The sequence below is a fragment of the Moritella sp. PE36 genome (assembly GCF_000170855.1).
In the GTDB taxonomy this organism is placed as follows: domain Bacteria; phylum Pseudomonadota; class Gammaproteobacteria; order Enterobacterales; family Moritellaceae; genus Moritella.
The window spans coordinates 1-98,436 of the sequence record NZ_ABCQ01000015.1 but is presented as its reverse complement, the minus strand read 5'-3'; the positions used below and the strand labels follow the sequence as shown (position 1 = coordinate 98,436).

The window sequence follows — 98,436 nt, the reverse complement described above, 5'->3', positions numbered from 1 at the left end:
AAGTACAATGCTGAAAAGTCAGCGTTGTTGAATGATGATTTTTCTCTAACAGAACCAGAGTTAACAGAAGCAGAGAGCTTTAGGGTTGAGTTAAACAGAGTGAATCGATTGAAAGATCGATACCGTCAAGAGCGTGGTGATGCAAGAAAGGCACAAAAAGAACTTGAGGCATTGAATAATACATTGATGTACCGTCTGTTTGAGCTTCAAGAGGAACTAAGGATTAAAAATAATGTTGTCTCGAAATTTAAAAGTAAGTCATAGTTGATTTCCCTAAATTATTTTCGGTAAACAGATCATCATTTTTCAAAAAAATGATGCAATTAATATTAAAAAATGATCAATCAAATTTCAATATTGATAGGAGTATAATATGCAGTTGAAAGAAGTAAAAATTCGATTCAGGATGCTTTAAAAGTCGTAAAGACTATGAACGATATCGACTTTCGATATATTTTTTATAGATAAATTCTACGATCTAATCGATAACCTAGTTTTATATACTGGTGTAATAGGATTTAATCATTTCTGATGATAGTTGTTGATTTATACTGCCAAAGATTTTTTCTTTCATACTTAAAATTAACGTGAAAGCTAGACTCACCAGAGCCGTGCAAAATTATTTATCCGAAACTATAGGTTAAAATCGGTTTTAAAGGGTAAAAACAAGCATTAGAGAGGCAATTTTGTCGAAGTTGTGAAATGAATTATCAAAAGGGTTCTATAGCTGATGCTAATTAAAGTTGGGTTTATTGTTGTTTCGGTTGTTTATCTTTATATAAGGAGAATAAACAACCGCATGATTTATTATTTAATAGGCAAACTAAATACCCTGCAAAAAACGCAGAGTATTTAGTTTGCCTATTCGTAACACCGGACATAGCTACGCCCGAAGCCGCAGCTGTATTTTTTTTATTAGTTCCTTGTTACATAGGATTTTATTATGGCGAGTTATATACTGTTCTTCGATATAAATGATTGACCGTGTAATACTGATTAAGTATAACCTTAGTATGTGATGTTTAATGAACTCCTCGGTGATGTGTGTGCAAAAGCCTATGATATGCTTAATGGTTATATCCCCATTCGTACCGAATTTATTCAATACATAGTTAGACGGCGATACCTACATTTAATACATTTTGCGTATAACAAATAGACCTGGCAATTCTCGTTACATCTTTTGTTGTAATCGCAGCAAAGTTGATTCGCCCACCTTTAACAATGTAGATGCCGTATTTTTCGCGAATTAGGTCTGTGAATTGTTCACTCCAGCCAAAGGAAGAAAACATACCTTTATGTGATGTGATAAAATCAATATTGCCGATATAACCTGATTCTTTCAAAGCATCATGTAGGGCTTTTCTATTATTTTTTATTTGAGAGCGCATTACGTCTAATTCGTCGATCCATAGCTTCTTCAAAAAAGGGTCAGTTAAGATCGTTTCGACAATTGCAGCACCATGGTTAGGGGGCATGGCATATGACTTTAAGGCAATATTTGTCAATCTTCTTCTTACATTAGACACACGCTCTACATCTCGGCATACAACGATTGCAGCACCAACTCGTTCTGCATAGAGGCCAAAGTTTTTTGAACTAGATGATGTAATAAATACCTCTTTAAACACGGACAATAATATATTTAAACCACCAACATCTTTTTCGAGTGTATCGCCTAAGCCTTGATAGGCAATATCAACAAATGGAGTGAGCCCTTTCATTAGCATAAAATCTGCGATCTCATGCCACTGAGTCATATTTAAGTCAGCACCGGTAGGGTTATGACAACAGCCATGTAATAAAACAACGTCACCTTTTTTTGAATTTACTAGCGTTCGAGTCACTCTACCCATATCAACAATTCTTGAATCACTATCAAGATAGTCGTAGTAACACACGGTCAATCCAGCATCTTTCAGAATTGGGGTGTGATTTGCATAACTAGGATCACTAACCCAAACGGTACAGTCAGGGTTAACAGAATATATATAGTCAGATATTAGACGAAGAGCTCCGCTTCCACCTGTTGCCTGAACAACAGCAGCAGTTTTCCTCACAGACTCATTCTCAATAAGCAGCTTGCTAATCTCTTGATTGAAATCTTCATTCCCCATTAGCCCTTTGTAGACCTTGGTTTTTTGATTTTTTATTACATATGCTGATTCAGCAATTTCCACCGCCTTCATCAAGGGCGTTAAACCCAATTCGTTTTTAAAAACACCGACTCCTAAGTCAATTTTATCTTCTCTTGGATCGTTTCTAAATGATTCGTTTAGTGCAAATATCGGATCTTTTACACCTTTAGGTATGTTGGTATACATATTAAAACACCCTTTTAGTTTTTACTTGTGAAATGGCTTCCACGAGTTTATTAATATCTTTCTTCTGTAGGCCGGCCAGACTTAGGCGTCCATTACCTAATATATAAATACCAAATTGAACTACTAGTTGTTCAATTTCCTCGCTACTGAGTAATAAATTTAAGAACATACCATTACTTTTTGTATTACTTACAAGATGAGCTAATCCACTGGTTTCTAGTGTATTAATTAGTATTTCCTTACGCATATAGAGCGTATCTCTGACAATTGCGACTTCGTCAATCCACTTATCGAAAATTTCAACATTTGAAATTACATGTGCTACTTGACCTGCCAAAAGTTGTGGTGGCATAGAGTATGTCGAACGAATAATACTTTTGGCGTACCCATCAAACGACTGTACTTCATCTTTCGAGCGAGAGAAAAAACTAAGCGCGCCAAGTCGTTCACAATATAAGCCCAAATTTTTAGAGAACGAATTGATAACAAAGAGGTTATTTAAATTGTTAAGCAAAGGTATTAAAATTTTCTTATCTTCTTTAAATGATTTAGACAAACCAAAGTAAGCGAAATCAACCACTATATAGGCTGATTTACGTTGAGCAATTTTTGCGATTTCGTTCCATTGAAACATTGTGAAATCAATTCCACAGGGATTATGGCAGCACCCCTGCACGACTAAGATATCGTTTTTTTCTAGGTCACCTAATGACTGTTTAACAGCATTAAAGTTTAGATTTCCAACGTCAGTAAGGTCGTATTGATATCGAATGATCTCTAAGCCCGTATTTTTGGCTATGTCTAAATGATTACCCCAGGTTGGGTTGCTGAACCAAACACGTTTTGCTCCACCTTCTCTTTTTAGAATCAAGAAAGCTAACCACAGGCCTCCAGATGCACCTATTGTTTGAACCGTACTAAGCGTATGAGATGAATTATTTTCATTAGTTATCAATGTTTTTACTGCATCCCTGTATTGCTCAAGACCTAAGATACTGAAGTTGATACCAATACTAGGCAACGATGATTTTGTATCGTCTAAAACTGAGAAACCGGTGTGGTGTTCACCTTCACTTTCATAATATCCTATACTTAAGTCCAGCGTTCCCCCTCTGCGATCAACCTTCACACGATTAACGACCTGAGAAATAGGATCTAACTTGGAATTTGTTTTTAGGTTTAACATTCATCCACCATTTTGAATGTGGGCGTATGACCACCCACTAAATTATGCTCAACCCAAAATATTAAGGGCACTTTTTGCTATGTTATCGGCATCAATCATGAAATCGATCCAATGTGCTGGACGGCTAGAACCTGATTGCATAAACCAACGTGTATGTTCTGTCGGAATACCTAAAACAAAAATGTGTTGATATACCGTGCCATCTTTACCTATAGGATTAAAAGGAGAGTCCGTCACATTCACTCCACCGGTCACAAATTCGTCGCCATTTTCGCCTTTATTTACAAACGAGCTATACACACCTTTGTCATACAAATTACGTGTTAATTGATTTTCATCGAGCTGCAAATTCGCAACAGGTACACGCGCATCAATCAGCGTCGTAATGTTACGTTTATAGCCATCATAGGCACCAGACATCAAAACATAACCATTTCGAGAGGTTGTAATATCCATACTAGGTGGGACTATTGACACGATACCTGCATCCATCAATGCTAAAAGTTGTTTAGTTCGAAATAAAGGAGGGCCAGCTGAAAGTAACGTAATAATTGGCATGTAGATCGACAGGAAATTTTTATGTGTTTGCGGCGATAACCCACCGAAGTCGATAGCTGCTCGAAGGTTGTCTCGAGAATTACGCAGTACATCTAAAGCAGATTTTAATGGTGAACCGAGGTTTCCATTTTCCGCTGCTGCCAAGTCAGCTTTAAGCAATTTCACTAAGTGTTGGTTCCACGAGTCAGAACTATCGAATTTTATACCTTCAAAGGGTCTGGCCAGGGCTGCTAAGTCGAGGGGGTGGGTGTGTTGACTTAAAGCTTCAGAGGCAAAGAACGCCAATGATTTAGAGTCTTCAATATTGTTTTCTGCCACCGTTTGGGTAAACATATTCGCGGCGCTCTCACCCTGCTGATTGCGAATAATCTGAGCAAAATATGCATAGTTAATTTCAGCTTCAAGTAGTGACCAAACGTCCGAATGAAAATCAAGGTTTCCGTTTTTTTCTACACGAAGTTGTGATATTTTATCATGTGTGAATATTGCATGCTTATATTTATAGTCAGATGGTTTTTCGTTACGCCCTCTTGAAAAAATAGGTACACCGCTACGTGAACCACAGTATAATTTTGGCTCTAAACCTGATGGTTGATAAATTAGACTTGCACCATTTACTTCAATGAACTGACCGCCTCTACCTTCAGTTAGCTCCGCTACGACATCAAAAAATGACAAACCAAGACCGATAATGCCTACATTTTCCATCGGTTTAACGACAGAGAAATCGATTTCACTCGAAGAGTCACCCGCGATAAACTGAAGATTAGCTTGAGTCGACGCAAAGTTTTGTAGATCATTGAATTTACCAAGATACTTATTGGTAGAGTGGCCTGTTGTCATTATTACTGTATTGCTCATAAATGGATTCGAATTTTCACATATAATATTGCAAGACTTATCATCCACATCGATGTCGAGTACCGTGTCGTTTAGATCTATCAGCGTTACATTTCTCGGTAAGCATGCTTTAACCACAGCGTGAACGAATGACAAGTATTCACCGTAATAACGTCTCGGTGCATAACCTTGATAATGGTCAAAATCGTCATAATTTTCTTTCCACCACTCCGAGAATGATGGGCCTTTACCTGGCTTGGCAGTATCTACGGAACCATGTCCAGAGAAAGCAGAAATCTCCGTGGATAGCGTATTCATAATATAATTTTTACTTTGCGTACTATCCCAGATACGCCCTTGCCCAACTCGACAATTATCTATAAGGATAATTTCAATTTTTTGTTGTATGTCCATTGTTATCGCATTAGCAACAAGGCGCTCAAGTACCGACATTCCACGTGGGCCACTTCCAATAATTGTTATTCTCTTCATTGTTTACCGTTCTCGCTCTCAAATTTTTTTATAGTATTCAATATCTTAATTGTTTCTTTTGTTTCGTTGATATTTTCTATATAACGTTTTTTAACGATATCAGAGATAGTCAGTTTGAATTCATTCCCTTTTGCTATAACTGAATCTCGTACTAGATCAACGGTAATGTCGAGGTAGTGGTCTTCCTTTAGAAACCCCCAAAGTTGCTCAACATCGTCTTCACTCAAGATTACCGGCAGCAAATCATTTATTGACGCATTTTTGTAAAAGATGTCCCCGAAACTTGGGGCTATCACAACTTTAAATCCCCAATCTTTCAGTCCCCAGACTGCAAACTCACGTGAAGAGCCTGTGGCAAACTCACGGCCCGTAACTAAAATGGTTGCACGTTGGTAGCGCGGATCATTTAGCGGGAAATCTGTTGATTCACGCCAGTCACCAAATACTGAATTTTCATGATTGCGGCGGGTCGGCTTGTAACAAAATCGAGCCGGCATAATTTGGTCAGTATCTATATTGTTTTTTACTAATGGCATTCCTCTGCCACGGAAATATTTTCTACTCACGATTTAATTTTCCAAACATTGTGGCGAGGCTATATGCCCCTTAATAGCAGATGCTGCAGCAACCACTGGTGAGGTTATATGTGTACGTACGCCTACGCCTTGCCGCCCTTCAAAATTACGATTACTGGTCGATACTGTTCTTTTACCTGCGCTTAACTTATCAGAATTCAAACCAACACAAAGAGAACATCCCGCTAACCCTCTAAAATCAGCTCCGGCATTAAGGAATACTTTATCAATACCTTCCTTGATTACTTGTTCGTGAACTTTCATTGAACCTGGCACAATTAACATGTGAACATCTTTGTGTACCTTGTGCTCTTTGAGTACCGCTGCTACAGCTCTCATATCTTCGATCCGTCCATTAGTACATGAACCAATAAAGACATTCGTAATTGGATGTGAACTCAGATCATCGCCTTCTTTTAAGCCCATATATTTGAGTGCTTGTGTTGCGGCTATCTGTTTACTGGCACAGTCAAGGGGATCGACATATGGCACCTTCCCTACTACAGGGATAACTTGTGAAGGGTTGGTACCCCATGAGATCATTTTTGGAACTTTAGCTGCATCTATTTCAACATATTTATCAAACACTGCATCCATATCGGTCGCATATGTCAGCCATTTAGTCGTATCTGCGTCACTGATCGTAACATTGCGCTCCGCCAGCTTTTCTTTGAGGTACGAAACGGTCGTTTGATCGGGAGAAATAATACCTGCACTTGCTCCTGCTTCTACCGTCATATTGCAAAGGGTCATGCGTTGCTCCATAGATAGTTGCGAAACTGCTTCGCCAGTGTATTCAATGACACAGCCTTGACCACCACCAGTACCAATTTCATTGATAATGAATAAGGCCAAATCTTTCGCATCAACACCTTCGTTATAAGCACCTGTTACATTGACCCGCATTGTATTGAAAGGGATCGCTCTTAATGTTTGTGTAGCCAATACATGCTCAACCTGACTGGTACCTATGCCAAAAGCGAGGGCTCCGAATGCGCCATGAGTTGTGGTATGGGAATCACAACATACCAACGTTGAACCTGGGAGTACTCTCCCCTGTTCGGGTGCTATCACATGAGTAATACCCTGACCTAGTTCTCCGAGCTTTTTATGCTCAAGACCATACTCTTGACAATTTTCACGAAGTAATTTTATTTGAGTCCACGTGCTGCTGTCCTTATCGATGTCGATAACAGACGATGTCGGTGTATTGTGATCTTCGGTAGAAAGCGTTCTATCTGGTCGATGTACATTGACTCCTTTCTCTCTTAGTCCATCAAAAGCCTGTGGCGTGTTAATTTCGTGTAGTAAATGCAAGTCAATGTAGAGCAGTACTTCCGTGTTCCCTAATGATGCAACAATATGACTATCCCAAATTTTTTCTGCTATTGTTTTAGTCATAGCTCAACCCTCCACTGGCGCTGTAGAGGTTGTTGATTTATTTTTAGGACTCTGTAAAAATAGAAGCGACGCTAAAGTTAACACTCCAACAATTCCCCAAGCGGTTGACCAACCTGATACATCAACCACACTCGAAATCATAATTGGAGACAAAAACGATGACATAAATACCGTTGTACCTATCATGCCAAGCGCTGTACCAGCTCGTTCTACACCAGCTTGAACAGCCACTTCGGTATATGCAACCCCGTGCCAAGCATTACCTATAAGTCCTGTGATAATAAAAAGTGCTATACCGTAAAAGTAGCTATCAACTACAAAACATAAAACTACTGCTGAGAGTCCACCTAAGATTGAAATATGCTTTAATACAGGTATACGATTTTTGTTCTTATCCGTATAGTAGCCAAACCAAATTCGAAAGGCACCCCCACCTATTTGTACACTGATTAAAATGACAGAAATTAATGATAATTCAATATGAAATACGTCCTTGAGATATAGTCCACCAAAAGTAAGCACCGACATTTGCGGTACCGTTAATAATCCTGCCGCTATCGTTATCTTCCATATCTCAAAGCTTTTTAATGGTGATTTCACTACAGCACTTTTCTTGGCCGCGTTGCTTATCTTTTTATGTTTCGAATCGACGAAAATAAGCACAAATAATCCAACAATAAAGCTAGCTAAAGCAAGAAACAAAAATGCTGAATCAAATCCATACGAATATGCTAACCAAGGGACAAGTCCTGCCCCAATCGCTCCCCCTACTGGTATAGCAGTTTGACGAATACTCATTGCAAATCCGCGTTCGCTATCATCAAACCACGACATTACAGTTCTACCAGAAGATGAGTTAATACTTCCGCCAAACGCCCCAGATGCTATTAACCCTCCACTTAAAGCCAAGTAGTAAATAGATTCACCAGAATCGGGCGTTAAAAAACGCGAAATAGCCGAAAATGCACCAGCAGATAACCAAAGGCCAATCACTAAAACTGTTTTATCACCAAGCTTATCTGTCAAAACACCCCAGATTATTTCTGAAAGGGCAACACCTAGACCCATTGCACCAAGAACTACACCAAGTTCAAATAATGAGAAATCATATGCTTCACGCATTAATACGCCAGCAACTGGGATTCCAGCAAACCCCATCGCAAAGGTCATTTGCGCAATTACACCAACACCTAGTACAAACCATCGATAATTATTTGTTGTAGACATATCCACACCTTTTAGAGCAATTTTTAATAAATTAAAGAAATACAATAGAGGGGGGTACTCCCCTCTCTAACTAATTGATAAACACAATTTTGCTTTGGCTCACTGACCAATTAACTAACGCATCATTTTTACTGGTTGTTGCCATATTATGAGCGCCAGACAACCGGATTTACTGCTAGATTTGTGAATGGAACCAGGCTTTAGCAAAATAAGATCATTTTTTTTAACCTCGCCTGTCGATGTTTGCATCTCGCCTTCAAGTATGTAAATCAACTCAAAACCCGTATGTAAATGTGGTGGAGCATCGCCACCTGCATAATATCGAATGACGGCGGCCGCAGAACCATCCGCTTCTTCTGCTTTAAATAGCCAATGAACTTCAGCTGACGCTCGGCCATTTTTATTAATAGGCTCAAACTCTAAATTCTCATGTTTTAAATTACGTTTTAGAGAACCAACCAACAGTCTTGGTAGTGAATTTTGTATTTCTGACATTGATAAGTTTTGCATTTGATCCATCCTTAGCTATCACAAATGCAAAGTGCATCTTCTTTTGTTGCCCAAGGTTTATATTTCGAGGCTTTATCGGTATTATTGAAACTGTATGTTTTTAGCAACCAACGTTTACGACCCTCCTCAGCATTTTTAACGTCAATCCATTCACGGTTATGGATCCCTGTTTGGTTACCAAAAATAAGCATCTCACCTTTTTTTACCATGTGGCGCACCTTCGCAGCTTTACTCATTGCATGCTTTAGCTCAAGCAGTGCTTTCGTCGCATTAAAGTTGTTTGGATCTAAAGGACGTGTAAAAGTGTCTTGATAACGAATTAAATTGTTACTTAACAAAATGGAATGAACTGCTGATTTTTTCCAAGAACTATTGTTTTCCTTAGATAGATCATCAACTTCCGTTTCAAAGATTTCTTTACCTAAAGTTTCAATTACTGACTTACTTAAATGTTTTTTAAGTTCTTTGACATCCATATAGTTTGTATAAATCAGCTCATTGTCACTAACATGTAGACCAAGCAGTGATACATAATCCGCCCGTACGGGGTGATAAGAACGATCGCTATGATAAATCAAGTCCCCATCTGTAAAACCTGTCTTTTTACCTTTTAGTTTATTGAAAGAAACTAAATCAGTAAAATAATCACCATTATTTCGATTTTTATAGGAAAATAATGGTGTACGTTGTAGATGCGACATTAATTCCATAAACCCTTCACCAATGAAGGTTTTTTTAGCTTTGTATTTATGCTCAACAGGATTATCTAAATCAAGTTGAGGCAATGTTTCGTCAATTGGACAATTCCCTAAAATATGAACATGATTTCCATGTTCAATACGATCGAAAACTATGGCATCACAGGCCGCTCTTAACACCGTTTCGGATGAAATTCTTAGCGCTAAAGTTGCAATGTAATCTTTAAAATCGGGGTAATCCGTGTAAGGGTTATGCGGATTAAGCATTAGTACCGCAGTTAGGTTTTGTTTTTCTGTATCTAAGAAGGTGTAAAACGGTTTCATTACATATTCTCTTGGTTATTAAATTCACTTGAACTAATCACATCAGCAACTTTATTGATGATATGAACAGCACATTCATGGCTATATTGATCGGAAGAAGAAATACAATCTTCGAGTACGGTAACTTTGTAATCTCTATCATGTGCAGAAAGTACTGTAGAAAGAACAACAAATTCGGAGGACACGCCCGTAATAACGACCTCGTCAATACGATGAGTTCTAAGCAATAGCTCTAAATTAGTATTGAAAAATGGGTCTATCCTGTTTTTTTGAATGACCTTATCATCGTTTTTGGGTGATATTAATTTGTGCACTTCTGTTTCCCATTTACCTAAAATCACCTGTTTTTTATGTGGTACATTTTTAAATAGTTTTGATGTTGACGACCATTCAGCATAATTTTCACTGAAGCCTACAACGACATAAAAAATAGGCGTTTTATGCTGTCGAGCAACATCGAGCACTGTTTTAATATTGTTGACAATTTGACGTTCAGTTGAATGGGCATAAAACCCGTCGTCACCAACACTGCCTCCTGGATGAACAAGATCGTTAATTACATCAAGCACTAAGATAGCTCTATTTGTCTTCACTTAAGCCACCTTACAAAAGGTTTTCATGAATTTATCAATTTCAAATTCCAACTCAATCATACTTAAACAGCTATTTTCGGCACGGCTGCTAATACAGTTAGCGTATAGGGTTTCAAGTAATTTCGGGTCTTGATCCATAGCTTTATTAGAAAGAATGTATTTGATGATGGATTTACCAGAATGACGTGATACAAAAAATTCACGTTCACGATTAAACACATCTGGTTTCACGAACTCATACGTATCGGGGTTAGCCAAGACCCCCTGTTGATGGATACCGGCAGCAGTTGAGAAAGCGTAAGTACCAAAAACAGGTTGGTTTCTTGGAATGTCTAGACCAATTTCAGAGCAAAGTTCTTGATAAACTTTATACAATTTGTCTAGCTTTATGTCGGTAAAAGAAGAATAACATTCAGGCTTAAAGAACAGAGTTGAGGCTATCATCTCAAGCGAAGCATTACCGGCACGTTCACCTATTCCCCCTAATGTAACTTGAACTTCATCTGCACCACCCTCTATACCCGCAAGTGTGTTCGCATGCGCCAGGCCAAGGTCGTTATGGCAGTGTGTTGAAATACTGATACCGTCGCCAGTTTTGGATCTAATAAATTGAATCAATTTCTTAAATTCAGACGGTGTCGCGTAGCCAGTTGTATCCGCAAGAATTATTTGATGCGCACCTGCAAACACTGCTGCCTCTGTTATTTCACCCATAAAATCAAAATCTGCTCGGCTCGCGTCCTCAATCCCAACTGCAATTCTGCAGTCACTATTTTGTTTGGCGAATTTTACGGTGTTGATTACTTCTTCAATTGCTTGAGATCGAGAAATATTTCGTTTGTTCTTTAAATGAAGATCGCTACCTGTCGCCACCATTTGAATAGTGTGATTTTTTTCACGTCCACCTGATTCTAGTGATAATTGGACATCACTTGTTAGTGTTCTAGAAAAAGTAGCTATACCTGACTGTGTAACTTCTTTGCTGATCAGCTTTGTCGCTTCATAGTCAAATTTTGAAGATGCTGGGAATCCCGTTTCGATATGGTCTACGCCGCACTCTTCAAGCATCAAGGCCATTTTGAGTTTTTTCTCCGGATCCATTGCATTTTCGGGAGCTTGTTCACCATCCCTTAGTGTTGTATCCAGTATTGATATTTTTTTCATTATCACTATCCCACCAATCCGTAAAACATCCCTTGTGGTATGTTTGTGACGTGGATCCTATATAATCCCACAAGTCAAAACATCGACATACGTCACACTTTTGGATTGTTAATCTATTTATCTACCTATTTGTGATCATTTTGTACAGGTTGTTCATGTTTCACATATTGATTTTTTTATTTAATTTTTAACCGTTGACTTAAAACATCCACACTGGTATGTTTTAGCGGTCTCGGACATACCTGTTGGTATGTTTTTTTATTGGGTAATTGAACAGTTAAACAGAGGTTTATATGATTAATATTGCTATTAATGGTTTTGGCCGCATAGGTCGTAGTTTTTTGCGCGCACTGGAAGAGAGTGATCACCAAATTAATGTTGTAGCCATTAATGATCTTGGCTCAATCGAACAACTAGCTCATTTATTAAAGTACGATTCTACGTACGGTCGATTTGGTAAAAGCATTGAAATTAGTGATAATGCACTAATTATTGGTGATAAAAAAATTGCGGTCTATCAAGAGCGTAACCCAGAAAATCTTCCTTGGGCTGAGTTAATGGTTGATTTAGTTTTGGAGTCAACAGGCATTTTCAATGATGGTAATAAAGCCAACGCGCACATTAAAGCTGGCGCAAAAAAGGTACTTATCTCAGCACCTGCGACAAATGTTGATTTCACCATCGTTCAAGGCGTTAATAACAGGGAATATGATGCGAACAATCACCACATTGTTTCTAACGCATCATGCACAACAAATTGTTTAGCACCTATTGCCAAGGTGATAAATGACAATTTTGGTATTGAATGTGGTTTTATGACGACCATCCACGCTTATACGCAAGACCAGAATCTTCAAGATGCTCCACATAACGATATGCGTCGTGCGCGTAGTGCTGCTCAAAATATGGTTCCAACTTCAACTGGTGCGGCTAAATCCATCGGTATCGTGATCCCCGAGCTTAACGGCAAGCTTGATGGTGGCTCAGTTCGTGTACCTGTGATTACCGGCTCAATGGTTGATTTAACGGTTGTATTAAAAGAAGAGGTGACCGTTGAAAAAGTGAATCAAGTAATGGAAGAAGCGGCCATAGCAATGGCTGGAGTCTTATCTTACACTTCTGATGAACTTGTCTCTTCAGACATAATTCGTGACCCTGCTTCAGCTATTTTCGACTCTAAACTTACGAAAGTTAAGGGTGGAAAGCTATTACAAGTGGTTAGTTGGTATGACAATGAGTGGGGATTTAGTAACCGTTTAGTCGACACCATTAAGCAAATGGCATAAATCTATACCTTTCCTATTTTAATGCTATCCTATTTTGGGTAGCATATTTTAAGAGGTGTGTATAAAAACTATGACAAAAGATCAGAAGTCGAAATCGAAACAGAAGCTGATTGAAGCCATGGCTGAACTGTTGCTAAAAAAAGGCTTAGCAAACACCAGCCCGCAAGACATTTTTACTCTTTCTGGTATTGGAAAAGGCAGTCTATATCATCATTTTAAAGGTAAAGAAGATTTAGCTTTTTATGCTATAAAATATAACGTCGATCAATTGATTTTAGCTACTGATGAAGTACTTTCGACTGAAAGTACACCTTGCGGTAAACTTAGAGCTATTTTAGAAAAAACTCGTAATATCGAACGTGGTTGTCTTATTGGGCAAATGGCCAGAGATAGTAAAATAATGACCGATGATAAACTTGCACCTGAAGTGAGCAGAGGCTTTGAGTGGATGAAGTCACAAATTGAAAAGTTGATTCGAGAAGGGATTAATGATAACTGTATATCGGATAACCTTGCACCATTAGAAGCGACCATTCTTATCCTCACGACTCTGCAAGGAGCGTATGTTGTTGCTAAAGGCCTTCGTGATGATACCTATTTTAAAATTGCACTTGCTTCATTACTGAAGACATTTATAAAATAAAGGGGTACTAATTTGGTTGTGTTTTCTTAACCTTAGCCGAGCTTTACACATATTTATGCTTTGATCATTACGAGCTAATTGAACTTTAAATTAATGTGAACATTTTAACTCGAAATGTCAAAATCTGGTTTCGGGAAGTGTTTTAAAGGTGAGAATTATGCCATTAAATTCTCAGTTTTATACCTTAAATTTGGTGAAATACTGAGAATCACTTGAAACCCTTACGTTAAAAGGATTTTCAGAAGAATTGCAATAAAAAAAGTGTTAGGGTGAAGTACGAAGATGACGGCCACGTTATCTATGCTCGTGACTAAGCCTCATTAAGCGTTACGTTTATATTAAAAATACCAGCCTCGTGCTGGTATTTTTGTATTATTTTCTATTTGTGTAAAACTCGAGTACCTGCCTGATTACTATCTTTAAAATATAACAATTTTCAATACTTAAAAATTAATTTTTCATTAATCTTTCGAAAACTGCGGATGTATAAAAAGTAAAAATAAAACAATATATCATACCTAAAGTAGCTGAAATATATCGCCACGATGAATTCCAACCCACTATGAAATTTACAACTGCTTGCAAAATTGAGATAGTCAAAAACATTTTCAAGTAAAAGTAATATTTATTATCAACCAAACATAATGATTTTAAAAAACTAAAATCCAATGCCAAGCACAAAAGCAATATCCCAAACATACCTGCACTATCTTCTATTTTTAAATTACTGTCAGGAAAGAAAGAATAGACAAATAAGAGCAAAAATATATGAAAGCATAATGTTGTTCCAAGGATCGAATTGAATAATCGTCCTCTAGTTAAATTTATATATTTCTTCTTCGGAAACAAATGAACATTTTTTTTCATATTAATTTTAGCCTTATAATATTAACGAGCCCGTGTATTTTCTGATACACGGCTATGATTTAAATATTTCTAATTTTCTGTCATCTCTTGGTTATCTTGGGTTGTATTGCTTTCACTATCACTCAGATCGTTACCATGCTTATTACTACCGCCTTTGTGAGTATCGGACTCTTTTGCTTCAGTTTTAGAGTTAGCCTTTTCAGTGGCCTCAACATGTTTAACTGTTGCTCCATAAACAGCTATATCTGTAGTGACCTCTGCAGCTTTCGTAACAGGCTTGATAGCGACTTTAGATACGAGTGTTGCAACGCTAGAAGCCTTAAGACTCAAAACGTTCAAAGCCGCACTTACAAGATCAAAGTCATCATCGCCATCAACAAGATCTGCTACAGAATTTACAAGACCGGACCCAAAAGCCACTGTGGCATAAATTGCTGCTGCTTCAGGTGCAAACGCTAAAGACACGAGACCGAGGGATCCCGCAGTTAAACTAATATTACCGGAGGGATTTTTTATATCGTTAGCCAAACTATGCATATAATCTTTACGAGTAAATTGAGCGCTGATAGAGTCCATTTGTGCATTGACAGACATTGCTTGCGCATATCCATTGCTAATACCAAAAGAGTCAGTAATAGGGTGTTCACCATTAGGGTCAATATACTTCAGAGGGTTTCCTCTACCATAAGCATACGGTGACCAATGTTGCGGGTCGGCAAAGCGTTCTCCTCTGGAAAACACCGGATCAGGCGTGATGAATTGTCCAAACGAATGATCAAGATAACGCTGACTAAAATAACCTAAACCAGATTCTTTATCTTGCTCTTTATCAGTAAAGCGGTAATTGGTTTTTTCTATTTGTCCGAATTCGGCCTCTACTTCGCCAAAAGGCTCGTAGTTAAAAGCATTTACCAGCCTTCCTTGATTATCTACCGATAACTCTGTCGAGCCTAAATGTTGTTTCAAATAATATAATGACGGTTCAAATAAACCACCGGATATATCCGATTTTGCAATTCGCTTTGAGCCCAATCGTACAAACTTAATTAACTTATTATTACGGATCTCGGCGTCTTTACTAATATAAAGTACACTCGTTTCATTCCCTTCACTGTCTTTCACCCATTTTATACGTCTTTGATTATTATAATCATAACTATATTTAGCTTGATGACCTGTATTCCTTACTTCAATCAAACGACTTTTATTATCCCAAGTATAATATTGATCACCCTCTTGAGTTCGGTTACCTTGCTCGTCATACTTTATCATTGTTTTCCCAAATGTGAGTGCATTGGGTCCTGGCTGTTCTCCAGGAGCTCGGCCATAACGGGCAAATCGGTTCTGGTTATCCTGAGTGCCGCTGCTACCGTATTTAAGCGTGAAATTTTGGGTATCTTGTAATGGGTTAGAAATATTCTTTTCTAGTAAATTACCGATTGGATCAAACTTGTACTCAGTTAGCTTAGCTTTGTTTTTCTCCGTTGATAAGCGATACCAGTCATCGTAGGTGTAGCTTCTTGATTGATCTAAAGCATCAATAACGCCACTATAGCCAAGCTCTGTGGCAATTGTATGTAGACTGGTTGTATTCCGTTTATCATTTATACGCTGGAGGTTAGAAACTCTATCATATTGATAATCAAGCGCCTGCAATTCTAACTTGTCTTTATTACGGCTGGTTTGTAAATAACTGAGTCGATTTAATGCATCGTAACTATATTGGCTGGTTATACCGTTATTCAAACTTACCTGCTCAAATTGACCTGATGCGGTATACGATAATTCAGAAACAACACCAGGAATAGCAGTAAGTTCGCCACCTGCACCATAACGATAGTCAACAAATGTTTGATCCGGATAAGTTAACCGTGTCACTTTACCCGCACTGTTATATATACGTTGTGTTTGATAAACAGGCGTATTTTGCCCTAAACCGATAATTTGACGTTTATCGATAATACGACGATTATTTTCATCATAACCAAACCAAGCTTTACCTGATTGATCATGTACTTCAGTCAATTGCCCTTTTAGGTTATGTAAACTCAAATCTCGACTCTTATCATAAACAAAACGAGTCATCAGTTTAGCTTTACTCCGGTCTAAAAGAGGGAATTCAGTTCCTAGAGCAGACACTTGTAATTTATCAGTGTAAGTTCTTTCAGTGAGCAATCTATTTATACCATCATATGTTGAGAATTGGGCAACACCCCGACTATTAAACGACGAAATTTCATTACCTGCCGCATCAAATTTACGCCAGCTCCGCCCCCGGTTTGGATCATCAGTAAAAATATTTCGCCCTAGTCCGTCATAAGACATAGTTCGCACATTACTAAATGCATCTTCTAACTGGGTAAGATTTCCAAGTTCATTATAATCATAGCGCGTCACCCATTCTTGAGTTGAGCTTATATCGCCATCCTGGTCAATACCTATTTCTTCACGCACTTCTCTTAACCTATTTAATCCATCATAAACGAGCCATTTTCCTGAGCCTGAATGCTCACTGCCCGCTTGTGTTTGTGCGGTATCTTTAGTCCATACCTTTAATGGATAATATGTATTTTCATAATAAGTTGCCCCATGACTCCGAGTTGGCGGGTAGTGCCTACTGGATATACGACCTAAAGCATCATAAGTACTATCAATCGACTCGGACAGTGTATAAGAATGATAAGCAAATGAGGTGCTATAATAAGGTAAATAACTTTTAATCTTTAGTCCGCGATGACCATATTGAACATGACGGTTCACCACGGGTCCTTTCTCTGTTTCACCCACACTCATCAGGCTTCGACCAGCACCATCAAAGTATTCACGACTAGCGATACTCTTTCCTCCTGCCACAAGCCTCTGCTTACTACCAATCCAATTTACTCTTTTACCACCAAATGTGTCTTGGTAATGATACTCAAATGATTGAGTAGGGGCACTGGTGCTATCCCCAGGGGCAATAATATCTGTCACGCGGCCGAGGCCATCGTACTGAAGAGTCGTTTTTTGTTGGTTAAAATCCTCAAACTGAGTCATAACCCCAAGGGTTGTATCATACTCAGCTTTTGCTACGAGACTTTGACCACCAAGGTGCAAACTTTCTTGAATGGGGTATAAACCATTCAAATATTTGATAGTGACATGATGACCTGGCTGCTCACCATACAAAGGACTGAAAAATTCCACGGCATTGCCGTATTGATCATAGCGTTGTCGTTTGGTGAATATGGTTTTATTGGAACTATTGGGTTTAACCCATTGCTGATGAGCGGTAAGATTTCCTTCTTTTACACTCCCCAAATTATTAGCGCTGAAACTTTCATCGTCGTAAAACCATTGTTCTTTAGAGGCGATAACGCCATCTGCATTTTTGACTATTTTCTCAACTGGCTTGTGTAATTGCCAGTTCACAAGAGAAGTGCTGTTTTCTGCGCTATAACGCCAAAGTGTCTTACGTTCATCGTTAAAGACATTATCTAATCGACCAAATTCATGTCGATAAATTAAATTGCCATAATCGTCATGCTGATATTCCCACGCTAAGGTAATTGGGGTACCCCGATCTTGTTCAATCAATTCTCGCTCTCGACGTTTCACGCTAGCAAAAGATACAAACCGATCATCATCAGTGCTGTCAAATAAGCGTCTTGATTGCCACGTTTGAGTTTCACGCCAAAAAATTCGACCTTTATCATCTTGTTTTTCGATTTGGCTAATTTTACCGCGCAACGATTCGTCCTCAAGCCCGAGCAAGAAATCATAAACAGTTTTACCACCTTTAGTTGATTTAGACGCAGGATCAATTTGTGTTGCCTGACGAAATCCCACAAATTTACGTTCTTTAGCAAAAAAAAAGCCATCTCGATACTGGTAAGTTTTACGCTCTTTTTGGCTCGGTTTGCTAGAATCTCTAGTTGTGACATGTTTTACTATTTGCATCGCCATTGGCAAGGTATGCTGCCAAGGTGTATTTTCATTTTTGTCGCGCAGCATTTCTGAAGCGACACTGGCGTATTCGATACTTGATACCTTACCTACACCGTTATCCACTGACAGTAGCTGATTTGGCATTACATCTGGAACCAGTGTCAAATAAGTAAAAGATTTTTCGCGTTTTCCAGGGCGATACCACACTACGTCCATCACTCCATTTCCATCGATATCAGCCATTTTGACTGCACTTGGCGCAAATCGGTCAGGATGTTCAATAGTTAGCGACTCGCCGAAAGAAAAATATTCATGTTGACGATTACGACCTCTATTTGGCCAAATTGTCAGACGGCTGCCATTTAAATAAATTAAATCAGCCATACCGTCGTGGTTTAAATCAGCAAAGCGTACCTGGCGGATATCAAATATTTGTCGACCAATAGACCTAAAATTATCTATTTCAATAGCCTGAGAGAAGCCATCTGTTCCACGTCCAGCAAAGAAAAACATGGTTGATCGGGTAATGTGAACCAAATCAGTCAGTCCATCACCATTGATATCAGCCATAAATGTGGTTGGATTAGCCAAGCTAACGCCAGCACTTTTTTGTGGCATCGGCATTTGTATCGGTTCACCCCAACCTTGTCCTGTATTTAATGCCACACTGTGCGCAAAAATACCATTTGCTGATTTATTATTCGTTACAAAAATATCGGCCAATCTATCATTATTGATATCAATTAATCTTGCATTATTACTACTAATTGGTAATTTAGGGCGGCCAAGATCGCCATTTAATTGCCAGTTGTGACTATCATCCAGTTTAAAAATATAACTTGCACTACGAGAAACGCTTAACATATTGACCCTTCCATCGCCGTTCATGTCTCCCCATTTTACCGAAGGACTGGATAAGCGATTTCGAGAATGTGTTTTCATTTTTTGCATAGTTGAAAATTGCACTTCTCCATTAGAGTCAGGCCCTTGATTGAGCCAATATCGATGAGGTGAAAATCCAGTATTAAGGACATCTGGCAACCCGTCGGCATTGATATCAATAAAATCTGTATCAGGGCTATGCAGAGGAAAACCTCTGGCAGAAGGAACGTAATGGCTAGTGGCTTTTTTAAGATCAAAATCGGTGTAGCGATAGCGTGTCGGTGGCGCTGTATCTTGTCCATTTCCAGCCGTTTTTGATACTAAAACTAAGCGAGACAAGGACTGCCATTGTGTCGTTATTTCATAATCAAATTGATAATTGGCCACTCGATTTGTATAGTTGAAAGTTATTATTTTCTTAAGACGAAATGCTTTTGTTAACTCAAAGGTAGGTAGAAATGAAACAATTGGATCGGGACGTGATTCATACTCAAGTTCAACGATACTATCGCCATTATTATAATCTATTTGCGTGAGATATACCGCTTGGGTGTTATCAAATTTGTCGTAATAGTAGTTGATTTGATTACCATTACTGTCGGTAATGCTTTGTATAAACCACTGAAAAACCTTTTGTCCAGAACTATCACTATGCTGAGCTGAGTTGTCTTGACCTAATAACCAAACTTGACCATTAGGCAGATAAATACGCCAACCTTGATCGAGTTGCTGATATTTAACAAATTGTCCTTCAATTTTGGCGCGATACTCGTCAGCACCAATATGAACTAATTCTGCGCCCTGGTGATTGATAAATACATCTGACTCACTGTCATCGTAATGAGGTAGCCCATTAGTGGTTTGGCGTTGAATATAAGGTACGCTTAATCGTCGCCCTATCCCCAGTAAACCATTACCAAACCCACTGTCGTACACGACCGATAAGACAGGAGTTAATTGATTACGGCCTAAGGGTAGGTCAAAGTTAAGTACATCTTGGCTAGTGCCTGTATTCAATTGTGTTGTAAAACCCTCACCAAGCCCTTGGATGGTTCCTGGCCCAGAAGGCAAAGATAAAATTGTAGGGGAGACAGCGCTCGGCTCACTGGCATATGCCCCCCAAGCACAGCAACACGCGATCACCAAAAAAATAACCCGAATGTTAATGACAACTAAAAAATTCATTCAAAATTCCTTTATATGGATATCCGTATATTCAACTGTTCTAGTCATGATCATCGAGATTAAAAACTACTTTAGAGGATAAGTGGTAAGCAGCTGTGATAGCCCCATAATTATTGCCACCATCTAATGCAGACGTTAATTTAAATTGTCGAATACTGTGCTATCACATTGATTTTAATGTAAAGAAGTGCAATTAAGTGTAAATATTTGTAATAAGTCAATTCATTTATTATTTTAAAGTCTGTTTCCTGATGCTTGTCACGGTCTCCATTGACAAAACCTAGGCTAAGTATCAAAACCAGTGTTTTTGTCTTTAAAAGCCGTTATTAACTAGTTATACACCACCTAATAAGTACGTATTAGTAAAATAAAATGTCAACAACTCTACACTAGGTGAATAAATAATCATGCTCAGAATAAAACTCTATTTAACAATGATACTTTGTATTGTTTTTTCTTCCCAAGCGATTGCTAGCGGGAAAGAATATAGACGCTACCTTGAATATCCCAATTTGGGGGACGAATTTAAGTATTTTAGTTGCGAAGGCGGTGCTTCATTAGAAGGAAGAACTTGCAGCAAGTTGATCGTACATACTGGTCCATCACTGAAATGCCCTAAGGGTCAATTTATGAAGAACAATCAGTGTCGTAGTAGTATAGGGACTACTGATTCTTGCCCTGCGGGCTACAATAACAACAGGCAATCATGTATAAAAAAAACCTGCGTTAAAACAGCCCCTTATACTATCCGAGTACCGTGGATGGGAGGCTACAAATATATAACTAAATATGAGAAATGTACATCATCATTTAAACCGACCAAAAGGACTTGTCCTTCTGGTTACAGCGGTAGACCTGGAGGTGGTGGGATGTGCGATTCAAATAACTTTTCTGTACCGATAAAATACTGTAAATTGGGGGATTTAAATAATAACCAATGTGAGTCTTTTGAGCGTCAAGCGGCAACTTTGACCGATCCAATTAAGGCGTTAGTTCAAGCTACTTATCCGCTAAATCCAGCTGATACTAAGGCTATATTTAGTTACCTAACTAATTTGTATAATCTTGATATTAGTAGCCCACAGTTAAATGAAATTCTAATTAATTCAGATTTTGGTACTTTTTGGCATGAAAATAATAAAATTCAGGCTAGCACTAAGGTACAAGAACTGAATAAATTTTTAAATCAAGCTAAAAAAGAAGATCTGGGACTCTCTCACCTCCTGCTAGATGTATATTACGATCGCGCTGCGGCCGATATGATCCTTGCTCAGCAAAACATAGATCAAGCTCAAATTGATTGGTTAACATTAGGTGAAGAGGCCAATATTGAAAGCGAATATCAGTTACGTGAGGAAGCGCTAAACACACTACGAAACACTCTGGATAATTATTGGATAGTTATCTCCGAGAATCGCGACATTTACTTTGACCTAGTGCCTAAACGAGGAATTTATAACCCAATTGATGAGACTGCACCTAAATTAACCGCTGACTTTAAAGATGTGGCTTTAGTGCTTGACCTCATGAATCGTGTTGCAGAGCAAACATTAGCTATTGCAAAATTACAAGTTCGTCAAGGATTAAGCGTTGAACAAGATGAGTTAGATAATACGCGAGAAGATCTAAGTGTTAAATTAGCCAGATTACAAACGCTGTTTGGAACAGAAAAACTTGGACAAGCAAGCTTCGCCTCAAGTGTTCCCCAGTTGCTTGGACAGGTGAATGAACACTTAAATGACTTAGCAACATCTTCGCGTTGGGTCAGCGGCAAGTTTAACATCTTGAATATGCCATTCGATACTGTGTTATTAATTCAGGGCTATGGTATTGATGGTAATTTTACTTATGATTCATATAACGCCATAAAAAAAATCATCACTGAAGATGGGCTTATTTCATCTGCAAAGCAAGCTCAAAAAAGAGCTGAAGATAGTTTAAACACTTACCAATATAATCTGGATAATTACGCGGGGTATTACAGTGAGACCCACCGTAACTTAAATAATCAGCTTTATCTATTACTTGGCTGTAGCTTGGAAAATGGAACGAATAACTGTCTAACCGATAATAAGGCGCGAGAGGGGAGTCAAATATCACAGCAGTACAACCTTATGAATATGGCCAATATCGATCTAAAACGCGCTAAACAAGAAAAAGAAAACATAAAAAAAGCAATAACTATAGAAGGTGCTCGTTTAGAGGAAGAAAAAGGGGTTTCTCAAGTCCTCGAAAAAATCTATATTCAATATGGTGATGTTAACGTTTTGTTAAATGACTATATAAGATCTTCTTCAGATAGGAACGATAGCTTTATATCAGGTAAAGAATTGGATGCCATGCTTTCTTTTATGAACAAATTCATTAGAGATGACGGGTTAGTGTCTGTTGATGAGTTAACTTCTGCAATAGATTCATTACACGATGATATCAAAAATAGGAGCATTAAAGATCCTAAGACGTATATTGAAATAATGTCAGCGCTGGAGCGTGCTGTGATTATTAGTTCTGAGCGACGTTTATTAGATATTAATTCTAAAGCTCGCATAGCAAACTGGACTCAGCAATTGGCAACGGCAGACTGGGATATCGCCCGAGCTAAAAATACAATCATCATTGAAAATGAAAAGCTTTCAGGTTTTCTCAAGCAAGCACAGCGTATAATTACACAAATTAACGCTTATGATCAGACGCTGAAAACTCGTTATTATGCAGATCCAATCCACTTTACACGATTAACCAATGACGTAAATAAAGCTAAACTTGCCTTTGAACAAGTCCAAGAGTGGTTATTCTATGCTGTAGGTGCGTTGGAATATAAATGGCAGGAGGATTTTAAAGATTTAAGTAAAGGTTACAGTAAATCAGGGTTATTTTCTTTATATACTATTTGGCAATTGGAAGATTTCTATAATAGTTTACAAAGCTTTGATGCGCGTAGAGGCACCCGTCCAACCCAACTTGCGCAAGATACAATTTCGCTGAAAAAAGATATTTTTGGTTATGTTGAAAGAGAAAATGGCGAATATAAAATGTATCCAGACCCACAAGGTGGACCGGGAATGTTGAATGCTGATGAGGCATTTACCGCTAAATTACACACTTTAAGTCGTAATGTCGGATCTGCATACTGGTTAACAGCTGAATTTAGCACTGCAAAATCATTTCCAAGAACGAATCTATTTGCAGGGCCAATTGTAGGTTCTGACACAGACTTGTCTTGTTTAATTGATGGTGGTAATTACGGTGATAAAATTGACTCCATGTATATCAATATTAATACATCCAGTTATTACTCAGATGAAACAGACACTAGGGCATACTTAACCTACGGTGGCTCAAGTTACTTTAGAACACCTACGCCAGGTAAAGTAATTGATAATCGAGATAGTTTAGCACCAGTAATTGAAAATGAAATGATTGCTTACGATGCACGCTTTTGGGATGCAAATCAGGATACGATGACATTTAAAAATAACCATCGTGAGAATGTAAAAGCAAATATTAGTATATTGGATGGTAACAAGGAGTTAGTAAACCCAATATATAGCTTTAAAGAGCGCAGTGTTGCTGCAACTGGATGGCGATTATCACTGCAGTTAAGTGACAGAGGTGGTGAAATAATTAATATAGATTCAATTGATGACATTGATATAATTATTAAGCATCGTTACAAAACACGTAATTTCGTACCGTGTAATGATTCCGGCCCACTTCTTCTGTTACTTAGGTAATCCTGTTTAAGCCAATATAAACCAGTAAACGTTTACTGGTTTATATTAAAAATACCAGCTGCGTGCTGGTATTTTTTAGCTAAAACTATACTTTTAGGAGTTTGGTCCATAATGTTCACTGAAATCATAGTTTTATATAATAAAAGTATGCTTTAATGACAAAAAACTTTCAATTCAACTCAAATTAGCAGATAATCCCGCCGTTCACAAAGTGAATATAGCAGGTAATAATTACCTATATTTTAAATCCGGTTATTTAATAATTGTCAGCTTAGAACTTTCCACTTTTCCGCTATGCGACAGCCATTTATTAAACAACCAGTCATCTTGGTTTGTATCTATCAGTTGCTGAAAGAGCAATAAGTACAGACAACCGCTGTTATACAGTGAGTAAGATGAACGAATTAAAAAGTGAGTACTTTAATGAATACCGCAAGTCAGTCTACCTCTGAATCAACAAACACGTCTGCTTTTGCAACTTTGCTGGAAAAGTTGTTCAAGCTAAAAGCACATAACACCACGATTAAAACAGAAGTAATGGCAGGTTTAACGACTTTCGTTACCATGGCTTATATCCTATTTGTTAACCCTGATATCATGTCTATTGCAGGCATGGACTACCAAGCGGTATTCGTTGCAACAGCATTAAGTGCTGCAATTGGCTGTATCTTCATGGGTCTTTATGCGAACTGGCCTGTGGGTCTAGCGCCAGGCATGGGGCTTAATGCCTTCTTTACCTTTGCTGTCGTAAAGGGCATGGACTATACGTGGGAAGTTGCATTAGGTGCGGTATTCATTTCAAGCATTGTATTTGTATTGATGAGTGTGACGAGACTACGTAGCTGGATCATCGATAGCATTCCAAGCAGCTTGCGCTACGCAATGACAGCGGGTGTTGGTCTGTTTTTAGGTATTATTGGTTTAAAAGCTGCAGGTATCATCACTGCAAGCCCTGCAACGTTAGTGACACTGGGTAACTTCCATGATCCTAAAGTTATCTTAGGTTCATTAAGCTTCTTAATTATCGCTATCTTAGCAACGCGTAAAGTATTTGGTGCGGTGTTAATCGGTATTGTTGTTACTACTGCGATCAGTGTAATTATGGGTTTAGTAAGCCTACCAGACCAAGTGGTATCACTACCAACGGGTTTGTCAAAAACATTCATGAAAATGGACGTAATGGGTGCATTAGACGTATCTATGGTCAGTATCATCCTAGCATTCCTATTTGTTAACATGTTTGATACCGCTGGCACTATGATTGGTGTGGCTGAAAAATCTAATATGTACAACAAAGATGGCAAAATTGAAAATCTAAACAAAGCCTTAACAGCAGACAGTGTTGCCAGTGTTGCTGGTGCGATAATTGGTTGTCCACCGGTAACAACATATATCGAAAGTAATGCCGGTATTGCCGAAGGTGGTCGTACTGGTTTAACTGCGGTTGTTGTTGGTCTGTTATTCTTAGCATCGATGTTCTTTGCGCCGATTGCCCAGATTGTACCTGGTTATGCGACTGCGGGTGCGTTGATCTATGTTGCTTTCTTAATGGTTGGCAGTTTACATAAAGTTAACTGGGATGAATTTACCGATTACGTACCAGCGGCAATCACTGCAATCATGATGCCGTTAACGTATTCAATCGCTGACGGTATTATCTTAGGCTTCTTATCATTCACTATCATTAAGCATGGTACAGGTCGTTCTGCCGATGTGTCTTTAGGTATGAATGTATTGGCTGTGGTATTCATTGCGAAACTAGCGTTTATCTAATGCGTTAAATCACTAACATTGACGGTGCCTCTGGGGCCGTCAATGTAATAAACAAAATGCCAGCTGAGTATGCGCTATTCGTGTATATTAGGCTGGCATTTTTGATCTGCAAACCCGGTAGGTGTTGCCCCTGTGACCTTAAGTGTTACACTTTCCTTTCATCCATTTTTATCTTAGCGGGGCAGAATGCCAAAATTAGAATCTCAATGTTGCCCAGAACCACAATGTAATGCTGAATTACCGGCATTAGATGATCAGCATATTGCTTCTCTTGCGCATCTTTTTCATTTGTTAGGCGATGAAGGCCGTATCCGCTTAGTGCTTGCCTGTATGGCTGGCCCTGTTCCTGTCTCTGAGTTATCAGCGGTTACCGGTATGTCACAATCACTGACCAGCCATCATTTACGTCATTTACGTGAAGCGCGTATTTTACGTTCTGAACGTCAAGGTAAACAAATCCTCTATCGATTGGATGATCACCATATTCGTCATGTGGTACATGATCTGGCTTGTCACGTGACCGAGCATGAATAATTTTTATTAAAGCTTAAAGCTTCTAGCTTCACGCGTTATTTTAACGAGAGTATTATGCGTAATCTATTTATTGAATTTTTAACCCAACTGGGGTGTGCCGATCGCGCCCATGATATCGACCATATTGAACGCGTGGTGGCGACTGTTAGGCAATTGGCCGAGTCTGAAGGCGCAGAGTTGGCGATCTTAGAGCCAGCAGCCTGGTTGCATGATTGTGTTTCAGTTGCTAAAGATCACCCGCAGCGCAAGCAAGCCTCGTTGTTAGCTGCCGACCGCGCTGTGGCGTACTTACAAGAGATTAACTATCCCCAGCAATATCACAGGGCTATTCATCATGCCATCGTCGCACATAGCTTTAGTGCGAATATTACGCCGGAAACCTTGGAGGCGAAAATATTACAAGATGCTGATCGTATGGATGCACTCGGTGCTATTGGTATCGCCCGTTGTATTTTAGTCGGGGGCAAGCTAAACCGTCAGTTGTATAGCAGTATTGATCCACTCTGTGCAGAACGCGAGCCGGATGATAATGTGTATACCTTAGATCATTTTTTTACCAAGCTACTAACGCTGGGTGATAGCATGCACACCCAGGCGGCAAAGGCTGAAGCACAACGACGCAGTGTTTATATGCGTGACTTCTTAGTCCAACTGAAGTCAGAATTGTTATCGTCGGATTAAGCTGACTCACTCAAAAATAGTGATGACCAAAATGAAAAGCGAGCACTTGTGTTCGCTTTTTTTGTTTTTACACTTGAATGAAAGTTAATATGAATATATATTAATATGTAAGTTAACTAGCTTGAACGCTTAACTGGTATTTATATTAATAACAACAATTCTATTTACGAGGATAAACTTATGTCATGTAACGGTAACGCTGCCACAGCGACAGCACCAAAAACAAATCAAGGATGTTGTGCTAACGATCACAGCAAAACGCACGTACACGAACACCAACATAGTGATGAACACCATTCAACATCTGCAAGCAGTAGCAGTGATTCTTGCTGCGCACACACAGCATCAAATGAACTTATTGCTGATGATGAGGAACCCGAGTCCAGAAGTTTAACTGCCCGTTTATCCTGGTTAGTGACTGGCATGGATTGCCCAAGTTGTGCCCGTAAAGTAGAAAAAGCCGTTCAAGCCTTACCCCAAGTTAAGCAATGCCGTGTTGCATTCGCGACCGAAAAATTACTTGTTGATATCGACCACGACAATAGTAGTACTGCTGTTGATAGCATCAAAATGCAAGTCAATGATGCCGTCGTTAATGTCGGTTTCAAGTTACAACAAGTGGGTAAAAAGCCCATAAACACTGACGACGACGCTTCATTACAGCAAAACCTGCGCGAGCATTGGCATGCCATCACCTTAGTCAGTGCGATTGTTATTGCTGCTATTCTGACGCAATTTAACAGTGATGCCAGTCAGTGGTTATTTACCTTTGCGAGTGTGTTTGGCGTTATTCCTGTTATTAACCGCTCGATTAAATTAGCCCGTTCGGGTACCCCATTTGCCATCGAAACATTGATGTCAGTGGCGACTGTCGGTGCGCTTATCTTAGGGGAAACTGCGGAATCTGCGATGGTATTAGTACTGTTCATGGTTGGTGAGAAACTGGAATCGTTTGCCGCAGGTAAAGCACGTAAAGGTGTTAAATCATTAATGTCGCTGGTGCCTGAAGAAGCCACAACAATTGTGGATGATAAGCGTATCGTTGTCGCTGCAAGTGATTTACAACCAGGCGATATTATCGAAATTAAACCCGGTGATAGGCTACCTGCTGACGGCGCGTTATTAGCATCTGGTATTAGTTTTGACGAAAGTGCGTTAACGGGGGAATCGGTACCTGTTGAACACCAAGCTGACGATATTGTGATGGCGGGTAGTCTGGCTGTGAACCGTCTCGCGCAATTACGTGTGGTATCAGAGCCGGGTAACAATGCGATTGATCGTATTTTACATCTCATTGAAGACGCAGAAGAAAACAAAGCGCCAATCGAACGTTTCCTCGATAGATTCAGTCGTTGGTATACACCGGCAATGATGTTCCTCGCGTTATTGGTCGTCGTCGTGCCACCTTTATTATTTGGTGGTGATTGGACTGAGTGGGTCTATAAAGGCTTAACATTGCTACTGATTGCGTGTCCTTGTGCTTTGGTGATCTCAACACCCGCAGCGGTAACATCGGCATTATCATCCGCCAGTAAACGTGGCGTATTAGTGAAAGGTGGTGCGGCGCTCGAGCAGATTGGTCGTATCCAACAAATCGCCTTTGATAAAACCGGTACCTTGACCCAAGGTGTACCAGAAGTAACAAGTGTGGTGAGCTTCATTGATGATGAAGCTAAAGTATTACAACTTGCTGCCAGTATCGAGCAAACCTCAAATCACCCACTGGCAACTGCGATCCTCGCCCATGCGGAACTCAAATCAGTGGCTTTATTGGCCGTTAGCAATGACCAAACATTAGCGGGTTTAGGTGTGCAAGGTGAAGTACTGCTGGGTGGTTCAGCACAGTTAATAAAACTGCTCGCCCCGCATCACATGACCGCGCAACTTGCTGAATTAGCACATGTACGCACGGCTATCGAAGATCTTGAAAATGGGGGCAATACTACGGTTGTCGTCCTGCAAGATGAGCAAGTTATTGGTTTAGTCGCGCTGGCGGATAGTATTCGTGACGATGCCCGTCAAGCGGTGGAACAACTGCAAAAACTCGGTATTAATACGGTGATGCTAACCGGTGATAACCGCCGCACCGCGAAAGTGATTGCCGATTCGTTAGGCATGGAATACCGCGCCGAACTATTGCCAGAAGACAAATCACGCATTGTTGGTGAACTGAGCCAAGACAAAGATACTGCGATGGTGGGTGATGGTATTAACGATGCACCAGCCATGAAAAGTGCCAGCTTAGGTATTGCGATGGGCGGTGGGACAGATGTCGCGTTAGAAGCGGCCGATGTAGCACTCATGCATAATCGGTTAATTGAATTACCACAAATGGTGGAACTGGGTCAGGCGACACTCACCAATATTAAACAAAATATTAGTTTAGCCGTTGGGCTTAAAGCGATATTCCTGGTGACAACCCTATTAGGGTTTACTGGACTATGGGTAGCTATCTTAGCGGATTCAGGTGCGACTGCATTGGTAACAGCAAATGCATTAAGGTTATTACGTAAATAATAGATACGTAAATAACAGATACCAAAATAACAGATACCAAAATAACAGGCAATGCTACGTCAAGCTGTTCTATACTCAATGAAGCTCATCAAATTTAATTTGCTGAGCTTTTTTATTTGGTGTTGAATTTATTGTTATAAAGGTCTTCATCTGCGAGTTTAAACAAACTTTCAATGGTTTCACCTGCACGCCAAGTTGCCGAGCCTATTGCCGACGTGATATTGAACTCGCTAAGCAAAACATCATTTTTAATTTCACTATCAATACGTTCGATGACTAAGCGTGTTGACTGGACTGACGCTGGTTGTAGGATGATCGCAAACTCATCACCACCCAAGCGAAATGCCACATCACTATTACGAATACTACGCTGTAATACGTGCGCATAATGTTTCAGAATCTTATCACCAAAGGGATGACCATAAGTGTCATTTACCCGTTTGAAATCATTTAAGTCAGTCACTAATAACGCCATGTTTGATTTATGACGTTGGCAGAGACTGTAAGAACGTTTAATGTTCTCATCAAAACTGGCGCGATTATCTAAACCGGTTAGATGATCTTTCATGATCCGGACCTGCATTTCTTGTAACATCAAGGCATGCATCAGGTTGGTCTCTAATAGCTGATGTAGTTCTTTTAATATGCTCAGTTCACTAATCTTCAATGGTTTTACTGAGCTATACCGCAAGGAACCAAGATCTTTACCTGCGACAGCCAAATGGTAGTTTTGTTGAAACGTCGCAGAGCAGTCTGTTTTTAAATGGATGTTGTTCATTTCATCGGTAAAGCTTAGCGCGGTAAAACGGACATGCTGTGCCGCTATAGCGGCAAAGTTATGTAACAAAGAATCGACATCTAAGCTGGTCTGTAACTTTTTTAAAGTAGCAATGGTTTGCGAAGACGTCAATTTCTGCTGCCGTTTTGGCGCAGTAAACCCATAATGTGTATGTGTTTTAGGGGTATTGATGATGCTTAAGTTATCCATTTTTACCTCTGTCAAAAAAATTACAATAATTAGTGTAACGATAAAACATGCATATTACGTACCATTATTTAAAAAAGTTTATAGTTAAATTAATGGTGATCTTTTTATTGATCCTTGCCCTAACTTGTTAAATCGGGCGCTAGTACATATTCTTTAATGGCATTGTATTTATTATTGTTGGTTGCTTATCGATAACGTCTGCTTAACTGTTTCGGAGGTAATAATTTGTTTATTGATATCATCCTATTACTTTCTCTCGCGGTTGCGCTTGTGGCGTTATTTCAGCGTATTCACCTACCGCCGATCCTGGCTTACCTGGCGACGGGTGTGATTGCCGGGCCTTTTGGTTTTCAACTGATTGTCGAACAAGCTGATATTGAATTGTTTGCCGAGCTGGGTGTTGTTTTTCTGATGTTCTCATTGGGTTTAGAGTTTTCATTACCGCGGTTATTATCGATGCGGCATCTGGTATTAGGGCTTGGTGGTGGCCAGGTGATAAGTGTCGGTGTGCTCTTTACCGTGCTGGGTGTATTCGCTTCATTGTATTGGTCACAAGCATTTGTGGTGGCTTCGGCGTTGTTAATGTCATCGACCGCGATCGTGATCAAGCAGTTAGCAGAATCGAAGCTACTCAATACCCGCATGTCGAAATTGTCGATCAGTGTACTGTTATTTCAAGACATTGCTGTTGTTCCTTTCCTTATTATGATCCCTTTGTTGGCGCAGCAAAGTGGCAATGTTACCTTGATTGCCGAGCAGATGGGGTGGGCATTGGTTAAAGGCTTGTTTGCGGTATTTCTGATCTTGGCTGTCGGGCGTTGGATCTTACCGGCGGTGTTTAAAGAGATTGCCTTAACCCGTTCTGATGAATTGTTTGTGATGTCGACCTTATTAGTGGCGTTAATTGCAGGGCTGATCACCCATTGGTTAGGGTTGTCGATGGCATTAGGGGCTTTTTTAGCGGGCATGATGTTAGGTGAGGGACCTTATCGACACCAGCTCGAAGCTGATATTCGCCCTTTTCGTGATGTATTAATGGGGCTGTTCTTTATTACTATCGGTATGTTACTCAACTTACCGAGTTTGCTGGCCGATTGGCCGCGCTTGATCATTGTACTGGTGGTGATGATGTTAACTAAGATCGTCTTGGTATTCATCCTTGCCAAACTGCTCGGTGAAAGTAGCAGTAATGCCCTTAGTACTGGACTGGTGTTAGCGCAAATGGGTGAGTTTGGTTTTGTACTACTGGCATTAGCAGGCAAGTTAGCATTATTACCTTTGCCGCTAATTTCGACGCTGGTGGGCGTTGGGATCATCAGTATGGCGATGACACCTTGGTTAATTGATTGCCACCAAGAGGTCGTTAGGCGGTTGTTATTTCAGTCTAAGCCGAGATCTAAAAGCGGATTGTCACCACCACTTCCAGGGCAATATATTGATCATGTGATTGTCTGTGGTTATGGCCGCGGTGGCCAAACTATTGCCCGTTTCTTAAAAATTGAAGGCATACCTTATACGGTGATCGATCGTGATCCCGTGCGGGTACAGGAAGCTTTAAATGGTGGTGAAAAAATTGAGTTTGGTGATGCCAGTCGCCGCGAAATTCAAATGATGCTGGGGGTCGAAAAAGCCAAGTCGATTATTATTACCTTCAAAGACACCGAAAAAGCCATCGAGTTATTAAAGATCGTCAAACCTTTAACCGAAGCCAAGGTATTAGTGCGAACCACCGATGATTCCAATATTCAAAAATTACATGATGCGGGGGCGACAGATGTGGTACCTGAATCGTTAGAAGGTAGTTTGATGATGGTATCGCATGTACTGGCTATTTCAGGGGTACCGATCAAGCGTATTTTGAAGCGATTACAGTACGAACGGCAAGGCCATTATAACCATTTACACGGTTTTTATTTTGGTGGCGAAAGTACGATGTCTTTTGAAGAAAGTGAAGTACTAGAACGGTTACACGCTATTCGCCTTGAGTTTGGTGCTTATGCGATTGGTAAAACCGTTGCAGAAGTAAAATTAAAAGAAGTCAGTTATCGTGCCATTCGTCGACAAGGAGTTGAGCTTACTCAGGTTCATCAGGATTTCATCTTTGAAGTGGGCGATGTGGTACTGCTTTGTGGGCCTTCACGTTATGTCAAACGGGCGGAACATTGCTTGTTAGGCGGTTGGGCAGATTAGGTTATATATTTAAAAATGCTCTTAATTCCAGTTCTTGTTTAAGCACATCTTGATAGCCCAAATTAATTAACTCCCGCGTATAGTTTTGTTCAAACATCAAGTAAGAGGTAATTGAAGAATTGCTACCTTGGTTAACGCCGATCGTACGTAGCAGGGTACGGATGGTTATCGGCAGATCGTGAAAGTATTTATCGGCAATAGCATTAATATCATGCTCATTGGCGACTCGAAACAAACCGATGGGTTTCATGCTTAACGACGATTGCTGTGATGTGGGTGTTAACGAGAGCGTATCATTAATACGGCTCAACCGCTCGATGTCCGAGTTTAAGGTATCGGTAAAGATAGTATCAAGCAGATGCCCAGCGATATCGGCCCCGGATGGGGTTTGCCGTACTTCCCCTTGTTTGAATGTTTGCGGTGGCTGCTCTGCACCTATTACCAGTATCTTCTCTGCGCCAAGATGGATGGCAGGGCTGAGTGGTGATAGTTGATGCACCGAACCGTCCCCATAAAAATCACGGCCTATCTGGGTACAAGGAAAGACCAAGGGGATGGCGGACGAGGCTAACAGATGGTGGGGGTGTAAGCGTGTACGTAAACCACTGCGACGAGCCCGCTGCCATTCTTGTAACTGTTGATTACCTTGAAAGAAACTAATGGAATCACCGTTGTTATAGTCAGACGCGGTAATCGAAATAGCATCCAGGTGCTGGCGTTGAATGTTGATATCGATGCGGCGCATATCCAAATACCGATCCAGCAGTTGATGTAAGGGTTTATTGTTAAGCAGGGATACTGGTTGGCGCGCCACATGCGGCGATTGGAATTTGGATAAGAAGGTCAGCAGCAAGTGCCGTGATATTTCATCAAAACGGCATTGAAATACTTGGTTGGCGTGGAAGTTATTCCAGATGTATTCAAGCTTTTTCACCCCCAAGCGGAAGCAACTGGCATAACAAGCGATGGCGCAACTGTTGATTGCCCCTGCCGATGTACCTGTGATGACTTTAAAAGGTGTACCGTGGTTACGCGGATAGAATTCGGCAATGGCTTTGAGCGCACCCACTTGATACGCCGCCCTCGCGCCACCGCCAGTTAATAACAATCCTTGTTTCGTCTCTGTCATAATCCCCCAAATTTATCGATAAAGCGCTGTTTAATCAAAACTGTAGTGTGCTTTATTAATTATTGTTAAAGACTAACGCCTTCGCCAGATTAATACTGTGGGTTAGGGAGATGTTTTGCTGTAAAGCTTATGCTTCAAGTAAGAACACTCCGCCTTTTTATAAACCTGTATTCCCCTTTTGACGCATACATTTCTTATTAATGCAGGTAGTGGATAAAAGATTGAGATTATTCCGTCCCATTGATTTTAGCCGAGGCCATACTCAGTCAAATCAGCCTGACATACTTCATTAGAGTTAGCTGTGTGCAACAGGATTTTATCATTAAATACCTGAGAATATGCATATATACATATATACACGTATACATATATACATTAATATCACTGGTCGGAGTTCAATTAACAAACAGATATATCGTTAATCATAAAATGGAAATATCTTTTTATAATAAAAACAATGTCTATTGATTTTGACTCAATTTAGAATCCACAATCTTTAATTTTTTGAAAATAGCCACTAAATAGCCACTAAATAGCCACTAAACATCCACTAAATAAACACTGGTTAGATAATGGAATATTGTATCGGATAACCATTTTACAGGATCTGTCGACTGATCCCGCTCAAACATATATGCCACAACAGGCAATTATTTTTCCTAGGATAAAGGGATTTATGAAAATAAGAACCAAACTAATTACTATTTTATTCCTCTTAACTGCCATGATCATCATAGCGATTATTGCTGAATTGATAGGCTCGAGTAAAAATGATCAACAAATTAGTGCAAGTAAAACACGTTATCTTTCATTTGTGCTTGCCGATGAGTTTCGTCACTCGTCAATGAATTTAACTCGTTTAGCACGCAGTTATGCTGCCACGGGAGAACAAACGTATTCAGAACAATATTGGAATATTGTGAAATGGCGCTCAGGTCAAAGTGCTCGCCCCGCCAATGTAAATGCGGCGCTCTATCCAGGGCAAGTGAAAAAACAAAGTGATATCATGCGTGAATTGAATTTCTCGCAAACAGAATTTGATTTACTTGCACAAGCAAGCCAACTTTCCAACGATCTAATTAAAACCGAAGAACAAGCAATGAACAGCATGAAACAGGGTCGAATTGTTATGGGCCCTTTCTCTGCTCTTACAAACGAAACAACACAACAATTTGCATTACGCATTTTATTTGATCGTAATTATGAAAATGGCATAGCCAAAATCATGCAGCCTCTTGATGCTTTCTTTACATCTATCGACCGACGTACAGCAAAAACATTGGAAGACGCCAATACACAAGCCAATTTTTGGCTGGAATTAGCATTAATTGTGCAAATATTTGTCTGTATCTGTGTAGTATTGATAATCATGTTCTCAATTAAATATGTGTTTACCCCGCTCGACAAAGTTGTTGCGGCAATGCAGGAAATCGGACACGGTGAAGGCGATCTTAGTGCGCGCTTAAATGATAAAGGTACAGATGAATTAGCTGATTTAGCACGCGGATTTAATCAATTTTCTGCAAATATTCAAGTGCTTGTCAATCAGGTGAGTGACTCCGTACTCGAGCTTTCGACTACCGCTTCTCAACTCACCGTTACAGCAAAAGACACCAACAACTCAGTAACAGAGCAACAACAAGCTTTAGATTCAATCTCGGCAGCGATTAGTGAAATGGCCTCGACGGTACAAGTCGTAGCAAATAATGCCAACAGTGCTGCATCTGCCGCATCTGAAGCTGACAATCAAGCAATCAATGGCCAGCATGTTGTTAGCCAGGCAATTACCAGTATTGATGTTTTATCCCGTGAGATCCAAAGTGCGGTTAATGCAATCGCAAAAGTAGAGCAAGACAGTAATACCATCACAGCAGTGTTAGATGTGATCCGCGGTATTGCCGACCAAACTAACTTATTAGCGCTCAATGCAGCCATTGAGGCCGCGCGAGCGGGTGAACAAGGTCGTGGATTTGCTGTCGTTGCTGATGAAGTACGTACATTGGCTCAGCGTACACAAACTTCAACAGAAGAGATTCAACAAATGATAGAAAGCTTACAGCGTAATGCCAATAGTGCTGTGACTGTAATGAATATAAGTCGCGATCACGCGGCCATCTGTGTCAAACATGCGACAACTGCAGGTCAATCACTGAATAGTATTACCGAGTCTGTATCTGCAATTAACGGCATGAACACTCAAATTGCGACCGCTGGCGAACAGCAGAGCATTGTGAGTGAAGAGATCAATCAATCTGTACACGATATTTTAGGTAAAGTGCAACAAACTTCGACTGGAGCGCAAGAAACTGCGGAAAACAGTGCAGATTTAACCCGAGTATCAGAACAGTTAACAACCTTACTAGGACGCTTTCGAACTTAATAAAGCCTATAACGCACACCCACTAAACGTGTCGATTGACCTTGCGTCGGCTAAGCCTAGGGCTTCTCTTATTAGGATGAAGGATCTCTACAGGTTGAAATATTTATAATTAACAAATCCGAGGCCCTTGAAAGCCAAGCAAATGCTTGGCTTTCATTGTTCACTTAATCGAATTTAGGTGAACTAGTTATAAACCCGACCTCGATGCTTCAACCAACCGTGCTGGTGATTATTACGCGGATCTTTATGGGTCCAGTGAATAACCCCACCTCTGCTATGCCACTCATATTCACCGTAAAATTGCACAAAATCACCGACCTTTAAATTATTAATGCGAGGTGCTAAATCAATATTATGGGCGACTAAGATGGTTTGACGATTCTTCAAACGTAAGATGAATTTTTGATGGCGGGAACCGTCATTGTCATCGGGTAATATTCGCGTAACTTTACCTGACCCCTTAACTTGAATATCGCTTTGCTGCGATTGATAAGCTCGCTTCAAGACGTCGTCATTTGACCAGGCGTTGAAAGACAAGACGCTTAACAATATTAATAGACCAGTAAAAAACCGTTTCATTTTGATACCTTTATCTTTAATAGGTTTTGTAGTGAGCAATGGATGTGTTTAAGTGCATAGCTATTCTTACTAGGCTATTGTTACTAGACTATTCTTACAAGTAAAGAGAAGCAAAGTAAGCCTCAATTTCAGCTTTAGTCATTTCCTGAGTCTGATTCGAGAAGCAATAGTAGTCTGGACGTTGGTCGCTAAAATATTGCATGGTCATGGCTAGATCAGGAAACAAACCTACTGGCATATTATAGCTACCGGTTTTGTTCAAACGGTAGAATAAATGCGTGCCACAATTATGACAGAATCCCCGCGTTGCCCAAGGGGAAGACTGGTATTCTTTGATACTGTCAGCACCTTCAAACTTAACGTCTGTCCCGCATTGCACCGCAAACAGTGGGCCTCCGCCCCAAGCCCTACAAGTATCACAGTGGCATAAGGTAAACTTCGGGTTGATCTCAGCTGCTGTAATTTTCACACTACCGCATAGACAGCTTGTTACTTTTTTATCTGAATCTAACATTCCATTTTATCCCCAAGTCTCAATGTAAATATGATGCCGTCATAACTGGTTTATGATTATGACAGAAAATCACATCTACAATCTAACATACTGAAATTAAAGTAAACCTAGAAAAGTTAATTTTGAGTAGGGGAGTATATTTTCTGCGGATATGAAAAAGCCAAGCAGATGCTTGGCTTTGATTGTTCCCTTAACCGAAGTCAGTTAATTGTCTATTAGCTTAAGCTAGTAGGCTTTTAACGTGCGCGACGATATCAGCAACAGCAACTTCAGTCTTATCACCTGTTAGACGTAGTTTATGTTCAACTAGGCCATTCTTCAGGCTACGATCGCCGATGATGATGTTGTGTGGGATACCGATAAGTTCAGAATCCGCGAACATAACACCTGGACGCTCTTTACGATCATCGAAGAATACTTCGATACCAGCCGCTTGCAGGTCAGCGTAGATCTTCTCTGCTGCTTCTTTAACGTCTGCTGATTTGTGCATGTTCATTGGGATGATAGATACTTTGTATGGTGCGATTGACTCGTTCCAGATAATACCGTTTTCATCGTGGTTCTGTTCGATTGCTGCTGCAACGATACGAGAAACACCAATACCATAACAACCCATTGTCATGATTTGTTGCTTACCTTGCATGTTTAATACGCCAGCTTTCATTGCTTCTGCGTATTGCGTACCAAGTTGGAAGATATGACCCACTTCAATACCACGTTTAATAGAAAGTGTACCCTTACCACATGGGCTCGCTTCACCTTCAACAACGTTACGGATATCTGCAACTGTGTATTCTGTAATATCACGATCCCAGTTAGCGCCAGTGATGTGTTGGCCATTAACGTTAGCACCACAAACAAAGTCTGCTAGGTGTGCAGCTGAACGATCAACAATCACAGGGCAGTTCAGACCTTTAGGACCGATAGAGCCTGCATCGCAGTTTGCTGCGGCTTGGATTTGTTCTTCGTTAGCAAATGTTAACGGAGACGCAACGCCAGCAATTTTCTCTGCTTTCACTTCGTTTAGTACGTGATCGCCACGTACTACCAGTGCGATAACGCCTTGTGGTTGGCCTTCTTCAGCTTCAGCAGCAACAAGCAGTGTTTTCACTGTTTGCGTTGCGTCAACGTCTAAGCATTTACACACGTCTTCAATGCTGTGTGCATCTGGTGTATCAACAACGGTTAATGTTTGCGTTGCTGCAGGACGTTCACCAGCAGGGGCTAGTGCTTCTGCTTTTTCAATGTTTGCTGCGTAATCGCTGCCGTCAGAAAAGACGATATCGTCTTCGCCGCTTTCTGCAAGTACGTGGAATTCGTGAGATACGGCACCACCAATTGAACCAGTATCAGCGAGTACCGGACGGTATTCTAGGCCAATGCGTTCGAAGATGTTGCAATATGCTGTATGCATTTTGTTGTATGTATCGTTTAGACATTCATCTGATATATGGAACGAATACGCATCTTTCATCAGGAATTCACGCGAACGCATCACACCGAAACGAGGACGAACTTCATCACGGAATTTAGTTTGGATCTGGTAAAGGGTCAACGGCAGTTGCTTGTAGCTGTTGATTTCTTTACGCGCGATGTCTGTGATCACTTCTTCGTGCGTTGGACCTAAAACAAAAGAACGGTTGTGGCGATCGTTAATGCGTAACAACTCTGGACCAAACTTATCAATACGGCCTGTTTCTTGCCATAAATCTGCTGGTTGAACCATTGGCATTAGAGTTTCAACAGCACCTGCTTTGTCCATCTCTTCACGTACGATGTTTTCTACTTTGCGTAAAACTCGTAAGCCTGTCGGTAACCAAGTGTATAGACCTGATGCAAGACGACGAACCATACCTGCACGAAGCATTAGCTGGTGGCTAATTACTTCTGCGTCATTTGGAGTTTCTTTCAAAGTTGAAAGCAAGTAATTGCTGCTGCGCATAACGTTCCTTTATTTACTAATAAAATCGATTTAAGAGCGCGATTTTAACAGGGCGCAGCCAGAGTAAACAGTAAAAGTTCATGATTAGTTTTATTTATTTTTGACTGCTGTCCTTTTATTCGTTTCTCGTAGGCCATATACTGGCTGCCAAAATTGGATTTGTGCTACTTAAAATGAAAAAAACACTGAGATTAGCTGCACTTATAATTGTCAGCAGCGTATTGTTTGGTTGCTCGTCACAACCTCGTAATCCGGAAAATATTTGCGATATCTTTATTGAAAAATACGATTGGTACGAAGCGGCCATCGACAGTAAAGACAAATGGGGCGTGCCTGTACATGTGCCGATGGCGATGATGTATCAAGAGAGCTCATTTAAACATAATGCCCAGCCACCGATGCAGTATTGGTGGATCATTCCTACTGGTCGTGCGAGTTCTGCTTATGGTTTTGCCCAAGCAAAAACCATGACCTGGGGTGATTACGTGAAGGAAACCGGTAATAGTTGGTCAAGTCGTGCTGATTTTCATGATGCCATGGATTTTATGGGCTGGTTTATTAATAAATCCCAAAAAATCAACGGTATATCTAAGTGGGATGCAGAAAAACAATACTTGAATTACCACGAAGGGTGGGGCGGTTATAAGCGTAAAAGCTATAATCAGAAACCTTGGTTGAAGAAAGTCGCCAAGAAAGTGAATAAACGTTCATTGAAATATGCAGGCCAATATCGTACCTGTAAAGATGATTTAGATTCCAATTGGCTGTGGCGTGTATTCTTCTTATAACACTGAATACTGTAATAGAAGTGCATGATTTAGGCGACTGCCGCTGTTAAACCAGCGTTAGTCAGCCTGAATGTGTTTGATCAGACTGTCTTTTTTATCGCGTCTGTCGCCAATTTGGTGCGCGGGGTTGCCAGCCATTATCGCCCACCGCGGCACATCTTTGGTGATCATACTGTGCATGCCAATCACGGCATAGTCAGCAATCGTTACCCCATCGACAATACCGACATTCGCCCCTACCCACACATCTTTACCTATGCTCACCCCTTTTGAAGTCGAGGCTTGTTGCCAGATCACTTGGTCAGGATGCATACCGTGATTAGAGGCATGAATAACGCAATTATTGGCAATACGAGTATCATCACCAATGCTTATGCCATTTTTACCGCCATCGAAAGAGCAACTGTGGTTGATCGCAACGTTGTGTCCCAGCGTCATTGGTCCGTGCATAAAACTCGCCGAAGCAAAGAAACAATTATCGCCCATGGTAATTTTACGACCGGGTTCGGCAAACATATGGCAATCGGGGGCAATAAAACAATTGTCACCAAACTCCACCGTTTCGACCGACATGACATAAGCTTGCAAATCGGCTTGCCATCTTTTCGCCCAGCTTAATGCCTTCGGTTTGAGTTTGTAATATAAGCCCGGCATCCACGCCAAGCGGCGCTTATGCTGAGCAATATAATCAATCATTGCTGCTTTCCGATTCAGTGACGGCTTTAGCGACTGTCTTAAGGACTGAAAATACCGTCGTGATATTATCTTCCACTGCCCAACGCACATTAAAGTCATACAGTTTTACCCCGTATTCTTGGCGGGCTGTTTTATTCTTTTTATAGGCTGGACGCGGATCTTGCGCCAGTACTTGCGCAATAAAGATCTGCAATTCAGGATGCTTTTTTCGCTGCGCAGTTATTTGTGCTAAGGCTTCATCAGTAAACTCGACAGGCATATCAGCAATTGGCGCATCCGTCGCGTAACCCGCTTCGGCATCAGGTAAACTGTCGGCATAAGGTACATAAGGTTTGATGTCTAAAATTGGTGTGCCATCGACCAAGTCAACGCCGGATAGATTCAAAATACACTGATTATTTTTAATCGTAATACCATCTAACTTCGCGACCGATAAACCTAATGGGTTCGGACGGAAAGTAGAACGTGTGGCAAAGACGCCTAAACGCTCATTACCACCTAAACGTGGCGGACGTACGGTCGGGTTCCAACCTTTATCCATGGTTTCATGAAAAGCAAAAATCAGCCACACATGACTAAATTGTTCAATGCCGCGCAGCGCATCGGCTTCATCATATGGCGGACTTAAAATGAGCTTTGCTTTAGCGGCAGAAACCAAACCCGGTTGACGCGGTACGGCAAACTTTTCTTTATATGGGGTATGAATGATCCCAACTGTATCGAGTTCTAGTTTCATTATTGGCTATCGTCATTACTGCTGGTTAAAGGGGTTACCTTGATTGCATCGCCATAACACACATAACTGCTGAGGCAGGATTTTGATGCGGGTGGCGCGATACATGAACGGATAATAATACCATTGGCATTAAGTGCAGCGGCCTTGCGTTTCGCGGCTATTTTGGCTTGTTGTTGTTCTGCTGGTGGCAAATTATCGGCAGATTGACAGCTTTCGCCTTCCACTAAACCAAGCTGTTCAACTTGATAATTTTGTAGTGCGCTCGCTGTGTAATACTCAACACCAGAAATTGAGAAGTATTCGGTAAAGTTATTTTTATCTAAGTTGGTTTGTAGCGGGTAGTTGCTGCAACCGCTCAAGAGTATCGTCAGTAATAGTAAATATTTCATGGCATATTCATCAAATGATATTTGCTTTAATTATAATTCTATCACTGACTTAAAGACATTTATTTTTAGCCTGATTTATCTGTTAGGCAGTTTTGTTACGCTGTTTATCGGTATTACAGATGGATAATTGTGGCTATTTACTAGATAGCTGGTGATTTATAGTCTTAACTTATATTGGATAAACGCAATATGAGGTAAGTACAACGATGACAAAAACGAGCTGTATTATCGCGCTATTATGTTCACTAAGTTTAGCCAGTATTAGTCTATCTGCCCATGCTCGGATTGATAAAATACGCCTTACAGCTGAAGAGCGTAACTACCTTTCTGATCGAGAACCAATAAAACTCTGTATTGATCCTAACTGGATGCCGTATGAAGCATGGGATCCTAAACTGGGCTATATTGGTATTGCTGCTGATTATGTTGCGGTGTTTTCGGCGATGCTAGATGTCAAATTTAAAGTGCGAGAAACCAAGACTTGGCAACAAAGTTTAGATGTCACGCGTAATGGTGGTTGTGATCTACTGTCATTTCTTAATCAAACGCCAAGACGTTCGCAATGGTTGATCTTTACTGCGCCTTATGTCGAAGCAGAAGCTGCATTAGCAACCTTGAAAAATGTGCACGGGATCCGTAACTTAAAGTCTCTTCGTGGTAAAACAGTCGCTGTTGTTGAAGGTTATGTGTATGAAGAATATCTCCGCAACAACTACCCGAGAGTGATCGTTAGCCGAGTCGAGAACACGGATGAAGCACTGCAGAAAACGGCTAATGGTGAGATCGTTGCGACGATAGAATCCTTATTCGTACTGCGTTATAAAATCGCCAAACTGGGGCTAAAGAATTTAACCGTATCAGGACGTACTAAATACGTGAACCGCTATCGTTTTGGGGTACGTAAAGACCAAGCCATGCTGCGTAAAATTTTAGACAAGGCGATCATGCAAATTGAGCCGAAAGTGGAAAACAAAATTTTACGTAAATGGAGTCTAGAGCATAACTATTAATGTCTCGAACAACTTTAATTTGGGTTTAAACTAAACGTTTCTGCCAATAACCGACATCGACCCATTGGTTAAATTTATAGCCCACCTCACTAAAATGCGCACTTTTTTGCATGCCAAGTTTTTCATGCAAAGCGATACTGGCGGGATTAGGCAGAGCAATGCCGCCAATGACGGTTCGTACTTTGGTGGTTTTTAATTGTATAAATAAGGCTTGGTAAAGTTGGCTTCCCCAGCCTTTTTTTGAAGCATCAGGAGCAAGATAAACCGATGTTTCGACACTAAATTGATAGGCACTACGACTTTTCCAAGGGCTTGCATAAGCATAACCAAGCACTTTGTTATTGTCTTCTGCCACGAGCCAAGGGAGACCGGCAGCCTGTGTTGCCTTGATTCGGCTGGCAATATCATCACTTGTGACCAATTTTTCTTCGAAAGTGATCACTGTATTAGCGATGTAATGATTATAGATATGGCTGATTGCCTCGGCATCTAGTTCGGTAGCTGTTCTTATCATTTGTACTCACTCCCTTGAGTTATTACGCCAATCTTATTTTTAACTGAAATTTATCTGTAAGACAAGGTAAACTAAACAATTAACCCAATGCCTGGGTATTCACCTTGATATTTAACGAAGAGAATTTAGCATGATAGAACGTATGGGAACGAAACCAAGAATGAGTCGCATTGTAAAGCACAACGGCACTATCTACTTATGTGGCCAAGTATGCGCAGATGCAACGTATGGTATCAAAGAGCAAACAGAAACTATGTTAGCAAAAGTGACTGAGCTATTAGCCCAAGCGGGCAGTGATAAAAATCACATGTTATCGGCAACGATTTATATTAAAGACATGGCAGATTTTGCTGAAATGAATGCGGTTTGGGATGCTTGGGTTCCTGCTGGTCACGCTCCTGCACGTGCATGCGTACAAGCGAGTATGGCGCGTGAAGCGTTATTGGTTGAAATATCAGTGGTTGCGGCTGAGATAGTATAAAGACGATTAACTGTGTATTAATTGTATATTGTTGAGGGCAGTAAATATTGAGATTACTCAGTGTTAACTGCTCTTTATTATAGTCTGATGTGATTTATTTCTATCTAACATCTAATTTACGTTACAAACGGTTTTATGATTCATTTATTTTAGTTTTAACCATCACTTACTTCAAATCCGGAACATCTTTAGATTCAGATCAAATTTAGCTGCTTTTAGTTACGCTAGTATAACTCTAAATGAGTAATTTAAGGTGTGTGACTATGTTAGCATTCAGGTTTAAAGCAGTACTACAAACGATAAATTTATCGTATTTACTGCTAACTATTGTATGTATATTTTTAGGGTTTAGTGCTGTGATCGCAAATCATGGTGATGTAAATGGTTATTTATTAATTGCAGCGTGCATCGCTGCGTTTGTTGGTCACTTCAGTCTTTGTACATTCCACGAATATTCAGATTTAAAACATACCTGGGCGTTTAAAGTAAATCGCGATAAACATGTTGGGCATCCTCGTGCGCGTGATCAAGTTAACTCCGCATTCCTTGCCGGACTCGTTGCACTTATCGTGAGCTTGTTATGTGGCTTATTTTTGGTGGTTAAGTTTGGCTTAGGTATTTTACCGGTAGGTGTGATTGGGTTAATGATATTGTTGAGCTACAGCAGTGTTATCAAAAAACATCCGATCTATTCATTATTGGCTCCGGGCTTTGGTTTTGCATTATTAATCGCATTAGGCACCGAGTATGTCTTAGTTGGGCAATATACACAGTTGGTTTGGGTTATCGCTATCATCCCATTCTTCTTGGTGAATAACCTGTGGTTACTGAATAATTATGGCGATATCAAAGCATCGGCTGATGATAATGACAGTGAAGATTTTCCGATGGCTTACGGCATCAAAGTGAGTAACTATGTTTATGCTGTGTTTGCCACGTTAGCTACATTAATCATCATTACTTATGTAGTGATAGGGTATCTGCCAGTACTTAGTTTGATCGCGTTAATACCAATGCCGTTAGCGTTTTATGCACTTTACGGTGGCATTAAGTTTGGTCAGAATATTACGCAGCAGCCTAAGTTTTTACGTTCAAATTTAATCGCGACAGTCGCAACACCTGCGTTATTGGGGTTAACATTGATTTTAGATTAGATTAGTATTTGTTGTATAAAGTCGATAATGGCCACCCACAATGGATCTGCTGTGGGTGGTATTCGCTATCGACTGAGTTATTAAGCTCGTTATTAGTAACTCGCTATTCAGCTTGTGCGAATGCTAAATATTTTGGATCGTCGTCACCGAAGATCTCAGCACCTTCCGCTTCAAACGCTTTTGCTAGCTGTTCTTTAGCTGGTTCCATGTTGCCTAGTTCAAAGTGTGCTTGACCTAAACGCAGGTGTAAATAAGGGTTTATTGCACCTTCAGGGCATAACATAGCAAAGCCTGTTGCTTCTTCTAATGCAGCCCAGTCGCCTAGCATGAAATGAGCATCACCTAGCGCAGTTAAGATCCAAGTAGAAACGTTCCAATGGATCTTTGGTTCAGGAACAAGATCATAAGCTTGCATGAAAGTCTCGATCGCAATCTTGTATTCTTCAGCTTCGAGCTGCTCTTCACCTTTCTCACAAATGATTTCGATTTTTTTAAATAGTTTAGGATCAAGTGCTGTCTTGGTTGCTGTCATCTTATTTCCGTAATAAAAGCCTGATAGGGTCATCAGAGATATGTATTTTGTAAGTATATCGTATTGCAGCACAGAAATTGTAAAAAAATGGCTAAAAATGAAATCAACGAGGTCAACGACTAAACTTTAAGAGCTAGTCGAACTAAATGAGGTGTTTCTATGGAAAGTACCAACAATAAAGTTTTCATTCTCGATACCAATGTCTTGTTGCACGCCCCCTTGTCTATCTTCACCTTTCAAGAACATGATGTCATGATCCCCATGACAGTTTTAGAAGAGCTCGATAATATTAAAGATCGAGGACGAGATGTCAGCCGCGATGCGCGTGTGGCTATTCGTGCACTGGAAGATATTTTTTCAAATGCGACCCCCGAAGAAATCAGCGAAGGGGTGCCACTACAAAAAGTCGAAAGTAAAAATAAGCTGGGTAAGATCTCAATTTTTGCCGATCATAGTGTCATGCATCCAGATGCTTTTTTTACTGATAACGAACCTGATAATCGAATTATCAACGCGGCGTTGTTTTTACAAGGCCAGTCAGAGCGAGAAATTGTCTTAGTGACCAAAGACATCAACATGCGCTTAAAAGCCAAAGGCGCGGGGTTGAGACATGTTGAAGATTACCGCTCTGATCAGTTGATTGATGATATTAAGTTTTTAGCCACTGGATTTCATAAGTTTACCGGGGACTTTTGGCAAGAGATAAATGAATGTCACAGTGAAAGTATGAAAAGTGAAACCATGGGTTCGAAGACCATTCATACTGTCGAAACAGAATTGCTGAAAGACACTTTTATTAACCAATACCTGATTGACGAAACCGATCACTTTGCCGCCCGTGTTGTCGGTAAAAACAAAGGTGAAATTAGTTTTGTTGATTTAGGGCGTGAACGCCTGATGTCAAAAAAAGCCTGGGGCATACATCCTAAAAATATTTACCAAGGCATGGCGCTGGAGGCCTTATTGAATCCACATATTGATTTGGTGATCTTAACGGGTCCTGCGGGCAGCGGTAAAACTCTTTTGGCCATGGCCGCCGCACTCGAGCAAGTTGTTGAGCGCAAAATGTATGACAAGGTGATAGTGACCCGTAATACCCCTGAAATTGCCGAAAGTATTGGTTTCTTACCCGGTACCGAAGAAGAAAAAATGCTGCCTTGGTTGGCTGCGATCACTGATACCTTAGAAGTTTTGCATAAACACGATGAGTGTAAAGATGGCTCAGTGGAGTACATTAAACAGAAAGCCAATTTACAGTTTAAGTCAGTAAACTTCATGCGTGGGCGTTCGATTCAAAATGCCTTTGTATTATTGGATGAGTGTCAAAACCTTACGGCAGCACAATTGAAAACTATCATTACCCGTTGTGGCGAGGGTACTAAGATTGTCTGCTCAGGTAATCTATCGCAAATTGACAGCAGTTATTTAACCGCCGTCACCTCTGGTCTCACCTATATAGTGGAACGTTTTAAAGACTTTGATGGCAGTGCCAATGTATTCTTAAAAGGTGTGCAGCGTAGTCGTTTGGCGTCTTTTGCTGAACATAATTTGTAATACATTGTTTGGCGTATTATCTCCATAGTACGGCATTTTAATTCATGATGAGCAAGCACAGCAGGTGTCTAAGTCTGGTGTGCTTTTTTCTTAACAAGTTGATTCTCTATATTATTTTTCATCTATACTATTATAATGTTAATGCGCGTTACTCATGGACGTTATTATGCGAATTAAAATACTCACACCTTTACTCACATTTTCACTCTTAGTTAGCATTACTGCATGCAGTAGCACACCATCAGAAACTGTCGGTGGCGATCGTGATGAACATGGTTGTTTACCTGCAGCAGGATATTTGTGGTGCGAACGTAGCCAAACCTGTGAACGTTCATGGGAGCTTGCTGATGCGGCCAAAATTCAACACTCCGAAGCTGAAGTGAAAACCTATTGCGAGATCATTGACAGTGATTTGATTACTGATGACGAGTGGTAAGCCGCTAAGTGGCAATATTGCATTTTGAGTTAACGTAAATAATGTAAATTAAATGCCAATGAAAACTATTATCAATTACATTGCCTGTACTTTAATCCCATAAACCAAGCAGTGTTATTACGATCATGTCCTCTATCAGTCAGTCTTTTCCCCAGACACCTATAAGATCGAAACACCAAAAGACAACATCAAAAAACAAAACATTTTTGAAAAACAAGCAAGTGCAATTATGGGCGCGTCGTCTGCATATCTATATTTCTATGGCATTGCTGCTGGTGGTGTTATTTTTCTCGATCACCGGCATTACCTTAAATCGTCCAAGCCTATTTGTGAGCAGCCAGCCTGATATTGAAGAAACTATTCTGACGTTACCACAGGCCTTATTCAGTGATGCCAATGACGCTGTTGCTATCGATAAAGCCGGTATTATTAATTACCTTACCGAACACGCTAAGCTTTCAGGTCAACCTTCAGCTTTAGATGTTTTTACCGAAGTTGAAGACGGTGAATTAATCGAAGGTGAGATCGCCATGGACTACAAAGGTCCGGGGTATAACGTCGCGGTATTCATTGATATGACCACAACCGAAGCGGTGATTGAAAAGACCCATTATGGTGTTATTGCCGTATTAAACGACTTACATAAAGGCCGTAACAGCGGTGACGTATGGAAGTTGTTTATCGATGTTACCGCGCTGTTGATGGTGTTTTTTGTATTAACCGGTGTGTGTTTATTGGTACCAAAAAAGAAAACCTTCGCAACCTCATTGAAATGGACCTTATTTGGCTCCCTCGTTACCTTGGCTATTTTTGTGGTGGCCGTTCCTTAAAGGATCTTGTATGACTTTGTTATTTAAGCGTCTTAGTCAGTGCGTTGCACTATTAAGTTGCCTGTTATTACCAGCTTTTTTTGCCACGGCCGCACCTATTCCGGCCACCGCAACACTCGCTGTTGAGTTTAGCTTGCCAAAGATTGATACCACTATGTATGCCCGCCCTTATGTGGCGATATGGATCGAGAATTCAAAGCGTAAATCTGTGCGTACCATTGAGTTATGGGTGGGTAAAGATGAATGGTTAAAAGACTTACGCAGCTGGTGGCGAAAAGTGGGTCGTTATGATCGCGCTTTAGTTGACGGCGTTACATCAGCAACCCGCCCAGCAGGTGATTACCGTTTCACTTGGGATGGTTTAGATAATGATGGTAACCGCGTTGAAGCCGGCAAGTATACATTTTATGTTGAAGTAGTACGTGAACACGGTGGCCGTAATTTCATCCGCCAAAAAATGACGTTAGGTGACCAGCCATTTAGTCACACCATTGCGCCGACAGAAGAAACCGGTGATATCCGTATCAACTACCTAATTAAATAATATAGCGAGAAAGATAATGTCTACAGTTCAGTCTTTTAAAGAGAAGAGTTTAAAAGTAAACAAGTTAAAAGTATTAGGTTTAGCCTTCACGGTTATCGCAGGACTCGCGGCAACAACAACGGCAAACGCACACCCTCGTTGGGTATTACCATCACACTTCACTGTATCGAAAGAAGGCGGCGATTGGTTAACGTTTGATGTAACTGCATCGCATGGTACGTTCGTATTTGATAAACCAGCGGGCAGTGAGTTTGCACAAGTGATCATGCCTGACGGTCGTAAAGAGCGTCCTAACTTTGTGATCCGTGGTAAACGTCGTTCTATCTTTGATTTCTACTTTGCTGAAGAAGGCACACATAAAGTCGCAATTAATAACGTACCGTCTTACTACACAGCGTATAAAGCCGGTCGTCGCGATACCATTAAACGTGTTAAAGCCAATAAAGCGGAACGCGTAAATCTGATCCCTGAACAAGCTCGTGATGTGAGCACACAAGTAAGTTATACCCGCGCAGAAAGCTATGTGACGGTTGGTATGCCAACAGAAAAAGCATTAGAGATCGAAGGTAAATACCTAGAAATGCGTCCACTGACTCACCCGTCTGACATTGTTGAAGGTGAAGAGGTGAGTTTCCAATTCTTTTTTAACGGCGAACCACAAGCCGGTGTTGTTGCTGATATCACCCGTGAAGGTACGTTGTACCGTAATCACCAAGAGCAAATTAATGTGGTGAGTGACAAGGACGGTAACGTGACATTCACGCCAAACGTAGCGGGTCGTTACTTGATGAAAGCCAATTACAAAGGTGAATTGAAAAATGATCCGATGGCGGACAAAGCCAGTGTGAACGTACATTTCACCTTTGAAGCACTATTACAGTAGTTTTTAACGACGACTAAGTCAGCGCAGTGTGGTGCTGAATTATTTATATTATGGCCTGTAATTAGACGCAATCTGATTACAGGCTTTTGCTATTTATCTATTACTTATGACTTATTTATTAATAGTTAATAGTTAATTGTTGAGGTTTTCATGACAAAAATGCCAATCAAATCGACGCTGTTAGCGCTTTCATTGATGACGGGTTTATTTTCTGGGACGGCAAGTGCCCATTTCCCCTTAATGAGCTGTTGGTTCGAGTCTGACAAAGTAGCTTGTGAAGCGGGTTACAGTGATGCTAGTACTGCCGTTGACTACGCTGTAAATATGTATGACTACGATGACAATCTGATTGCTAAAGCAGTGACCGATAAGCGTTCAATTGCAGAATTTAGTAAACCGGACACGGACTTCTATTTAGTATTCGATGCAGGCCATGAAAACCCAGTTGAAGTCGATGTTGTTGAGATCAGCGAAAAATGATCAGTCAATCAGTTCAAGCCGACGATGGTGGTCGTGAAGGTAAGTGGGTGGCGTTATTAATCATCTTAATCTTAGCGATAGCGGCATTACTTTTACCTTATCATCAAAAAGCATCGAGCGAACGAGTGCTCGCGAGCCATCAGATTTCGATTAAAGATTTACCGTCTGTTGAATTGGCGATGATCGGTGAATTACGTTTAGCGCATGAAGAGATCCGCAATATTCATCAAGACAGTCTTGAGCTAGAAAGTGTCGAATTTGAAAGTGTGGATCTATGGCCTGGTATGGCGGAATTAGATGAGCTGTGGTTAGCACCTTTTATCAGTGATAAAAGCTGGGAACGTAAAGGTAAACATGACTGGCGTAAAGTCGCGCCAGCTTTATATCAAGGCATTCCGACGCTGATAACGGGCAGTGTTGCGGTGTTATTAAATAGCCAAGATGCACGACCTGAAGTGTGGTTAGCATTAGATATTCCGACACCGGCACCGATGACAGCAAGCGCGCTTAATACAGACGATCTTATTAGCGCGGGTTGGACACAAGTGGTGTTTGCTGATGATAGCGATTCAGACAATACAGCACATACAGATAAAGACAGCCACTAAGGCGTGACACCAGTCGACAATGAGAATAGCAATAATGAAAGTAGCCATAATAAAACCAGTCTTAATAAAAAATCGCATCAATACCAGCATGAAAAGTTTAATCGCTGTAGTCGCTACTACAGCGGTATTGCTGATGAGCGGAGCATTACAAGCCGCTGATAAATTAACCATCGGTATTACCTTGCAGCCTTATTACAGCTACGTGAAAGCGGTTGTTGGTGATAAAGCTGACGTATTACCGCTGGTTGACGAAGGTTTTAATCCCCACAATTACCAACCACAGCCGAATGACTTACGCCGTCTTAAACAGATGGATGTGATCGTGGTGAATGGTATAGGTCATGATGACTTTGCCTTAAAAGTAATTAAAGCTGCAAACCGTGATGATCTGATTGTGATCCAAGCCAATAAAGACGTGCCCTTGTTACCTGCTATTGGTCAATCGGTTGGTGACGGTGCGGTAAACCCGCATACCTTTGTTGGTCTATCAACAACGATCCAAAAGGTTTACACCATCGCGACCGAGCTATCAAAGATCGACCCTGAAAATGCGCGTACTTACCGTAAAAATGCCCGTAAATACGCCACTGAATTTCGTAAGATGAAGCGCCAAGCAATGCTAACGCTGGGTGACTTAGATACATCCGGTATGCTGGTGGCTACGACGCACAATGCTTACGGTTATATCTTGCAAGAATTTGGTGTTGATGTTGCAGCCGTTATCGAACCTGCGCACGGTGTTGAGCCGAGTGCGAGTCAGTTACAAGAAACTATCGAGAAGATCCGTGCATCGAAGATTGATGTGTTGTTCTACGAATTAAATATGCCAAGCCGTTATGTAGAAACCATTGAAGCGGCAACGGGTGTGCAACTTTACCGTTTTTCACACATGACCCATGGCGCGTATGAAGAAAACAAAGTGGCTATTGAAATGAAAAGTAATCTCGCGACCTTAGTTGAAGCGATGAAGTTTGCTGCCAAGCGTTCACTAGCTGATACAGCTGTATCTTCTAACAAGCAGCAAGGAAGTTAATCGTGGGACCTGCAATTCGTTTACAAAATGTCGGTTTGAAATACGGCGATAATGTCATTCTAGAAAACATTTCACATTATTTAGCAGCCGGTCAGTGTCATGTGATCATGGGGCCTAATGGTGGTGGTAAAACATCGTTACTGCGTTCTATCTTAGGTTTAACGCCATTTTCGGGTGCTATTGATATTCAATGGCCAGAGCGTAAAGGCAATATCGGTTATGTACCACAAAAGGCGACGTTTGAGTCGAGCTTACCCTTTACCGTCATGGACTTTATTTTACTCAATCAAAGTCGTAATCCACTGTTTTGGCGCAAGCGTAAAAAAGAACAAGATGATGCACTGGCACAACTCGACCGGGTGGGTATGGCTAATCGTACCGACCGCCGTATGGGGCTGTTATCGGGTGGTGAGCAGCAACGGGTATTATTCGCCCAGTCGTTATTAGATGATCCCGACTTGTTGGTGCTTGATGAACCGACAACGGGCATGGATGAACAAGGTGTGCGTTACCTTGAATCCTTGATCCACGAATTAGTGCGCGAAAATAAAACTATTTTAACTGTGCATCATGACGTGACCGCGGTGCGTCGTTTCGGTGGCCAAGTGCATGTGGTTAATCGGCAGTTGGTTGATACTGGCCCGGTATCTGAGGTGTTAAGAGCCGATAAGATCGAGCGCTTATTCAATCATTATACTGGTACCAGTACGCCGGCAATCAATCTCGCGCAAGGAGTTAAATAATGGATACGATCCGTCATTGGGCACAACTGGGCGTGGATGCTGGTTGGTTGAGTGAGAGTTTTTCTTATTCGTTTATGGTGAATGCGGTGGTTGCCGCGTTATTACTTGGTCCACTACTGGGTGGTTTGGGTACGTTGGTGATTGCCAAGCGCTTAGCTTTCTTTTCTGAAGCGGTTGGCCATGCCGCGTTAACCGGTATTGCCTTAGGCGTATTGTTAGGTGAGCCAGCAGAGAATCCTATTATTGGCTTATTTAGTTTTTGCATGATCTTCGCCTTGTTACTGCACTTTGTGCGTAACCGTACCAATGTGCCATACGATACCTTGGTTGGGGTGTTTCTGGCATTTGCATTAGCGGTGGGGGCGGCATTGCTGATGTATGTGGCACGTAAGATTAATATTCACATGTTAGAGAATGTGTTGTTCGGTTCGGTCTTAACGATCACCGACTATGACTTATTGATCTTGGCGGTGACTTGCGGGGTTATTTTACTGGTATTGATACCGACCTTTAACCGTATTTTATTAACCTGTATCAGCCCTGATATTGCCAAAGTACGTGGTTATGCGACTAATTTTTACGACTATTTATTTGTCATGATGATCACGCTTGTGACGATTGCCTCGGTGAAAATTGTCGGTGCGGTATTAGTGGGGGCACTGTTATTGATCCCAGGTGCAACAGCACGTCTATTAACCAAAAATATGGGTAATTTTGTGCTTATGTCGGCGTTATTAGCGACGATCAGCTGCCTGCTTGGCACGATCTTACCAATGGAATTAAAACTACCGATTCCTTCTGGCGCGGCGATCATTATTGTATCGACCAGCTTCTTCTTAATTGCCACTTGCTACCGCATTGTGCGTAAGGGATAACCGATTATGACTGCTTCATTATTTACCATCAGCTCAGCATGTTTGCTACTGGTATCAACGCTAGGTTTTAGCCAAAAGGTAGAGGCTGCAGATATTCTTACCGCCACTCCGGTGACTTATATGTTAGCGACAGAGTTAACCAAAGGCACTGACATTACTACGCAGTATCTGCCCCCAAAACGTTATGGTTTATCGCGTTTACCGAATTGGTTTAATTCGAAAGGCGCGACGTTAACAGCGGAAGCGGCGATTGATGCACAAGTCGCTATTACTCTTGGCGCAGTATGGTCGCAAGATCCGTTATTTGTGCACGCACGTAAAGGTAACATTCGCATAATCGAAGTGGATGCCTCACAAGCTATTTCACCCCGTGCGCAAGGCGTCGCGGCACTGCGTTTAGAAGATGGTAGTATTTCGCCTTACACTTGGCTTAACCCGACAAATTTAACCCGTATGACGGCGATTGTAAGTCAAGATCTGCAACAAATATGGCCACAGCAAGCAGGGGTCATTGCCAGTAACCAGCAAGCCTTAATGATGTCGGTACGCCATTTGATTAATCAACAGCAAGCCATGTTATTAGATAATGAGATTGACTCTGTGGTGTTGCTGTCGAGTGAGTTAGAAGACTTTGCATCGGGCAATCAATTGTTTGTGGTTGAACGTTTAACCAAACCAGAATTGGAATGGACTGCAGCAGATAAGCAGCAGCTTGTTGAGCTATTAACTGACGATGATAGCTTGTGGATACTGACCTCGAAAAGAGCCAGCAAGAAATTGAAAGCATTAGTGCCTAATCCGGCGCGTATCTTAACCATTGATAGCATCGATCGTTGGGGTCGTGGGATCAAAGCGGATAAGCCATTACAACGCTGGCAGTTAGCACTTTAAATCTGCTAAGGTTTCTCGCGCTAGTATAATAAATAACACGCCCCTGGTAATGGTGATTGCTCGGGGCGTTGCTGTTACTACTTGGCCGTGGTTGTCATTGAGTTATGGTTGTCGGCAATAATCGATACTGTGTTTACTTAACTTATGCCTAGGAATAGGTATAATAATCACAGTTAAAATAAGGATTATAAAATGAAATATCACCGCTTAAATGAGATCATCGAGTTGTTACAGCCTGAATGGCAGAAAACACCGGATGTGAGCCTGTTGCAATTGTTATCGACCTTGGCTGAAGAGATGACGTTTACAGGTGAGTTAGCAGCGCTGAGTGATGATGCACTTATCTATCACTTAAAAATGCGCAATAGCACGAAAGATGAAATGATCCCCGGGTTAGCAAAGGATCAAGAAGATGACTTTAAAACCGCACTGCTTAAAGCCCGTGGTTTTTTATAGGCTCTTACTTATTCAGCGTCCCCAAATAACGTTTCAACATATCCGGTGCATCTTGATCAGCCAAAATAGCGGCTGGTGCATGCAGTGCGATCTTACCGTTTTCTATAAAGGCAATATTGTCGGCTATCTGCAGGGCATCATTGGGGTTATGCGTGACCATTAACACGGTAATGCCATGTTCTTTATTCAACTTGGCAATCAAACGTAACATCTCTTGACGTAATGCTGGATCGAGCGCACTAAAAGGTTCATCTAACAATAATAGTGGTTGTTTACGTGCGAGACAACGGGCAATACCAACACGCTGACGTTGACCACCACTCAAGTCTGCGGGTAAGCGATTCAGTAGGTCGGTCATTTCTACTTGTTGTGCTGCGATTTCTAACGCCGTTTGTTGCTCGGCATTTAACTTCATGCTAGGTGCTAAGCCAATGGCAATATTTTGTTTAACCGTTAAGTGATTAAACAAATTATGCTCTTGAAATAACGTAGTGATCGGTCGCTGCGCAGGTGCTTTGGTTAATATCGAGTCTTGTTGAAAACGAATATCACCCGACAAGGGCTGATTAAAACCAGCAATCAGATTCAGTAGTGTTGATTTACCCGAACCACTGGCCCCCAGGATCGCTAAGGTTTCGCCGCGATTAACGACTAAATCAAATTGCATCTGCATTTGTTCATAAGCAAAGGTTACCTTGTTTACTTGCAATAAAACATTATCTACCTGTAATAATGCACCGCTGTTGCTGTTGCTGTTGCTGTTGCTGTTCTGACTGGTGTCGGCATTGCTGAGGGGAATAGCATTGTTTAGGAGAGTTGCATTAGGCATTTTTGCCTCCAATAATACGTTCGAACAAATAGAAAATAATACCGCAAAGAGTTAATAAGAAGATGGCTGTCACCGCGGCGGCATCAAGTTGATAGCTGCCTAACTGGCGGTAGAGCACCAAGGGTAAGGTTTGCATATCTTGGCTACCAAATAACGCGATCACACTTAAATCACCCAGCGATAATACACAAGCCAGTCCTAATCCCATCGCCACCGGTTTACGTAATAATGGCCATTCGATAATACGCAGACGCTGCAGGCGTGATAAGCCTAGACTGATTGCGAGTTTGTCATATGACGCAAAACTATCTTGGATCGGTTGGTTCAACACGCGCAGTAAATAAGGTAATGCCATGAGTGCATTGACGAGGATCACCAACCAAGCGGCAATGCTAAATACATCGACATAGGGGCGTAATAGTAAGAACAGTCCCGTACCCAAAACCAGTGCCGGAACCACTAAAATGATGGCGCCAATATTTTCGATGCCATACGCTAATGCCATGAGCTTAAAGCGTACTTTTAGTATCCGTGTTGAGAATAAAATTGAGCAGGCCAGTAACAAACTTAATAAACCCGAGCTCAGGGCTATTTGTAGTGAGATACCTGTGGCTTGCCACAACATAGGATCGCTAAGAACGGCGAGAGTCTTGTTGTTGATGCCACTGATAAAAATAGCCAGTATCGGTGGTGCTAATAAACAGCTGGCTAAAATAAAGCTGATCGCATCACCAATTTTACTGCTTAGCGTGTGGCAGTCGGGGCGACGAAAATAATTACCTGATGGTGCTGACATAGGTTGTGACTTTAAAAATACCGCACTAAAAAGCATTAACGCCACGGTGATCGCGACTTGAATGATCGCCAGAGCCACTGCTTGTTCGATATCAAATTCAAATTTAAGTGCCTGGTAGATGGCGACTTCAAGTGTGGCGTAATCAGGCCCTCCGCCGAGCGACATGACAATCGCGAAACTGGTAAAGCACAGCATAAAAATAAGACTGATTAACGAAGGTAATTGTTGTTTTATCTTCGGCCATTCTAAGGTGATAAAGATGTGCCGAGATTGTAAGTTAAGTTGACTGGCTAAACGCCAAGATTCACTGGGAATAGAATCTAATGTTTGTAATAAAATACGTGTGGCTAACGGCACATTAAAAAATAAATGTGCGAGCAGAATTCCGGTTAAGCCATAAATATAATGGCCTGTTTCTATGTTAAAAAACCCGAGAAGTTGATTAACCCAACCACTTTTACCGTGCACAGCAATAATACCAAAGATGGCAATGATAATGGGCAGTACCAGTGATAAGTTAAACAGTTTGATTATCATTTGTTTACCCGCGAACTCTCGACGCGAGAACGCGCGTGCTAACGGGATCGCTAAACCAATACTCAAGCCAGTTGATAAGGCCGCTTGGTAAAAACTAAAGCGAATGACATGTTGGGTGTACGAGTCCGCCAGCACACTGCTGAAGTCTAACTCGGCTTGTGAAAAATTAAGTAGGGCAGTAAAACTACCACCCACCAGAATTAAAATGATGCTGATGGCGAGCACTGCGCTACACCACCAGTATTTATGCGAATTCGCGATCATAATTTTTGATTAATTATTTACTAATTATTGGATAACAGCGTTACGCCATTCCTTCACCCAAGATTTACGGGATTGAGCCACTTCTTCTGGTGTGAACTCTAAAGTTTTTGCCGGCGTAATTAATTGGTCGAACTCACTTGGTAGTGCCGCAGCTTGTTTAGCTGGTAGCATCCAGTTACCTGTTGCAATCAGATCTTGGAACGCAGGTGTGAGCACAAATGCCATGAATTGATCGGCTAACTCAGGATTCGCTGCATCTTTTAAACGCGCAACCACTTCTGTTTGTTGATAGTGACCTTCACTGAATTCAGCTGCTTTATATTTGAATTCTTTCTCTGCGATCATGTGGTATGCCGGTGATGTGGTATAGCTTAATACCATGTCCGCTTCGCCTTTTAAGAACATGCCGTAAGCTTGGCTCCAGCCCTTAGTTATGGTGACGGTTTTAGCTGCAATTTGTTGCCATGCTTGTGGTGCTTTATCACCATAGACTGCTTTTACCCATAACATAAAGCCAAGACCCGGTGTGCTGGTACGTGGATCTTGATAGATAATGCTCAGGTCTTTACGTTCAACTAATTCAGCTAAACTCGCTGGTGGATTGGCCAGTTTTTCACTGTCATAGATAAATGCAAAGTGACCATAATCGAATGGAACAAAGTACTTATTCGTCCATTCGTTTGGCAGTGATAAATTACTGGTATCTTGCTGATGAGGTGCAAGCAGGTTGGTTTTTACTGCTTCAGCCATCAGGTTGTTGTCTAATCCTAATAGCACGTCTGCTTTCGTATATTTACCTTCGAGTTTCACACGATTCAGAATACTGACCCCATCTTCGAGTGCGACTAAATTAAGTTCGCAATTACACTCGGCTTCAAACGCGGTTTTTATTTTTGGACCTGGGCCCCAATCGGATGCAAATGAATCGTAGGTATAAACATTTAATACGGGTTTGTCAGCTGCGTTAGCGACTTGTAATGACAGCGAAGGTAAAAGTAGGGCAGTGCAAAGTGCTAGTTTTTTGATCGTGTGCTTCACGGATACTCCTAGAATGTGAAGCATAGAACTTATGACTCAGTTAGTCGAATCTCATTCCTATGCCAGCATTATCTGGTTCAAGTTATTACGGGTGTTATCTCAGCCACTGTGACTCTTTAACAAAAAGTCGAGCAGCACCCCGATGAGTGAGCGTCCATTGTATTTTTATTTGTTCTAAAGTGCTAGTCGGAATAACGCGATTGGTCGAAATTTAATTATCCCTTTAGTGGTGCATGCATAAATTCATTTGCACCAATAACTGACATTATTTTGTGGGTCATTTTATTTTATAACTTCAAGGTCAGTTTTAAATCCTTGTTTTAACTATGTATTTATGTTCTCTGTTTCTACCTGATTATGAACTGGCATAACGATTGCCTATTTAGAGTTAGGTTCATAATAAGGAAGTTAAATCATGTTTACACTTAACAAATCTAAATTTTCTCACCTAGCAGCAATTGTCGCACTCACATTGGGTGTTGCTTCATTTAGCGCTATCGCGGCAGAAGACAGCATTAAAGTCGGCGTATTGCACTCACTCTCAGGCACGATGGCTATTAGTGAAACCACATTAAAAGATACTATCTTAATGATGATTGAAGAGCAGAACAAACAAGGTGGGCTATTAGGTAAGCAACTCGAAGCGGTGGTGGTTGATCCTGCGTCAAACTGGCCACTGTTTGCTGAAAAAGCCCGTGAGTTAATTGAGAAAGAGAAAGTAGATGTGGTATTTGGTGGTTGGACATCAGTATCACGTAAATCTATGTTACCTGTGTTTGAAGAACTTAATGGTTTGTTATTTTACCCCGTGCAGTATGAAGGTGAAGAGTCGTCTAAAAACGTATTTTATACCGGTGCTGCGCCAAACCAACAAGCGATCCCTGCTGTTGATTACCTGATGAATGAAATGGATGTCAAACGCTGGGTGCTAGCAGGTACCGATTACGTCTATCCACGTACCACCAATAAAATATTAGTGGCATACCTTAAATCTCAAGGTGTAGCAGACAGCGATATCATGATCAATTATACCCCATTCGGTCATTCTGATTGGCAATCCATTGTTTCTGACATCAAGAAATTTGGCGCTAAAGGCAAAAAAACCGCGGTTGTCTCGACCATTAATGGTGACGCCAATGTGCCTTTCTATAAAGAATTAGGTTCACAAGGAGTATCTGCAGAAGACATTCCTGTGGTGGCGTTCTCGGTAGGTGAAGAAGAACTATCGGGTATGGATACCTCGGCGTTGGTGGGGCATTTAGCGGCATGGAACTATTTCATGAGTGTTGAAACAGAAGCTAATGACGAATTTATTGCAACGTGGCAGAAATTTACCAAAGACGAAAATCGCGTAACCAATGATCCAATGGAAGCCAGTTACATCGGCTTTAAGATGTGGGCTAAAGCGGTTGAGAAAGCGGGTACAACGGATGCTAGAGCTGTTCAAGATGCCATTATTGGGGTGACAGTACCTAACTTAACTGGTGGTTACGCGACTATGATGCCGAATCATCACATCACTAAACCAGTATTACTGGGCGAAATTCAAGATAATGGCCAGTTTGAAACAGTGTGGGAAACCACGGGTGTGGTAGCCGGTGATGCTTGGTCTGATTATTTACCGAGTTCAAAACCCTTGTATTCTAGCTGGTTAGCACCTTTGTCGTGCGGTAGTTTTAATGTGGATACAGGCAAGTGTACGGGCTCGTCAAAGTAACGACTGATTAGTATTTAAGTACAAGGTAACCAGTTATAAGCGCTGGTTACTTTGAATGGCAAGTTATCCTCATTGACAGGGAAGGTTATGAACAAATATGCCCGTGTATTATCGCCATCATCGACTTTATGCTTTACCGCGCTGATATTTTTATTATCGCTATGTACAGTAAATAAGAGTTGGGCTGCGGCGGCGGTTAATTCATTTTCAGACGTAGAGATACAGTTTTCTCAACGTAACTTTGATAATAAAATAGCGGCGGTAAATTGGTTAAGTCAAAAGGCATATCCAAGTCCATCTCAAGCGAAACAGTTATTTAACGACTTACTTTCAGGTCGTATTTTCTATCATAAAAAACAAAAATCCTTATTTCTCATTGCTGATCATGCCACTGGCCAATTAGCAATTAAGTTAACGTCGACATTTACCTTTGATGCTGAGGCTAGCGTCGATACCGATGCGCCAGCGAAAGGCTTGACAGAATCTGTTGTTATTGCCAAAAACGCGACTTCAAGAAAGTAGCTCTTAACAATAAATTACGTAAAAGCATTCGCTTAGGTATCGCCAAATTAGACTTAATGTCGAGTGATGCCGCGTTACGTGAGCAAGCAATAGACGATTTATTGGGCAATGTTGATCCTGCGATCCAAGCCTTATTGCGTCAACGCTTAGCTGTTGAAGATGTTGAGCAAAATAAAACGTCATTAACACTCGCGCTAGCCATAGGCACCGCAGCGATATCAGAAGACAAAACTGAATTGTTAGCCGCCGTTCATTTATTGGCAGACTCGATAGAGCCGACCGCGTTTAGTGCGCTGGACAATATCGTCAATACCACTGCTGATGATGACTTACGTCAGGCCGCGCAACGAGGCTTAGACAGTTATGCGCAAAGTCAAAAAGTCTATTCAACCCTTGAAACTTTGTATTTTGGCTTGAGTCTCGGTTCGGTGTTGGCATTAGCGGGTCTGGGTCTGGCGATTACCTTTGGGGTGATGGGGGTGATTAATATGGCGCATGGTGAGCTGATCATGCTCGGTGCTTATACTACTTACGTTATGCAGCAATTAATGCCGGACAATATTGGTTTATCGTTAGTACTCTCGATCCCTGCGGCCTTTCTTGTGTCGGGTTTAGTAGGCATTGCCATTGAGCGTGGGGTGATCCGCTTTCTCTATGGCCGTCCATTGGAAACCTTACTTGCCACCTTTGGCATCAGTCTTATCTTGCAGCAAGCAGTCCGCAGTGTGTTCTCGCCATTGAACCGCTCGGTATCGACACCCGATTGGATGAGCGGCATGTTGGAGTTTAATCCCATGTTGGCACTGACTTATAACCGCCTCTATATCATTATTTTCTGTTTATTAGTGTTCTGTACACTTATTTTTGTATTAAAGAAAACACCACTGGGTTTACAAGTGCGTGCGGTATCACAAAATCGTTCGATGGCTCGGGCAATGGGTGTACGTTCGGAGTGGGTTGATGCCATGACCTTTGGTTTAGGTGCCGGTGTAGCTGGTATTGCGGGTGTTGCCTTGTCGCAATTAACCAATGTCGGACCGAATATGGGCCAGAGCTATATTATTGATTCGTTTATGGTCGTGGTATTTGGTGGGGTTGGTAATCTGTGGGGTACCTTGGTTGCTGGTTTAACTTTAGGTCTATTTAACAAGTTGTTAGAACCTTGGGCTGGTGCGGTACTCGCTAAGATCATCGTACTGGTATTCATTATCCTATTTATTCAAAAACGCCCGCGTGGACTCTTTCCACAACGTGGTCGTGCGGCCGAGGAATAACCCATGTTACAAGCGCTATTCGCTAATTCAATGTTAAAAACAGACCGTGGTGGCCAGCTATTAATGCTGCTACTGACGACGCTGTTAATTTTGGTACCCGCACTTAATTTACTGGTGCCACAAGGCCATTTTCTGCATATCGAAACGTACACTATTACCTTGTTAGGTAAATATTTAACTTATGCGTTATTGGCAATGTCAGTGGATTTAGTCTGGGGTTATTTAGGTATTTTAACCTTAGGTCACGGGGCATTTTTTGCCTTAGGTGGTTATGCCATGGGCATGTACCTGATGCGCCAAATCGGCGATCGGGGGGTGTATGGTCATCCTGAGTTACCTGACTTTATGGTGTTCTTAGATTGGCAAGAACTGCCGTGGTTTTGGCAAGGTTTTGACATGTTCTGGTTTGCTTGTTTGATGGTGGTATTAGTACCGGCAACACTGGCTTTGGTATTTGGTTTCTTGTCATTTCGAGCGCGTGTGTCTGGGGTGTATTTTTCGATCATGACTCAAGCCTTAACGTTTGCCCTCATGCTGGCATTTTTCCGTAATGAAATGGGTTTTGGCGGGAACAATGGTTTGACCGATTTTAAAGATATTCTTGGTTTTAGCTTGCAAGCAGACACCACGAAGGTGAGCTTGTTTATGGCGTCGGTGGTCGCGTTGATTTTGGGTTACCTGACTTGTCGTAAAGTGGTTTCAAGTCGTTTAGGTAAAGTGGCTGTGGCCATACGCGATGCCGAACCTCGGGTACGTTTTATTGGTTATAACGTGGCTAACTTTAAACTGGGGATCTTTATTTTATCAGCCATGCTCGCGGGTATTGCAGGTGCGTTATATGTGCCGCAAGTCGGTATCATTAATCCTGGGGAGTTCTCACCGCTTAACTCGATTGAGATTGTGGTTTGGGTTGCACTTGGCGGTCGCGCCACTTTATTTGGTGCGATCATTGGGGCGTTGTTAATTAATTATGCCAAAAGTTGGTTCACGATTGAGTTACCGGAAGTGTGGTTATTTGCCCTGGGTAGTTTGTTTGTCTTAGCGACGTTGTTTTTACCAAAAGGGGTGACAGGTTGGTTTACTGATCTAAAAATCCGTAACAAAAACTTGGCGACGAAGGAGAATACCTGATGAGTGATCCTAAGCAATTGGATGCAGAATTGGATGGGCAGGTGAATAGCGCATCGGTTTTAACTTCACAATTTACTGACCAGCAGATCGCCGCTAGCCCACTAGTGAATGAGCAAGGGTTTACCGCGCCGTTAGCCAAAAAGATTCGCGATAATGTCAGTCAGTTTGCGCGTCGTGATCAGGTATTTGAATTTTTGAAACCGCCGCATAATCCACTGATTGATACCCGCCATAATATTCTGTTGTATTTAGAAGGCGTATCCGTGTCTTTTGATGGTTTCAAAGCGATTAACGATCTTAACTTATACATCAAAGAAGGCGAGTTACGTTGCATCATTGGTCCTAATGGAGCGGGTAAAACTACCATGATGGATATTATTACCGGTAAAACCAAGCCTGATACGGGGCAAGTCTGGTTAGGCTCAAAGCTTAATTTATTGACGATGGATGAAGCGCAAATTGCCAATGCTGGGGTGGGGCGTAAATTCCAGAAACCAACAGTATTTGAATGTTTATCGGTATGGCAGAATTTAGAGTTATCAATGGCGGGTACGCGCAGCGTTTGGTCGGTATTCCGTGCCAAATTAAGTGGTGAACAGCGTGATGAAATTGAACGGGTATTAGTCTTGATTGGCTTGCAAGAACAAGCGGCAATGGATGCGGGCAGTTTATCTCACGGGCAAAAGCAATGGCTGGAAATTGGTATGTTGTTAATGCAAAAACCAAAACTGCTGTTAGTCGATGAACCTGTTGCCGGGATGACGCACCAAGAGATGGATCGTACTGCAGAATTACTGACGTCATTAGCGGGTGATCACTCAGTGGTTGTGGTTGAACATGATATGGATTTTGTTCGCTCTATTGCCAGTACGGTTTCGGTATTACATCAAGGCAGTATATTAGCGGAAGGGTCGATGACTGACATTCAAAATAACGCCAAAGTTAAACAAGTTTATCTAGGAGAGTAGCCATGTTATCGATTAAAGGTGTTAATCAGTTTTATGGTGAAAGCCATACCTTGTGGGACCTGGATATGTACATCCCAAAGGGTAAATGTACGGTGTTAATGGGTCGTAATGGGGTGGGTAAAACAACCTTACTGCAATGTGTGATGGGGTTATTACCGGTTAAAAGTGGTGAGATCTTATTACAAGGTAAAGATATGGCGCCATTGAGAGCGGAAAGTCGTGCCCGTCATGGGGTGGGCTACGTACCACAAGGACGACAAATATTCTCATCGCTCACCGTGGAGGAAAATTTACAGATAGGGTTACCCATTCGCGCCAAGGGTGACCGTAAGATCCCAGAATTCATTTATCAGCTGTTTCCGGTGTTAAAAGAAATGTTGCATCGTCGCGGTGGCGATTTATCTGGTGGTCAGCAGCAACAATTAGCCATAGGTCGCGCGTTGGTGATTAACCCGCAATTGCTGATCCTCGATGAACCGACAGAGGGGATCCAACCTAACATAGTGCAAGAAATTGGCGACATTATTCGCAAACTAAATCAAGAGCTTGGCTTAACGGTGTTATTGGTCGAACAGAAATTACCTTTTGCCAGAAAGGTGGGTGATAACTTTTGTTTACTCGACCGAGGCCGTGTCGTCGCGAAGGGGGAGATGGCGATGTTAACCGATGATTTAATTCAAGAATATCTAACCGTGTAAAGTATGTGTTAAATAGTTAACAACTATGTCACAGTAGTGTAAACAATCTAAAAATACAAAAAAGCATTGGTAATCTAATACTAACGGAGACATAAATGGAATTAACGCCGAGAGAGAAAGATAAATTATTGTTGTTTACGGCGGCTTTAGTGGCTGAGCGTCGATTGGCGCGTGGTGTTAAGTTGAATTATCCAGAATCTATTGCCCTTATTAGCGCTGCGATTATGGAAGGCGCACGTGATGGCCGTACCGTGGCGGAATTAATGACATTTGGCAGGACAGTGTTAACAGCGGAACAAGTGATGGAAGGTGTGCCTGAGATGATCTCTGATGTGCAAGTCGAAGCTATGTTTCCTGATGGTACCAAGCTTGTCACCGTTCACGAACCAATCATATAGGGACTGTTATGGTGAATAAAACACAGACCGGAACAGGTATGATCCCAGGCGAAATGAGAGTCGCTAGTGGTCACATAACCCTAAATCCTGATATGCCTACTGTATCTATTTCGGTGGCGAACGTTGGCGATCGCCCTATTCAGATTGGTTCGCATTACCATTTTTATGAAGCCAATGATGCGCTGACTTTTGATCGTGACGTGACGTTAGGTTTTCGACTTAATATTGCCGCGGGTACTGCGATCCGTTTTGAACCCGGACAAAGCCGTACTGTTGAATTAGTTGCTTTTGGTGGCAATCGCATGATTTACGGTTTTCAGGGCAAGGTCATGGGCAGCGTTAATGATCTTAAAAGTAAGAATGAGCCGCAAAGTAAGGATGGTTCGACGAACAAGGATGAGGGTAAATAGATGGCAAAGCTTTCAAGACAAGCCTACGCTGAAATGTTTGGGCCAACGACAGGCGATAGACTGCGATTAGCGGATACAGAACTGTGGTTAGAAGTTGAGCATGACTATACCCGCTATGGTGATGAAGTTAAGTTTGGCGGTGGCAAGGTTATTCGTGATGGCCAAGGTCAAAGTCAGCTCACCTCGAAATACACCCCTGATTTAGTGATCACCAATGCGGTTATTCTCGATCATTGGGGCATTGTTAAGGCGGATATCGGCGTTAAAAATGGCCGTATTATCGGCATAGGCAAAGCCGGTAATCCAGACGTACAGTCTGGCGTTGATATTATTATTGGTCCTGGTACCGAGATCATCGCCGCAGAAGGGTCGATTATTACTGCTGGTGGCGTTGATTCACATATTCATTTTATTTGCCCACAACAAATTGATGAAGCGCTAACCTCGGGTATAACCACTATGATCGGTGGCGGAACTGGGCCTGCGACGGGCACCAATGCCACAACGTGTACGCCAGGGCCATGGAATATTCACCGCATGTTGGAGTCACTTGATCACTTCCCAATGAATTTTGGTTTGTTAGGGAAAGGTAATGCCAGTGTGCCAGCGCCTTTGCATGAACAAATTGCAGCGGGGGCTATAGGCCTAAAACTGCATGAAGACTGGGGCACGACACCGGCGTCTATTGATAACTGTCTAACGGTTGCAGATGAAACAGATGTGCAAGTGGCGATCCATACCGATACTTTAAATGAGTCTGGCTTTGTCGAATCCACTTTAGATGCTATTGGCGATCGTGTTATTCATACTTACCATACCGAAGGTGCTGGTGGCGGTCATGCGCCAGATATTATTCGTGCTTGTGGTGAATCCAACATCTTACCGTCATCGACCAATCCTACCCGCCCTTATACGGTGAACACAATTGACGAACATTTAGATATGTTGATGGTATGTCATCATTTATCACCGTCTATTGCCGAAGATGTGGCCTTTGCAGAGTCGCGTATTCGTCGTGAAACGATTGCAGCAGAAGACATTTTGCATGATCTGGGCGCATTTTCGATGATCGCCTCAGATTCACAAGCAATGGGACGCGTGGGTGAAGTGATCTCACGTACTTGGCAAACCGCCCATAAGATGAAAGTTCAGCGTGGCAGCCTGCCGCAAGATCCCCCACATCATGACAATTTCCGCATCAAGCGTTATGTGGCTAAGTACACCATTAACCCTGCCATCACGCATGGTATTAGTCATGAGGTCGGTTCTGTTGAAGTGGGTAAATTGGCCGATTTGGTGTTGTGGAAACCGGCATTTTTTGGTGTTAAGCCCAGTTTAATTATCAAAGGTGGCATGATCGCATCTGCGCCGATGGGCGATCCGAATGGATCTATTCCAACGCCACAGCCAGTTCACTATCGTCCTATGTTTGGTAGTTTTGGTCGCGCGTCGCAGAATACCTCTATGTTGTTTGTTTCTCAGCAAGCGAAAAAAGATGGTATTCCCGAGCAGTTACAGCTTAATAGTCTGATTGGCGTTGTTAAAGATTGCCGCCAGTTACGAAAATCAGACATGGTATTAAACGATTGGTTACCGACCATTGAAGTGGACTCCCAAACCTACCAAGTACGTGCCAATGGCGAGTTGTTAGTGTGCGAGCCTGCTAGTATTCTCCCTATGGCGCAGCGTTATTTTCTATTTTAGTGCGTCGGTATCGTCAGTCTTTCCACATATAAATTTTGTTGTAAATTATTTTAAGGAAAAAATAATGTTTAAATCTATATTTTTAAAACAAGTAGTCTCAGAACAAATAGTACCAAAACAGATAGTCTCCAAAAAAGTCATTTCTTTAGCTGCACGAGCAACGGCTATAGCAACCGTGGTATTTTCTGGTTCTGCACTGGCGCATACCGGCACTGAAAACTTCATGGCGAGCACATTTGCCAATGGGTTATTGCATCCATTAACGGGATTGGATCATTTGATCATGCTATTAGGTGTAGGCTTTTTAGCGGCGCAAATGAAAGGTAAACAAGTGAGTATTATTGTTGGCGCGTTAGTCACTATGTTAATCGGTACTGGTTTTGGTGCATTAACTGGGTTGATCACCGGCATGGAAAGCTTAATTCTAGCATCGGTATTTATTGTTGCGGTTGCAGTTTGGAAACAAAGCCAGCAAGTCGAAACAAAGGTTAATTTATTATCCAGTGCGGCAGTGGTCATGGTGTTGTTTCATGGTTGGGCGCACGGTGTTGAAGCACCCGCTGCGCAGTTAGTACAGTTTGTTCCGGGGATGTTAATCAGTGCCGCAGCGTTATTAACGCTTGGTGCTGTGATTGGCCGTCAAGTCAGTGCGAAATGGCTAAGTCCATCGCTGGGTTTAAGCGGAGTATTAGTTGCCTTCCTCGGCGCTTAAACCGATGAGTATTCCATCGACTATGCGTTTTTCTCGCCCTGAGGGTGATCAGGGCTGGCGCGCTGAGATCCGGCTGAAATATGGTGTGAAAGGCGGTAAAACCCGTCTGCTTGAACGTCAGCAAGTTGGTCCTTTGGCCGTGCAGAAAACCTTTTTCCCAGAAGGCGAAACTTGCCATACCTATCTATTGCATCCGCCCGGAGGCGTTGTTGGTGGTGATCAACTCCGCTTTGATATTCATGTCGATTCAGCCGCGCATGCGTTATTAACCACGCCTGGTGCGACCAAATTCTATCGAAGTAACGGCGATACAGCGTGGCAGTCTCAGGAATTAGCTGTCGCTGACGGTGCTTTTTTAGAATGGCTGCCGATGGAAAATATCTTTTTCCCCGGTGCTGAAGTTAAGCTTATTACCGAGGTGAAACTAGCAGGTAATGCCCGTTTTATCGGTTGGGAAATGCAGTGCTTTGGTCGTCCGGTATTGGATGAAGAATTTACCCATGGGCAGATTTTAGGTCAGACACATATCTTCCGAGACGGTAAATTACTGTTGGCTGAAAGTTTGCGATTACAGAATAAAACCCAGCTGGAATACGCAGCCGTGTTACACGGTTATCCAATGACGGGCAGTTTGTATATTAGCCCGGTGGATGATGCGTTGGTGAGCCGAATTAATCAAATTATCGATGAACAGCAAGCACGTTTCGGCGATCGGGTGTTGCTTGGTGCCAGTGAGTTAGAGGGGTTATTAGTCGTTAGGGCGCTGGGGCAACATACCGAGCCGATGATGGCGAGTTTTGTTCAGGTCTGGTCTGCGGTGAGGGAAGCTTGGCTTGGTTGTACGCCTGATGCGCCACGGATCTGGTCTACATAATTTTTATAATAAAGGAATATTGATGATCAAATTAACGCAAATATTAACCGTAGCAGCCAATAATGTTGATGCTTATGTGTGTTTGACCATGTTACAGCGCACCAAGAGCCGTCTTAAAGTACAACTTGAAGATGGTCGTGATGCGGGGTTGTTTTTACCACGTGGCAAGCTATTAGAGCATGGCACGCAATTAACCACTGACGATGATTTTGTTGTCGAAGTCATTGCCGCGAAAGAACGGGTATCAACGGCCCGCTGTGATGACCCAACCTTATTTGCACGCGGGTGTTATCACTTGGGTAATCGACATGTGCCATTACAAGTTGAAGCGGGCTGGTGTCGCTTCCTACATGATCATGTATTAGATGACATGCTGATCGGTTTAGGCTTAGAGGTAACGGTTGAAGATGCGTCATTCCAACCTGAACCGGGTGCTTATGGTGGCACCACAGGTGGTCATTCACATGGTAGTGAAGAAGCGTATGTGCACCCGCATGAACATGAGTCCTTGCCCCAATGAATAGGTAATCAGTATGGATAATATGTTAGCTGAATTAAAGCTATATCAGTTGATTAGTCCTTCGCTCCCAGTGGGTGGGTTTACTTACTCACAAGGGCTTGAGTGGGCCATTGAGAAAGGTTGGGTGACGAATGTTGCTACGTTAGAAAATTGGTTATCTGGGCAAATGTTTGAAAGTTTAGCCAGTCTCGAGTTGCCGATTATTATTCGTTTACAGACCTGTTTAGCCAACAAGGATCATCTGCAGGCGCAGCGCTGGTGTGATTATTTAGCGGCGAGCAGAGAAACCAAAGAGATGCGTTTAGAAGAGCGTCAGCGTGGTTTAGCTTTTGTGCGTCTATTGCCAAGGTTAGGCATATCATTGGACGATAGTGAACTGGCTAAGATGGTTGAAACGACACAACTGGCCGCGTTTGCATTGGCTGTTAATCAGTGGGCAATTCCATTAGAAAAAATGCTGGGTGGTTATCTCTGGAGCTGGTTAGAGAATACTCTCGTTGTTGGCATTAAATTAGTGCCATTGGGGCAAAGTGATGGCCAGCAATTATTAATGAAGTTAGCAGGGTCGATACCTGCCGCTGTGCAACAAGCATTAGCAACCGACGATCAAAACATTGGCAGCTTTACCCCCGCTCAGGTGATGGCGAGCTGCCGACATGAACATCAATATACGCGATTGTTTCGCTCATAAGGATTTGCAATGACAGAATTTAAACAACCATTACGCATTGGCGTCGGTGGCCCAGTAGGCTCAGGAAAAACAGCATTATTAGAAGTATTATGTAAAAGCATCCGTGATACCTATAATATCGCGGTTGTCACCAATGATATTTATACTCAAGAAGACGCCAAGATCTTAACCCGTGCCGGCGCACTAGATGCCGACCGTATTATCGGGGTGGAAACGGGCGGTTGCCCACATACCGCTATTCGTGAAGACGCATCAATGAATCTAGCGGCGGTTGAGGAATTAGCTAAATTGCACAAAACTCTCGATATAGTATTCATCGAAAGTGGCGGTGATAATTTAAGTGCGACTTTTAGTCCTGAATTAGCCGATTTAACTATTTACGTGATTGATGTTGCCGAAGGTGAAAAGATCCCCCGTAAAGGCGGACCAGGCATCACGCGTTCTGATCTGTTAATCATTAACAAAATTGATTTAGCCCCTTATGTTGGCGCCTCGCTGGAGGTCATGGAGCAAGATACTAAGCGTATGCGTGGTGATAAACCGTATGTGTTCACTAATATGAAAAAGCACATCGGCTTGCAGCAGATCATCGATTTTATTGTGGATAAAGGCATGTTGGATTGCGAGTAGATAGTGGCTAAATGACTAGTGAAATAGTTGTTGAGGTCGCATTATTCACCTTACTCTATCCCGAGTGAATAAATGATGACTATACTCAAAAAAGAAACGGATCATTTAGATATTTGAATGATTTATACTTTTTCAGCATTTATAAATTAACTAATCAACATTTATAAATTAGAGTCATAAGAGGGATATTGATGTGCTAAAAGCTAATTTGGAACGACGTAGTTATCACCGAATGTTAATCGATTCACCGGTGCAGGTGACGGATGAAGAGCGTAATATTACTGCTATCTGTCGTGATTTAAGCGCGAGTGGCATGTCGTTAGATATATCTGAAAATTATTTTTCTTTAAACGATAGCGTGAGTATTTTTCTACCAACTGGCGATACCCGCGTCCCACCGTTACAAGCCGAAGCAAAGATAACTCGTATTGATAATTGTGGTGATAATTATCAAATAGGGGTCGAATTTACCAGTTTGACTTAGTCTTGGTGATTTATCTTCGAGCCATCAATTCAACGAGATGTAATTACGAGCCAATAAAAAGGCCGATAGTGTATTTTCACTATCGGCCTTGTTGTTATAACCGGTTACTTTAATCGAAGACATGTATAGAAAAGTATAAACGGCATGGTTAATGTGGTGCTAATTAAGCGCCAACTTTAGCGGCAATTAAATCACCCATTTGTGCTGTGTTTTGCACTGGTTTCGCATTCGCAGCACTGTGTAGATCGCCAGTCGCATAACCTTCTTCTAATACAAATGAAACTGCTTGTTCAATCGCTTGTGCAGCTTCTTCTTGTTTTAGTGAATAACGTAACATCATTGCAGCAGATAAGATCTGAGCAATTGGATTGGCAATACCTTTACCTGCGATATCGGGTGCTGAACCACCTGCTGGTTCGTACAAACCAAAGTCAGAATCGTTCATACTTGCTGATGGCAACATGCCCATAGAGCCAGTGATCATTGCACATTCATCAGAAATGATATCGCCGAATAAGTTGCCACAAAGCAGCACATCAAATTGCGATGGATCTTTGATTAACTGCATTGCTGCGTTGTCGACATAGATATGTTCTAGTTCAACTTCTGGGTATTCTTGGGCAATTTCAATGACCACTTTACGCCATAATACAGAGGTCGCGAGTACGTTAGCTTTATCAACCGACGTTACTTTTTTACCGCGTAGTTTTGCCGCTTCAAAGGCAATACGAGCAATACGTTCAACTTCAGCACGGCTATAAAGCATGGTATCAAAACCAGTTTCGTCAGCGCCTTCGCCTTTATTACCTTTTGGTAAGCCGAAGTAGATGCCGCCAGTTAATTCACGCACGACAACAACGTCAAAACCATTGCTTGAGATGTCTTCACGCAGAGGTGAAAATTTTTCTAAACCAGCATAAATTTTAGCTGGACGTAGATTACAAAATAGTTTGAAATGCCCACGTAATGGTAATAATGCGCCTCGTTCAGGCTGTTCTTGTGGCGGTAGTCCTTCCCATTTTGGGCCACCGACAGAGCCAAATAAGATCGCATCTGAATTTTCACACGCCGTTAGTGTGCTTGTTGGTAATGGTGTACCGTGGTTATCGATCGCAATACCACCAACATCATTGAAGTCATAGGTAAATTCTAAATTAAATTTACTTTGTACAGCAGCAAGTACTTTAATTGCTTCCGCCATTACTTCTGGACCGATACCATCACCTGGTAATACAGCAATATTGTGTTTTGTTACAGTCATCCTTAGCCGCCTTTTCTATATTATTGATTTTGTTTTTTAAGTTTCTGTTGTTCTACCGCGTTGGCGCGATGGATATTATTCATTACGTGGATATAAGCCAGCGCCGACGATTCGATGATATCGGTTGCTAAGCCGATACCGTGGAACTTACGGCCTTCATACGTTGCGACAATATCGACTTGACCCAGTGCGTCTTTACCTTCACCTTTTGCAGTGATGTGATAATCGGCAATATCGATATCGAAGCCAGAAATACGGCTTAAACATTTATAAACCGCATCAACTGGACCATTACCTATCGCCGCTTCAGTATCTGTACGAGATTCACCCGTTGTTTCTAATTGTGAAATTAAGCTAATTGTTGCGGTTGCTTTCACGCCAGAACCGGACTGAACACTGAGATAATCTAATTTAAAATGTGCTTCATCTTCGTGCAAATTATTAAAGAAGATTAATGCTTCAAGGTCATAATCGAATACTTGACCTTTTTTATCTGCAAGTTGTAAGAAGCTTTCATACAGCTCTTCAAGATTATAATCATTGTCGGTATAACCCAGCTCTGCCATACGATGTTTGATCACATGACGACCAGAACGTGAGGTCAGATTTAACTTGTTTTGCGTTAGACCAATACTTTCTGGGGTAATAATTTCGTAAGTATTTTTTGCTTTCAGTACGCCATCCTGATGAATACCTGAGGAATGTGAAAATGCGTTAGCACCCACAATCGCTTTATTAGCCTGTACTGGCATGTTGCAGAGTTGACTGACTAGCTGGCTGGTTCGGTAAATTTCTTGTGCGTTAATATTGGTGGTTTTACCTAATAAATCTTGGCGTGTGTGCAAGATCATGGCTATTTCTTCTAATGAACAGTTACCTGCGCGTTCACCAATACCATTGATGGTACATTCGATTTGACGAGCACCTTGCTGTATGGCAGCAATGGAGTTCGCAACCGATAAGCCAAGGTCATCATGACAATGTACCGAGATCACGGCTTTATCAATATTTGGCACGCGATTGAATAAGTCGGTGATGATGCCGCCGAATTGCGATGGCACGGTATAACCAACGGTATCTGGAATGTTAATCGTTGTTGCACCGGCTTTAATGGCTTCTTCAACCATACGACATAGATTATCGATTGGGGTACGGCCGGCATCTTCACAAGAAAACTCAACGTCATCAGTATAGCGACGTGCATGTTTAATGGCGTGGCGACCCATATTGAGGACATCGTCAAAGCTACGTTTTAGTTTACTTTTAACATGAATATCAGAGGTTGAAATAAAGGTATGAATACGGAAGTCTTTAGCAACTGAAAGCGCTTGGGCAGCAGCATCAATATCTTTTTCAAGCGCGCGAGAAAGGGCGCAAACACGACTATTTTTAATATTACGTGCAATCGTCTGCACGGATTCAAAATCACCAGGTGATGAAATTGGAAAACCAACTTCCATTACATCAACACCTAAGCGCTCAAGTGCAAAGGCGATTTGTAATTTTTCTTTTACGGTTAAGCTTGCAGATAATGCTTGCTCTCCATCCCTCAAGGTCGTATCAAAAATAATAACCTGGTCTGACATTATGAATCCTTCAATAGCCGTTATATAGATGCGTTTTAGCCATCTATATGTATAAATTAATTTTATGCCTTAATCATTACAGGCTTGGTTGTTTTTTGTCAATTGATTTATCCCCAGCTACTGGCAGAGACATAACATAAGGCAAGCCTGGTAATATTACTTTTATTGCATAGAGAAATTAGACCTTTCTTTGATCTATGCCACACTTAAATTAGGTTTTTTATCGTGGAGTGAGATATGTTATTTAAAAATGAACAAGGCGAGGTGGCTGAGCTTGCAGATGACCTAACACTGAAAGAATTAACCGAGATGGGGATTGATATATCTTTAGTTGAAAGAGCCTGTGATGAACCATTAGACAGTTGGTCGCATTTAGCCAGTCACTAGCGACACTTAACTTATTATCGAGAGTAATGACTAAATAAGTTATAATTTGTGGCGAAAACCCCCAATTTATAACTGAAATGACGCTATTGTTGGATTGTTGAGTGTTAAATAGGTTATAAAATCTTCATTTATTTTACAAATGAAATTTTACAGGCTACCCTCTCTGGCTTACAAGTGTAAGCCGAGTTTTGTTTGCGCCCGAATTAACATGAGAACTAGACATGAGTCAGCATTTCGTAAATCAGATCCTTGCAAGGATTGAGCAGTATCAAGATAAAACAGCCTTGAAGAGTAAAACCAAAACTGGTTGGGATCGCGTTAGCTGGAAACAGATGGGTGAACGTATCGAAGGTCTGGCAAATAACTTACTTAATCGTGGACTTAAAGTTCAGGAGAGCGTGGGTATTTGGTCAAATAATCTACCAGAATGGACGATTGCCGATCTCGCTCTGCAGCAGTGTCGTGCCGTTTCGGTACCACTTTATCCAAGCAGTACTTCATCACAAGCTGAATATATAATTAATGATGCCAATATTACCTGCATGTTTATTGGTGATAAAGCGGAGTTAAAACTCGCCTTACCATTACTTGATAAATGTGAATCGCTGCAGTCCCTTATTGTGTTTTCTTCGACCGTTAATTTACCTGATGATCCTCGTGTTGTTGCTTATGCCGATATGCTAGCGTTCACACCTAATAGCCCATCATCGATAGCGCTCTCACAGCGTATTAAACAAGCTAGTTCAGATGATCTTATTACCTTAATTTATACCTCTGGCACCACCGGAGAACCGAAAGGCGTGATGCTTGATTATGCTAACATTCAAGCTGCATTAGCGGCGAATGAGTCCGAAACGCGTTTAGAAGAAAATGATGTTTCATTAGCATTCTTACCGTTAAGCCATGTGTTTGAACGTATTTGGACGTTTAATGCATTGTTATGGGGCGCCGAAAATACTTACCTGAAAGATCCTGCGCGCATTCAAAAAGCCTTAACAGATACCAAGCCTACTGTGATGTGTGCGGTGCCTCGTCTGTATGAAAAAATCCATACAACCATGATGAATAAAGTTGAGAATGCCCCGGCAGCACGTAAAAAATTATTTCATTGGGCTGTTCGCGTTGGTAAGAAACGCTTTGCAGCACAACAAGCGGGTACGTCTGTGTCGCCATTATTGCAACTGCAACATGCGATCGCTGATAAATTAGTATTTACTAAATTGCGCGCCGTATTTGGTGGCAATGTACGCTTCTTCCCTTGCTCGGGTGCGAAACTCGATGATGAAGTTAACTTATTTTTCCAAGCAATCGGTATCCACCTTAAATATGGCTACGGCATGACAGAAACTGTGGCGACAGTGAGCTGTTATTCGAAAGATTTTAAACTCGGATCGATTGGTTCGGTGTTACCGGGTATTGAAGTGAAACTGGGCGCTGAAAACGAGATCTTGATTAAAAGTCCGACTGTCATGCGCGGTTACTTCAACAAGCCAGAAGAAACGGCCAAAACCTTTGATGGTGAATGGCTTAAAACCGGCGATGCAGGGGCGATTGATGAAAATGGCTACTTGTATATTACCGACCGTTTGAAAGATTTAATGAAAACAGAATGTGGTAAATATATTGCCCCACAATTAATTGAAGGTACGTTAGGTCGTGATCGTTTCATTGAACAAGTCGCCGTATTTGCCGATGCCAGAAAATATGCCTCAGCCTTGATTGTGCCTGCACAAGAAGCAATTGAAGAGCATGCTAAAACACTGAATCTAAAATACGAATCCTATGTTGACTTACTTAAGCATACTAAGATAGTTGAATTACTTGATGAGCGTGTTAAAGAGATGCAGAAAGAGCTGGCTAAATTTGAGCAAGTGAAGAAATTTAAGCTCGTGGCATCACCGTTTACCAATGAAAAAGGTGAGCTAACACCAACGCTTAAGTTAAAACGTAAAGTGATTCAACAGCGCTATAGTAGCTTGATCGAAAGTATGTATAGCACTGTTAAAAAAGGAAAAAATATAAAGTCTTAAGTTTTCCCTCTAGCATACTCATCCCGTTGTGCACTGTTAAGGTGGCTTACAACGGGATTATTATTGCTAGATCACATTTATGACTGAGTAAACCTTTACTGCCCTAGCACTTTCTTCTATTTATTACTAAGCCTAGTAAAATATTCACACCATTGTTATTGATCTGCACTAATCTTAATTGAATATGAATTAAGTAGATTGGTAACAACGGATAGTGCTAATTATGGACAAGTTCAATACCGGGAATACTTCACATCAATGGCGCAAAATTGTTCTTACCTTAATTGCGGTTGGTAGCTCGCTAGCACTGTTTTCTTGCGTCTATCTTTTCGCGTTTTCGAGTGATGCAATCTGGTTCTTTTTATTAGCATTTCGCCATACGATCATCTTAACGCCTACTTCCGTCATCATTACTATTCTGGTCAGCATTATTGGTGTTATTTGTATTTATAAAACAAGTAACTACAGGAAGAATCTGCGAAAAGCTAATTTGGAGTTATCCCGCTTGCAAGGGCGACTTGTCGAACTGGATTTATCGGTATATTTAGATAATTGCACTGGACTTGCCAATCGATTTAAATTTCTAGAAATGCTCGATAGCAAAATGGCAGAAGGGCAAGGTAATACCGCGTTATGTATTTTGGATCTCGACGATTTTAAAGATATCAATGATACTTTAGGTCATAATGTCGGCGATCAAGTAATCGCTATTATCGCGCAACGCATTAAACTGTCGTTAGGTTACCCACTGCAACCTAACATGTATAAAACAGATATCTTTCGTATTGGTGGCGATGAATTTGCGATATTAATAATGGATTTTTCAGATGCTGAAGATATCGCGCCTATCTTGAACCAATTGCTTAAAAATATCCGTCGTAAAATTGAATTGTCTGGTGAGAGTATCGTCATCGGTGTCAGCATCGGTGTCAGTATTAGTCCTGAGCACGGTACGTGCAGTGACTCATTATTGAAAAAAGCGGATATGGCGATGTATAAAGTCAAAGAGTCAGGCAAGCATGGAGTGGCTTTTTTTAAACCTGAGTACATGCGAGAATTGGAATACCGAGTCCATCTTGAGCAAGAACTTAATCAGGCGATTATCAATGGTGAATTTGAAATTTATTATCAACCTATCATCGATATATCAACAGAAAAAGAGCTAGGCTTTGAAGCGTTAATTCGTTGGAATCATCCTGTTCGTGGTTTAGTACCCCCCGATGACTTTATTCCGGTGGCGGAACAAACGGGTCTTATCGTGCCTATAGGTCAATGGATCATAAAACAAGTTTGCAGTGATTTAGCGTTATTACAGATCAACAATCCTGAGTATTTCATTGCGATCAATATCGCCCCACAACAACTTGCTGATAATGCCTTTGTACATAATGTCAGAAGTATTTTAGCGAGTTACTCTTTATCCCCAGCCCAGATCCATTTTGAGATAACTGAAACCACCTTAATGAATGCAGATAGTGAGAACTTGCGAGTATTACGCGAATTAAATAATTTAGGTATCAAGTTATGGATTGATGATTTTGGCACTGGTTATTCTTCATTCAGCTATCTGCATAAATTTAAGTTCTATGGTATTAAGTTGGACCGTAGCTTTATTGAAGGTGTCGTTGACTCGGAGCGTAGTCAAAAAATAGTGAAGGGTATTTGTGCTATGGGCGATGCTTTAAAGTTAGAGTTGCTGGGTGAGGGCATTGAGCACCCAGGGCAAGCAGAATTCTTACTAAAACAAGGTTGTTATAAGGTACAGGGCTACTGGTACGCAAAACCCATGTCGTTATCAACGTTAAATATGTGGTTGGCGAATCGCAATGAAAATTCTGCGACTGAAATGATTGACCAGCCATCAGTATAGTTAATTATATCGTTATTCGAGAAATTGTTTATTTTAAAATAGCCGTGTGTTATTACATGGACAACTTACCGTGGAAGATATTTTTTTGATTTTAAATCAACGTGTTGTTGATCTGCACCTCTTTGTTCCCTTCATATTTCCGGTTGAAATATATCGTTCTAAGTGATGATGATGAATTTTTTTAATATTTAATTTCTCATATTGCTTTTAAAGATGATTTTATTTTGTTAATTTTAATAAATAAACCAATAAAAATAAAGTTAATCTAATTCAATGGGAAGTTTAAACTTGTAACTAATTTGTTACAATGTCGACAGTTGTCAAACTAGAATTAGGAAATGGGCCGGGAGGGCCTGCTTATGGAAATGTTGTCTGGTGCCGAAATGGTAATCCGCTCACTGGAAGATGAGGGTATTGAGCATATCTTCGGTTATCCTGGTGGCTCTGTTCTTGATATTTATGATGCGTTATTCGAATCAAGTCAAATTGAACATTTTTTAGTACGTCATGAGCAAGCTGCAGTACATGCTGCAGATGGTTATGCACGTTCAACAGGGAAAGTTGGTACCGTCCTAGTTACATCTGGACCAGGTGCGACAAACTGTATTACTGGTATTGCTACCGCGTATATGGATTCAATTCCGCTGGTTGTCTTATCGGGTCAGGTTCCTACGTCAATGATCGGTAACGATGCATTCCAAGAAACGGACATGATGGGTGTATCTCGTCCTGTTGTAAAACACAGTTTTTTATGTAAAACAGCTTCTGAGATCCCAGAAGCGATCAAAAAAGCGTATTATATCGCGTCAACAGGTCGTCCTGGACCTGTGGTAATCGATTTACCAAAAGATACGCAAAACCCGTTAGCTAAATTTCCGTACAAATACCCTGAAAGCGTATCTATGCGTTCATATAACCCTGTTACATCAGGTCATAAAGGACAAGTACGTAAGGCCGTTAAAGCGATTGCAACGGCTAAAAAACCAGTACTTTATGTTGGTGGTGGCGCGGTAATTGCGAATGCTGAAACACAAGTACTTAAATTTGCAGAACAGTTAAACCTACCGGTAACGAATACCTTGATGGGGCTGGGTATCTTCCCAGGTACGCATCCACAGAATGTCGGTATGTTAGGTATGCATGGTACGTTTGAAGCGAACAAAACCATGCATAACTCAGATCTTATCATTTGTTTAGGCGCACGTTTTGATGATCGTGTCACCAATGCCATTGATAAATTCTGTCCTGAAGCAAAAATAATTCATGTTGATATCGACCCAACATCAATCTCTAAAACCGTACACGCTGATATTCCTATTGTTGGTTCTATCGAAGTGGTTGTTGAGCAGATGCTTGAGATTATTGAAGAGTTGGATGTTACTGCGAATGAAGAAGAACGTGCAGCTTGGTGGAAACAAATCGATAGCTGGCGTACTAAAAAATGCCTTAGCTATGAAACCGGGTTGTCAATTAAACCGCAAGCGGTTATCGAAGGCTTATATAAACATACAGAGGGTAAAGCGATTATTACCTCTGATGTAGGCCAGCATCAAATGTTTGGTGCCTTGTACTACCCGTACGATAAACCACGCCAATGGATCAACTCCGGCGGTCTCGGTACCATGGGCTTTGGTTTTCCTGCTGCAATGGGCGCTAAAATTGCCAACCCAGAAAAGGTAGTATGTTGTATTTCTGGTGATGGTTCTATTCAAATGAACATCCAAGAACTATCAACCTGCCTACAGTATGGTATTGCGGTGAAGATTATTACCCTGAATAATGGTGCGCTAGGCATGGTTAAACAGTGGCAGAAAATGTTTTATGATGGCCGTCATTCTCACTCTTATATGGAGTCTATGCCTGATTTTGTTAAATTAGCGGAAGCTTATCATCACGTTGGTATTCAGGTGAGTAAACCTGAAGATCTTGATAAAGCCTTTGCTGAGTGCTTCTCGGAAGAAAATAAAAATCGTGTTGTATTCATGGATATTATTATTGATCCAGAAGAGCATGTATATCCGATGCAAATTAAATATGGCGCAATGGACGATATGTATTTAAGTAAGACGGAGAAAACCACCTCATGAGACGTATAATTTCAGTATTAACAGAAAATGAATCAGGTGCTTTGTCACGCATCGTTGGTTTGTTTTCACAACGTGGTTACAATATTGAGTCTTTGACTGTATCAACGACTGATGATGACACGCTTTCGCGTTTAACCTTGGTTACAAACGGTGATCGGGCTGTTGTCGAGCAGATCATGAAGCAATTGAATAAGCTGATTGATGTGTTAAAAGTGAGTGATCTTACCGAAGGTGCACATATTGAACGTGAGCTGTTATTAATTAAAGTAAAAGCAGCTGGTTTTGTTCGTGCAGAAGTGAAGCGTACATCGGATATTTTCCGTGGTCAAATTGTCGATATCACTGATTCTTTATATACCGTACAACTGACGGGTGATAGCGATAAGCTTGATAGCTTCATCAAAACAATAGCGTCACAGACAGAGATCGTCGAAGTAGTTCGAAGTGGTGTTTGTGGTATCGCACGTGGCGAACGTTGTCTAAAAGCATAATCTAGCGTTACCCTAAATACAAAAGCCAGCTCATGTTATGTGGGCTGGCTTTTTATTTAGCTTAATATTATATTAAGTTATTACTTACACTAATTTAGATATTTCACTATCAAACAGATTTTTCATTAAACCAACAAATTCTTCGATAAACGCCATTTGTTCATGACTCGGTGAGATATTCCAAATACTGGATAATACTTCTTCTAAATCACCCACTATGGCGTCTATTTCACGAATAATAACAAAGCGATGTTTTTCAGTAAGCTGTTGATGTTGATTACACACAGCCATAGTATTCGTCGCGATATGTTCGGAAAAGATATCACCAATGGTATCTGTAGTCGAAGTGCCTTGCTGGCTATGGTGTTCAAAAATAGCCAAGTTATCAGCTAAAAAATGAATTAGCTGAACGTAGCCATCACTGTTTGTTATCATAATTATCTACCGCTTCAAATATAAAATTACATGCTATCGCACAGTTTAGCACTCATCGGGCCTAGCTGCATTATGGCGCTATGTGCGTATAAACATGTATAAGGTTTGATTATGCGCTGACCACTTTGATAGGTAAAGTAGAACAGAAAACAAAGCGCTATTTCTGTTCTACTTTGTGGCCTATTTATAATTGTGTCTGAACCTTGTGAGTAGATTCAATATTTTTTAATATAAGATATGATTAATTAAATCGTGAGAAATCAGGTTTACGCTTTTGCATAAAGGCGCTTACTGCTTCTTTTGATTCTTCACTTTCGAGTGCTGCTGAGAAGTACTCAAGTTCAACGTCGATGACTTTTTCTATTTGGTTAATCAACTCAGCTTTCATCAGTTTTTTGGTATTACGTAACGATGCAGGCGCTTTCGCCGCTAGCTTTAGTGCACTTTTTTCAGCCATTGCAAATAATTCATCAGCGGGAAGTACTTTGTTAGCCAGACCGATTTCTAATGCGGTTTGCGCATCAAATTTATCTGCAAGCAACATCAATTCGGCGGCGCGTTGATGACCGGCAATACGCGGTAATATAAGACTAGCGGCATATTCTGGTACGGCGGCAAGGTCAGTAAATGGCAGGCGCAGTACGGTGTTATCGGCTAGGTACACGAGGTCACAATGCATGAGCATCGTGGTACCAATACCGATAGCTGGCCCCGCTACTGCGGCAATTACTGGTTTTGAGAAGTGTAATAATGCCAGCATATACTGCACCAGTGGCTGATCTTTAGAGAAGCCCATACCATTCATGAAATCAGCCATGTCATTACCAGCACTGAAACAACTTTCTGAACCGCGCAGTATCACCACACGTACAGCTGGGTTGTTATCAGCCTGACGAAAAGCCTCCGCTAGCTCGGTATAAAACGCACCGTTAAATGCATTGAGTTTATCTAATCGATTGAGGGTTAACGTTAATACGCCTTGTTCATTTAACTGTGTCAGTAAATAAGTTGCCATTTTATGATCCTGCTAATGGTTTTTTGGAATAACTATTTTGCCATGTAACTATGTCGAATTACACTATAAATGTTAAAGATAGGTGTTAACTTTGTTGGTAAGGTTTGTTTTATTTGTTGTGGATACTCGAGGTGGCGAGTTTGCATATAACGAAAAGGAATAAAAAATCATTATTTATTCTTTGTGGTTATCGTTAACAGTCGTTAATCTTTACCTAATTCAGCACAGTGGAAGCCGTAATATGCTATTAAAGGAACTATCATCATTGACGAGTCCGTTGAGTGGACCGCAGTTATCACAATTGCAATTAGCACTTAATGATTTGTCACCAACGCAAACCGCGTGGGTAAGTGGGTATTTGGCAGGGATAAGCCAAGCATCTGGAACTCAAGTACAGGCACAAGGCGCGGTTTCTCAACCTGCTCAACGTGTCACTATTTTATTTGGTTCACAAACCGGTAATGCCAAAGGCGTAGCGGAAGAACTTTATCAGCAAGCGCAAGCGCAAGGTATCGCAGCCCGACTTGTGAATATGGCAGATTATAAAGCCAAAGAATTGAAAACAGAATCGCATTTGCTAATTGTCGCGAGTACCAATGGTGAGGGCGAAGCGCCAGATGATGCTGTTACTTTCCATGAGTTCTTAGCCTCTAAAAAAGCCCCTAAAGTACCAGAGCTTAAATACAGTGTCTGCGCATTAGGCGATACAAGTTATGAGTTCTATTGTCAAACCGGTTTGGAGTTTGATGAGCGCTTAGCTGCACTGGGTGCTGAAGCGGTTGTCGCACGTGCTGACTGTGATGTTGATTATGATGATATGGTTGCTGCGTGGAGCGAACAGGCTCTTGCCGCAGTTAAAGCAACGCTAGAAGAAGCAACGACGGCAGTGCCGATTACTGCTGTGGCGTCAAATCATGTTGCTAATACCTATACAAAAAAGAAGCCATTTAAAACCGAACTATTAGTGAATCAAAAGATCACTGGGCGTTTCTCTGCTAAAGATATTCGTCATGTTGAAATTGCATTAGATGATAGCGGTATTCGTTATCAAGCTGGCGATGCGTTAGGGATCTGGTTTAAGAATGATCCTGTGCTTGTCGATGCGATTTTAGACCAACTGGAATTAGATGGTACAGAAACGGTTACCGTCGCAAATGAAACTGAAACTTTACGCGATGCACTGATTAATCGTTTCGAATTAACCCAGAGTTATCCAAGTTTCGTTCAAGCTTATGCTGAACTATCTGGTTCGAAGAAATTAGCTAAATTACTCGATGATAAAGCAGCATTACGTAACTATTGTTATGGTCGTCAAATCTTAGATGTGATTGATGAAAAGAAAGCAAAATTAACCGCAGAACAACTTATTAGTGGTTTACGCAAGATAACGCCACGTCTTTACTCCATTGCTTCAAGTCCTAATGAAGCGGAAGGTGAAGTGCATTTGACTGTTGCTGTGGTTGATTATCAGCAAAATGGTGAACAGCGTATTGGTGGTGCTTCTGGTTTCCTTCAACGTCTCGAAGAAGGCGCTGAGATTGAGGTTTTTGTTGAACACAACGATAACTTCCGTCTACCAAGTAACGATGACACACCTGTGATCATGATTGGTCCTGGTACCGGGATCGCACCATTCCGTGCCTTTGTACAAGAACGTGACGTACGTGAAGCAGCAGGTAATAATTGGTTATTCTTTGGTAACCAGCACTTCACTGATGATTTCCTGTATCAAACCGAATGGCAGGGCTACTTGAAATCGGGACTATTGACTAAGATGGATGTGGCGTTCTCACGCGATCAAGCAGAGAAAGTTTATGTGCAAGACCGTTTACGTGAAAATGCGGCAGAGCTGTATGCCTGGTTAGAGCAAGGCGCTCATGTTTATGTCTGCGGTGACGGCGATAGAATGGCAAAAGATGTCAATGAAGCATTGATCGAGATTGTAGCAGAGCAAGGTAAATTAGCGCGTAGCGAAGCAGAAGAGTATGTTGCTGAACTACGTCGAAATAAACGTTATCAGAGGGATGTTTACTGATGAGCGACAAGAAATTAGCGGTTAATGAACGCATTAAAACAGAAAGTAATTTTTTACGCGGCACCATTGCTGAAGGCTTAGCAGATCAAATCACTGGCGGACTGTCAGATGATGATATGCAATTAACGAAATTTCATGGTTTTTATCAGCAAGATGATCGTGATATTCGTGCCGAGCGTCAGAAACAAAAGTTAGAACCTCGTCATAGCTTTATGCTACGAGCGCGTGTTCCGGGTGGTATTTGTACTCCTGAGCAATGGTTAGAGATAGATCGTATTGCCAGTGACTTAACTATCTATGGCAGTATCCGTCTGACGACACGTCAAACATTTCAGTACCATGGTATTTTAAAGCCACAAGTGAAGCCATTGATCCAAGCATTAGGCTCGGTTAACTTGGATTCGATTGCCGCCTGTGGTGATGTGAACCGTAATGTAATGTGTACACCGAACCCGGTTGAATCTGCATTACACCAAGAAGCTTATGCGTGGGCTATTCGTTTAAGTGATGATTTATTACCAAACACCAATGCCTATGCAGAATTATGGCTAGACGGTGAAAAAGTGCATAGTAATGAAGTTGAACCTATGTATGGGCCAACTTACTTGCCACGTAAATTTAAGATTGCCGTGGCTATTCCACCACACAACGACGTGGATATTCATGCCAATGATTTAAACTTTGTGGCGATTGGTGATAACGGTAAGCTCGCTGGTTTCAATATATTAGTGGGCGGCGGTATGGGGACAACCCATGGTGATGTGAATACTTTCCCTCGTTTAGCGGATGATTTTGGTTTTGTAAAACCAGAAGATGCAGTTGAAATCGCGAAAGCGGTATTAACGGTACAACGTGATTGGGGCTGCCGTACTGATCGTAAACGTGCACGTTTGAAATATACCCTAGAAGACCATGGTGTGGATAAATTCCGTGCAGAAGTCGAATTACGTTCAGGTATTAAATTTGAAACACCAAAAGCCATTGAGTTTACCACTCGTGGTGATCGCTTTGGTTGGATCAAAGGCATTGATAATAAATGGCATTTAACGCTATTTATTGAAAATGGTCGTATCATTGATACCGAAACCCATCCGATTAAAACCGGGTTAGTTGAAATTGCTAAGATCCACCAAGGTGATTTTAGAATGACCGCCAACCAAAACTTAATCATTGCTGGTGTGGCAGAGCAAGATAAAGAACAAATCGAACGTCTGGCACGTTTATATGGCCTGTATTCAGATGAAATAAGTCAGCAACGCTTGAACTCAATGGCGTGTGTTGCACTGCCGACATGTGCGTTAGCGATGGCTGAAGCAGAGCGTTATTTACCATCATTGGTGACTAAAGTTGAAGGTTTGCTAACAAAACACGGCATTCCTGATGAACACTTTGTGATGCGTATGACCGGTTGTCCCAATGGTTGTGGTCGTCCATTCTTAGCGGAAGTTGGCTTTGTTGGTAAGGGGCCGGGCAAATACAATATGTATTTAGGTGCGAAGAATAACGGCATGCGTTTAAACAAGATGTACCGAGAAAATATTGGTGAAGCAGAGATCTTAGCGATCCTTGATACATTAATTGCAGAATGGGCAAGTAATGCCTTACCTGATGAACGTTTTGGTGATTTTGTGGTGCGCAGTGACGTGATTAAACCTGTGATTATTGCGGCGAGAGATTTCCATGGCTAAATTGAACCTAGATGAATTATTAACGTTAGATAAGGCAGGCCAGAAAGCAGCTTTAACCGTGGTTAATGCTCAGCTAGAAGCGATGACAGCGCAGCAACGTGTTGATTGGGCTGTTACTGAGCTGGGTGACAAATTAGTATTGTCATCGAGCTTTGGTATTCAAGCAGCCGTGTGCTTGCATTTGTTAACGCAGTTTAAAGCTGATATTCCGGTGATTTTAACCGATACCGGGTACTTATTCCCGGAGACGTATCAGTTTATTGATGAGTTAACTCAACAACTCAGCCTTAATTTACAGATATATAGCGCGCCGCAGTCTGCTGCTTGGCAGGAGTCGCGTTATGGTAAATTGTGGGAACAAGGTGTTGAGGGCATTACCCAATACAATGTGCTTAATAAAGTTGAACCAATGAAACGTGCGCTGAAAGAATTGGGTGCACAAGTATGGTTTTCTGGTTTACGTCGTAGTCAGTCATCGAGTCGCGAAGCATTACCGGTATTGTCTATTCAAAATGGCTGTTTTAAATTTTTGCCTATTATTGATTGGACCAATAAAGATATTCATTATTATCTGCAAGATAACGGGCTGAGTTATCATCCGTTGTGGGAACAGAATTATGTTTCGGTCGGTGATGTGCATACGTCACAACCGCTGCAACCAGGCATGACGGAAGAAGAGACACGCTTCTTTGGTCTCAAGCGTGAATGTGGTTTACATGAAGAGAGTGATGAAGTGGGTGGTAGTGGTATTTAATCGTTATGCCATCATCACGTTATCTTGATTAATAAAGCTTAGTGCTAACGTATTAGTACTAAGCTTTTTGCCATTCTGGAATAGCGTTATCAATCGGCGTTGCTTCAGGTGCCGATTGCTTCTGCTCTTTTTCATCTTCTGCTGTTGATTTCTTGGCTTCATCTAATTCTTTCTGTAACTCTTCTATTTTTTTCTTGGTTTTATCCCAGCCTGATTCTGCACCTTGTTTTAAGGATTCGAACCACTCATCGCTGTGTTCCGCACTTTCTTCTAATAGCTCATCGGTTTTACCCTTCGCGGCTTCAATGGCTTTATTTGTTGCTTCTTTGGTTTTATCCCATGCTTCCCCCATCGCTTCTTTAGAGGCTTCCCACGCGTCGCCTGCGCTACTGGCTTGCGTCGTAAATGTCGAAAAGCAACTGGCTAGGCTGATTATTAAAATGGCCATTTTTTTCATCATCACTCGCTTATCTTTCATCGGATTGTTTATATAACTAAATTGTAGCAAATATTACTCCGTAGCGTCATCCCTCAATGGATATACACCTGTTATTACTGCTATGGGATTAATGCAATTGATACGTTGCACTACAGCTGTTGTCTATTGAGTCGCGTTTGATGACGTTGTTATTGTTGATGTAGCTATTGTTGATGTAGTAACAGGGCAATAGCATCAATTTTGTATTTAGCGATGATGACTAACAAGAGCGTGACAAAGGCGAGTAGTGTCCCGCATATCCCGGCTATTTTACCTTGTAACCAAGTGAGCATACCAATCGCAATAATAAACAGAAACAGGGCAATGCTGGCTGAGGTGGTGCCGATAGCTCGAACTTGGCTGATTTGTTCTAATACCGGGGCAGAGAAGGTAGTAATAGTGGCCACTTCAATGCTCAAACGCACGTCGATATACAATGCGACAACAAATAGCAAGGAGGTCAGAGTAAACATAAGCAGGGTGATGGTGCTATAAATGCTTTTTCGGTGGCTACGTAAGATCTGCGCGGCGATGGATAAAGAAAAGCCCGCCATTAATCCACTGATAAAAGAAACTTGATTGGTCTGCAGTTCGAGGATCTCATTCATAGGCGTGCACCGTTAATGGACTTTGTAAGAAGATGATATTGAAATTATATTAGTATGTTAGCTGCAAAAAAGCCAAGTACGAGACTTGGCTTTTTGATAATGGTTCGCAGACTCAAAGCAAACGAGTCAATCGATATAGCGTGTTTTAGCTTACTTAACTGGGATCGCTTTTAAGATCGCCAGTAAGTATTTCCAGAACATATCAACAGTGGTGATATTTACTTTCTCATCAGGTGAGTGTGGGAAGCAAATGGTTGGACCGAATGATGCCATATCCATCGTTGGGTATGAAGTCTTGAATAAACCACATTCTAGACCTGCATGGATAACCATGATTTTTGGTACAGAACCAAACTCTTTTTCATATACGTCACGCATGATCTGCATCACTGGTGAACTGGTATCTGGTTTCCAACCCGGGTAAGCACCGTCAAATTTCACGTCGGCACCCGCAAGTTCAAATACCGATGCGATCATTTCTTGTGCATCAAGACGGCAAGAGTCAGCTAAAGAACGGATCAAGCATTGAATATGCACTGTTTTACCGCGTGATTGAATTACACCAAGGTTAGATGATGTTTCAACTACCCCTTCAATCTCATCACTCATGCGCAGTACACCATTGAATACACCGTTAAGTGCAGTAATAAGGCGAGTCTGGCAATCTTGAGTCATCACTGTTGGTTCATTTGGAACTGGGATCAGTGAGATTGAGAAATCAGGTTCTGTCGCTGTAAGCTCTTTTTTAATTGTTTTAGCAAAGAATTCTAAACACGCTTTAAACTCTTCTCGTTGTGCTGGCGCAACCGTAATCACTGCAAAAGCTTCACGTGGAATTGCGTTACGTAGTGAACCGCCGTTAATCTCAACAAGGCGAACACCCATATCGCGACCCGCTTCTTTTAAAAGACGAGCCAGTAATTTGTTGGCATTACCGCGACCAAGGTGAATATCAACACCTGAGTGACCGCCTTTTAGGCCAGAAATAGAGACTTCAAATGTTTGGTGACCCGTCGGCGTGTCTTCACGTTCGATAGAAAAAGACACTGTGGTATCGATGCCGCCTGCACAACCCATGTATACTTCGCCTTCGTCTTCTGAATCGGTGTTTAGGAGGATGTCACCTTCTAGCCAACCAGCTTCAAGACCAAACGCGCCAGTCATACCTGCTTCTTCATCGATAGTGACAAGGACTTCGAGTGGACCATGTTCAATATCGTTTGAAAAGATAACGGCAAGACTTGCAGCTAAACCAATACCATTATCAGCGCCAAGTGTTGTACCGCGGGCAGTTACCCATTCGCCATCAACATAGGCATCGATAGGGTCAGTAATAAAGTTATGCTCGGTGTCAGAATTTTTTTGCGGAACCATGTCCATGTGCGCTTGTAATACCACACCCTTACGATCTTCCATACCAGCGGTCGCTGGTTTACGTAGGATAAGGTTGCCCACTTTGTCTTCTTTACATTCAACGTTATGATCTTTCGCTAATTGTTGGATCCACGCAGATACCTTTTCTTCATGCTTTGAAGGACGTGGATGGGCACACATTTGCTCAAAAATATTCCAGACAACTTGCGGTTCTAAATTACTTAAATTTGCCACTACAGTAGCTCCTTAGTTGGAATTAATCATTATACTTAGCATGAGACAAAGGATGTTCCAGTTTATTGAGATAGTAAAGCGTAATATTCCAAATCCACTGTGTTAATCTATAGTTATGCGATACCGTAAACAAGTTGTCGCCTTATCATACTCTATAGGAGGTAATTGCCAGTTAATAACTTGTCCCAAGGGTCAAGTACTGGTATCTTTACGGGTTGCAAATTGAGTGTGCAAAGTCTGATTTTTTGTACGTAAACCCTTCGTTGATGATTTTATATAGCTATACCTTAGTTCGTTCGCTAAGTGTATATAGAGGTTGGTTAAATGAGTGATAAATTTATAGTATCTTGGGATGATTTACAGCGTGATACGCGTAAACTTGCTCGTAAACTTCTTCCTGCAACACAGTGGAAAGGTATCATTGCGGTTAGTCGTGGTGGTTTAGTACCTGCAGCCATTCTTGCGCGTGAATTAGACTTACGTCATGTTGATACTGTATGTATCTCAAGCTACGACCACGATCATCAGCGTGATATGACGGTATTAAAATCAGCACCGGGTGATGGTGAAGGCTTTATTATTATTGATGATTTAGTTGATAGTGGTGAAACAGCGAAGAAAATTCGCCTAATGTACCCTAAAGGTAAATTTGTTACTGTCTATGCGAAGCCACTGGGTGAGCATTTAGTTGATGATTTTGTGACTGCTATTAGCCAGGATACTTGGATTGAGTTACCTTGGGATATGGCGATTGAATTTGTAGAACCAATCTGCAAACAAGGTTAATTAAACTACCGAGATTATAGGTCAGTCTGTATTCTCGTTATTAAACAGTGTCGTAACTCGCGACACTGCATTTATCGATATTATACACTGTAAAAACCTTGTTTTTTAGTCGTATTATTTGACCTGCATTTATTGTTAACTATACTTAATAGTTATCCCTCAACATTTATAGTGAATCATTTATAGCGCATAATTCATCACGAACAGCACATAAGAGATAATCATTATGGTAATAGCGACTGACCCAAACTTGATTTATTTTCGTAAACGTATTCGTATTTTAAATGCTCTCGGCCCTTATTTAAGAGAACATAATTGCCAACCTACCTCTTTTTACTTCGATTGCTTTAGTGTCTGTATTGATGCCAACATTGAACCTGATGAACGTGAGTTTTACGGTTGGTGGCTAGAGATGAATTTAGTCGATGATACGTTTGAATATCAATATCAGTTTGGCACGTATAATAAAGCCGGTGAGTGGATCATAACGCCAATTCCCAAAGCGTTGCAACATGATGTCACAAAATCACTTAATGTATTCTACGAGAAATTATCTGTTTGTCTGACAGAGCAATTGAGCTTTAACCTAAAACCGTCCTCTATATTGGCAAAGACCTTGATCTTGTCTGCAGCATAGCATCTTGATTATGTCGTTATTTTCATCAATTCTATCCGATTATTCGGTCTGATAATAAACGCAGCGTTAGATCTGATAAAAGTGCAGTGTTTCGCTGTACTTTCCCCGTCTATCAAGCTTCCCCCTATTGTATAAAAGTGCTTCTCAGGTCAAAATACTCATTAAGTTAGTAACGAGAATGAGTTAAATGGCTAAGAAAACCATAGTGGTGAAGTTAGGAACCAGTGTATTAACCAGTGGCACGGCAAAAATAGATCGTGCCCACATGGTTGAGTTGGTTCGTCAATGTGCGAAATTGTACAAGCAAGGGCATGATATTATAGTTGTAACGTCTGGCGCGATTGCTGCCGGACGTGAACATTTAGGTGCTCCTGAATTAGCCCCCACCATGGCAAATAAGCAGATGTTGGCCGCTGTTGGTCAAAGTCAGCTTATTTTTATTTGGCAGAGCCTGTTTAATATCTACGGCCTCAATGTCGGACAGATGTTATTAACACGTGCAGATCTTGATGATCGTGAACGATTTTTAAATGCGCGCGATACCATGCGGGCATTATTAGACAACCGTATTGTGCCGATTATTAATGAAAATGATGCGGTCGCTACAGCTGAAATCAAAGTGGGTGATAATGATAATTTATCGGCACTTGCGGCTATTTTAGCGAACGCTGATACGTTAATGCTGTTAACCGATCAAGAAGGCTTGTTTACCGCTGATCCACGTAATAACCCAGATGCGAAACTGATTGAAGTTGTTGATGTGATTGATGATGAGATACGTCAATTAGCGGGTGGCACTGTCGGCGGTCTAGGCACTGGTGGTATGGCAACTAAGATACAAGCGGCTGAAATTGCTTGCCGATCAGGTATTGATGTGGTGATTGCGGCGGGTATTGCTGAAGATGTGGTGTTACGTGTTGCTGCCGGCAAGCATGTTGGTACCTTATTTCCTTCGCATATCAGTCCATTAGAAAGCCGTAAACAATGGATATTAGCAGGTCCGCCACCATCGGGTATCGTTATTATCGACGATGGTGCCGTGACTGCGGTAACGCAAAAAGGCAGCAGTTTATTACCGAAAGGTATTACCGAAGTATCGGCAACATTTAAACGTGGTGATGTGATCCAGTTACAATCACTGCAAGGTAAATTACTTGGGCGTGGCATCTGCCGTTATACCAGTGATGAGCTTGCAACAATTGCAGGTTGCCATTCGTGTGATATCGAAAGCAAGTTAGGTTATGGCTACGGTGCTGTTGCCATCCATCGCGATGATTTAGTTTTATTTTAAGGAAGATAACGTGTTACAAGAATTAGGAAAAAAAGCCAAGCTTGCGAGTTATGAATTAGCAACGTTAACCACGGCACAGAAGAATTACGCTCTAGAATGTATTGCGTGTGAATTAGAAAATAGCCAAGCAGAGATTTTAGTCGAGAATGCGAAAGATATTGCTGCCGGTAAAGCCAACGGTTTAACCGATGCGTTGCTAGACCGTCTATTATTAACAGAAGCAAGACTGGCTGCGATCATTGCCGACGTGCGTGGTGTGATTGCTTTACCCGATCCAGTGGGCGCTGAGTCTGAAGGTAAGGTATTAGAAAACGGCTTACGTTTATCAAAACGTCGTATTCCATTAGGCGTGATGGGCGTGATTTATGAAGCGCGTCCGAATGTGACGATTGATATTGCGGCGCTAAGTTTGAAAACAGGTAATGCCGCGATCTTACGTGGCGGTAAAGAAACCGTTCATTCAAACTTAATTTTGGTGTATTTGATCCAAACAGCGTTAGAAAAAGCGCAATTACCAAAAGATTCGATTCAAGTGATCGCAGATCCGAATCGTGAATTGGTGACTGCTTTATTGAAAATGGATAAATATGTCGACATGATCATCCCACGCGGTGGTCCCGGTTTACATCGTTTATGCCAAGAGCAGAGTACCATCCCGGTGATCACAGGTGGTATGGGTATTTGTCATGCGTTTGTTGATGCATCTGCTAATGTTGAAGATGCACTGGCGATCATTGAAAATGCCAAGGTCCAACGTCCTTCTGCTTGTAATGCATTAGATACGGTATTAGTGCATAAAGACATAGCCGCAAGCTTCTTGCCATTACTCGCTGAACGTTTAGCAACAAATGCAGTGGAATTACGTGCTGAGCCAAAAGCGCATATTGCATTATCAAATGTGAATGCAAAGAATTTACATGTGGCCACAGCTGATTGCTTTGATCAAGAATGGCTCGCGCTGGTGTTAGGCGTTAAAGTTGTCGCTGATGTTGAAGAAGCTATTGTTCATATTCGTGAGCATTCAACAGAGCACTCAGATGCGATCTTAACGGATAACTTAACCAATGCGACGCGTTTCTTGAATGCGGTTAACTCAGCGGCTGTTTACGTGAATGCGAGTACGCGTTTCACTGATGGCAGCCAGTTTGGTTTAGGCGCTGAGGTTGCGGTATCAACACAAAAATTACATGCACGTGGTCCAATGGGGTTAGAAGAGTTAACAACGTATAAATGGATTGCAATTGGTGATGGTTTAATTCGACCATAAGCATCTTACTGTGTTGCTAATTTGATTAAGTGCTCAGGCAGTCCCGTAATATGTGACTGCCTTTTTTATATTCGCCTAGAGTGACATGCAAGGAGGAGCTTATGGTTCAACAAGCGGTAAACAAAGTAGCTTCACGGTTTAATACTTCAACAGTATTAGCTGCAGCCTTGGTTGCAGCAAGTTTAAGCTATTTTTCCTATGCGGTACTGAACTTGACCAAAGAAGTGGCTGAAGTTCGAAAGGCTCTGCCTGATATATTGCAGAAGATCGATGATATTTCGGTACAAATACCGGCGATAGTGGCGCAAGTTGAAATGATAAATGCGCAAAGTATCCCGAATATCTTAATCGAAGTTGCTGCTGTGCGTGGTAGTGTTCCGGCTATTCTAACCGAAGTGGAATCTCTCCGTGTGAGTATTCCGCCAATCTTGCAAGAAGTTGCAGCAGTGCGTTTAGCTGTGCCTGCCATTCTCGCTGAAGTGGCGGCAGTGCGTGCCGAGTTACCGGCGTTATTAAAGCAAGTTAATGCGGTCAATAAACGGATCCCTGCCATCTTGAGGCGCGTGGACGCGGTGAACAAGCGTGTCGATGATATTAACGGATTAATCCCACCAATTTTAGCTCAGGTTGAAAAAGTTCGCATGGATATACCACCAACGCTCACCCGTGTTGAAGCCTTGGTTGAAGCCAGTGATAAGATTGGTGAAAATGCCTCGAAAGGGGCGGCAAAAGGGGCCATTAAAGGTATTTTAGAAATGCCGGTTGATGCGACGAAACGGTTACTTAGCGCACCGGGTGCTTATTTTGACACGAGTGAAAAAAAGCCGGCTAAATAGTGTTCAGGTAGCTGGATAGTTAAATCGTGATGTGAAGTTTGCTGATTTGCTATGGATAGGGGTAAATCAACGCTAACAGCGAAAATATATTATCGTGTTAGCGTTGATAAAACACAGGTAAGGTTAAGTAACCTCTTTGCCTTGTGCTTGTAAGTCTGCATGGTATGAAGAACGCACGAATGGACCGCAGGCAGCATGCTCAAAGCCAACTTCTTTTGCAAGTACACCAAGTGCATCAAAGTCGTCTGGGTGAACGTAGCGTTTCACTGGCAAGTGATGACGGCTTGGTTGTAAATATTGACCTAGTGTCAGCATCGTTACGCCATTCTCAGCAAGATCATTAATTACTTCTGCAATCTCTTCGTTGGTTTCACCCAAGCCCATCATTAGACCTGACTTAGTTGGAACGTTCGGGTGCATTTCTTTAAAGCGTTTAAGTAAACGTAAAGACCACTGATAATCAGAACCAGGACGCGCCATTTTGTAATGTTGTGGTGCAGTTTCTAGGTTGTGGTTAAATACATCTGGTGGTGTATCTTTAAAGATTTCTAATGCTTTATCCATACGGCCTTTGAAATCGGGAACCAAAATTTCGATTTTTATTTCAGGGTTCAGTAAGCGGATTTCACGGATACAATCGACAAAATGCTGTGCGCCACCATCACGTAAATCATCACGATCTACAGAGGTAATTACCACGTATTTTAGCTTCATCTTGGCAATCGTTTGCGCTAATTTAAGCGGTTCTTCGGCAACGAGTGGTAATGGTTTACCATGAGCAACATCGCAGAATGGGCAGCGACGAGTGCAGATTGCACCCATGATCATAAAGGTCGCAGTACCGTGGTTAAAGCACTCAGTAAGGTTTGGACAAGATGCTTCTTCACAAACTGAATGCAGGTTGTTTTCACGCATCACAGCTTTAATTTCTTGGATACGAGCAGAGCTTTTCGGTAGACGGATCTTCAGCCACGATGGCTTACGCAGGATCTCATCATTCTCAGTAGCAATAATTTTAACTGGAATTTTAGCCATTTTATCGGCGTCGCGAAGTTTAACGCCTGGCTCTAATCGAACGGTATTACTCATGCTCTGTTAATCCATCTTTGAAAGTTAATTGGGTGTATTCTAGCAGGGAACATAGGTGTTCGACTAGCTTAGGTTGTATCTCTTCTAAGCTGGTAGCACCACCCAGATCACTTGTTTGGGTCATTTCCATACCCGCATAACCACAAGGGTTAATACGCAGAAAAGGGGATAAGTCCATGTTTACATTAAGCGCTAAACCATGGAACGAACGGCCTTTTCTGATCCTTAAACCTAATGAAGCAACTTTTTTGTCAGCAACATAAACACCGGGTGCATCTGCACGAGGGTAGGCTTCAATACCTGTTTCTGCCAGTGTGGCAACAATACCATTCTCGATGTGGCTGACAAGGTCTCGTACGCCAAGTTTACGGCGTTTAATATCGAGTAAAAAATACACTACTTGTTGACCAGGGCCATGATAAGTCACTTGGCCTCCGCGATCGGCTTGCACGACGGGGATGTCGCCAGTCGCCAGTATATGCTCAGCTTTACCAGCTTGACCTTGGGTAAACACGGGATCGTGCTCAACAAACCAAAGTTCATCTTCAGTGTGGTCGTCTCTGTTATCAGTAAACGACTTCATCGCGTCAAATACAGTACAGTAAGGTTGGCGATTAAGTTGACGAATTATAATGCTATGTTCTGACAAAATATGCTCTTCTATATGATTAACACCAACGCAAAAAATCTAATTAGCCACACTAATTAGATTTTTGATATGGATATTAGTTATTATAAAACGCGGACCACACCTGGGATCGCACCGAACGCTACGTATAAGCCTTCTATTTGATCTTTGTCTTGGACTTTAATTTTGATAGATACAGAGTTGTAAGTGCCTTTGCTGCTCTTTCTTGAGCTAGGGGCATAGTTACCTGGAACATGCTTCTGTGCCACTGCAACAATGTTATCTTCGAGTTTAGGATCGGTATTACCGATAACTTTAAAGTTAAGTAGACAAGGAAAATCAAGCAGTTCGTCGAATTTGGTATTTAAAGACATTAGTTTTTCTCGTACCTTAGAAATAATGGCAAAGGAGACAACTGCCTCCTTTGTATTCGTCATTATACCCAAGTTACTTCAAGATGCTAGATCAGAGACGAGCAGGGATATCAGTACAAGGCGCAATATGTAGATAATGGTTATCCCATTTTCAAATATTGTAACGCTGTGCTGTTATCCCTGCTCGCCTCCCGCAGGGCAAGCCGAACGAAGGCATCTTCGGCGTTATGAAGCCTTGATTTAGAATAACTAAATCCTCGACTTCATGCCTTGAATATCCTCTCCTTTCGGTTTGCTGATTGTGCAGCTTGAAGTAGCTTGGGTATATAATCGGGTAACTGTGTCAGGGAAAGGATTAACCAAACCAACCGGCAAATAATAATTTGAAATAATCAATTAATCTGCTAAACCAACTACCTAATTCAACGTCTTCAAGTGCGATCAAATCAGCTTGAGCAATCTCTTCATCGTTAAGTATATAGAATACTTTACCGACGATATCACCTTTAGCGATAGGTGCGCTTAGCTCTTTTTGGATCTCGAAATCAGCGGTTAAGTTTTTGGCTTGGCCACGTGGTACTGTCAGCGTTAATTTATTTGCTAGACCTAGTTCAATCTGCTCTTGTTCACCCATCCATACACGTTCTGCCACTATGCTTGAATTTGCTTCATGCAGTGTGACTGTTTCATAGAAGCGGAAACCGAAGTTAAGCAGTTTTTTACTTTCTGCTTTACGTGCATCGGCACTTTTAGTACCCAGTACCACCGCCACTAAACGCATGTTATCTTTCGTTGCTGAAGAAACGAGATTGTAACCAGCGCCTGAGGTATGACCGGTTTTAATGCCGTCTACGTTCATGCTTTTATCCCACAATAAGCCATTACGGTTGTATTGGGTGATGCCGTTATAAGTAAATTTCTTTTGCGAGTAAATGCGATACTCTTCAGGCACATCACGGATAAGTGCTTGCCCTAATGTAGCCATATCACGCGCGGTAGTGTATTGATCTTTGCTATCTAAACCGTGGCTATTAGCAAAGTGCGTGGCATCCATACCGAGCTGTTTGCTCCATGAATTCATCAACTGCGCAAAGGCACCTTCGGTGCCGGCAATATACTCTGCCATCGCCACGCAAGCATCATTACCAGATTGAACGATGATGCCTTGATTGAGCTTTTCTACTGTTATGGTTTTGCCAACCTCGATAAACATCTTTGATGAATCGGGGAAGTTTTTAGCCCATGCATTTTTACTGATAGTTACTTGATCATCAAGGTTGATGTTGCCGGATCTTATTTCTTGGCCAATAACATAACTGGTCATCATTTTAGTTAGGCTGGCAGGCTTTAATGAATCATCGGCATTTTTTTCTGCGATCACTTTGCCTGAATCAAAATCAATTAATATGAATGCTTTAGCTGCAACGACGGGTGTATCGGGGATCACACTCGGTGCTGCACTTAATGAGAAACTCGCCATTGCGAGGCTCGTTAGGATAAGTTTTTTAAATTGATTGGCCACGTTTCACTTCGCTATAATTAAAATTGGAATTAAGTTGTTGATAACTTAATTAAATAAACTGGATTAAACGGTTTTCAATCAAGTTTATTCGATAATAGCAGCTAGTCTATCAAACTAGCTGAATGGTTGTCTTACTATTTAAAGTTTATTAATTAGATACAGTTTTACTGGAAAGTTCCTTTAAAATATAAGCATTTTTA

At 41.4% G+C, this 98,436-nt stretch carries 88 protein-coding genes, 1 pseudogene and 1 riboswitch; of the genes and pseudogenes, 54 read left to right on the top strand and 35 right to left on the bottom strand.

What is annotated here, in order from left to right; translation table 11 throughout:
* Nucleotides 1–264: pseudogene (locus PE36_RS11020) on the top strand (hypothetical protein); the annotation flags it as partial.
* Nucleotides 265–1,112: 848 nt separating this feature from the next.
* On the opposite strand, the gene PE36_RS11015 reads toward PE36_RS11020, so the two are convergent.
* The 10 genes from PE36_RS11015 to PE36_RS10970 form a co-directional block, all read right to left on the bottom strand.
* Nucleotides 1,113–2,324, bottom strand: coding sequence for an aromatic amino acid transaminase (locus tag PE36_RS11015; protein ID WP_006032104.1), 1,212 nt, complete (start codon nucleotides 2,322–2,324; stop codon nucleotides 1,113–1,115).
* A 1-nt stretch (nucleotide 2,325) separates the two neighbouring features.
* On the bottom strand, nucleotides 2,326–3,510 hold the full coding sequence (locus tag PE36_RS11010) for an aminotransferase class I/II-fold pyridoxal phosphate-dependent enzyme (protein WP_006032103.1): 1,185 nt from the start codon (nucleotides 3,508–3,510) through the stop codon (nucleotides 2,326–2,328).
* A 48-nt stretch (nucleotides 3,511–3,558) separates the two neighbouring features.
* Nucleotides 3,559–5,400, bottom strand: a complete 1,842-nt coding sequence (locus tag PE36_RS11005; RefSeq protein ID WP_043994432.1) for an FAD/NAD(P)-binding protein — start codon at nucleotides 5,398–5,400, stop codon at nucleotides 3,559–3,561.
* The gene (gene leuD / locus PE36_RS11000; protein ID WP_157517780.1) at nucleotides 5,397–5,966 is read right to left on the bottom strand and encodes a 3-isopropylmalate dehydratase small subunit; all 570 of its coding nucleotides are present in this window, start codon (nucleotides 5,964–5,966) and stop codon (nucleotides 5,397–5,399) included. Before leuD ends, PE36_RS11005 begins: the two co-directional genes overlap by 4 nt.
* A gap of 3 nt (nucleotides 5,967–5,969) precedes the next feature.
* Nucleotides 5,970–7,376, bottom strand: a complete 1,407-nt coding sequence (gene leuC / locus PE36_RS10995; RefSeq protein ID WP_006032100.1) for a 3-isopropylmalate dehydratase large subunit — start codon at nucleotides 7,374–7,376, stop codon at nucleotides 5,970–5,972.
* Between the two features lie 3 nt (nucleotides 7,377–7,379).
* Nucleotides 7,380–8,603, bottom strand: a complete 1,224-nt coding sequence (locus PE36_RS10990; RefSeq protein WP_052298080.1) for an MFS transporter — start codon at nucleotides 8,601–8,603, stop codon at nucleotides 7,380–7,382.
* Between the two features lie 114 nt (nucleotides 8,604–8,717).
* A complete protein-coding gene (locus PE36_RS10985) occupies nucleotides 8,718–9,113 on the bottom strand; it encodes a cupin domain-containing protein (protein ID WP_052298079.1) in 396 nt (131 codons plus the stop codon).
* Nucleotides 9,114–9,124: 11 nt separating this feature from the next.
* Nucleotides 9,125–10,135: a TauD/TfdA family dioxygenase gene (locus PE36_RS10980; RefSeq protein ID WP_006032097.1), complete on the bottom strand. Its 1,011-nt coding sequence runs from the start codon at nucleotides 10,133–10,135 to the stop codon at nucleotides 9,125–9,127.
* Nucleotides 10,135–10,728: a cysteine hydrolase family protein gene (locus PE36_RS10975; protein ID WP_006032096.1), complete on the bottom strand. Its 594-nt coding sequence runs from the start codon at nucleotides 10,726–10,728 to the stop codon at nucleotides 10,135–10,137. Before PE36_RS10975 ends, PE36_RS10980 begins: the two co-directional genes overlap by 1 nt.
* The gene (locus PE36_RS10970) at nucleotides 10,729–11,892 is read right to left on the bottom strand and encodes a LeuA family protein (RefSeq protein ID WP_006032095.1); all 1,164 of its coding nucleotides are present in this window, start codon (nucleotides 11,890–11,892) and stop codon (nucleotides 10,729–10,731) included.
* 293 nt (nucleotides 11,893–12,185) lie between these two features.
* On the opposite strand from PE36_RS10970, the gene gap reads away from it, so the two are divergent.
* Entirely contained in the window at nucleotides 12,186–13,178 is a 993-nt protein-coding gene (gene gap / locus PE36_RS10965) for a type I glyceraldehyde-3-phosphate dehydrogenase (RefSeq protein ID WP_006032094.1), read from the top strand.
* A gap of 70 nt (nucleotides 13,179–13,248) precedes the next feature.
* Nucleotides 13,249–13,821, top strand: a complete 573-nt coding sequence (locus tag PE36_RS10960) for a TetR/AcrR family transcriptional regulator (protein WP_006032093.1) — start codon at nucleotides 13,249–13,251, stop codon at nucleotides 13,819–13,821.
* Nucleotides 13,822–14,757: 936 nt separating this feature from the next.
* Here the strand turns inward: PE36_RS10960 and PE36_RS10950 are convergent.
* The gene (locus PE36_RS10950) at nucleotides 14,758–20,682 is read right to left on the bottom strand and encodes a toxin TcdB middle/N-terminal domain-containing protein (RefSeq protein ID WP_157517779.1); all 5,925 of its coding nucleotides are present in this window, start codon (nucleotides 20,680–20,682) and stop codon (nucleotides 14,758–14,760) included.
* Nucleotides 20,683–21,089: 407 nt separating this feature from the next.
* On the opposite strand from PE36_RS10950, the gene PE36_RS24575 reads away from it, so the two are divergent.
* The 5 genes from PE36_RS24575 (at nucleotide 21,090) to PE36_RS10925 (ending at nucleotide 29,921) form a co-directional block, all read left to right on the top strand.
* Nucleotides 21,090–24,416 (top strand): hypothetical protein, encoded by a 3,327-nt coding sequence (locus PE36_RS24575; RefSeq protein ID WP_198138599.1) that lies wholly within the window; start codon nucleotides 21,090–21,092, stop codon nucleotides 24,414–24,416.
* Nucleotides 24,417–24,839: 423 nt separating this feature from the next.
* Entirely contained in the window at nucleotides 24,840–26,189 is a 1,350-nt protein-coding gene (locus PE36_RS10940; RefSeq protein WP_006032088.1) for an NCS2 family permease, read from the top strand.
* 186 nt (nucleotides 26,190–26,375) lie between these two features.
* Nucleotides 26,376–26,723, top strand: a complete 348-nt coding sequence (locus tag PE36_RS10935; protein ID WP_006032087.1) for a helix-turn-helix transcriptional regulator — start codon at nucleotides 26,376–26,378, stop codon at nucleotides 26,721–26,723.
* Between the two features lie 54 nt (nucleotides 26,724–26,777).
* Nucleotides 26,778–27,404 (top strand): HD domain-containing protein, encoded by a 627-nt coding sequence (locus tag PE36_RS10930; protein WP_006032086.1) that lies wholly within the window; start codon nucleotides 26,778–26,780, stop codon nucleotides 27,402–27,404.
* Between the two features lie 180 nt (nucleotides 27,405–27,584).
* The gene (locus PE36_RS10925; protein ID WP_006032085.1) at nucleotides 27,585–29,921 is read left to right on the top strand and encodes a zinc/cadmium/mercury/lead-transporting ATPase; all 2,337 of its coding nucleotides are present in this window, start codon (nucleotides 27,585–27,587) and stop codon (nucleotides 29,919–29,921) included.
* Nucleotides 29,922–30,033: 112 nt separating this feature from the next.
* On the opposite strand, the gene PE36_RS10920 is transcribed toward PE36_RS10925, so the two are convergent.
* The gene (locus PE36_RS10920; RefSeq protein ID WP_006032084.1) at nucleotides 30,034–30,909 is read right to left on the bottom strand and encodes a GGDEF domain-containing protein; all 876 of its coding nucleotides are present in this window, start codon (nucleotides 30,907–30,909) and stop codon (nucleotides 30,034–30,036) included.
* 225 nt (nucleotides 30,910–31,134) lie between these two features.
* Between PE36_RS10920 and PE36_RS10915 the strand changes: the two genes are divergently transcribed.
* Nucleotides 31,135–33,099, top strand: a complete 1,965-nt coding sequence (locus PE36_RS10915; protein ID WP_006032083.1) for a cation:proton antiporter — start codon at nucleotides 31,135–31,137, stop codon at nucleotides 33,097–33,099.
* A 1-nt stretch (nucleotide 33,100) separates the two neighbouring features.
* On the opposite strand, the gene PE36_RS10910 is transcribed toward PE36_RS10915, so the two are convergent.
* Entirely contained in the window at nucleotides 33,101–34,228 is a 1,128-nt protein-coding gene (locus tag PE36_RS10910; protein WP_006032082.1) for a patatin-like phospholipase family protein, read from the bottom strand.
* Between the two features lie 676 nt (nucleotides 34,229–34,904).
* Here PE36_RS10910 and PE36_RS10905 point away from each other — a divergent pair.
* Complete coding sequence (locus PE36_RS10905) at nucleotides 34,905–36,608, top strand: methyl-accepting chemotaxis protein (protein ID WP_006032081.1); 1,704 nt, start codon at nucleotides 34,905–34,907, stop codon at nucleotides 36,606–36,608.
* A gap of 183 nt (nucleotides 36,609–36,791) precedes the next feature.
* Here the strand turns inward: PE36_RS10905 and PE36_RS10900 are convergent, their stop codons facing one another.
* From PE36_RS10900 to PE36_RS10890, 3 genes are all read right to left on the bottom strand, one after another.
* Nucleotides 36,792–37,187, bottom strand: coding sequence for a DUF3465 domain-containing protein (locus tag PE36_RS10900; protein WP_043994431.1), 396 nt, complete (start codon nucleotides 37,185–37,187; stop codon nucleotides 36,792–36,794).
* A 94-nt stretch (nucleotides 37,188–37,281) separates the two neighbouring features.
* The gene (locus tag PE36_RS10895; RefSeq protein WP_006032079.1) at nucleotides 37,282–37,701 is read right to left on the bottom strand and encodes a GFA family protein; all 420 of its coding nucleotides are present in this window, start codon (nucleotides 37,699–37,701) and stop codon (nucleotides 37,282–37,284) included.
* 220 nt (nucleotides 37,702–37,921) lie between these two features.
* Nucleotides 37,922–39,643, bottom strand: coding sequence for a proline--tRNA ligase (locus PE36_RS10890; protein ID WP_006032078.1), 1,722 nt, complete (start codon nucleotides 39,641–39,643; stop codon nucleotides 37,922–37,924).
* A 173-nt stretch (nucleotides 39,644–39,816) separates the two neighbouring features.
* On the opposite strand from PE36_RS10890, the gene PE36_RS10885 reads away from it, so the two are divergent.
* Nucleotides 39,817–40,431, top strand: a complete 615-nt coding sequence (locus tag PE36_RS10885; RefSeq protein WP_006032077.1) for a hypothetical protein — start codon at nucleotides 39,817–39,819, stop codon at nucleotides 40,429–40,431.
* Between the two features lie 57 nt (nucleotides 40,432–40,488).
* On the opposite strand, the gene PE36_RS10880 is transcribed toward PE36_RS10885, so the two are convergent.
* Genes PE36_RS10880 through rcsF form a run of 3 tightly spaced genes read right to left on the bottom strand, consistent with a single transcriptional unit; the run spans nucleotide 40,489 to nucleotide 42,252 of the window.
* A complete protein-coding gene (locus tag PE36_RS10880) occupies nucleotides 40,489–41,127 on the bottom strand; it encodes a DapH/DapD/GlmU-related protein (RefSeq protein ID WP_006032076.1) in 639 nt (212 codons plus the stop codon).
* Nucleotides 41,120–41,863, bottom strand: coding sequence for a tRNA (N6-threonylcarbamoyladenosine(37)-N6)-methyltransferase TrmO (gene tsaA / locus PE36_RS10875; protein ID WP_006032075.1), 744 nt, complete (start codon nucleotides 41,861–41,863; stop codon nucleotides 41,120–41,122). The genes PE36_RS10880 and tsaA overlap by 8 nt, the downstream gene beginning before the upstream one ends.
* Nucleotides 41,863–42,252, bottom strand: coding sequence for an Rcs stress response system protein RcsF (rcsF, locus tag PE36_RS10870; RefSeq protein ID WP_006032074.1), 390 nt, complete (start codon nucleotides 42,250–42,252; stop codon nucleotides 41,863–41,865). The genes tsaA and rcsF overlap by 1 nt, the downstream gene beginning before the upstream one ends.
* 206 nt (nucleotides 42,253–42,458) lie before the next feature.
* Between rcsF and PE36_RS10865 the strand changes: the two genes are divergently transcribed.
* A complete protein-coding gene (locus PE36_RS10865; RefSeq protein WP_006032072.1) occupies nucleotides 42,459–43,262 on the top strand; it encodes a transporter substrate-binding domain-containing protein in 804 nt (267 codons plus the stop codon).
* Nucleotides 43,263–43,287: 25 nt separating this feature from the next.
* On the opposite strand, the gene PE36_RS10860 is transcribed toward PE36_RS10865, so the two are convergent.
* Nucleotides 43,288–43,776, bottom strand: a complete 489-nt coding sequence (locus PE36_RS10860) for an arsinothricin resistance N-acetyltransferase ArsN1 family B (RefSeq protein ID WP_006032071.1) — start codon at nucleotides 43,774–43,776, stop codon at nucleotides 43,288–43,290.
* A gap of 130 nt (nucleotides 43,777–43,906) precedes the next feature.
* On the opposite strand from PE36_RS10860, the gene PE36_RS10855 reads away from it, so the two are divergent.
* On the top strand, nucleotides 43,907–44,257 hold the full coding sequence (locus PE36_RS10855; protein WP_043994430.1) for a RidA family protein: 351 nt from the start codon (nucleotides 43,907–43,909) through the stop codon (nucleotides 44,255–44,257).
* Nucleotides 44,258–44,520: 263 nt separating this feature from the next.
* Nucleotides 44,521–45,411 (top strand): prenyltransferase, encoded by an 891-nt coding sequence (locus PE36_RS10850; protein ID WP_006032069.1) that lies wholly within the window; start codon nucleotides 44,521–44,523, stop codon nucleotides 45,409–45,411.
* Between the two features lie 103 nt (nucleotides 45,412–45,514).
* Here the strand turns inward: PE36_RS10850 and PE36_RS10845 are convergent, their stop codons facing one another.
* Complete coding sequence (locus tag PE36_RS10845) at nucleotides 45,515–45,943, bottom strand: tol-pal system YbgF family protein (RefSeq protein WP_006032068.1); 429 nt, start codon at nucleotides 45,941–45,943, stop codon at nucleotides 45,515–45,517.
* A 159-nt stretch (nucleotides 45,944–46,102) separates the two neighbouring features.
* Between PE36_RS10845 and PE36_RS10840 the strand changes: the two genes are divergently transcribed.
* The 12 genes from PE36_RS10840 to PE36_RS10785 all read left to right on the top strand — a co-directional run bounded on the left by PE36_RS10840 (nucleotide 46,103) and on the right by PE36_RS10785 (nucleotide 55,276).
* The gene (locus tag PE36_RS10840) at nucleotides 46,103–47,497 is read left to right on the top strand and encodes a PhoH family protein (protein ID WP_006032067.1); all 1,395 of its coding nucleotides are present in this window, start codon (nucleotides 46,103–46,105) and stop codon (nucleotides 47,495–47,497) included.
* Between the two features lie 166 nt (nucleotides 47,498–47,663).
* Complete coding sequence (locus PE36_RS10835; RefSeq protein ID WP_043994429.1) at nucleotides 47,664–47,933, top strand: hypothetical protein; 270 nt, start codon at nucleotides 47,664–47,666, stop codon at nucleotides 47,931–47,933.
* Between the two features lie 206 nt (nucleotides 47,934–48,139).
* Nucleotides 48,140–48,763, top strand: coding sequence for a PepSY-associated TM helix domain-containing protein (locus tag PE36_RS10830; RefSeq protein ID WP_006032065.1), 624 nt, complete (start codon nucleotides 48,140–48,142; stop codon nucleotides 48,761–48,763).
* Between the two features lie 10 nt (nucleotides 48,764–48,773).
* Nucleotides 48,774–49,307: a DUF2271 domain-containing protein gene (locus PE36_RS10825; protein ID WP_006032064.1), complete on the top strand. Its 534-nt coding sequence runs from the start codon at nucleotides 48,774–48,776 to the stop codon at nucleotides 49,305–49,307.
* A gap of 16 nt (nucleotides 49,308–49,323) precedes the next feature.
* Entirely contained in the window at nucleotides 49,324–50,190 is an 867-nt protein-coding gene (locus PE36_RS10820; protein WP_006032063.1) for a DUF4198 domain-containing protein, read from the top strand.
* Nucleotides 50,191–50,340: 150 nt separating this feature from the next.
* Nucleotides 50,341–50,670, top strand: a complete 330-nt coding sequence (locus PE36_RS10815; protein WP_006032062.1) for a hypothetical protein — start codon at nucleotides 50,341–50,343, stop codon at nucleotides 50,668–50,670.
* Nucleotides 50,667–51,278, top strand: coding sequence for a hypothetical protein (locus tag PE36_RS10810; protein WP_006032061.1), 612 nt, complete (start codon nucleotides 50,667–50,669; stop codon nucleotides 51,276–51,278). Before PE36_RS10815 ends, PE36_RS10810 begins: the two co-directional genes overlap by 4 nt.
* 88 nt (nucleotides 51,279–51,366) lie before the next feature.
* Nucleotides 51,367–52,311 (top strand): metal ABC transporter solute-binding protein, Zn/Mn family, encoded by a 945-nt coding sequence (locus PE36_RS10805; protein WP_232286570.1) that lies wholly within the window; start codon nucleotides 51,367–51,369, stop codon nucleotides 52,309–52,311.
* A 2-nt stretch (nucleotides 52,312–52,313) separates the two neighbouring features.
* The gene (locus PE36_RS10800) at nucleotides 52,314–53,054 is read left to right on the top strand and encodes a metal ABC transporter ATP-binding protein (protein ID WP_006032059.1); all 741 of its coding nucleotides are present in this window, start codon (nucleotides 52,314–52,316) and stop codon (nucleotides 53,052–53,054) included.
* Complete coding sequence (locus PE36_RS10795; protein ID WP_006032058.1) at nucleotides 53,054–53,929, top strand: metal ABC transporter permease; 876 nt, start codon at nucleotides 53,054–53,056, stop codon at nucleotides 53,927–53,929. Before PE36_RS10800 ends, PE36_RS10795 begins: the two co-directional genes overlap by 1 nt.
* 6 nt (nucleotides 53,930–53,935) lie before the next feature.
* The gene (locus tag PE36_RS10790) at nucleotides 53,936–54,820 is read left to right on the top strand and encodes a hypothetical protein (protein ID WP_006032057.1); all 885 of its coding nucleotides are present in this window, start codon (nucleotides 53,936–53,938) and stop codon (nucleotides 54,818–54,820) included.
* Between the two features lie 192 nt (nucleotides 54,821–55,012).
* A complete protein-coding gene (locus PE36_RS10785; RefSeq protein WP_006032056.1) occupies nucleotides 55,013–55,276 on the top strand; it encodes a YihD family protein in 264 nt (87 codons plus the stop codon).
* Nucleotides 55,277–55,280: 4 nt separating this feature from the next.
* On the opposite strand, the gene thiQ is transcribed toward PE36_RS10785, so the two are convergent.
* The 3 genes from thiQ to thiB are packed head-to-tail and all read right to left on the bottom strand — an operon-like array spanning nucleotide 55,281 to nucleotide 58,740.
* A complete protein-coding gene (gene thiQ / locus PE36_RS10780) occupies nucleotides 55,281–56,105 on the bottom strand; it encodes a thiamine ABC transporter ATP-binding protein (protein ID WP_006032055.1) in 825 nt (274 codons plus the stop codon).
* Nucleotides 56,098–57,702, bottom strand: coding sequence for a thiamine/thiamine pyrophosphate ABC transporter permease (gene thiP / locus PE36_RS10775; RefSeq protein ID WP_006032054.1), 1,605 nt, complete (start codon nucleotides 57,700–57,702; stop codon nucleotides 56,098–56,100). The genes thiQ and thiP overlap by 8 nt, the downstream gene beginning before the upstream one ends.
* Nucleotides 57,703–57,726: 24 nt before the next feature.
* Nucleotides 57,727–58,740, bottom strand: a complete 1,014-nt coding sequence (gene thiB / locus PE36_RS10770; RefSeq protein WP_006032053.1) for a thiamine ABC transporter substrate binding subunit — start codon at nucleotides 58,738–58,740, stop codon at nucleotides 57,727–57,729.
* Nucleotides 58,741–58,778: 38 nt separating this feature from the next.
* Nucleotides 58,779–58,892: riboswitch (TPP riboswitch) on the bottom strand.
* 263 nt (nucleotides 58,893–59,155) lie between these two features.
* Between thiB and urtA the strand changes: the two genes are divergently transcribed.
* The 15 genes from urtA (at nucleotide 59,156) to PE36_RS10700 (ending at nucleotide 71,473) form a co-directional block, all read left to right on the top strand.
* On the top strand, nucleotides 59,156–60,457 hold the full coding sequence (urtA, locus tag PE36_RS10765) for an urea ABC transporter substrate-binding protein (RefSeq protein ID WP_006032052.1): 1,302 nt from the start codon (nucleotides 59,156–59,158) through the stop codon (nucleotides 60,455–60,457).
* Between the two features lie 87 nt (nucleotides 60,458–60,544).
* The gene (locus PE36_RS24730) at nucleotides 60,545–60,979 is read left to right on the top strand and encodes a hypothetical protein (RefSeq protein WP_006032051.1); all 435 of its coding nucleotides are present in this window, start codon (nucleotides 60,545–60,547) and stop codon (nucleotides 60,977–60,979) included.
* A 56-nt stretch (nucleotides 60,980–61,035) separates the two neighbouring features.
* The gene (urtB, locus tag PE36_RS10760; RefSeq protein WP_006032050.1) at nucleotides 61,036–62,253 is read left to right on the top strand and encodes an urea ABC transporter permease subunit UrtB; all 1,218 of its coding nucleotides are present in this window, start codon (nucleotides 61,036–61,038) and stop codon (nucleotides 62,251–62,253) included.
* Between the two features lie 3 nt (nucleotides 62,254–62,256).
* On the top strand, nucleotides 62,257–63,384 hold the full coding sequence (gene urtC / locus PE36_RS10755) for an urea ABC transporter permease subunit UrtC (protein WP_006032049.1): 1,128 nt from the start codon (nucleotides 62,257–62,259) through the stop codon (nucleotides 63,382–63,384).
* A complete protein-coding gene (urtD, locus tag PE36_RS10750) occupies nucleotides 63,384–64,352 on the top strand; it encodes an urea ABC transporter ATP-binding protein UrtD (protein WP_006032048.1) in 969 nt (322 codons plus the stop codon). Before urtC ends, urtD begins: the two co-directional genes overlap by 1 nt.
* A 2-nt stretch (nucleotides 64,353–64,354) precedes the next feature.
* Complete coding sequence (gene urtE / locus PE36_RS10745) at nucleotides 64,355–65,050, top strand: urea ABC transporter ATP-binding subunit UrtE (protein ID WP_006032047.1); 696 nt, start codon at nucleotides 64,355–64,357, stop codon at nucleotides 65,048–65,050.
* A gap of 95 nt (nucleotides 65,051–65,145) precedes the next feature.
* Nucleotides 65,146–65,448 carry an urease subunit gamma gene (ureA, locus tag PE36_RS10740; RefSeq protein WP_006032046.1) on the top strand — a complete coding sequence of 101 codons (303 nt, stop codon included), beginning with the start codon at nucleotides 65,146–65,148 and terminating at the stop codon, nucleotides 65,446–65,448.
* Between the two features lie 38 nt (nucleotides 65,449–65,486).
* The gene (locus PE36_RS10735) at nucleotides 65,487–65,858 is read left to right on the top strand and encodes an urease subunit beta (protein ID WP_198138601.1); all 372 of its coding nucleotides are present in this window, start codon (nucleotides 65,487–65,489) and stop codon (nucleotides 65,856–65,858) included.
* Nucleotides 65,859–67,562, top strand: coding sequence for an urease subunit alpha (gene ureC / locus PE36_RS10730; RefSeq protein WP_006032044.1), 1,704 nt, complete (start codon nucleotides 65,859–65,861; stop codon nucleotides 67,560–67,562). It begins immediately after the preceding gene.
* Nucleotides 67,563–67,626: 64 nt separating this feature from the next.
* Nucleotides 67,627–68,274: a HupE/UreJ family protein gene (locus PE36_RS10725; RefSeq protein WP_006032043.1), complete on the top strand. Its 648-nt coding sequence runs from the start codon at nucleotides 67,627–67,629 to the stop codon at nucleotides 68,272–68,274.
* A gap of 4 nt (nucleotides 68,275–68,278) precedes the next feature.
* Entirely contained in the window at nucleotides 68,279–69,148 is an 870-nt protein-coding gene (locus PE36_RS10720; protein ID WP_043994428.1) for an urease accessory protein UreD, read from the top strand.
* A gap of 22 nt (nucleotides 69,149–69,170) precedes the next feature.
* A complete protein-coding gene (gene ureE, locus PE36_RS10715; RefSeq protein ID WP_006032041.1) occupies nucleotides 69,171–69,668 on the top strand; it encodes an urease accessory protein UreE in 498 nt (165 codons plus the stop codon).
* A 13-nt stretch (nucleotides 69,669–69,681) separates the two neighbouring features.
* Entirely contained in the window at nucleotides 69,682–70,359 is a 678-nt protein-coding gene (locus PE36_RS10710) for an urease accessory protein UreF (RefSeq protein ID WP_006032040.1), read from the top strand.
* A gap of 9 nt (nucleotides 70,360–70,368) precedes the next feature.
* Nucleotides 70,369–70,989: an urease accessory protein UreG gene (ureG, locus tag PE36_RS10705; protein ID WP_006032039.1), complete on the top strand. Its 621-nt coding sequence runs from the start codon at nucleotides 70,369–70,371 to the stop codon at nucleotides 70,987–70,989.
* Between the two features lie 193 nt (nucleotides 70,990–71,182).
* Nucleotides 71,183–71,473 (top strand): PilZ domain-containing protein, encoded by a 291-nt coding sequence (locus PE36_RS10700; protein ID WP_043994427.1) that lies wholly within the window; start codon nucleotides 71,183–71,185, stop codon nucleotides 71,471–71,473.
* Between the two features lie 163 nt (nucleotides 71,474–71,636).
* On the opposite strand, the gene leuB is transcribed toward PE36_RS10700, so the two are convergent.
* Together leuB and leuA are read right to left on the bottom strand one after the other, a co-directional pair.
* The gene (gene leuB / locus PE36_RS10695; RefSeq protein ID WP_006032037.1) at nucleotides 71,637–72,734 is read right to left on the bottom strand and encodes a 3-isopropylmalate dehydrogenase; all 1,098 of its coding nucleotides are present in this window, start codon (nucleotides 72,732–72,734) and stop codon (nucleotides 71,637–71,639) included.
* Between the two features lie 20 nt (nucleotides 72,735–72,754).
* Nucleotides 72,755–74,320: a 2-isopropylmalate synthase gene (leuA, locus tag PE36_RS10690; RefSeq protein ID WP_006032036.1), complete on the bottom strand. Its 1,566-nt coding sequence runs from the start codon at nucleotides 74,318–74,320 to the stop codon at nucleotides 72,755–72,757.
* A gap of 237 nt (nucleotides 74,321–74,557) precedes the next feature.
* On the opposite strand from leuA, the gene PE36_RS10685 reads away from it, so the two are divergent.
* The 5 genes from PE36_RS10685 to ilvN all read left to right on the top strand — a co-directional run bounded on the left by PE36_RS10685 (nucleotide 74,558) and on the right by ilvN (nucleotide 81,185).
* Nucleotides 74,558–74,707: a hypothetical protein gene (locus PE36_RS10685; protein ID WP_006032035.1), complete on the top strand. Its 150-nt coding sequence runs from the start codon at nucleotides 74,558–74,560 to the stop codon at nucleotides 74,705–74,707.
* 221 nt (nucleotides 74,708–74,928) lie between these two features.
* The gene (locus tag PE36_RS10680; RefSeq protein ID WP_006032034.1) at nucleotides 74,929–76,737 is read left to right on the top strand and encodes a long-chain fatty acid--CoA ligase; all 1,809 of its coding nucleotides are present in this window, start codon (nucleotides 74,929–74,931) and stop codon (nucleotides 76,735–76,737) included.
* 223 nt (nucleotides 76,738–76,960) lie between these two features.
* Complete coding sequence (locus PE36_RS10675; RefSeq protein ID WP_006032033.1) at nucleotides 76,961–78,607, top strand: bifunctional diguanylate cyclase/phosphodiesterase; 1,647 nt, start codon at nucleotides 76,961–76,963, stop codon at nucleotides 78,605–78,607.
* A 359-nt stretch (nucleotides 78,608–78,966) separates the two neighbouring features.
* Nucleotides 78,967–80,694 carry an acetolactate synthase 3 large subunit gene (locus PE36_RS10670; protein ID WP_006032032.1) on the top strand — a complete coding sequence of 576 codons (1,728 nt, stop codon included), beginning with the start codon at nucleotides 78,967–78,969 and terminating at the stop codon, nucleotides 80,692–80,694.
* Nucleotides 80,691–81,185, top strand: coding sequence for an acetolactate synthase small subunit (gene ilvN / locus PE36_RS10665; protein ID WP_006032031.1), 495 nt, complete (start codon nucleotides 80,691–80,693; stop codon nucleotides 81,183–81,185). The genes PE36_RS10670 and ilvN overlap by 4 nt, the downstream gene beginning before the upstream one ends.
* Nucleotides 81,186–81,269: 84 nt before the next feature.
* On the opposite strand, the gene PE36_RS10660 is transcribed toward ilvN, so the two are convergent.
* The gene (locus PE36_RS10660; protein ID WP_006032030.1) at nucleotides 81,270–81,620 is read right to left on the bottom strand and encodes a DUF3802 family protein; all 351 of its coding nucleotides are present in this window, start codon (nucleotides 81,618–81,620) and stop codon (nucleotides 81,270–81,272) included.
* A 241-nt stretch (nucleotides 81,621–81,861) separates the two neighbouring features.
* On the bottom strand, nucleotides 81,862–82,635 hold the full coding sequence (locus PE36_RS10655; RefSeq protein WP_006032029.1) for an enoyl-CoA hydratase: 774 nt from the start codon (nucleotides 82,633–82,635) through the stop codon (nucleotides 81,862–81,864).
* 241 nt (nucleotides 82,636–82,876) lie between these two features.
* Here PE36_RS10655 and PE36_RS10650 point away from each other — a divergent pair, with 241 nt between their 5' ends.
* From PE36_RS10650 to PE36_RS10640, 3 genes are read left to right on the top strand one after another with little or no spacing between them, the layout of a single operon-like run.
* Complete coding sequence (locus PE36_RS10650) at nucleotides 82,877–84,670, top strand: assimilatory sulfite reductase (NADPH) flavoprotein subunit (RefSeq protein ID WP_006032028.1); 1,794 nt, start codon at nucleotides 82,877–82,879, stop codon at nucleotides 84,668–84,670.
* Nucleotides 84,670–86,358: an assimilatory sulfite reductase (NADPH) hemoprotein subunit gene (cysI, locus tag PE36_RS10645; RefSeq protein ID WP_006032027.1), complete on the top strand. Its 1,689-nt coding sequence runs from the start codon at nucleotides 84,670–84,672 to the stop codon at nucleotides 86,356–86,358. The genes PE36_RS10650 and cysI overlap by 1 nt, the downstream gene beginning before the upstream one ends.
* Nucleotides 86,351–87,112, top strand: a complete 762-nt coding sequence (locus PE36_RS10640) for a phosphoadenylyl-sulfate reductase (RefSeq protein WP_006032026.1) — start codon at nucleotides 86,351–86,353, stop codon at nucleotides 87,110–87,112. Before cysI ends, PE36_RS10640 begins: the two co-directional genes overlap by 8 nt.
* A gap of 58 nt (nucleotides 87,113–87,170) precedes the next feature.
* Here PE36_RS10640 and PE36_RS10635 read toward each other — a convergent pair whose 3' ends face one another.
* The 3 genes from PE36_RS10635 to PE36_RS10625 form a co-directional block, all read right to left on the bottom strand.
* Nucleotides 87,171–87,620, bottom strand: coding sequence for a hypothetical protein (locus tag PE36_RS10635; RefSeq protein ID WP_232286569.1), 450 nt, complete (start codon nucleotides 87,618–87,620; stop codon nucleotides 87,171–87,173).
* A 134-nt stretch (nucleotides 87,621–87,754) separates the two neighbouring features.
* On the bottom strand, nucleotides 87,755–88,198 hold the full coding sequence (locus tag PE36_RS10630) for a hypothetical protein (RefSeq protein ID WP_006032024.1): 444 nt from the start codon (nucleotides 88,196–88,198) through the stop codon (nucleotides 87,755–87,757).
* A 150-nt stretch (nucleotides 88,199–88,348) separates the two neighbouring features.
* Nucleotides 88,349–89,806: an aminoacyl-histidine dipeptidase gene (locus PE36_RS10625; protein ID WP_006032023.1), complete on the bottom strand. Its 1,458-nt coding sequence runs from the start codon at nucleotides 89,804–89,806 to the stop codon at nucleotides 88,349–88,351.
* 324 nt (nucleotides 89,807–90,130) lie between these two features.
* Between PE36_RS10625 and gpt the strand changes: the two genes are divergently transcribed.
* The 5 genes from gpt (at nucleotide 90,131) to PE36_RS10600 (ending at nucleotide 94,623) form a co-directional block, all read left to right on the top strand.
* Nucleotides 90,131–90,592, top strand: coding sequence for a xanthine phosphoribosyltransferase (gene gpt, locus PE36_RS10620; RefSeq protein ID WP_006032022.1), 462 nt, complete (start codon nucleotides 90,131–90,133; stop codon nucleotides 90,590–90,592).
* 226 nt (nucleotides 90,593–90,818) lie between these two features.
* A complete protein-coding gene (gene crl / locus PE36_RS10615) occupies nucleotides 90,819–91,229 on the top strand; it encodes a sigma factor-binding protein Crl (protein WP_006032021.1) in 411 nt (136 codons plus the stop codon).
* Nucleotides 91,230–91,416: 187 nt separating this feature from the next.
* The gene (gene proB / locus PE36_RS10610; protein ID WP_006032020.1) at nucleotides 91,417–92,520 is read left to right on the top strand and encodes a glutamate 5-kinase; all 1,104 of its coding nucleotides are present in this window, start codon (nucleotides 91,417–91,419) and stop codon (nucleotides 92,518–92,520) included.
* Between the two features lie 10 nt (nucleotides 92,521–92,530).
* Nucleotides 92,531–93,787, top strand: a complete 1,257-nt coding sequence (locus tag PE36_RS10605) for a glutamate-5-semialdehyde dehydrogenase (protein ID WP_006032019.1) — start codon at nucleotides 92,531–92,533, stop codon at nucleotides 93,785–93,787.
* A 101-nt stretch (nucleotides 93,788–93,888) separates the two neighbouring features.
* Nucleotides 93,889–94,623, top strand: a complete 735-nt coding sequence (locus tag PE36_RS10600) for a hypothetical protein (RefSeq protein WP_006032018.1) — start codon at nucleotides 93,889–93,891, stop codon at nucleotides 94,621–94,623.
* 123 nt (nucleotides 94,624–94,746) lie between these two features.
* Here PE36_RS10600 and lipA read toward each other — a convergent pair whose 3' ends face one another.
* From lipA to PE36_RS10580, 4 genes are all read right to left on the bottom strand, one after another.
* Nucleotides 94,747–95,712: a lipoyl synthase gene (gene lipA, locus PE36_RS10595; RefSeq protein WP_006032017.1), complete on the bottom strand. Its 966-nt coding sequence runs from the start codon at nucleotides 95,710–95,712 to the stop codon at nucleotides 94,747–94,749.
* Entirely contained in the window at nucleotides 95,705–96,361 is a 657-nt protein-coding gene (gene lipB, locus PE36_RS10590; protein ID WP_043994426.1) for a lipoyl(octanoyl) transferase LipB, read from the bottom strand. Before lipB ends, lipA begins: the two co-directional genes overlap by 8 nt.
* Nucleotides 96,362–96,444: 83 nt before the next feature.
* Nucleotides 96,445–96,714, bottom strand: a complete 270-nt coding sequence (gene ybeD, locus PE36_RS10585) for a DUF493 family protein YbeD (protein WP_043994425.1) — start codon at nucleotides 96,712–96,714, stop codon at nucleotides 96,445–96,447.
* Between the two features lie 355 nt (nucleotides 96,715–97,069).
* Complete coding sequence (locus PE36_RS10580; RefSeq protein WP_006032014.1) at nucleotides 97,070–98,236, bottom strand: D-alanyl-D-alanine carboxypeptidase family protein; 1,167 nt, start codon at nucleotides 98,234–98,236, stop codon at nucleotides 97,070–97,072.
* Nucleotides 98,237–98,436: the final 200 nt, after the last annotated feature.

Bases quoted from the DNA above. Each gene is read 5' to 3' on its own strand.
- PE36_RS11015 (WP_006032104.1), bottom strand. From the start codon at position 2,324: ATGTATACCAACATACCTAAAGGTGTAAAAGATCCGATATTTGCACTA.
- PE36_RS11010 (WP_006032103.1), bottom strand. From the start codon at position 3,510: ATGTTAAACCTAAAAACAAATTCCAAGTTAGATCCTATTTCTCAGGTC.
- PE36_RS11005 (WP_043994432.1), bottom strand. From the start codon at position 5,400: ATGAAGAGAATAACAATTATTGGAAGTGGCCCACGTGGAATGTCGGTA.
- leuC (WP_006032100.1), bottom strand. From the start codon at position 7,376: ATGACTAAAACAATAGCAGAAAAAATTTGGGATAGTCATATTGTTGCA.
- PE36_RS10990 (WP_052298080.1), bottom strand. From the start codon at position 8,603: ATGTCTACAACAAATAATTATCGATGGTTTGTACTAGGTGTTGGTGTA.
- PE36_RS10985 (WP_052298079.1), bottom strand. From the start codon at position 9,113: ATGCAAAACTTATCAATGTCAGAAATACAAAATTCACTACCAAGACTG.
- PE36_RS10980 (WP_006032097.1), bottom strand. From the start codon at position 10,135: ATGAAACCGTTTTACACCTTCTTAGATACAGAAAAACAAAACCTAACT.
- PE36_RS10970 (WP_006032095.1), bottom strand. From the start codon at position 11,892: ATGAAAAAAATATCAATACTGGATACAACACTAAGGGATGGTGAACAA.
- gap (WP_006032094.1), top strand. From the start codon at position 12,186: ATGATTAATATTGCTATTAATGGTTTTGGCCGCATAGGTCGTAGTTTT.
- PE36_RS10960 (WP_006032093.1), top strand. From the start codon at position 13,249: ATGACAAAAGATCAGAAGTCGAAATCGAAACAGAAGCTGATTGAAGCC.
- PE36_RS10950 (WP_157517779.1), bottom strand. From the start codon at position 20,682: ATGAATTTTTTAGTTGTCATTAACATTCGGGTTATTTTTTTGGTGATC.
- PE36_RS24575 (WP_198138599.1), top strand. From the start codon at position 21,090: ATGCTCAGAATAAAACTCTATTTAACAATGATACTTTGTATTGTTTTT.
- PE36_RS10940 (WP_006032088.1), top strand. From the start codon at position 24,840: ATGAATACCGCAAGTCAGTCTACCTCTGAATCAACAAACACGTCTGCT.
- PE36_RS10935 (WP_006032087.1), top strand. From the start codon at position 26,376: ATGCCAAAATTAGAATCTCAATGTTGCCCAGAACCACAATGTAATGCT.
- PE36_RS10930 (WP_006032086.1), top strand. From the start codon at position 26,778: ATGCGTAATCTATTTATTGAATTTTTAACCCAACTGGGGTGTGCCGAT.
- PE36_RS10925 (WP_006032085.1), top strand. From the start codon at position 27,585: ATGTCATGTAACGGTAACGCTGCCACAGCGACAGCACCAAAAACAAAT.
- PE36_RS10920 (WP_006032084.1), bottom strand. From the start codon at position 30,909: ATGGATAACTTAAGCATCATCAATACCCCTAAAACACATACACATTAT.
- PE36_RS10910 (WP_006032082.1), bottom strand. From the start codon at position 34,228: ATGACAGAGACGAAACAAGGATTGTTATTAACTGGCGGTGGCGCGAGG.
- PE36_RS10905 (WP_006032081.1), top strand. From the start codon at position 34,905: ATGAAAATAAGAACCAAACTAATTACTATTTTATTCCTCTTAACTGCC.
- PE36_RS10900 (WP_043994431.1), bottom strand. From the start codon at position 37,187: ATGAAACGGTTTTTTACTGGTCTATTAATATTGTTAAGCGTCTTGTCT.
- PE36_RS10895 (WP_006032079.1), bottom strand. From the start codon at position 37,701: ATGTTAGATTCAGATAAAAAAGTAACAAGCTGTCTATGCGGTAGTGTG.
- PE36_RS10890 (WP_006032078.1), bottom strand. From the start codon at position 39,643: ATGCGCAGCAGCAATTACTTGCTTTCAACTTTGAAAGAAACTCCAAAT.
- PE36_RS10885 (WP_006032077.1), top strand. From the start codon at position 39,817: ATGAAAAAAACACTGAGATTAGCTGCACTTATAATTGTCAGCAGCGTA.
- PE36_RS10880 (WP_006032076.1), bottom strand. From the start codon at position 41,127: ATGATTGATTATATTGCTCAGCATAAGCGCCGCTTGGCGTGGATGCCG.
- tsaA (WP_006032075.1), bottom strand. From the start codon at position 41,863: ATGAAACTAGAACTCGATACAGTTGGGATCATTCATACCCCATATAAA.
- rcsF (WP_006032074.1), bottom strand. From the start codon at position 42,252: ATGAAATATTTACTATTACTGACGATACTCTTGAGCGGTTGCAGCAAC.
- PE36_RS10865 (WP_006032072.1), top strand. From the start codon at position 42,459: ATGACAAAAACGAGCTGTATTATCGCGCTATTATGTTCACTAAGTTTA.
- PE36_RS10860 (WP_006032071.1), bottom strand. From the start codon at position 43,776: ATGATAAGAACAGCTACCGAACTAGATGCCGAGGCAATCAGCCATATC.
- PE36_RS10855 (WP_043994430.1), top strand. From the start codon at position 43,907: ATGATAGAACGTATGGGAACGAAACCAAGAATGAGTCGCATTGTAAAG.
- PE36_RS10850 (WP_006032069.1), top strand. From the start codon at position 44,521: ATGTTAGCATTCAGGTTTAAAGCAGTACTACAAACGATAAATTTATCG.
- PE36_RS10845 (WP_006032068.1), bottom strand. From the start codon at position 45,943: ATGACAGCAACCAAGACAGCACTTGATCCTAAACTATTTAAAAAAATC.
- PE36_RS10840 (WP_006032067.1), top strand. From the start codon at position 46,103: ATGGAAAGTACCAACAATAAAGTTTTCATTCTCGATACCAATGTCTTG.
- PE36_RS10835 (WP_043994429.1), top strand. From the start codon at position 47,664: ATGCGAATTAAAATACTCACACCTTTACTCACATTTTCACTCTTAGTT.
- PE36_RS10825 (WP_006032064.1), top strand. From the start codon at position 48,774: ATGACTTTGTTATTTAAGCGTCTTAGTCAGTGCGTTGCACTATTAAGT.
- PE36_RS10820 (WP_006032063.1), top strand. From the start codon at position 49,324: ATGTCTACAGTTCAGTCTTTTAAAGAGAAGAGTTTAAAAGTAAACAAG.
- PE36_RS10815 (WP_006032062.1), top strand. From the start codon at position 50,341: ATGACAAAAATGCCAATCAAATCGACGCTGTTAGCGCTTTCATTGATG.
- PE36_RS10810 (WP_006032061.1), top strand. From the start codon at position 50,667: ATGATCAGTCAATCAGTTCAAGCCGACGATGGTGGTCGTGAAGGTAAG.
- PE36_RS10805 (WP_232286570.1), top strand. From the start codon at position 51,367: ATGAAAAGTTTAATCGCTGTAGTCGCTACTACAGCGGTATTGCTGATG.
- PE36_RS10795 (WP_006032058.1), top strand. From the start codon at position 53,054: ATGGATACGATCCGTCATTGGGCACAACTGGGCGTGGATGCTGGTTGG.
- PE36_RS10790 (WP_006032057.1), top strand. From the start codon at position 53,936: ATGACTGCTTCATTATTTACCATCAGCTCAGCATGTTTGCTACTGGTA.
- PE36_RS10785 (WP_006032056.1), top strand. From the start codon at position 55,013: ATGAAATATCACCGCTTAAATGAGATCATCGAGTTGTTACAGCCTGAA.
- thiQ (WP_006032055.1), bottom strand. From the start codon at position 56,105: ATGCCTAATGCAACTCTCCTAAACAATGCTATTCCCCTCAGCAATGCC.
- thiP (WP_006032054.1), bottom strand. From the start codon at position 57,702: ATGATCGCGAATTCGCATAAATACTGGTGGTGTAGCGCAGTGCTCGCC.
- urtA (WP_006032052.1), top strand. From the start codon at position 59,156: ATGTTTACACTTAACAAATCTAAATTTTCTCACCTAGCAGCAATTGTC.
- PE36_RS24730 (WP_006032051.1), top strand. From the start codon at position 60,545: ATGAACAAATATGCCCGTGTATTATCGCCATCATCGACTTTATGCTTT.
- urtB (WP_006032050.1), top strand. From the start codon at position 61,036: ATGTCGAGTGATGCCGCGTTACGTGAGCAAGCAATAGACGATTTATTG.
- urtC (WP_006032049.1), top strand. From the start codon at position 62,257: ATGTTACAAGCGCTATTCGCTAATTCAATGTTAAAAACAGACCGTGGT.
- urtD (WP_006032048.1), top strand. From the start codon at position 63,384: ATGAGTGATCCTAAGCAATTGGATGCAGAATTGGATGGGCAGGTGAAT.
- urtE (WP_006032047.1), top strand. From the start codon at position 64,355: ATGTTATCGATTAAAGGTGTTAATCAGTTTTATGGTGAAAGCCATACC.
- ureA (WP_006032046.1), top strand. From the start codon at position 65,146: ATGGAATTAACGCCGAGAGAGAAAGATAAATTATTGTTGTTTACGGCG.
- PE36_RS10735 (WP_198138601.1), top strand. From the start codon at position 65,487: ATGATCCCAGGCGAAATGAGAGTCGCTAGTGGTCACATAACCCTAAAT.
- ureC (WP_006032044.1), top strand. From the start codon at position 65,859: ATGGCAAAGCTTTCAAGACAAGCCTACGCTGAAATGTTTGGGCCAACG.
- PE36_RS10725 (WP_006032043.1), top strand. From the start codon at position 67,627: ATGTTTAAATCTATATTTTTAAAACAAGTAGTCTCAGAACAAATAGTA.
- PE36_RS10720 (WP_043994428.1), top strand. From the start codon at position 68,279: ATGAGTATTCCATCGACTATGCGTTTTTCTCGCCCTGAGGGTGATCAG.
- ureE (WP_006032041.1), top strand. From the start codon at position 69,171: ATGATCAAATTAACGCAAATATTAACCGTAGCAGCCAATAATGTTGAT.
- PE36_RS10710 (WP_006032040.1), top strand. From the start codon at position 69,682: ATGGATAATATGTTAGCTGAATTAAAGCTATATCAGTTGATTAGTCCT.
- ureG (WP_006032039.1), top strand. From the start codon at position 70,369: ATGACAGAATTTAAACAACCATTACGCATTGGCGTCGGTGGCCCAGTA.
- leuB (WP_006032037.1), bottom strand. From the start codon at position 72,734: ATGACTGTAACAAAACACAATATTGCTGTATTACCAGGTGATGGTATC.
- leuA (WP_006032036.1), bottom strand. From the start codon at position 74,320: ATGTCAGACCAGGTTATTATTTTTGATACGACCTTGAGGGATGGAGAG.
- PE36_RS10685 (WP_006032035.1), top strand. From the start codon at position 74,558: ATGTTATTTAAAAATGAACAAGGCGAGGTGGCTGAGCTTGCAGATGAC.
- PE36_RS10680 (WP_006032034.1), top strand. From the start codon at position 74,929: ATGAGTCAGCATTTCGTAAATCAGATCCTTGCAAGGATTGAGCAGTAT.
- PE36_RS10675 (WP_006032033.1), top strand. From the start codon at position 76,961: ATGGACAAGTTCAATACCGGGAATACTTCACATCAATGGCGCAAAATT.
- PE36_RS10670 (WP_006032032.1), top strand. From the start codon at position 78,967: ATGGAAATGTTGTCTGGTGCCGAAATGGTAATCCGCTCACTGGAAGAT.
- ilvN (WP_006032031.1), top strand. From the start codon at position 80,691: ATGAGACGTATAATTTCAGTATTAACAGAAAATGAATCAGGTGCTTTG.
- PE36_RS10660 (WP_006032030.1), bottom strand. From the start codon at position 81,620: ATGATAACAAACAGTGATGGCTACGTTCAGCTAATTCATTTTTTAGCT.
- PE36_RS10655 (WP_006032029.1), bottom strand. From the start codon at position 82,635: ATGGCAACTTATTTACTGACACAGTTAAATGAACAAGGCGTATTAACG.
- PE36_RS10650 (WP_006032028.1), top strand. From the start codon at position 82,877: ATGCTATTAAAGGAACTATCATCATTGACGAGTCCGTTGAGTGGACCG.
- cysI (WP_006032027.1), top strand. From the start codon at position 84,670: ATGAGCGACAAGAAATTAGCGGTTAATGAACGCATTAAAACAGAAAGT.
- PE36_RS10640 (WP_006032026.1), top strand. From the start codon at position 86,351: ATGGCTAAATTGAACCTAGATGAATTATTAACGTTAGATAAGGCAGGC.
- PE36_RS10630 (WP_006032024.1), bottom strand. From the start codon at position 88,198: ATGAATGAGATCCTCGAACTGCAGACCAATCAAGTTTCTTTTATCAGT.
- gpt (WP_006032022.1), top strand. From the start codon at position 90,131: ATGAGTGATAAATTTATAGTATCTTGGGATGATTTACAGCGTGATACG.
- crl (WP_006032021.1), top strand. From the start codon at position 90,819: ATGGTAATAGCGACTGACCCAAACTTGATTTATTTTCGTAAACGTATT.
- proB (WP_006032020.1), top strand. From the start codon at position 91,417: ATGGCTAAGAAAACCATAGTGGTGAAGTTAGGAACCAGTGTATTAACC.
- PE36_RS10600 (WP_006032018.1), top strand. From the start codon at position 93,889: ATGGTTCAACAAGCGGTAAACAAAGTAGCTTCACGGTTTAATACTTCA.
- lipA (WP_006032017.1), bottom strand. From the start codon at position 95,712: ATGAGTAATACCGTTCGATTAGAGCCAGGCGTTAAACTTCGCGACGCC.
- ybeD (WP_043994425.1), bottom strand. From the start codon at position 96,714: ATGTCTTTAAATACCAAATTCGACGAACTGCTTGATTTTCCTTGTCTA.